The 113,012-nt window shown below is 73.6% G+C and carries 97 protein-coding genes and 1 pseudogene (1 of these 98 running past the window's edge); 31 read left to right on the top strand and 67 right to left on the bottom strand.

What is annotated here, in order from left to right:
* The first annotated feature begins 64 nt into the window (after window positions 1-64).
* The gene (locus tag RM844_RS25760; RefSeq protein WP_311669780.1) at window positions 65-3,193 is read left to right on the top strand and encodes a ThuA domain-containing protein; all 3,129 of its coding nucleotides are present in this window, start codon (window positions 65-67) and stop codon (window positions 3,191-3,193) included.
* Window positions 3,194-3,252: 59 nt separating this feature from the next.
* Here RM844_RS25760 and RM844_RS25765 read toward each other — a convergent pair whose 3' ends face one another.
* On the bottom strand, window positions 3,253-4,167 hold the full coding sequence (locus tag RM844_RS25765; RefSeq protein WP_311669781.1) for a hypothetical protein: 915 nt from the start codon (window positions 4,165-4,167) through the stop codon (window positions 3,253-3,255).
* Complete coding sequence (locus RM844_RS25770; protein WP_311669782.1) at window positions 4,164-4,583, bottom strand: hypothetical protein; 420 nt, start codon at window positions 4,581-4,583, stop codon at window positions 4,164-4,166. Before RM844_RS25770 ends, RM844_RS25765 begins: the two co-directional genes overlap by 4 nt.
* A 57-nt stretch (window positions 4,584-4,640) precedes the next feature.
* Here RM844_RS25770 and RM844_RS25775 point away from each other — a divergent pair, with 57 nt between their 5' ends.
* From RM844_RS25775 to RM844_RS25785, 3 genes are all read left to right on the top strand, one after another.
* Complete coding sequence (locus tag RM844_RS25775) at window positions 4,641-7,844, top strand: CHAT domain-containing protein (RefSeq protein WP_311669783.1); 3,204 nt, start codon at window positions 4,641-4,643, stop codon at window positions 7,842-7,844.
* Window positions 7,845-7,960: 116 nt separating this feature from the next.
* Window positions 7,961-8,521, top strand: a complete 561-nt coding sequence (locus tag RM844_RS25780) for a GNAT family N-acetyltransferase (protein WP_311669784.1) — start codon at window positions 7,961-7,963, stop codon at window positions 8,519-8,521.
* A 265-nt stretch (window positions 8,522-8,786) separates the two neighbouring features.
* Window positions 8,787-9,338 carry a hypothetical protein gene (locus tag RM844_RS25785; RefSeq protein ID WP_311669785.1) on the top strand — a complete coding sequence of 184 codons (552 nt, stop codon included), beginning with the start codon at window positions 8,787-8,789 and terminating at the stop codon, window positions 9,336-9,338.
* On the opposite strand, the gene RM844_RS25790 is transcribed toward RM844_RS25785, so the two are convergent.
* The 7 genes and pseudogenes from RM844_RS25790 to RM844_RS25820 all read right to left on the bottom strand — a co-directional run bounded on the left by RM844_RS25790 (window position 9,317) and on the right by RM844_RS25820 (window position 17,530).
* Window positions 9,317-11,866: a DUF4118 domain-containing protein gene (locus RM844_RS25790; protein ID WP_311669786.1), complete on the bottom strand. Its 2,550-nt coding sequence runs from the start codon at window positions 11,864-11,866 to the stop codon at window positions 9,317-9,319. The two genes, RM844_RS25785 and RM844_RS25790, sit on opposite strands and share 22 nt — an antisense overlap.
* Before the next feature lie 176 nt (window positions 11,867-12,042).
* Window positions 12,043-12,717: pseudogene (locus RM844_RS25795) on the bottom strand (response regulator); the annotation flags it as partial.
* A gap of 73 nt (window positions 12,718-12,790) precedes the next feature.
* Complete coding sequence (locus RM844_RS25800) at window positions 12,791-13,474, bottom strand: potassium-transporting ATPase subunit C (RefSeq protein ID WP_311669787.1); 684 nt, start codon at window positions 13,472-13,474, stop codon at window positions 12,791-12,793.
* 59 nt (window positions 13,475-13,533) lie between these two features.
* On the bottom strand, window positions 13,534-15,636 hold the full coding sequence (gene kdpB, locus RM844_RS25805) for a potassium-transporting ATPase subunit KdpB (RefSeq protein WP_311669788.1): 2,103 nt from the start codon (window positions 15,634-15,636) through the stop codon (window positions 13,534-13,536).
* On the bottom strand, window positions 15,633-17,297 hold the full coding sequence (gene kdpA, locus RM844_RS25810; RefSeq protein WP_311669789.1) for a potassium-transporting ATPase subunit KdpA: 1,665 nt from the start codon (window positions 17,295-17,297) through the stop codon (window positions 15,633-15,635). Before kdpA ends, kdpB begins: the two co-directional genes overlap by 4 nt.
* A 9-nt stretch (window positions 17,298-17,306) precedes the next feature.
* Entirely contained in the window at window positions 17,307-17,396 is a 90-nt protein-coding gene (gene kdpF / locus RM844_RS25815; protein ID WP_311669790.1) for a K(+)-transporting ATPase subunit F, read from the bottom strand.
* Window positions 17,393-17,530 (bottom strand): hypothetical protein, encoded by a 138-nt coding sequence (locus RM844_RS25820; RefSeq protein ID WP_311669791.1) that lies wholly within the window; start codon window positions 17,528-17,530, stop codon window positions 17,393-17,395. The genes kdpF and RM844_RS25820 overlap by 4 nt, the downstream gene beginning before the upstream one ends.
* Before the next feature lie 169 nt (window positions 17,531-17,699).
* Here RM844_RS25820 and RM844_RS25825 point away from each other — a divergent pair, with 169 nt between their 5' ends.
* Complete coding sequence (locus RM844_RS25825) at window positions 17,700-18,707, top strand: sodium:calcium antiporter (protein WP_311669872.1); 1,008 nt, start codon at window positions 17,700-17,702, stop codon at window positions 18,705-18,707.
* A gap of 94 nt (window positions 18,708-18,801) precedes the next feature.
* On the opposite strand, the gene RM844_RS25830 is transcribed toward RM844_RS25825, so the two are convergent.
* Complete coding sequence (locus RM844_RS25830; RefSeq protein WP_311669792.1) at window positions 18,802-19,905, bottom strand: multicopper oxidase domain-containing protein; 1,104 nt, start codon at window positions 19,903-19,905, stop codon at window positions 18,802-18,804.
* Window positions 19,906-20,065: 160 nt separating this feature from the next.
* Window positions 20,066-21,064 (bottom strand): multicopper oxidase domain-containing protein, encoded by a 999-nt coding sequence (locus RM844_RS25835; RefSeq protein WP_311669793.1) that lies wholly within the window; start codon window positions 21,062-21,064, stop codon window positions 20,066-20,068.
* A 190-nt stretch (window positions 21,065-21,254) separates the two neighbouring features.
* Between RM844_RS25835 and RM844_RS25840 the strand changes: the two genes are divergently transcribed.
* Together RM844_RS25840 and RM844_RS25845 are read left to right on the top strand one after the other, a co-directional pair.
* Window positions 21,255-23,672 carry a ThuA domain-containing protein gene (locus RM844_RS25840; protein WP_311669794.1) on the top strand — a complete coding sequence of 806 codons (2,418 nt, stop codon included), beginning with the start codon at window positions 21,255-21,257 and terminating at the stop codon, window positions 23,670-23,672.
* 41 nt (window positions 23,673-23,713) lie between these two features.
* Window positions 23,714-24,838, top strand: a complete 1,125-nt coding sequence (locus RM844_RS25845) for an OmpL47-type beta-barrel domain-containing protein (protein ID WP_311669795.1) — start codon at window positions 23,714-23,716, stop codon at window positions 24,836-24,838.
* A gap of 58 nt (window positions 24,839-24,896) precedes the next feature.
* Here the strand turns inward: RM844_RS25845 and RM844_RS25850 are convergent, their stop codons facing one another.
* The 16 genes from RM844_RS25850 to RM844_RS25925 all read right to left on the bottom strand — a co-directional run bounded on the left by RM844_RS25850 (window position 24,897) and on the right by RM844_RS25925 (window position 44,510).
* Window positions 24,897-25,763, bottom strand: coding sequence for a peptidoglycan-binding protein (locus tag RM844_RS25850; RefSeq protein WP_311669796.1), 867 nt, complete (start codon window positions 25,761-25,763; stop codon window positions 24,897-24,899).
* 193 nt (window positions 25,764-25,956) lie between these two features.
* Window positions 25,957-27,333 carry a class-II fumarase/aspartase family protein gene (locus tag RM844_RS25855; RefSeq protein WP_311669797.1) on the bottom strand — a complete coding sequence of 459 codons (1,377 nt, stop codon included), beginning with the start codon at window positions 27,331-27,333 and terminating at the stop codon, window positions 25,957-25,959.
* Between the two features lie 55 nt (window positions 27,334-27,388).
* Window positions 27,389-29,164 carry an ABC transporter permease gene (locus tag RM844_RS25860; protein WP_311669798.1) on the bottom strand — a complete coding sequence of 592 codons (1,776 nt, stop codon included), beginning with the start codon at window positions 29,162-29,164 and terminating at the stop codon, window positions 27,389-27,391.
* Window positions 29,161-30,249 carry an ABC transporter ATP-binding protein gene (locus RM844_RS25865; RefSeq protein WP_311669799.1) on the bottom strand — a complete coding sequence of 363 codons (1,089 nt, stop codon included), beginning with the start codon at window positions 30,247-30,249 and terminating at the stop codon, window positions 29,161-29,163. The genes RM844_RS25860 and RM844_RS25865 overlap by 4 nt, the downstream gene beginning before the upstream one ends.
* 148 nt (window positions 30,250-30,397) lie before the next feature.
* Complete coding sequence (locus RM844_RS25870) at window positions 30,398-31,435, bottom strand: extracellular solute-binding protein (protein WP_311669800.1); 1,038 nt, start codon at window positions 31,433-31,435, stop codon at window positions 30,398-30,400.
* Between the two features lie 185 nt (window positions 31,436-31,620).
* The gene (locus RM844_RS25875) at window positions 31,621-32,631 is read right to left on the bottom strand and encodes a LacI family DNA-binding transcriptional regulator (RefSeq protein WP_311669801.1); all 1,011 of its coding nucleotides are present in this window, start codon (window positions 32,629-32,631) and stop codon (window positions 31,621-31,623) included.
* A gap of 160 nt (window positions 32,632-32,791) precedes the next feature.
* On the bottom strand, window positions 32,792-34,006 hold the full coding sequence (locus tag RM844_RS25880) for a CehA/McbA family metallohydrolase (RefSeq protein WP_311669802.1): 1,215 nt from the start codon (window positions 34,004-34,006) through the stop codon (window positions 32,792-32,794).
* Window positions 34,003-35,091 carry an ABC transporter ATP-binding protein gene (locus RM844_RS25885; protein WP_311669803.1) on the bottom strand — a complete coding sequence of 363 codons (1,089 nt, stop codon included), beginning with the start codon at window positions 35,089-35,091 and terminating at the stop codon, window positions 34,003-34,005. Before RM844_RS25885 ends, RM844_RS25880 begins: the two co-directional genes overlap by 4 nt.
* Window positions 35,091-35,975 (bottom strand): carbohydrate ABC transporter permease, encoded by an 885-nt coding sequence (locus RM844_RS25890; RefSeq protein WP_311669804.1) that lies wholly within the window; start codon window positions 35,973-35,975, stop codon window positions 35,091-35,093. The genes RM844_RS25885 and RM844_RS25890 overlap by 1 nt, the downstream gene beginning before the upstream one ends.
* Window positions 35,972-36,910, bottom strand: coding sequence for a carbohydrate ABC transporter permease (locus RM844_RS25895; protein WP_311669805.1), 939 nt, complete (start codon window positions 36,908-36,910; stop codon window positions 35,972-35,974). The genes RM844_RS25890 and RM844_RS25895 overlap by 4 nt, the downstream gene beginning before the upstream one ends.
* On the bottom strand, window positions 36,888-38,270 hold the full coding sequence (locus tag RM844_RS25900; protein ID WP_311669806.1) for an extracellular solute-binding protein: 1,383 nt from the start codon (window positions 38,268-38,270) through the stop codon (window positions 36,888-36,890). The genes RM844_RS25895 and RM844_RS25900 overlap by 23 nt, the downstream gene beginning before the upstream one ends.
* A gap of 339 nt (window positions 38,271-38,609) precedes the next feature.
* On the bottom strand, window positions 38,610-39,512 hold the full coding sequence (locus tag RM844_RS25905; protein WP_394814595.1) for an ABC transporter ATP-binding protein: 903 nt from the start codon (window positions 39,510-39,512) through the stop codon (window positions 38,610-38,612).
* Window positions 39,491-40,507, bottom strand: a complete 1,017-nt coding sequence (locus RM844_RS25910; protein WP_311669874.1) for a FecCD family ABC transporter permease — start codon at window positions 40,505-40,507, stop codon at window positions 39,491-39,493. The genes RM844_RS25905 and RM844_RS25910 overlap by 22 nt, the downstream gene beginning before the upstream one ends.
* Before the next feature lie 65 nt (window positions 40,508-40,572).
* Window positions 40,573-41,613, bottom strand: a complete 1,041-nt coding sequence (locus RM844_RS25915) for a FecCD family ABC transporter permease (RefSeq protein WP_394814596.1) — start codon at window positions 41,611-41,613, stop codon at window positions 40,573-40,575.
* A gap of 25 nt (window positions 41,614-41,638) precedes the next feature.
* On the bottom strand, window positions 41,639-42,706 hold the full coding sequence (locus RM844_RS25920; protein WP_311669807.1) for an iron-siderophore ABC transporter substrate-binding protein: 1,068 nt from the start codon (window positions 42,704-42,706) through the stop codon (window positions 41,639-41,641).
* Window positions 42,707-42,941: 235 nt separating this feature from the next.
* A complete protein-coding gene (locus RM844_RS25925; RefSeq protein WP_311669876.1) occupies window positions 42,942-44,510 on the bottom strand; it encodes an MDR family MFS transporter in 1,569 nt (522 codons plus the stop codon).
* Between the two features lie 170 nt (window positions 44,511-44,680).
* Between RM844_RS25925 and RM844_RS25930 the strand changes: the two genes are divergently transcribed.
* Window positions 44,681-45,268: a TetR/AcrR family transcriptional regulator gene (locus tag RM844_RS25930; protein ID WP_311669808.1), complete on the top strand. Its 588-nt coding sequence runs from the start codon at window positions 44,681-44,683 to the stop codon at window positions 45,266-45,268.
* Between the two features lie 52 nt (window positions 45,269-45,320).
* Here the strand turns inward: RM844_RS25930 and RM844_RS25935 are convergent, their stop codons facing one another.
* Both RM844_RS25935 and RM844_RS25940 read right to left on the bottom strand, forming a co-directional pair.
* Window positions 45,321-46,253, bottom strand: coding sequence for an aminoglycoside phosphotransferase family protein (locus RM844_RS25935; RefSeq protein ID WP_311669809.1), 933 nt, complete (start codon window positions 46,251-46,253; stop codon window positions 45,321-45,323).
* Window positions 46,219-46,602 (bottom strand): VOC family protein, encoded by a 384-nt coding sequence (locus RM844_RS25940; protein ID WP_311669810.1) that lies wholly within the window; start codon window positions 46,600-46,602, stop codon window positions 46,219-46,221. The genes RM844_RS25935 and RM844_RS25940 overlap by 35 nt, the downstream gene beginning before the upstream one ends.
* A 243-nt stretch (window positions 46,603-46,845) precedes the next feature.
* On the opposite strand from RM844_RS25940, the gene RM844_RS25945 reads away from it, so the two are divergent.
* On the top strand, window positions 46,846-47,568 hold the full coding sequence (locus RM844_RS25945) for an alpha/beta hydrolase (RefSeq protein ID WP_311669811.1): 723 nt from the start codon (window positions 46,846-46,848) through the stop codon (window positions 47,566-47,568).
* A gap of 129 nt (window positions 47,569-47,697) precedes the next feature.
* Here the strand turns inward: RM844_RS25945 and RM844_RS25950 are convergent, their stop codons facing one another.
* Window positions 47,698-48,360, bottom strand: a complete 663-nt coding sequence (locus tag RM844_RS25950) for a lytic polysaccharide monooxygenase auxiliary activity family 9 protein (RefSeq protein WP_311669812.1) — start codon at window positions 48,358-48,360, stop codon at window positions 47,698-47,700.
* Window positions 48,361-48,647: 287 nt separating this feature from the next.
* A complete protein-coding gene (locus RM844_RS25955) occupies window positions 48,648-49,076 on the bottom strand; it encodes a cold-shock protein (protein WP_311669813.1) in 429 nt (142 codons plus the stop codon).
* Between the two features lie 252 nt (window positions 49,077-49,328).
* Here RM844_RS25955 and RM844_RS25960 point away from each other — a divergent pair, with 252 nt between their 5' ends.
* The 6 genes from RM844_RS25960 (at window position 49,329) to RM844_RS25985 (ending at window position 55,882) form a co-directional block, all read left to right on the top strand.
* On the top strand, window positions 49,329-50,423 hold the full coding sequence (locus tag RM844_RS25960) for a glycoside hydrolase family 5 protein (RefSeq protein WP_311669814.1): 1,095 nt from the start codon (window positions 49,329-49,331) through the stop codon (window positions 50,421-50,423).
* A gap of 368 nt (window positions 50,424-50,791) precedes the next feature.
* Window positions 50,792-51,613: an ABC transporter permease gene (locus tag RM844_RS25965; protein WP_311669815.1), complete on the top strand. Its 822-nt coding sequence runs from the start codon at window positions 50,792-50,794 to the stop codon at window positions 51,611-51,613.
* On the top strand, window positions 51,610-52,554 hold the full coding sequence (locus RM844_RS25970; RefSeq protein ID WP_311669816.1) for an ABC transporter permease: 945 nt from the start codon (window positions 51,610-51,612) through the stop codon (window positions 52,552-52,554). The genes RM844_RS25965 and RM844_RS25970 overlap by 4 nt, the downstream gene beginning before the upstream one ends.
* A complete protein-coding gene (locus RM844_RS25975; protein WP_311669817.1) occupies window positions 52,554-53,321 on the top strand; it encodes an ABC transporter ATP-binding protein in 768 nt (255 codons plus the stop codon). Before RM844_RS25970 ends, RM844_RS25975 begins: the two co-directional genes overlap by 1 nt.
* The gene (locus RM844_RS25980) at window positions 53,318-54,325 is read left to right on the top strand and encodes an ABC transporter substrate-binding protein (protein WP_311669818.1); all 1,008 of its coding nucleotides are present in this window, start codon (window positions 53,318-53,320) and stop codon (window positions 54,323-54,325) included. Before RM844_RS25975 ends, RM844_RS25980 begins: the two co-directional genes overlap by 4 nt.
* Before the next feature lie 168 nt (window positions 54,326-54,493).
* The gene (locus RM844_RS25985) at window positions 54,494-55,882 is read left to right on the top strand and encodes a GntP family permease (RefSeq protein ID WP_311669819.1); all 1,389 of its coding nucleotides are present in this window, start codon (window positions 54,494-54,496) and stop codon (window positions 55,880-55,882) included.
* 272 nt (window positions 55,883-56,154) lie between these two features.
* Here RM844_RS25985 and RM844_RS25990 read toward each other — a convergent pair whose 3' ends face one another.
* From RM844_RS25990 to map, 5 genes are all read right to left on the bottom strand, one after another.
* Window positions 56,155-56,973: an IclR family transcriptional regulator gene (locus RM844_RS25990; RefSeq protein ID WP_311669820.1), complete on the bottom strand. Its 819-nt coding sequence runs from the start codon at window positions 56,971-56,973 to the stop codon at window positions 56,155-56,157.
* An 83-nt stretch (window positions 56,974-57,056) separates the two neighbouring features.
* A complete protein-coding gene (locus RM844_RS25995) occupies window positions 57,057-57,941 on the bottom strand; it encodes a fumarylacetoacetate hydrolase family protein (RefSeq protein ID WP_311669821.1) in 885 nt (294 codons plus the stop codon).
* Window positions 57,942-58,028: 87 nt separating this feature from the next.
* A complete protein-coding gene (locus tag RM844_RS26000; protein ID WP_311669822.1) occupies window positions 58,029-59,177 on the bottom strand; it encodes a cupin domain-containing protein in 1,149 nt (382 codons plus the stop codon).
* Window positions 59,178-59,397: 220 nt separating this feature from the next.
* Complete coding sequence (locus tag RM844_RS26005) at window positions 59,398-60,663, bottom strand: FAD-dependent oxidoreductase (protein ID WP_311669823.1); 1,266 nt, start codon at window positions 60,661-60,663, stop codon at window positions 59,398-59,400.
* Between the two features lie 93 nt (window positions 60,664-60,756).
* The gene (gene map / locus RM844_RS26010) at window positions 60,757-61,524 is read right to left on the bottom strand and encodes a type I methionyl aminopeptidase (RefSeq protein WP_311669824.1); all 768 of its coding nucleotides are present in this window, start codon (window positions 61,522-61,524) and stop codon (window positions 60,757-60,759) included.
* Window positions 61,525-61,582: 58 nt separating this feature from the next.
* Between map and RM844_RS26015 the strand changes: the two genes are divergently transcribed.
* The 3 genes from RM844_RS26015 to RM844_RS26025 all read left to right on the top strand — a co-directional run bounded on the left by RM844_RS26015 (window position 61,583) and on the right by RM844_RS26025 (window position 64,244).
* The gene (locus RM844_RS26015; RefSeq protein WP_311669825.1) at window positions 61,583-61,858 is read left to right on the top strand and encodes a helix-turn-helix domain-containing protein; all 276 of its coding nucleotides are present in this window, start codon (window positions 61,583-61,585) and stop codon (window positions 61,856-61,858) included.
* Between the two features lie 153 nt (window positions 61,859-62,011).
* Window positions 62,012-63,049 carry a lactonase family protein gene (locus RM844_RS26020; protein ID WP_311669826.1) on the top strand — a complete coding sequence of 346 codons (1,038 nt, stop codon included), beginning with the start codon at window positions 62,012-62,014 and terminating at the stop codon, window positions 63,047-63,049.
* Window positions 63,050-63,203: 154 nt separating this feature from the next.
* Entirely contained in the window at window positions 63,204-64,244 is a 1,041-nt protein-coding gene (locus tag RM844_RS26025) for a hypothetical protein (protein ID WP_311669827.1), read from the top strand.
* Between the two features lie 54 nt (window positions 64,245-64,298).
* Here the strand turns inward: RM844_RS26025 and RM844_RS26030 are convergent, their stop codons facing one another.
* The 4 genes from RM844_RS26030 to RM844_RS26045 all read right to left on the bottom strand — a co-directional run bounded on the left by RM844_RS26030 (window position 64,299) and on the right by RM844_RS26045 (window position 69,652).
* A complete protein-coding gene (locus RM844_RS26030; protein WP_311669828.1) occupies window positions 64,299-65,168 on the bottom strand; it encodes an aldo/keto reductase in 870 nt (289 codons plus the stop codon).
* 109 nt (window positions 65,169-65,277) lie between these two features.
* On the bottom strand, window positions 65,278-66,042 hold the full coding sequence (locus RM844_RS26035) for a polysaccharide deacetylase family protein (RefSeq protein ID WP_311669829.1): 765 nt from the start codon (window positions 66,040-66,042) through the stop codon (window positions 65,278-65,280).
* A 170-nt stretch (window positions 66,043-66,212) separates the two neighbouring features.
* Entirely contained in the window at window positions 66,213-68,441 is a 2,229-nt protein-coding gene (locus tag RM844_RS26040; protein WP_311669830.1) for a GMC family oxidoreductase, read from the bottom strand.
* Window positions 68,442-68,704: 263 nt separating this feature from the next.
* Window positions 68,705-69,652: an LLM class flavin-dependent oxidoreductase gene (locus RM844_RS26045; protein ID WP_311669831.1), complete on the bottom strand. Its 948-nt coding sequence runs from the start codon at window positions 69,650-69,652 to the stop codon at window positions 68,705-68,707.
* Window positions 69,653-69,831: 179 nt separating this feature from the next.
* Between RM844_RS26045 and RM844_RS26050 the strand changes: the two genes are divergently transcribed.
* Window positions 69,832-70,380 carry a GNAT family N-acetyltransferase gene (locus tag RM844_RS26050; RefSeq protein WP_311669832.1) on the top strand — a complete coding sequence of 183 codons (549 nt, stop codon included), beginning with the start codon at window positions 69,832-69,834 and terminating at the stop codon, window positions 70,378-70,380.
* 160 nt (window positions 70,381-70,540) lie between these two features.
* On the opposite strand, the gene RM844_RS26055 is transcribed toward RM844_RS26050, so the two are convergent.
* From RM844_RS26055 to RM844_RS26090, 8 genes are all read right to left on the bottom strand, one after another.
* The gene (locus RM844_RS26055) at window positions 70,541-71,080 is read right to left on the bottom strand and encodes a snapalysin family zinc-dependent metalloprotease (protein WP_311669833.1); all 540 of its coding nucleotides are present in this window, start codon (window positions 71,078-71,080) and stop codon (window positions 70,541-70,543) included.
* A gap of 122 nt (window positions 71,081-71,202) precedes the next feature.
* Window positions 71,203-71,823, bottom strand: a complete 621-nt coding sequence (locus RM844_RS26060; RefSeq protein WP_311669834.1) for a DJ-1/PfpI family protein — start codon at window positions 71,821-71,823, stop codon at window positions 71,203-71,205.
* Window positions 71,824-72,042: 219 nt separating this feature from the next.
* Complete coding sequence (locus RM844_RS26065; RefSeq protein ID WP_311669835.1) at window positions 72,043-73,023, bottom strand: GlxA family transcriptional regulator; 981 nt, start codon at window positions 73,021-73,023, stop codon at window positions 72,043-72,045.
* A 240-nt stretch (window positions 73,024-73,263) separates the two neighbouring features.
* Complete coding sequence (gene mgrA / locus RM844_RS26070; protein ID WP_311669836.1) at window positions 73,264-74,253, bottom strand: L-glyceraldehyde 3-phosphate reductase; 990 nt, start codon at window positions 74,251-74,253, stop codon at window positions 73,264-73,266.
* A gap of 167 nt (window positions 74,254-74,420) precedes the next feature.
* Window positions 74,421-75,233: an ABC transporter permease gene (locus RM844_RS26075; protein WP_311669837.1), complete on the bottom strand. Its 813-nt coding sequence runs from the start codon at window positions 75,231-75,233 to the stop codon at window positions 74,421-74,423.
* A complete protein-coding gene (locus RM844_RS26080; protein ID WP_311669838.1) occupies window positions 75,230-76,243 on the bottom strand; it encodes an ATP-binding cassette domain-containing protein in 1,014 nt (337 codons plus the stop codon). The genes RM844_RS26075 and RM844_RS26080 overlap by 4 nt, the downstream gene beginning before the upstream one ends.
* Window positions 76,244-76,304: 61 nt before the next feature.
* On the bottom strand, window positions 76,305-76,934 hold the full coding sequence (locus RM844_RS26085; RefSeq protein ID WP_311669839.1) for a LysE family translocator: 630 nt from the start codon (window positions 76,932-76,934) through the stop codon (window positions 76,305-76,307).
* Window positions 76,931-77,674 (bottom strand): metallophosphoesterase, encoded by a 744-nt coding sequence (locus RM844_RS26090; RefSeq protein WP_311669840.1) that lies wholly within the window; start codon window positions 77,672-77,674, stop codon window positions 76,931-76,933. The genes RM844_RS26085 and RM844_RS26090 overlap by 4 nt, the downstream gene beginning before the upstream one ends.
* A 179-nt stretch (window positions 77,675-77,853) precedes the next feature.
* Between RM844_RS26090 and RM844_RS26095 the strand changes: the two genes are divergently transcribed.
* Complete coding sequence (locus tag RM844_RS26095) at window positions 77,854-78,477, top strand: CGNR zinc finger domain-containing protein (protein WP_311669841.1); 624 nt, start codon at window positions 77,854-77,856, stop codon at window positions 78,475-78,477.
* A 149-nt stretch (window positions 78,478-78,626) separates the two neighbouring features.
* Here the strand turns inward: RM844_RS26095 and RM844_RS26100 are convergent, their stop codons facing one another.
* The 4 genes from RM844_RS26100 to RM844_RS26115 all read right to left on the bottom strand — a co-directional run bounded on the left by RM844_RS26100 (window position 78,627) and on the right by RM844_RS26115 (window position 84,013).
* Complete coding sequence (locus RM844_RS26100) at window positions 78,627-80,675, bottom strand: beta-galactosidase (RefSeq protein WP_311669842.1); 2,049 nt, start codon at window positions 80,673-80,675, stop codon at window positions 78,627-78,629.
* A gap of 71 nt (window positions 80,676-80,746) precedes the next feature.
* Window positions 80,747-82,084 (bottom strand): ABC transporter substrate-binding protein, encoded by a 1,338-nt coding sequence (locus RM844_RS26105; protein ID WP_311669843.1) that lies wholly within the window; start codon window positions 82,082-82,084, stop codon window positions 80,747-80,749.
* A gap of 75 nt (window positions 82,085-82,159) precedes the next feature.
* Entirely contained in the window at window positions 82,160-83,080 is a 921-nt protein-coding gene (locus RM844_RS26110) for a carbohydrate ABC transporter permease (protein WP_311669844.1), read from the bottom strand.
* Window positions 83,081-83,083: 3 nt separating this feature from the next.
* Complete coding sequence (locus tag RM844_RS26115) at window positions 83,084-84,013, bottom strand: carbohydrate ABC transporter permease (RefSeq protein WP_311669845.1); 930 nt, start codon at window positions 84,011-84,013, stop codon at window positions 83,084-83,086.
* Window positions 84,014-84,300: 287 nt separating this feature from the next.
* Here RM844_RS26115 and RM844_RS26120 point away from each other — a divergent pair, with 287 nt between their 5' ends.
* Window positions 84,301-85,293 (top strand): LacI family DNA-binding transcriptional regulator, encoded by a 993-nt coding sequence (locus RM844_RS26120; protein WP_311669877.1) that lies wholly within the window; start codon window positions 84,301-84,303, stop codon window positions 85,291-85,293.
* Window positions 85,294-85,315: 22 nt separating this feature from the next.
* Here RM844_RS26120 and RM844_RS26125 read toward each other — a convergent pair whose 3' ends face one another.
* Window positions 85,316-86,068: a cysteine hydrolase family protein gene (locus tag RM844_RS26125; RefSeq protein WP_311669846.1), complete on the bottom strand. Its 753-nt coding sequence runs from the start codon at window positions 86,066-86,068 to the stop codon at window positions 85,316-85,318.
* Between the two features lie 107 nt (window positions 86,069-86,175).
* Between RM844_RS26125 and RM844_RS26130 the strand changes: the two genes are divergently transcribed.
* Together RM844_RS26130 and RM844_RS26135 are read left to right on the top strand one after the other, a co-directional pair.
* Window positions 86,176-86,772 carry a TetR/AcrR family transcriptional regulator gene (locus RM844_RS26130; RefSeq protein ID WP_311669847.1) on the top strand — a complete coding sequence of 199 codons (597 nt, stop codon included), beginning with the start codon at window positions 86,176-86,178 and terminating at the stop codon, window positions 86,770-86,772.
* A 172-nt stretch (window positions 86,773-86,944) separates the two neighbouring features.
* Complete coding sequence (locus RM844_RS26135; protein ID WP_311669848.1) at window positions 86,945-88,420, top strand: dihydrolipoyl dehydrogenase family protein; 1,476 nt, start codon at window positions 86,945-86,947, stop codon at window positions 88,418-88,420.
* A gap of 557 nt (window positions 88,421-88,977) precedes the next feature.
* Here RM844_RS26135 and RM844_RS26140 read toward each other — a convergent pair.
* The gene (locus RM844_RS26140) at window positions 88,978-89,400 is read right to left on the bottom strand and encodes a hypothetical protein (protein ID WP_311669849.1); all 423 of its coding nucleotides are present in this window, start codon (window positions 89,398-89,400) and stop codon (window positions 88,978-88,980) included.
* Window positions 89,401-89,615: 215 nt separating this feature from the next.
* Between RM844_RS26140 and RM844_RS26145 the strand changes: the two genes are divergently transcribed.
* Both RM844_RS26145 and RM844_RS26150 read left to right on the top strand, forming a co-directional pair.
* Entirely contained in the window at window positions 89,616-90,257 is a 642-nt protein-coding gene (locus RM844_RS26145) for a class I SAM-dependent methyltransferase (RefSeq protein ID WP_311669850.1), read from the top strand.
* A gap of 232 nt (window positions 90,258-90,489) precedes the next feature.
* Window positions 90,490-91,314 carry a DUF899 family protein gene (locus RM844_RS26150; RefSeq protein ID WP_311669851.1) on the top strand — a complete coding sequence of 275 codons (825 nt, stop codon included), beginning with the start codon at window positions 90,490-90,492 and terminating at the stop codon, window positions 91,312-91,314.
* 288 nt (window positions 91,315-91,602) lie between these two features.
* On the opposite strand, the gene RM844_RS26155 is transcribed toward RM844_RS26150, so the two are convergent.
* Window positions 91,603-92,862: a hypothetical protein gene (locus RM844_RS26155; protein ID WP_311669852.1), complete on the bottom strand. Its 1,260-nt coding sequence runs from the start codon at window positions 92,860-92,862 to the stop codon at window positions 91,603-91,605.
* A gap of 212 nt (window positions 92,863-93,074) precedes the next feature.
* On the opposite strand from RM844_RS26155, the gene RM844_RS26160 reads away from it, so the two are divergent.
* Entirely contained in the window at window positions 93,075-93,452 is a 378-nt protein-coding gene (locus RM844_RS26160; protein WP_311669853.1) for an RNA-binding S4 domain-containing protein, read from the top strand.
* Between the two features lie 58 nt (window positions 93,453-93,510).
* On the opposite strand, the gene RM844_RS26165 is transcribed toward RM844_RS26160, so the two are convergent.
* Window positions 93,511-93,798 carry a GNAT family N-acetyltransferase gene (locus RM844_RS26165; RefSeq protein WP_311669854.1) on the bottom strand — a complete coding sequence of 96 codons (288 nt, stop codon included), beginning with the start codon at window positions 93,796-93,798 and terminating at the stop codon, window positions 93,511-93,513.
* Between the two features lie 419 nt (window positions 93,799-94,217).
* Between RM844_RS26165 and RM844_RS26170 the strand changes: the two genes are divergently transcribed.
* Both RM844_RS26170 and RM844_RS26175 read left to right on the top strand, forming a co-directional pair.
* A complete protein-coding gene (locus RM844_RS26170) occupies window positions 94,218-95,171 on the top strand; it encodes a sporulation protein (RefSeq protein WP_311669855.1) in 954 nt (317 codons plus the stop codon).
* A gap of 324 nt (window positions 95,172-95,495) precedes the next feature.
* Window positions 95,496-97,082, top strand: coding sequence for a S8 family peptidase (locus RM844_RS26175; RefSeq protein WP_311669856.1), 1,587 nt, complete (start codon window positions 95,496-95,498; stop codon window positions 97,080-97,082).
* 145 nt (window positions 97,083-97,227) lie between these two features.
* Here the strand turns inward: RM844_RS26175 and RM844_RS26180 are convergent, their stop codons facing one another.
* On the bottom strand, window positions 97,228-98,100 hold the full coding sequence (locus tag RM844_RS26180) for an ABC transporter permease subunit (RefSeq protein ID WP_311669857.1): 873 nt from the start codon (window positions 98,098-98,100) through the stop codon (window positions 97,228-97,230).
* A 2-nt stretch (window positions 98,101-98,102) separates the two neighbouring features.
* Window positions 98,103-100,796 carry an alpha/beta fold hydrolase gene (locus RM844_RS26185; protein ID WP_311669858.1) on the bottom strand — a complete coding sequence of 898 codons (2,694 nt, stop codon included), beginning with the start codon at window positions 100,794-100,796 and terminating at the stop codon, window positions 98,103-98,105.
* 687 nt (window positions 100,797-101,483) lie between these two features.
* Between RM844_RS26185 and RM844_RS26190 the strand changes: the two genes are divergently transcribed.
* Entirely contained in the window at window positions 101,484-102,983 is a 1,500-nt protein-coding gene (locus RM844_RS26190) for an MDR family MFS transporter (RefSeq protein WP_311669878.1), read from the top strand.
* A gap of 98 nt (window positions 102,984-103,081) precedes the next feature.
* On the opposite strand, the gene wrbA is transcribed toward RM844_RS26190, so the two are convergent.
* The 3 genes from wrbA to RM844_RS26205 all read right to left on the bottom strand — a co-directional run bounded on the left by wrbA (window position 103,082) and on the right by RM844_RS26205 (window position 105,095).
* On the bottom strand, window positions 103,082-103,693 hold the full coding sequence (wrbA, locus tag RM844_RS26195) for an NAD(P)H:quinone oxidoreductase (protein WP_311669859.1): 612 nt from the start codon (window positions 103,691-103,693) through the stop codon (window positions 103,082-103,084).
* Window positions 103,694-103,995: 302 nt separating this feature from the next.
* Entirely contained in the window at window positions 103,996-104,235 is a 240-nt protein-coding gene (locus RM844_RS26200; RefSeq protein WP_311669860.1) for a DUF397 domain-containing protein, read from the bottom strand.
* Window positions 104,232-105,095, bottom strand: a complete 864-nt coding sequence (locus RM844_RS26205) for a helix-turn-helix domain-containing protein (RefSeq protein ID WP_311669861.1) — start codon at window positions 105,093-105,095, stop codon at window positions 104,232-104,234. Before RM844_RS26205 ends, RM844_RS26200 begins: the two co-directional genes overlap by 4 nt.
* A 257-nt stretch (window positions 105,096-105,352) precedes the next feature.
* On the opposite strand from RM844_RS26205, the gene RM844_RS26210 reads away from it, so the two are divergent.
* Both RM844_RS26210 and RM844_RS26215 read left to right on the top strand, forming a co-directional pair.
* Window positions 105,353-105,772, top strand: a complete 420-nt coding sequence (locus RM844_RS26210; RefSeq protein WP_311669862.1) for an ATP-binding protein — start codon at window positions 105,353-105,355, stop codon at window positions 105,770-105,772.
* Window positions 105,773-106,006: 234 nt separating this feature from the next.
* Window positions 106,007-107,764 (top strand): VanW family protein, encoded by a 1,758-nt coding sequence (locus RM844_RS26215; protein WP_311669863.1) that lies wholly within the window; start codon window positions 106,007-106,009, stop codon window positions 107,762-107,764.
* 37 nt (window positions 107,765-107,801) lie between these two features.
* On the opposite strand, the gene urtE is transcribed toward RM844_RS26215, so the two are convergent.
* From urtE to RM844_RS26245, 6 genes are all read right to left on the bottom strand, one after another.
* Entirely contained in the window at window positions 107,802-108,497 is a 696-nt protein-coding gene (gene urtE / locus RM844_RS26220) for an urea ABC transporter ATP-binding subunit UrtE (RefSeq protein WP_311669864.1), read from the bottom strand.
* A complete protein-coding gene (gene urtD / locus RM844_RS26225; RefSeq protein WP_311669865.1) occupies window positions 108,497-109,276 on the bottom strand; it encodes an urea ABC transporter ATP-binding protein UrtD in 780 nt (259 codons plus the stop codon). Before urtD ends, urtE begins: the two co-directional genes overlap by 1 nt.
* Entirely contained in the window at window positions 109,273-110,439 is a 1,167-nt protein-coding gene (urtC, locus tag RM844_RS26230; protein WP_311669866.1) for an urea ABC transporter permease subunit UrtC, read from the bottom strand. The genes urtD and urtC overlap by 4 nt, the downstream gene beginning before the upstream one ends.
* Window positions 110,436-111,332, bottom strand: coding sequence for an urea ABC transporter permease subunit UrtB (gene urtB, locus RM844_RS26235; RefSeq protein ID WP_311669867.1), 897 nt, complete (start codon window positions 111,330-111,332; stop codon window positions 110,436-110,438). Before urtB ends, urtC begins: the two co-directional genes overlap by 4 nt.
* Window positions 111,333-111,335: 3 nt before the next feature.
* Window positions 111,336-112,583, bottom strand: a complete 1,248-nt coding sequence (urtA, locus tag RM844_RS26240) for an urea ABC transporter substrate-binding protein (protein ID WP_311669868.1) — start codon at window positions 112,581-112,583, stop codon at window positions 111,336-111,338.
* A gap of 249 nt (window positions 112,584-112,832) precedes the next feature.
* Window positions 112,833-113,012, bottom strand: the end of a protein-coding gene (locus RM844_RS26245; protein ID WP_311669869.1) for a substrate-binding domain-containing protein. Its footprint extends 909 nt past the window's final position; only the last 180 of its 1,089 coding nucleotides appear in the window; its start codon lies off the right edge, out of view; its stop codon occupies window positions 112,833-112,835.

Consider the following 113,012-nt stretch of genomic DNA (forward strand, 5'->3'; position numbering starts at 1 on the left):
CCACCCCCACCCGGCGTTCCCCCCGGTAAGGAGCCGTACCGGCCGAGGAAAGGAAGTACCCCGCATGAGACGTCCCCCCCGACGATCCGGTGGCAGACGGCTGCTGGCCGTCGCCGCCGCCCCCGTCCTGGCCCTCGGCGCGCTGCCGGCGCTCGCCCAGGACGCGGACCCCGCAACCGCGGCCGACTTCCGCGCCCTGGTCTTCACCCGGGCCGTCGGCTACGTGCACGACTCCATCCCCGACGGCATCCGGATGCTGGAGGAGGAAGCCGCCGAGCACGGCTTCGAGATGGTGCAGACCGACGACCCGGCCGTCTTCAACGACGCCGAACTCGCCACCTTCGACGTGGTGGTGATGCTCCAGAACTCCGGCATGGTCTGGGACACCGACGAGCAACGGGCCGCCGTCCGGAGCTACGTGAACAACGGCGGCGGCATCGCCGCCATCCACAACACCCTCGACATGGGCATCGAGGAGGAGTTCCCCTGGTGGGACGACCTGGTCAACGGCGGCGCCCACATGCCCTCGCACTCCCCCGGCGTGCTCCAGGGCACCGCGCACGTCGCCGACCGGGTGCACCCCTCGACCAGCTCCCTCGACGAGATCTGGGAACGACCGGAGGAGTGGTACAACTTCGACCCCAACCCGCGCGGCGAGGTCCATGTGCTGGTCACCGCCGACGAGTCGACCTACGACCCGGGCGGCGACGCGATGGGGCACGACCACCCCATCTCCTGGTGCCGCGAGGCACAGGGCGGCTCGGTCTGGGCCACCGCGATGGGCCACGACGCGGCCTCCTACACCGAGCCGGCGTTCCGCGACCACGTGGTCGGCGGCATCCGCTGGGCGGCGGGTGACCTGCCGGGCGACTGCGGCGGCACCGTCTGGAGCAAGTTCGACAAGGTCCCGCTGGACGAGAACACCGTGGACCCGATGGAGCTGGACGTCGCCGAGGACGGCCGGGTCTTCTACGCCCAGCGCGGCGGTGAGCTGAAGGTCTTCGACCCGACCACCAACGCCACCACGGTCGCCGGGGTGTTGGACGTCTACACCGGCGGCGAGGACGGGCTGGTCGGGCTGGCCCTGGACCCGGACTTCACCGAGAACGGCTGGGTCTACCTCTACCACGCGCCGGCCGACAGCGCCGAGGACGTCAACCGCCTCTCCCGGTTCACCGTCGAGGGGAACACCCTCGACCCGGCCAGCGAGGAACCGCTCCTCGACGTGCCCGCCTACCGGGACCGGACCTACCCGGAGCCGGGGCACACCGGCGGCAGCCTGGCCTTCGGCCCGGACGGCAGCCTCTACCTCGCCACCGGCGACGACGTGCCGCCCAACCTCTCCAACCACTGGCAGGGTTGGGCGCCGCTGGACTGGCGGCCGGGCGAGGAGATGCTGGACGCGGCCCGCACCTCGGGCAACACCGACGACCTGCGCGGCAAGATCCTGCGGGTGCTGCCGTCCGACGACGGCGGCTACACCATCCCCGACGGCAACCTCTTCGCCGAGGACACCGAACGGACCCGGCCGGAGATCTACGCCATGGGCTTCCGCAACCCGTTCCGCTTCTCCGTGGACCCCCAGACCGGCCACCTGCACGTCGCCGACTACGGCCCGGACCGCGAGGGTCCGGCCACCGAACGCGGCCCGGAGGGCCTGGTCGAGTACAACATCATCACCGAACCGGGCAACTTCGGCTGGCCGTTCTGCCACGGCGACAACCAGCCGTACGCGCCCTACGACCCGGACACCGGGGCGGTCGGCGAGAAGTTCGACTGCGACGACCTGACCAACCCCTCCCCCAACAACACCGGCCTCAGCCAGCTGCCGCCGGTCCAGCACCCCGAGATCTGGTACGGCTACGGCCCCTCGGCGGACTTCCCCGAGCTGGGCGAGGGCGGCTCGGGACCGATGGCCGGGCCGGTCTACCGCTACGACCCGGACAACCCCTCGCCGACCAAGTTCCCCGCGTACTACGACGGCGCGCAGTTCCTCTACGAGTGGACCCGCGACTACGTCAAGGAGATCCGGCTGGGCTCCGACGGCGGCGTGCTGAAGATCAACGACTTCCTGCCGACCGAGGAGTTCACCAAGCCGATGGACCTCACCTTCGGTCCCGACGGCTCGCTGTACGTCCTGGAGTGGGGCAGCGCGTTCGGCGGCGGCAACCCCGACTCCGGGCTCTACCGGATCGACCACACCCCCGACGGCCAGGCGCCCCGCGCGGTGGCCAGCGCCTCGGTCACCAACGGGCCGGCGCCGCTGACGGTGGAGTTCGACGGCGCCGACTCCACCGACCCGGCCGGCGGCGACCTCACCCTCGCCTGGGACCTGGACGGTGACGGCACCGAGGACGCCACCGGCGCCCGCGTCACCCACACCTACCAGGAGCCGGGCGAGTACACCGCGCAACTGCGGGCGACCAACCCGGCCGGCGTCACCGGCTACGCCAACATCCCCATCACCGTGGGCAACACGGCGCCCACGGTGACCGTGGACCTGCCGACCGACGGCCAACTCATCGACTTCGGCGACCAGATCCCCTACCGGGTGACGGTCACCGACCCGGAGGACGGCGAGATCGACTGCGAGCGGGTCCTCGTCAACCCGGCCCTGGGCCACGACGACCACGAGCACCCCACCACCGACCTGCGGGGCTGCTCCGGCACCGTGGACACCGGCGACCTCGGCGGCCACCCGGAGGGCGCCGACCTGTGGTACGTGCTCAACGCCCGCTACACCGACCAGGGCGCGGACGGCACCGGCGCGCTGACCGGGTACGGGCGGGCGGTGCTCCAGCCGAAGCACAAGCAGGCCGAGTACCACCACGACCAGTCGGGCACCCGGATCGTCGCCCAACCGGACGCGGAGAACGGCCAGCGGATCGGCGACATCAGCGACGGCGACTGGATCGCCTTCGAGCCGATGAGCGTCGAGGGCGTGGCGGGCGTCAGCTACCGCTACTCCTCGCCGGACGGCGGCGGCGCCATCGAACTGCGGGCCGGCGCACCGGACGGCGAACTCCTCGCCACCACCCCGGTCCCGGCCACCGGGCACTGGGACACCTACCAGCTGACCGAGCCGGTGCCGGTCGCCGAACTGGCCGGCACCCACAAGCTGTTCCTGGTCTTCACCACCCCGACGGACAACGCCTTCGACGTGGACGCGGTCTCCTTCACCACCGACCCCTGACCCGGCCGGGCCCGCCCGCGCCACGGCAACCGCGTGGCGTGGGCGGGCCCGGACGCGGCTCAGCGGTCCTTCCGCAGTCGCGCCGTCACCCGTCGGCCGGTCTCGGGGTAGAGGGGCCCGGAACAGCTGAGGCCGAGGGCGGTGGCCAGGTCACGGCCGTGCAGGTCGACCACCGACTCGGCCAGCCAACAGAACGTGTCCATCGCCGCGCGGCCCCGGCGGACACCCACGACGAGGGTCGTCGCGGCGATCAGCAGGGCCGGCCACCACCAGACGGCCAGCGCCAGGTAGAGCGGGGACCAGGCGACGAGTTGGGTGGCCGCGTCGTAGCCACGCCGGGCGGTGCGGAGTTCGGCGCGGGTCTCCTCCGGGCACACGAGCCACAACCGGGGCCAGGCCGCGGCCAGGTCCAGGCCGTAGGTGGCGAGGATCCGCTGGTCCGTGGCGGCGACCCGGTCCCCGATCCAGGTGGGGTGCCCCGGCGGAACCAGGCAGACGCGGTCCCGTTCGGCGATCCGCAGGGCGGGGGTGCGGTCGTCGGGGTCCGACGCGCCGGTCAGGGCGCGCCGCGCGGCGTGTTGCCGCCAGGCCTCCCTGACCCGCTGGTCGGCGGCCGCCCACCGCGCCCTCCGGCGTTCGGTCAACCCGGTGGCGAGCCGGCGCGCACCCCGCGGCCAGGTACCGAGCCAGATCCGGTCGACGACCGTGCCGAGCGCCCGGACCAGGAGACCGACAGCGGTGGCGAGGAGCACGATGCCCGCCGCCACCGCGAGGCCGGCGCCGAGGGCGCGCTCGTCGGGGCCGGAGGCCCAGGCGTCCAGCCGGTCGGCGACCGCCGGCAGGTCGTACCAGCGGGCGTGGCCCAGGACCAGTCCGGTGCCGGCGGCGCCGAGGAAGAGGAGGCCGGTGGGCATGAGGTAACTGAGCCAGCGGGTGGCGAGGCTCTTGCCCAACTCGGAGAGGAGGGCGTTCATGCCGGCGGTGGGAGCAGCCGCATGGGGAGGCCGTGCAGCCGGCAGTCGCGGGGCAGCTCGGGCGGGTCGTCGAGCAGCACCGCCCGGGGGCAACGGCTGACCGGGCAGACCAGAGCGGCTGGGACGGTGGGATGCCCCGGCGTCGGCGGGATACCGCCGACGCCCACCCCCCGGGTGATGCCGTTGAGTCCACCGGCGACCCCGGCGCGGCGCAGCAGGCGGTGCAGCTCGTCCTGGGCGGCCGAGATGTCGCCGCCCTCCCTGAGTCGGGCGAGGACGCCTTCGGCCGCGCCGCGCACGGCCGGCCCGGCGGCCGCGGTGAGGGCGCGGATCTGCTCCAGCTCGGCACAGATCCGGCCGAGCGTGGCCCGCGAGGACGTCGGGTCGCCGTCGTTCGGCGCCGTCGTTCCTGGCATCTGTTTCCCCCCTTGCCATGCTCACAGCACGTGATGGAATGATAGTAAAGCTGCGAAATGGCGTGTCGCGTAGAGGAGTTGTGGTCCGGCACCCGGGGGTGGGAGATGTTCGGCCGGCGTCGACGGCGGAGGAAGGCCGAGGGCGAGCAGGCCCAGGCGCGGATGGTGATGGCCGCCATGATGTTCGGCTCCGCACCGCCGAACAGCCGGGATCTGGAGGAGTTACGGAACATCGCGCTGCGGCGCCCGCTGGATCTCGGCGGGACGAGCGACCCGGCCCGCCTGGTGGGCATCAACTCCGCGTTGGACGGCGCACCGGTCACACACCTCGACGTGCGGGACCTGGCCGCGGGTTCGTCGGCGCGGCCGCCGCTGGGGAGCGGCGGGAGCCCCCGGGCCCCGTCGGCCGGTCCCGCCTCGCCCTCCGAGGTGGCGGCCATCAGCCGGGGGGAGCAACTGCACGCACGGTTCGACGCCACCCATGATCAGCGCTACCTGGACGAGGCGGTCGCGGTCTTCGAGAGCCTGCTGGACTCGCGTCCGGTCGCCGAGTTGCGGGCCGCCGCACTGAACGGCCTGGGCAAGTGCCACTGGTCGCGGTTCGAGGCGTTGAGCACACGGGACGACATCGACCGGGCCGTGGTGCGGCTGCGCGAGGCGCTGGGCGTCATCCCGGAGGGCCACCGGATGGTGCCCGCCCTGCGGGCCAATCTGGCCGGGGCGCTCACCACGCGCTGGGGCACCACGGCCAGGCCCGAGGACCTCGACGAGAGCATCGACGAGATCAGGGAGGCGCTGCGGGCCACGGCGGTCGACGACCCCATGCGGGTCTCGCGCCTCAACCACCTGGGGATCGCGCTGCTGAAGAAGGTCAACTCCCTCGGGGACTCGTCCGCGCTCAACGAGTGTGTGGCGACGCTGCGCCGGGCCCTGGACGAGGGCCGGGCGACGGCGGAGCCGGCCCAGGTCACGGCCGCCGTCTCCAACCTGTCCGAGGCGCTGCGACTGCGCCACAGCATGACGGAGGGCGGTGACCTCGAAGCCCTGGCCTCCGCCGCCGGGTTGGCGAGGCAGGCGGTGGCCGCCACGCCCACGTCCGACCCGCTGTGGGCGCGCTTCCAGTCCAACCTGAGCATCGTGCTCACAAACCTCTACCTGGCGCGTTCGGAGAGCGCCGACCTCGCCGAGGCGGTGGCCGCCTCCCGGCGGGCGCTGGCCGCGACCCCCGAGCGGCACCCGAACCGGGTGGAGCGGCTCGTCGCCCACGCGTGGCTGGCCCGGCTCCAGTTCGAGCGTTCCGCCGGGCTGGCGCATCTCACCGGCTGGCGGCCGGCGTCGCGCCCGCCGCCGGGCCTCCCCGAGCCGCTCTCCGGGCGGGGTCGTGAGCTGTTGCGGGCCGCGGTGCGGGCCGCCGAGGACGCCCTGGCCGCCACCCCGCCGGGGCACCCGTCGCACACCGGCAACCGGCTCTTCCTCGTCTCGGTGCGTTCCCTCCGTGACCTCACCTCCGGCGACGCGCGGCCGCGGGACGACCGGGAGACGGCGCGGGAACTCAGCGCGATCGCCCGGGACGCCGGCCAGCCGACCCGCGAGCGCCTGTGGGCGGCGCGGCAGTGGGCGGCGAACCGGCTGCGGGCAGCGAGCACCCTGACCGGGGCGGCGTCCTTCCGGGCCGGGGAGGAGGCGCTGACCGCCTTCGACCTGGCCACCGAGCTGTTGCCACGGACGGCAGCGCGGTCGCTGCCGCAGAGCGACCGGGAGCGGTTGCTGGCGCAGTTCGTGGGGCTCGCGCGGGACGCCGCCGCCGTGGCGTTGCGCGCTCCCGAACCAGCGCCTGAGCGGGCCTTGCGCATGCTGGAGAACGGTCGGGGCGTGCTCCTCGGTCAGGCCATCGACGCCCGTGACGACGTGCACGAGCTGCGCTCGCGGGACCCGCGACTGGCCGATCGCTACCTGGAGTTGAGCCGCGCGCTCGACCGCCCGGAGGCGGGCGGCTTCCTGTCGGCCCCGGTCCTGCCCGGGATGGCCGGCTTCCCGAGCGGCGGGAGCGCGCCCGATGGGGCGCCCCTGAGTGGACAGGATCGGCACGCGCTGGCCGCCGCGTGGGACGCGCTGGTGGAGACGGTGCGCGCGACGCCCGGGTTCGCCGGCTTCCTCCGGCCGCCCACCCCCCGGGAGTTGGCGCGTGCCGCCGCCCCGCACGGTCCGGTCGTCGTGCTCAACACCAGCCCGTTCGGCTGCGACGCGCTGCTCATCGAGGGCGGGCGGGTACGTTCCGTGCCCCTGCCGGACGTCGCGTACGTCGATCTGCTCGGCCGGGCGGGCAGGTTCGTCGAACTGCTGGGCAGGGCCGGCGACCCGGCGCTGCCGCTGGTGGAACAGGCGGCGGCCCAGCGAGGGATCGTCGAGACACTCGGGTGGTTGTGGACGGCGGTGGCCGAGCCGGTCCTGACGGCGCTCGGCCGCACCGCCCCGCCCGTCGAGGGCCAGGCGCCGCCCCGCGTGTGGTGGATTCCGACGGGCCCGCTCTCCCTCTTCCCACTGCACGCCGCCGGGCTGCCCGACACCCCGGGCGCCAGCACCCTGGACCGCGTCGTCTCGTCCTACGCCACCACGGTCCGCGGCCTGCTGCGGGCTCGCGCCAGGCCCGTGGTCGGGAGACGTTCCGTACTCGCCGTCGCGCTACGCGGCGCCGCCGGGGTGCCCGACCTGCCGCGCGTCGACCTGGAGTTGGCGCGACTGGCCGAGCGGCTGCCGCTCGCCCGCACCCTGACGGGGGCGGCGGCGCGGTACGAGACGGTGCTGGAGGCGCTGCCCCGGCACACCTGGACGCACATCGCCTGCCACGCGGTCAGCCCGGCCGACGCGACCTCCGGCGGGCAGCTGCTGCTGTACGACCACGGCAAGCGGCCGCTGAGCACCGGCGACATCGCCCGACTGCGCCTGGAGCGGGCGGAGTTGGCGTATCTGTCGGCCTGCGACACCGTGCGCGGGCACGAGGCGCTCGCCGACGAGGCCCTGCATATCGCCGGCGCCTTCCACACCGCCGGTTTCCGGCACGTGATCGGGACCCTGTGGCCCGTGGACGACGAGGAGGCGGCCGAGATCGCCGACGCCTTCTACGCCCGGGTGGCATCGGGACACGCGCTCGGCGACGCCTCCGGCTCCGCCCGTGCGCTGCACGCGGCCGTGCGCGCCCGGCGAGCGGAGAACCCCCACACGCCCACGCTCTGGGCGGCCCACCTCCACTACGGCGCATAGCGGTTGCCCGCGGTGCGCCGAGCGCCAGGGACGGCGCCCGGGTGTGGAGCGGGCCCGCCGCACGCTCTAGGCTCACGGCGGGCCGAACGGGCCCGTGGTGCGGAGGGAGCGTGCGGGTGTACGAGAGAGCGCTGGGCGAGGACGGGGCGTGCCTGCGGCCGCTGGAGCCGTGGCGGGCCGAGGAGTTCCTCGCCCACCTCGACCGGGGGCGGGAGTTCATCGGCCGGCACGTGGGGCTGCCGGACCTCGTCCCCGACCTGCCGGCCGCCGGGCGGTTCCTGCGCACCTACGCGGACCGGGCGGCGGCCGACACCGGCTGTCTGCACGGGATCTGGGCCGAGGACCGGCTGGTCGGCGGGGTGCTGCTGCGCACCATGGACGTCGCGCAGGGCACCGCGGAGGCCGGCTGCTGGCTGGAGCCGGCGGCGGCCGGCCGCGGGCTGGTGACCCGGGCCGCGCGGCTGCTGATCGACTGGGCGATCGAGGAACGCGGCATCCACCGGGTGGAGTGGCAGGTCGCCCCCGGGAACGTGCCGAGCATCGCGGTGGCCCGCCGGCTCGGGATGACCAGGGAGGGCGTCCTCCGGCAGAACTACCTCTACCGCGGCCGCCGCCGGGACACCGAGATCTGGTCCGTCCTCGCCCCGGAGTGGCGCGCCAACCGCGCGGCCGCGTGAGGGCGTGGCGACGGCGTGCCGGCAACGCCCGGGCATATGCGCGGGGTTGATGGGCGCATGCCAGGAAAAGACCGGGCCCGCCCTCTGGCGAACGCGCGTAGATCTCGGGCACCATCCTGAACCAGCGGGCCCGCCCGCGCCGTTCCACCGCCGCCCCCACACGGCGGCCCCCGCCGCACCCGCTCCACCCGCACGGCCCGACCGAGACCGTCTCGGCCGTCCCCGGGTCCCGGGGACGGTCCCCCCACCCTGGAGGGTTTCCCGGATGCGCATCCGTTCCGTTCTCAGCGTCCTCGCGCTCGCCGGCGCCTCGCTGTTCGTCGCGCCCGCCGTCGGCGTCGCCGCCGACTCCTCGACCGCCGCCACGACGACCGTCGCCGTCGCCGTCGAGGAGGTGGCGCCCACGGTCACCAAGCTGTCGCACGCGGAGGCCACCGCGCGCTTCTCCTCGTCCGGCATCACCTGGTCCTCGTCCGGCGGCTGTTCCGACCGCAACACCCCCACCTGCACCTCGTTCGAGCAGCTCAACCTGACCTCGGCGCAGGGCGCCCAGACGCTCAAATCGGCGAGCGGCTGCGCGCTGAACATCACCGGCGGCACCGAGACCGGGCACGCCGGCGGCACCTACAGCCACTGGAACGGCTACAAGCTGGACTTCGGCCTCAGCAGCTGCCTCAACTCCTACGTCACCAACACCTTCACCTACATCGGCCAGCGCGGCGACGGCGCCGCGCTCTACGAGTCCGGCTCGGGCAACGTCTACGCCCTGGAGGGCAACCACTGGGACGTCACCTACTACAACTGCGGCGGCTGCTGACCCGGCCCCGGCTCCGCCGGGTCGTCGCGCCCCGGCGGGGTGGTGCGCAGCCGCAGCACCATGGTGAGCCCGCCCCCCGGGGTGTCCTCGGCGTCGAGGGTGCCGCCCATCGCGGTCACGAAGCCGCGCGCGACGGCGAGGCCGAGGCCCACCCCGTCGCCGCGCGGCGCGTCGCCGAGCCGCTGGAACGGCGCGAAGATGCGTTCCTTCGCGGCGTCCGGCACCCCGGGCCCCCGGTCCACCACCCGCAGCTCCACCCAGCCGGGCACCGTGCTGGCGGTGACCAGCACCGGCCGGTCGGGTGGACTGTGGGTGACCGCGTTCTCCACCAGGTTGGCCAGCGCCCGCTCCAACAGGCCCGCGTCCAGCGGCACCAGCGGCAGGCTCTCCGGGACGCGCGGCACCGCCCGCCCCGCCGGCACCCCGCGCAGCGCCATCGGCACCACCTCGTCCAGGTCGGTGGGGCGCAGCACCGGGGTGACGGTGTCGGTCCGCAGCCGGGAGAGGTCCAGCAGGTTGCCGACCAGGTGGTCCAGCCGGTCGGCACCGTCCTCGATGGCGGCCAGCAGCTCGGCCTGGTCGGCCGGCGACCAGGTGACGTCGGCCGAGCGGAGCGAGGAGACCGCGGCCTTCACGGCGGCCAGCGGGGTGCGCAGGTCGTGCGAGACGGCGGCCAGCAGCGCGGTGCGGATGCGGTTGCCCTCGGCCAGCGAACGGGCCGCCCTGGCGTCGGCCCGCAGCCGCTGGTGGTCCAGCGCGCCGGCGGCCCGCGCGGCGAAGGCCGCCAGCACCCGGCGGTCCTCGGCCGGCAGCACCCGGCCGTGCAGGGTGAGCGCCCGCCGGTCGCCGACCGGCACGTCCACGTCGGCGTCCTCCGGCCGGTCCGGCCCCGGGCCGCCCACCTCGGCGACCCGGGTGAACCCGCCGTGCGCGTCGTCCCGTTCCCACAGCGCGACGGAGCCGGTGGCGAAGGTGCGGCTGATCCTGGTCAGCAGCTCCCGCGGGCCGGTCTCGTCGCGCACCCCGCCGGCCAGGAAGGCGAGGATCTCCGACTCGGCGCGCAGCCGCGCGGCCTGCTGGGCCCGCCGGGCGGCCAGGTCGACGACGGAGGCCACCGAGACGGCGACGCCGAAGAAGACCACCAGGGCCAGCAGGTGGTGTGAGCCGGCGACGTCGAGGGTGTGCGCCGGCTCGGTGAAGAACCAGTTGAGCAGCAGCGAGCCGGTGGCGGCCGAGGCGAGCGCCGGCCAGCGGCCGCCCAGCAGCGCGGCGGCCACCACCAGGGTGAGGAAGAGCAGCACGTCGTTGGCGAGGCCCACCTCGAAGGTGAGGCCCTGGAGCACGGCGGTCAGCAGCACCGGGCCGAGCACCGCCACCAGCCAGCCGCCGACCGTCCTGGGCCGCCCGAGCCGGGCGCCCCGGGCGGCCGGCAGGCCGCGGCCCTTGCCCATCCGGTCGTGGGTGACCAGGTGGACGTCCAGGTCGGGGCCCGCCTCGCGGGCCACCTGGGTGGAGATGCCGGGCCCCAGCACGTACTGCCAGGGGCGGCGGCGGGAGACGCCGAGCACGATCTGGGTGGCGTTGGCGCCGCGCGCGAACTCCAGCAGCGCGGCCGGGATGTCGTCGCCCCTGACGTGGTGGTAGGTGCCGCCGAGGCCCTCCACCAGGTCGCGCTGGGCGGCGAGTTCCTCAGGTGAGCCGGCCGACAGTCCGTCGTCACGGGCCACGTAGACGGCGAGCACCTCGCCGCCGGCGCCCTTCTCCGCCAGCCGGGCGGCGCGCCGGATCAGGGTGCGGCCCTCGGGGCCGCCGGTCAGGCCGACCACGATCCGTTCCCTGGCCTGCCAGGTGGCGTGGATGTCGTGCTCGCCCCGGTAGCGGCGCAGGTACTCGTCCACCCGGTCGGCGACCCAGAGCAGCGCCAGCTCGCGCAGCGCGGTCAGGTTGCCGGGCCGGAAGTAGTGGGCGAGCGCCGCGTCCACCTTCTCCGGCGCGTAGACGTTGCCGTGCGCCAGCCGGCGGCGCAGCGACTCCGGCGCCATGTCGACCAGCTCGACCTGGTCGGCGCGGCGCACCACCTCGTCGGGCACGGTCTCCCGCTGCCGGACGCCGGTGATGCCGGCCACCACGTCGCCCAGCGACTCCAGGTGCTGGATGTTGACGGTGGAGACCACGTCGATCCCGGCGGCCAGCAGCTCCTCGACGTCCTGCCAGCGCTTGGCGTGCCGGGAGCCGGGGACGTTGCTGTGCGCCAGCTCGTCGACGAGGGCGACCGCCGGCCGACGGGCCAGCACGGCCGCGACGTCCAGCTCCTCGAAGACCGTCCCCCGGTGGACCAGCCGGGCGCGCGGTATCTCCTCCAGGCCGCGCAGCAGTTCCCTGGTGCGGGGGCGGTCGTGGTGCTCGACCAGGGCGACCACGCAGTCGGTACCGCGGGCGGTCCGGCGGTGCGCCTCGGCGAGCATCGCGTAGGTCTTGCCGACGCCGGGGGCGGCGCCGAGGTAGATCCGCAGGCGGCCGCGGCTCACGGCCAGCTCCCGGCCGGCGGTGGCGCGGGCGCGGCCCCGGGCTCGGTCCGGGGCGGGGGCTCGATCCGGGCCTCGGGCTCGGTCGGGGGCCGGGAGGCGGACCGGGCGTCCGGGGCGGTCCCGGGCTCGGGAGCCGGCTCGGGCCCGGGGGCGGCCGGCTCGGCGGCCTGGCCGGGCTCGAAGCGGTAGCCCATCCCCGGCTCGGTGAGCAGGTAGCGCGGGTGCGCCGGGTCCGGCTCCAGCTTCCGCCGCAGCTGCGCCAGGTAGACCCGCAGGTAGTTGGTCTTCCCGCCGGACCAGCTGCCCCAGACCTCGGAGAGCAGCTGGGCCTGGGTGACCAGCCGGCCCGGGTTGCTGATCAGGATCTCCAGCAGGTGCCACTCGGTGGGGGTCAGCCGCACGTCGCGGCCGTCCCGCCTGGCCTTCTTGGCGAGCAGGTCGATCTGGAAGTCCGCGGTGGTGACCACCTCGGACTCGGCGGCCGTGCCGGGCGTGGCCCGGCGGACGGCGGCCCGCAGCCGGGCCAGCAGCTCGTCCATGCTGTAGGGCTTGGTGAGGTAGTCGTCGGCGCCGGCGTCCAGCGCCCGCACCTTCTCGGCGGAGGTCTGCCGGGCGGAGAGCACCAGGATCGGCACCCGGGTCCAGCCGCGCAGCCCGGTGATCACCTCGATGCCGTCCATGTCGGGCAGGCCCAGGTCGAGCACCACGATGTCGGGCTTGCGGGCGGCGGCCAGCCGGAGTGCCGCGGCGCCGTCGGGCGCGGCGTCCACGGTGTACTCGCGGGCCCGCATGTTGATCACCAGGGCGCGGGCGAGCTGGGCGTCGTCCTCCACCACCAGGACCCGGGTCATCTCGTCGCGACCTCCTCTCGGTCTTCCGCCCTGCCGGGCGGGGGCGTCGTGCGGACGGGGTGTGCGGACGGGCTCAGCGGTCGGCGACCAGCTCGTCGAGTGCGACATTAAGCCGCAGCACGTTGACCCGGGGCTCACCCAGGAACCCCAGGGCGCGTCCCTCGGTCTGGTCCTCGACCAGCCGGGCGACCCGTTCGACGGGCAGGTCGTGCTGTGCGGCGATCCGCCGGACCTGGAGCGCCGCGTAGTCGGGCGAGATGTGCGGGTCAAGACCTGACCCGGAGGAGGTGACCGCGTCGGCCGGCACGTCGGCCGGGTCGACGGGGTGCCCGGGGACGGAGTTGAACGCGACGACCTCCGCGCGGGCGGCGGCGACGGCCTCGGTCAGGTCGGGGCTGTCGGCCGCCAGGTTGGTGGCGCCGGAGACCAGCAGGTCGTACTGGGTGTTGACGCTGTTGGTGGCCAGGCCGTCGGCCGGCCGGGGCTGGAACCAGTGGGGGTCGGGCTCCGGTTCGGCCGCCGGGTCATCGAGGTCACCGGGGTCGTCGGGGAGCTGGTAGCGCTGCCCGATCAGCGCGGAGCCGACCTCCCGGCCGTCGGCGCTGACGGTGGAGCCGTTGGCCCGGTCGGGGAAGAACACCTGGGCGATGCCGGTGACGGCCAGCGGGTAGAGCACGCCGGTGAGCAGGGTGAGCGCCAGCAGGGCGCGCAGCCCGGCGCCGCAGCCGCGGGCGAGGTCGCTGAGGGAGTGACGCATGGCTTCCAACCATCCGATGGGATCTGTGGGTTGACTGAGTGGCCGAGGAGTCGGGGGGGTCAGACGAGGAGGGCGAGCAGCCAGTCGATGGCCTTGATCCCCAGGAAGGGGACGACCAGCCCGCCGAGCCCGTAGACCGCCAGGTTGCGGCGGAGCAGGGCGTCGGCGCCCAGCGGCCGGTAGCGCACGCCCCGCAGCGCGAGCGGCACCAGGGCGACGATGACCAGCGCGTTGAAGATCACCGCCGCGAGGATCGCGGTGTGCGGGCTGGCCAGCCCCATGATGTTGAGCCGGTCCAGCTGCGGGTAGGCGGCGGTGAACAGCGCCGGGATGATCGCGAAGTACTTGGCGACGTCGTTGGCCAGCGAGAACGTGGTCAGCGCGCCCCGGGTGATGAGCAGCTGCTTGCCGATCTCCACGATCTCGATCAGCTTGGTCGGGTCGGAGTCCAGGTCCACCATGTTCCCGGCCTCCTTGGCGGCGGCGGTGCCGGTGTTCATGGCGACGCCGACATCGGCCTGGGCCAGGGCGGGCGCGTCGTTGGTGCCGTCGCCGGCCATCGCCACCAGCCGGCCCTCGGCCTGCTCGCGCCGGATCAGGGCGAGCTTGTCCTCGGGGGTGGCCTCGGCGAGGAAGTCGTCGACGCCGGCCTCCTCGGCGATGGCGCGGGCGGTCAGCTGGTTGTCGCCGGTGATCATCACCGTGCGGATGCCCATCCGGCGCAGTTCGGCGAACCGTTCCCGCATCCCGTCCTTGACGGTGTCCTTGAGGTGGATCACGCCGAGCACCCGGGCGCCCTCGGCGTCGCGGACCGCGACCTGGAGCGGGGTGCCGCCGGCGGCGGCGATCCGGTCGGCGGTCCGGTCGGCCGCCACCGCCTCCGGGCCGCCGTGGTCGCGCACCCAGCGGGCCACCGAGGCGGCGGCGCCCTTGCGGATCCGCCGGACCGTCCCGGCCTCGTCGAGGTCCACGCCGGAGAGCCGGGTGCCGGCGGAGAACGGCACCCAGTCGGCGCCGGGGATCGCGTCCCGGTCGCGGGCCGGCAGGCCGTGGCCGTCCTCGGCGAGCCGCAGCACGGACCGGCCCTCGGGGGTCTCGTCGGCGAGCGAGGAGAGCTGGGCGGCGGCGGCCAGCTCCTCGACGGTCACCCCGCGCACCGGCAGGAACGCGGCGGCCATCCGGTTGCCGTGGGTGATGGTGCCGGTCTTGTCCAGCAGCAGCGTGGAGACGTCCCCGGCGGCCTCCACGGCGCGCCCCGACATGGCCAGCACGTTCCGCCGGACCAGCCGGTCCATGCCGGCGATGCCGATCGCGGACAGCAGCGCCCCGATGGTGGTGGGGATCAGGCAGACCAGCAGCGCGGTCAGCACCAGCAGCGAGGTCTGCTCGCCGGCCCCGGCGAAGACCGCGAACGGCCGGAGGGTGACGACGGCCAGCAGGAAGACGACGGTCAGCGCGGCCAACAGGATGGTCAGCGCGACCTCGTTGGGGGTCTTCCGCCGGGCGGCGCCCTCCACCAGGCCGATCATCCGGTCGATGAAGGTCTCCCCTGGCCTGGCGGTGATCCGGACCACGATCCGGTCGGAGAGCACCCGGGTGCCGCCGGTGACGGCCGACCGGTCGCCGCCGGACTCCCGGATGACCGGCGCCGACTCGCCGGTGATCGCCGACTCGTCGACCGAGGCGACGCCCTCGACGACGTCGCCGTCGCCGGGGATCACGTCGCCCGTCTCGCAGACCACCAGGTCGCCGACGGTCAGCCCGGTGCCGGGGACCCGTTCCTCGACGCGGCCGCCGGCGGCCAGCCGGCGGGCGACGGTGTCGGTCCTGGTGCGGCGCAGGCTCGCGGCCTGCGCCCGGCCCCGGCCCTCGGCCACGGCCTCGGCCAGGTTGCCGAAGAGGACGGTCAGCCACAGCCAGCCGGCGACGGCCCAGCCGAACGGGTCCCCGGGGTCGGTCAGGGCCAGCAGGGTGGTCGCGACGGAGCCGACGAGCACCACGAACATGACGGGTGCCTTGGCCATGGCGCGCGGACTCAGCTTGCGGAACGCCTCGGGCACGGCGGCGGCCAGGGTGGTCAGGCCGGTCGGGGCGCCGCCGGCCGGGCGGTCGGGCCCGGCGGGGGCCGAGGCGGGGTCGGCGGTGGGGGTCGTGGTGGTCATGCGGCGAGTCCCTCGGCGAGCGGCCCCAGCGCGAGCGCCGGGACGAAGGTGAGCCCGGACAGCACCAGCGGGGTCGCGGTCAGCAGGGCGGTGAACAGGGGTTTGCCGGTCCGCAGGGTGCCGGCGGTGGCCGGCGACCGGCGCTGGGCGGCCAGCGAGCCGGCCAGCGCCAGCACGAGGACGATCGGCAGCAGGCGGCCCAGCAGCATGGCCAGCCCCAGCGTGGTGTTGTACCAGGGGGTGTCGGCCGCCAGGCCGGCGAACGCGGAGCCGTTGTTGTTGGCGGCCGAGGTGTAGGCGTAGAGGATCTCGGAGAAGCCGTGGGCGCCGCCGTTGAGCGCGGAGTCCGGCGGGGTGGGCAGGGCCACCGCCGCCGCCGTGCCGACCAGCACCAGGGCCGGGGTGACCAGCAGGTAGCAGGCGGCCAGCTTGATCTCCCGGGGGCCGAGCCGCTTGCCGAGGTACTCGGGGGTGCGCCCGACCATCAGGCCGGCCAGGAAGACCGCGAGCACCGCCATGATCAGCATGCCGTACAGGCCGGAGCCGACGCCGCCGGGCGCGATCTCGCCCAGCTGCATCAGCAGCAGGGTGAGGCCGCCGCCGAAGCCGGTGAACGAGGAGTGGAAGGCGTTGACCGCGCCCGTCGAGGTGCCGGTGGTGGCCACCGCGAAGAGCACCGAGCCGGTGACGCCGAACCGGGTCTCCTTGCCCTCCATGGCGCCGCCTGCCAGCTCGGGCGCCGGGCCGGCGCCGTGGTGCTCGGCGGCCAGCGTCAGGCCGGCGAAGAGCAGCCAGAGCAGGCCCATCGCGCCCAGGATCGCGTAGCCCTGCCGGGGCGAGCCGACCAGCCGGCCGAAGGTCCTGGTCAGCGCGACCGGGATGAGCAGCAGCAGGAAGATCGAGAAGAGGTTGCTGACCGGCGTCGGGTTCTCGAACGGGTGGGCGCTGTTGGCGTTGAAGTAGCCGCCGCCGTTGGTGCCGAGGAGCTTGATGGCCTCCTGGGAGGCGACGGCGCCGCCGTGCCACTGCTGGGTGCCGCCGACGAACTGGCCGACCTGGTGGACGCCGGCGAAGTTCTGGATGACGCCGCAGGCGACCAGCACCACGGCCGCGACCAGGGCCAGCGGCAGCAGCACGCGGACGGTGCCGCGGGTCAGGTCGACCCAGAAGTTGCCGATCTCCCGGGTGCCGGTGCGGGCGAAGCCGCGCACCAGGGCGATGGCGACGGCCATCCCGACGGCCGCGGACAGGAAGTTCTGCACCGCCAGGCCGGCGGTCTGCACCAGGTGTCCCATGGCCTGTTCGCCGGCGTAGGACTGCCAGTTGGTGTTGGTGACGAAGGAGACCGCGGTGTTGAACGCCTGGTCGGCGTCGATGGCGGCGAAGCCGAGCGAGCCGGGCAGCACCCCCTGGAGGCGCTGCGCCAGGTAGAGGAAGGCGATGCCGACCAGCGAGAACGTCAGCACGCCGCGCAGGTAGCCGGTCCAGCGGGCCTCGACGTCCGGCCGTACGCCGACACAGCGGTAGACCGCCCGCTCGACCCGGAGGTGGCGCGGTGAGCTGTAGACGTGGGCCAGGTAGTCGCCGAGTGGTCGGTGGGCCAGGGCGAGTGCGCCGAGCAGCGCGGTCAGTTGCAGCGCCCCGGCGAGGTACGTGGTCATCGGGGGTGCCTAGAACCTCTCGGCGGCGAGCAGGGCTATGACGAGGTAGACCAGCAGAGCGGCGGCCACCAGCAGTCCGATGACGTCCTGGGGGTTCACAGCCGGGTCACCCCCTTGGCGACCAGGGCCACCACCAGGAAGGCGGCGACCGTGGTGAGGGCGAAGGCCAGGTCGGCCATCACGGCTCCTCGAAGAAGACGAGCGAATGTCTGAACAGGACCAGAGACTTCCACTCGCCGAACGTTTTGCGTCCTTTGTTGACGGTTTCCATATAGGCGGGGGGATGCCGTTGACGGAATCCCTACGCGACCGGCACACCCCGAGCGGCGCCGCCTCCCCGCTCAGCGGGTCTCCGGCCGTCAGGATGCGCATGTGTCCGAGGTCCTGACCGGCCAGTGGCCGATGTCCTGGAGCGTGCTGGCCTTCCTCGTCGCCGGCCTGGGCACCGTGCTGGGCAGCATCCGGCTGGCGACGCTCGGCGACGTGCTGGCCGACCGCACCGGGCAGGGCGAGGCGCTCTTCGGGGCGGTCTTCTTCGGCCTGGTGGCCTCGCTCTCCGGCATCGTGATGACCGCGGTGAGCGCCGCCGACAACCACCCCGACCTGGCCTACAGCAACGCGGTCGGCGGCATCGCCGCGCAGACCCTGGCAGTGGCGGCGGCGGACGCCGTCTACCGCCGGGTGAACCTGGAGCACGCGGCGGCCTCGCTGCCCAACCTGCTCTTCGGCTGCCTGCTGATCGGGCTGCTGGGGCTGGCCCTGATGGGCTCCTTCAGCCCGGCGGTGACGGTGCTCGGGGTGCACCCGGTCTCGCTGGTGATGGTGGCCTTCTACTGGGGCGGGCTGCGGCTGATCAGCGACCGGTCCCGGCCGATGTGGGTGGCGGTGCGGACCCGGGACACGGTGCCGGACCGGCCGCAGGCCGAGGAGGCCACCCGGGGCCGCCGCACCGGCTCGCTGTGGGCCGAGTTCCTGACCGTGGCGGGCCTGGTGGTGGTCGGCGGCTGGGTGGTGGCCCGGGCGGCGGAGACCTTCGTGGCGGTCAGCGGGCTGCGCGCCGGCTTCGTCGGCGCGGTGCTGATGGGCGTGGTCAACGCGCTGCCGGAGACGGTGACCGCGATCGCCGCGGTGCGGCGCGGCGCGGTCACCCTGGCCATCGCCGCGGTGGTCGGCGGCAACTGCCTGGACGCCCTGAACCTGGTCGTCGGCGACCTCGCCTACCGGGGCGGCTCGATCTACCACGCGGCCTCGGACGACCAGCTGCTGCTGACCGCCGGCGCGCTGGTGATGACCACCGTGCTGCTCGGCGGGCTGCTGGTGCGGCAGGAACGGGGCTGGCTGCGGCTGGGCTTCGACGGGGTGCTGCTGATCGTGATCTACGTGGGGACGGTGGCGGTGCTCGCCTTCTGACCGGCCCCGGCCGGTGCGGCGCGCGGCACGCTGGCCGCGGGGGGAGGTCCGTCCGGCGGGTGGCGCGGGCCGCCAGGCGGCCCGCGCCGACGGGTCACCCCTGGTGGCTGGCGCCGCGCCGGGCCCACCAGGGCTGGCGGGCGTCCTCGTGTGCCACGTGGTCGCCCGCTGCGTCGGCGGCGCCGTCCTCGGGGGAGTCGGGGGAGCCGTGGGAGTCGGTGGAGCCGTGGGAGTCGTGGGAGTCCTCGGTGCCGTCCGAGTCGTCCGCGTCGTGGTGGTCCGGGTCGCCGGGCGCGTTGCCGTCGGCGTCCCGGACGACCAGCATGCCGACCATGCCCATGTCCGAGTGGCTCTGCACGTGGCAGTGGTACATCCAGTACCCGGGCCCCACGCCCTCGCCGGCGATCACCTGGAAGCCGAACGAGTCGGCGGGCCCGCAGGTCTTGGTGTCGATGATCCGGCTGGGTTCGTCCAGGCGGGTCAGCAGCCCGGTGCGGTTGTCAGCCCAGCGGTGGCCGTGCAGGTGGAAGGTGTGGAAGAGCTGGCCGTGGGTGACCACCACGAACTCCACCCGCTCGCCGAGCGACGCCTCGAAGTTCGGCCCGAGCGGCAGGTTGTTCACCTTCATGTCGTTGAAGACGACGGTGAAGGTCTTCTCCGGCAGCACGTCGCCCCGGCGCCGGACCACCAACGGTCCGTAGAGGCCGCGCTGCAGGCCGCGGGTGCCGTGCCGGGAGCCCACCACGTGGTCGTGGTAGTGCCAGTAGCCGGCGCTGCCCGGGATCAGGGTGCCGTCGGCGCGGACGCCCGGCGCGTGGGTCTTCCAGTAGTGGACCCGGCTCGCGCCGGGCGCCACGGTGCTGTTGGTGTGCTCGGTGCCGTCGCTGTCGATGGTGAAGTCGACTCCGTGGACGTGCAGGCTGACCGGCACGTCCAGGTTGTTGACCAGTTCGATCTCGTAGCTGTCGCCCTCGTACATCTCCAGCAGCGGGCCGGGGATGGTCGCCTCGCCGGGCTTCAGGCCGTAGCCGGCGAGACCGTCGGCCAACTCCTCGGCGTAGAGGGTGATCCGCTTCGTCTTGCCGCCCCGGCGCGCGCCGCCGGGCGGGCTGGTGGCGGCGGCCACGCCTGGCGTGGCCAGGGCGGCCGCCGCCGCGCCGATGGTGAACGCCCGTCGGGAGAAACCTGGTCGCCGCATGTGCCGAGCCTTCCTCAACTCGCCGCCACCACCTCTGATGGCGTCTCAGCATGACCCGGAAGGCCATACTTTGAACACTTTAGTGAGGAAATGCTCATTTTCACGGAAGGGCGCCGGTCCCGACGGATGACGTTTTCCGGCGCCGCCCGGCGACCGGGCCCTACCCGTGGTGGGCGGCGCCGCCGTGCGCCGAGCCGGCGCCGGCCGCCCCCGCGCCGTGGTGACCCGGGTCGCCCGGCGCCTCGCCCGCGGCGTCGGTGACGATCAGCATGCCGCCCATGCCCATGTCCGAGTGGCTCTGCACGTGGCAGTGGTACATCCAGTGCCCAGGCCCGACCCCCTCCCCCGCGACCACCTGGAAGCCGAACGAGTCGGCGGGCCCGCAGATCTTGTTGTCGATGACCCGGCTGGGGTCGTCCGCGCTGGCCAGCAGCCCGGTCCTGTTGTCCACCCAGCGATGACCGTGCAGGTGGAAGGTGTGGTAGAACTCGCCGTGGGTGATCATCACGATCTCCACCCGCTCGCCGAGCGCCGCCTCGAAGTCGGGGCCGACCGGCAGGTTGTTGACCGTCATGTCATTGAAGACGATGGTGAAGGTCCGATCCGGCAGCACGTCGTCCTGCCGGCGCACCACCAGCGGCCCGTAGAGGCCGCGCTGCAGACCGCCGGTGCCGTGCTCGGTGCCCACGATGTGGTCGTGGTAGTGCCAGTAGCCGGCGCTGCCGGGTATCAGGGTGCCGTCCTCGCGCTCGCCGGGAGCGTGCGTGGTCCAGGTGTAGACGCGGCTCTCGCCGGGCGCCACGGTGCTGTCGGAGTGCGCGGTGCCGTCGTTCTCGATGGTGTAGTTCACTCCGTGGACGTGCAGGCTGACCGCCACGTCCATGGTGTTGACCAGTTCGATCTCGTAGGTGTCGCCCTCGTACATCTCCAGCAGCGGGCCGGGGATGGTCGCCTGCCCGGGCGCCAGGCCGTAGCCGGCCTGGCCGTCGGGGAGTTCCTCGGCGTAGAGAGTGATCGTCTTCACCTCGCTGACGCGGGGTGCGCCGCTGGCCCGGCCGGCGGTGGCGCCCACCGCGGTGGCGGCCAGACCCGCCGGGGCCAGGGCGGCCGCCGCCGCGCCGGTGGTGAACGCTCGCCGGGAGAAGCCTGGTCGCCGCATGTGCCGAGCCTTCCTCGTTCATCGTCAACGCCTCTGTTGGCGCCTCATGGTATGAGCACGACAAGAGTTTGCCCACCTTCAGGACAAAGTTTCTCCGATTCCGGTGATAGCTCTTGGCGGCACGACAAAAGGCGTCTAGCTTCCCTGGGCGTCGCTTCAGCTTCCGACACCCAGGAGGGGCGGGCGAGCCATGCGCCGCAAGCCACAGATCTTGGCAGTCGCTGCCACCCTGTCGATCGCGCTGCTGGGGGCCTCCCCCACGGCCTCGGGGAACCAGGAGGGAACAGAACGGCCCGCCGCACTGCCCGGCGCGGCCGATGCCCAGGTACTCGTCTTCCACGCAGCCAACGCGCCAACCGACCGCACCCAGGCGGCCGTTACCGCCATCGAGAGCCTGGGCGCCGAAGGGCCGGCCGAGGAGCAGTTCGACGTCCGGGCGACCGACGATCCGGCCGTCTTCGCCACGGAGGAACTCCTCGCCTACAACGCCGTCGTCTTCCTCTCCGCCGAGGGCGCGGTGCTGGACACCGACCAGGAGGCCGCGCTCCAGGGCTACGTCCAGGCCGGCGGCGGCTTCCTCGGCGTGCACGACGCCGCGACCGCGCAGCCGGAGTCGGACTGGTTCACCGGGCTGCTCGGCGCCCGGCCGGCGGCCGACAGCCCGACCGATCCCCAGCCGGCGGTGGTCGAGGTGGGCGACCGGGTCAACCCGGCGACCGCCGACCTGCCGCTGGAGTGGGAACGCTCCGACGTCTGGTACGACTGGGCGGAGAACCCCAGCGGCCAGGTGCACACCCTGGCCCGGGTCCGGGAGGCCAGCTACCAGCCGGGGCCCGGCGCGGCCGGCTGGGACCACCCGGTCTCCTGGTGCCGGGACTACGACGGCGGCCGGTCCTTCTACACCGGGATGGGCGGCACCACGGAGAGCTTCACCGAGGCCGACTTCCTGGCCCACCTGCGCGGGGCGCTGCTCTGGACCAGCGCCCTGGCCAGGGCCGACTGCCAGGCCACCATCACCGACAACTACGTCGCCGAGCGGATCACCGAGCCCAACCAGCCGGGCGAGCTGGACCAGATCGGCGAGCCGCACGGCCTGGACATCGCCGACGACGGCCGGGTGTTCTACCTCGGCCGGGCCGGCGGCTGGGCCGACGACCCGCTGGTCACCGACTGGGAGGACCCGGAGATCGGGCTCGGCCAGGGCACCGTGCACGTCTACGACCCGGCGACCGACGAGGTGAGCCTGGCCGCCAACCTGGAGGTCTTCGGCAACAAGGGCGGCGGCGACGAGCTGACCAAGACCGAGGAGGGGCTGCTGGGCATCGCCCTGGACCCCGCCTTCGCCGAGAACGGCCACGTCTACCTGTACTGGATGCCGCACGCCACCATCGACCGGGAGAACCGGGTCGGTGAGCGGCGGATCTCCCGCTTCACCTTCGACGAGGCGACCGGCACCCTGGAGCTCGCCTCCGAGGTACCGGTGCTCAGCTGGGAGGCGCAGATCCACAGCTGCTGCCACGCCGGCGGCGGCCTGGACTTCGACTCGGCCGGCAACCTCTACATCGCCACCGGGGACAACAACTCCTCCGGCTTCAGCGACGGTTACTCCGGCAACAACCCGGACCCGGAGTTCGCCGGCATCGGCTTCGCCGACGCCCGCCGCACCTCGGGCAACACCAACGACCTCAACGGCAAGATCCTGCGCATCCACCCGGAGCCGGACGGGAGTTACACCGTCCCCGAGGGCAACCTGTTCACCGGCGAGGAGGCGGGCGGCGGCCTGACCCGGCCCGAGATCTACGTGATGGGCGTCCGCAACCCGTCCCGGATCGCGATCGACCCGGCCACCGACTGGCTCTACGCCGGCTGGGTCGGCCCGGACGCCGCCGAGCCCAGCACCACCTGGGGCCCGGCCAAGTACGACACCTTCGCGGTGATCACCGAGGCGGGCAACCGCGGTTGGCCGTTCTGCATGGGCAACAACCAGCCCTACCGGGACCGCAACCTGCCGGACCCGACCATCCCGCTGGAGTGGTACGACTGCGACGCGCCGCGCAACGAGTCGCCGCACAACGACGGGCTGGTCGAACTGCCGCCGGTCACCCCGAACAACATCTGGTACTCCCCGGCGGGCGGCGGCCCCGACTACCCGCGGGACGAGAACGGGCTGCCCAGCTACGTGGCCGAGGAGCAGACCTTCCTGCTGCCCTGGCTGCGGGGCGGCGGCCAGGCCACCATGAGCGGCCCGGTCTACCGGCACGACGCCGGCACCGAGAGCGAGGTCGCCTGGCCCGCCTACTGGGACGGCAAGTGGTTCGTCGGTGACCACTACGACGCCGAACAGCCCCGGCACGCCGTGGTGATGGACCCGGCGAACGCCGGCGCCGGCGGCCTGCCGACGCACGCCGAGAGCCTGGACGACATCATCCCGGCCGGCGAGGGTGGCATCCGCAACCTGATGGACTGGAAGTTCGCCCCGGACGGCTCGCTCTACGTCCTCGACTACGGGCGCGGCTTCTTCAACCTCGACGAGGCGTCCGCCCTCTGGCGGGTCACCTACCAGGGCGGCCCGGCCACCCCGCTGCCCGACCAGCTGGCGCGCCGCTGACCGCCGCCCGCCATCCCAGCAGAAGCGGAAGGACACCGAGCATGAACCACGACAGCGGCGCGGGGCGCCGCCCCCGCCGGCCCCGGTTGCCGGGCCTGCCGGCCTTCGCCGGCCGGCGACCGTTGGCGGCGCTGCTGACGGCGGCGCTGACCGCCGTCGGGCTGGCCACGCTGCCCACCGCGCGGGCCCAACAGCCGGCCGCGGCGACGGCGGCCGACGAGCCGGCGCCGACCGAGCAGGTGCTGACCTGGACCGCCGACAACGACCTGGACAGCTACGAGACCCAGCCGGTGGAGGCGGTCGCCGGGCCGGCCACCCTGGTCTTCGAGAACAGCGAGGCCACCGGCAACACCACCGGCATGGCGCACACCCTGACCTTCGACGTCTCCAACTCCGAGTACAACAACGACGTCCGGGTGAACATCCTGGCCAACCCGAACGACGCCAACGGCGGCCGGCACGAGGTCGAGGTCGAACTGACCCCCGGCACCTACCGGTTCTTCTGCGCGCTGCCCGGCCACCTGGCCATGCAGGGCACCCTGGTGGTCTCCGAGGACGACGACGGGGGCGGCGGCGAGGAGGACACCACCCCACCGGTGGTGACCCCCGAGATCACCGGCGAACAGGACGCCGACGGCGGCTACCTGGGCGGCGCCACCGTGGAGCTGACCGCGACCGACGACGGTTCGGGGGTGGCCGGCATCGAGTACGCGGTCGGCGCCACCCGCTACCAGCCCTACACGGAGCCGATCGTCCTGGACCAGCCGGGCCGGCACCGGGTGACCTACCGGGCCACCGACGTGGCGGGCAACGTCTCGATCAGCGAGTACCTGCTGCTGGACGTGGTCGAGGCGCCGGGCGGCGGCGAGGACGGCACACCACCGGAGGTGACCGCCGAGGTCACCGGCGAACAGGACGCGGCCGGCGACTACCTGGCGATGGCCACCGTCGAACTCACCGCGACCGACGCCGACTCGGCCGTGGCGGGCGTCGAGTACGCCCTGGGCGACGGCGCGTTCACCGACTACACCGCCCCGTTCATGGTGCACGAGCCGGGCGAGCACACGGTGACCTACCGCGCCACCGACACGGCCGGGAACGTCTCGCCGACCGACAGCACCACCTTCACGGTGGTCGCCGGCGAGACCCCGGGGCACCAGCACTGAGCACCCCCCGCGTGGGGCCCGGCGACCGGGCCCCACGCGGGCAACACCCCTGCGATGGCTAGCTCTTGGGGACCTTCAGCCGGGTCCAGCTGGTCTCGCCCGGGATGCCGTCCGCGTCGTCGCCGGTGAAGCCCAGCTTCCGCTGCCACGCGGCGTAGGACTCCTGGTCCACCGAGGTCCACTCGGGGCCCGGGCCGACCTGGTAGCGGCCGCAGTCCTCGGCGACCAGCCGGTGACCCATCGCCGTGACGATCGGGCTGGAGCGGCCGGGGGCGAAGAACGCCGCCCCCGGGAACGGCTCGAACTCCGGGGCACCGCCGCCGCCGTCCGGCGGGACGCCCAGCCGTTTCCTGACCCGGTCCCGCATCGCGTCCATGGTGAAGCCGCGCGGGTCGATCTTGCCCGGCTGCCACTCCAGGTGGCCGATCACCGAGCGGTGGTTCCAGCCGTGCGCCCGGCACAGCGCCGCCGCCGCCCGTTCGACCGCCAGCAGTTGGGCGGCCGGCCACGGGTCCTGGCCGTCGCCCAGGTTGACGCACTCGAAGCCGTAGAAGTGCGGGTTGCCGTCGGTGTCGGCGTCGTTGTCCGGCGGCAGCTCGCGCTCCGCGATGACCGCGGCCAGCACGTCGCCGTCCCCGCCGCCCGCGTGGTTGGCCCGCCCGTGACCCACCAGGTGGACCTCGCCGGCCTTGTCGATCACGCCGTGGCACAGCGGCCCGGGCAGGGTCGAGTGCCCCTCGTAGCAGAGCCGGACGGAGGCCTCGGTGCCACTGGTCACGGTGTGGTGCACCATCACCCCGTGGACCGGCCCCCAGGGGCCCTTGGCGTTCCGGTTGTGGGTGCGCCACTCCCGGTACTCGTGCACGGTCAGACCCTCGTCGCGCAGGGCCGTCAGCAGCCGCTCAGCGCTCAACGGTGTCGCCATCGGGTGCGGTCTCCTTCGGTGTGGGGGGACGCCCGGGTGGCGGCCGGCCACCGGACGGGGCCGGCGCCCACCCCGACGCCGTGCCTGGCCCCTACCCAGTTCCCTCGCACCAAGTACCGCCCCCCACACCTGAGTTCGGGCGTGCGGACCCCCGTGACCGCACGCCCGAACCAGCCCGGGAACCGGCCGCGGGTCAGCCGCCCGGCGCCCCGGCGCCCGCCGCCAGGGCCGCGGTGGCGGCGGCCCTGGCGGTCGCCGCCGCGCGGCGGGCGGTGGCCGCCGAGGCGCCGGTGTGCCGGCCCGGGTCGAGCAGCGCCGCGATGGTGTCCGCGTCGAGCCGGTCCACCACCCGCGGGTCGGCCGCCAGCAGCGCGGGGAACGAACGCCCCTCGGCCGCGGCCGTCTGCGCCGCCTCGTAGACCACGTGGTGCGCCTCCTGCCGCCCGATCACCCGGCCCAGCTCCAGCATCAGCGCCTCGGCGGCGATCATCCCGCCGGACAGCTCGATGTTCGCCCGCATCCGCCGGGGGTCCAGCCGCAGCCCGGCGACGATCACCTCGACCCTGGCCAGGCTGTCGCCGGTCAGCACGCAGGCCCGGGCCAGGGTGTCGAACATCGCCGTCGGCGCGTGGTCCGCCTCGTGCTCGTTGTGCATCCACTCCAGGGCCAGCGGCGCCAGGGCGCGGATCTCCGCGGTGATGCCCAACACGTCCTGGGAGAGCTGGGGGTTGCGCTTCTGCGGCATGGTCGAACTGCCGACGGTGCCGGCCGGGACCGGCTCCTCCACCTCACCCAGCTCGGTCGACATCAGCGCGTAGACCTCCCGGGCGATCCGCCCGCAGCTGCCCGCGAGCAGCCCGAGGACCAGCACGAACTCGGCGAGGTGGTCGGTCACCGCCCGGGACGGCACCGCCATCGGGGTCAGCCCCAGTCGCTCGGCGACCGCCGCCTGGAGCCGCGGCCCGTGCTCGCCGAACGAGGCGAAGGTGCCGGCCGCGCCGCCCAGGATGGCCACCGTCAGCCGGGGGCGCAGCTGGCCCAGCCGCTCGACGTGCCGGACCAGCTCGTCGCTCCAACTCGCCACCTTCAGGCCGAAGGTGATCGGCACCGCGTGCTGCCCGTGGGTGCGCCCGGCCATCACCAGGTCCGCGCCGCGCTCGCCGAGGTCGGCCAGCGCCGCCAGCACCCGGGCGAGGGTGTCCACCAGCATCCGGTGGGCCTCCCGCAGCACCAGCACGTCGCCGGTCTGGGTGATGTTCTGGGTGGTGGCCCCCCAGTGCACCCAGCCGCCGTGCGGCTCGCCGACGGCCCGGCTCAACTCGCTGATCAGCGGCATCAACGGATGGCTCATCCGGACCACGTCGGCACGGACCCGGTCCAGGTCGAGCCGGTCGAGGTGGCAGGCGTCGGCGACGGCCGCCGCCGCCTCGGCGGGGATCAGTCCCGCCGCGCCCTGGCAGTGCGCCAGCGCCGCCTCCACCTCCAGCCACCGCTCCCACCTGGCGGTGGTGGTGAACAGCTCGGCCAGTCCGTGCGCCGGTACCCGGCCCGCCGTGAAACGGCATGTCATGCGTGATCCGCCTTCGTCGACTTCGTGGTGGTGGTGATCGCCCGCGCGCCGGCCGTCACCCGGTCGGCGTCGCGGTCAGGGACGCCCCGGCCGAGCCGGCGCCGCGCTTGCCACGCCGCCCCGCCTCCAGCCGGTTGGAGACCGCCAGCACCAGGAAGATGAGGACGATCTGGAACGTGCCGTAGGCGGCGGCCGTGCCGAACTCCGAGGAGTAGATCCGGTTGTAGATCTCCACCGAGATCGGCGCGTAGCCGGCCGGGTAGATCACCACCGAGGCCACGTACTCCCCGACGCCGTCCACGAAGGCCAGCAGCGCGCCGGCGATCACCCCCTTGGCGACCAGCGGGAAGGTGATCGTCCGCAGCACCCGCAGCGGGGTGGCGCCCAGGTTCCTGGCGGCCTCCTCCAGCGACGGGTCGAGCTGGTCGAGGGAGGCCGAGGTGGAGCGGAAGACGAGCGGCACGTACCGCACGAAGTAGGCCACCGGGAGGATCAGCAGGGTGCCGACCAGCGGCAGGCCGAGGTTGCTCAGCTGCGGCTCGTTGAAGCTCTGCACCAGGTTGACGCCGATCACCGTGCCGGGCAGCGCCCAGGGCAGCATGATCATCACGTCCAGGACGGTCCGGCCCCGGGTCGGCCAGCGGGCGATCACCCAGGCCGCGGCCGCGCCGATCAGAATGGCGGCACAGGTGGCCAACAGGCTCATCTGCACGCTGACCGAGATCGGCAACAGACTGTCGCGTTCGGAGAAGATCCGCCGGAAGTTGTCGAAGGTGTAGTCGGGCGGCAGCACCTGGGTGGTCCAGGCGCCGTCCACCGAGAACGACACCAGGATGATCACCAGCACCGGCGCCATCAGCACCAGGCTCAGCAGCGCGCTGCCCAGCAGCGCCGCGAACCTGGCCGGCCCCCGGCTGACCGTCCGCTCCCGCTGCACCCCGCGCGACATGCTGTGGTGCGTGCGCCGCCCCTGGTACCAGCGCATGGCGACCAGGAACAGGATCGACACCACGGAGAGCACCGTCACCTGCGCGGCGGCCAGTTCGGCGTTGCCCGAGGTCCGGGTGGCGACGATCCGCATGGTCAGCGTCTGCACGTCGTACAACTGCGGCGCGGTGAACGAGGCCATCGACATCATGAAGGTCAGCAGCGCGCCGGAGACCAGCGCCGGCGTCAGCATCGGCAGGATCACCGTCCGCCAGACCCGGGCCCTGGCCGCCCCCAGGTTGGCCGCCGCCGCCTCCAACGACGAGTCGAGACCGGCGAGTCCGGCCCGCACCGTCAGGTAGAAGAACGGGTACATCGTGAAGGTGTGGACGACCAGCACCCCGGCCACGCCGCTGACCGAGACCGAGGCGGGATCGACCCCGAACCACGAGGCCAGGGTGCGCGGCACGATCCCGGTCTCGCTGTAGAGCAGGACGAACGAGACCGCCCCGATCAGCGGCGGCAGCGCCATCGGCAGGATCGCGAAGATCTCCAGCGGCCGGCGCCCGGGGAAGTCGAAGCGGGCCAGCAGGACCGCCAGCAGGGTGCCGACGACGCCGCAGGTGAGCACCGAGCCGACGGAGATGCCGATCGAGATCAGCACCGCCTCGCGCGAGCTGCCGCTCAGGAAGGTCCGGTAGTTGCCACCGGGATCGCCCCCGGTGAGGCTGGTCAGCGCGGTGGCCGCCATCGGCACCACCACGAACAGCAGCAGCACGAAGACCACCGGCGCGGCCAGCAGGTAGACGAACCGATCGCTGGCGGTGGAGACCCGGCGGCGCCGCCGGGCGGCGGCCGGCTTGGCGGCGGGGGCGGGGGCGGGGGCGGTGTCGAGTTTCGTCACGCCGTCACCAGCCAGGCGCGCTCGGCCGCACAGGCCAGCGAGACCTCGTCGCCAGGACGCGGCCCGGCGGCCTGGTCGGGCGTGGTGACCTGGACGGTGTGCTCGCCGACCGCCACCTCGTAGGAGCTGGTCGCGCCGTTGAACTCCAGCCGCGCCACGGTGCCGCGCAGCACGCCCGCCGCCGTCTCCGCCTCCGCCTCCGCCTCCGCCTCGACGAAGCTCAGGGTCTCCGGCCGCAGCGAGACCGAGGTCCGGTCGCCGGCGGCCAGCGCCAGGTCGGCGCGGCCCGGCACGGTCAGCGGGGCCCCGCCGGGCAGCGCCACGGTGACCCGGTCGTCGTCCTCGGTGCCCAGCACCTCGACGGGCAGCACGTTGCTGCCGCCGATGAAGCGGGCCACGAAGCCGGTCGCCGGGTGGTGGTAGATCTCCCGGGGAGTGTCCACCTGGTGCACCCGGCCGGCGTCCAGCACCGCGATCCGGTCGCTCATGGCCATCGCCTCGGCCTGGTCGTGGGTCACGTACACCCCGGTGATGCCGGCGTCGCTCTGCACCCGGCGGATCTGGGCGCGGGTCTCCTCCCGCAGCTTGGCGTCGAGGTTGGAGAGCGGCTCGTCCAGCAGGAGCACCGAGGGCGCGACCACCACGGCCCTGGCCAGCGCGACCCGCTGCTGCTGGCCGCCGGACAGCTCGTTGATCCGCCGGTCCTGGTAGCCGTCCAGGCCGACGTCGGCCAGCGCCCGGGCGACCCGCGCGGCCCGCTCCGGCTTGGCGACCTTGCGCGCGGTCAGCCCGTAGGCGACGTTCTGCGCCACCGACAGGTGCGGGAAGAGGGCGTAGTTCTGGAAGACCATGCCGGTGTCCCGCCGGTGCGGGGCGGTCCTGGTCTGGTCGCGGTCGCCGAACAGCACCCGCCCGCTGGTGGGTTGGACGAAGCCGGCGATGATGCGCAGCATGGTGGACTTGCCGCAGCCAGACGGTCCGAGCAGGGTGAAGAACTCGCCGGCGGCTATCGTCACGTCCATCGTGATCGGCGGGGAGTCCTCCCCGTACACCTTGGTGACGTGGTCGAGTTGGACGGGAATCATGGGTGCTCCGGGGTGCGTGGGACGACGCGCCGGCGGCGCGCGGACGGGGAGTTGAGCGGTGGCCGGCCGACGGGGCCGGGGCGGGGCCGCGAAGCGGCGGCCCGGTGCGGCGGGGCGGCGACGGCCCGGTGGGGAGGGGCGGCGGTCATCAGCCGCGGCCCTGGATGTGCTCGGCCCAGTAGGTGAACCACTCCTCCTGGTGCCGGTTGATCTCCGTCCAGTCCACCGGCATCTCCCGGACGTCGAACTCCTCCAGCCAGCTGGGCGTCCGCACCAGGTCGACCGTGGGGTACTGGAAGAAGTCGTCGGCCAGCCCCTGTTGCGTCTCGGCGCTCATCAGGAAGCGCAGGAAGTCGTCGGCCCCCTCGCTGTTGGGGCCGTTGCGGATCTTGCCGACCCCGTCGGCGAGCATCGGCGCCCCGGAGGCGGGGATCACCGGGGTCATCGACATGCCCAACTCGCGCTGGATCAACGTGTCCTGGAGGTTCCACAGGCTGATCGCCGCCTCCTGCCGGTGCACCCGCAGGTAGAGGTCGGTCGGGTTGGCCGTGTACGCCTTGGTGTTGGCGTCCAGCCGCCGCAGCCACTCGTAGCCGGGGCCCGGGTCGTCGCCCGGCTGGCCGACCCGCCAGATCATCGCGCAGTAGATGCCGCGCATGGTGCCGGACGAGGCCACGTCGCGGATCAGGATGTCGCCCCGGTAGTCGGGGCTGACCAGGTCGTCCCAGTCCGCCGGGGCCTGTTCCGGGGTGAGCATCTCCGGGTTGTAGAAGATGACCTGGACCACCCGCATCTCGCCCAGCCACAGGTCGTCGGCGCCCCGGTACTCGGCCGGCACCGGCTCGATGACGTCCCGCGGCGCCGGGGTGAGCAGTTGGTCGGCCACGCCCTGCTCGAACTGCTGCTGGGTGCCGCCCCACCAGACGTCGGCCTGCGGCCTGGCCGCCTCGGCGCCGACCCGGGCGACCACGTCCTGGGCGCCCATGGTGAGCAGCCGGACCTTCCCCCGCCACCTGGGGTGGCTGCGCTCGAAGGCGGCGATGACCCCCTCGCTGATGGCCTCGGGCCGGCAGGTGTAGATGGTCAGGGAGTCCCCGGACGAGGCCATGAGGTCCAGGCCGCAGGCAGCCAGCGGCAGGCTCAACAGCCCACCGGAGGCGGCTTTCAGCCAGGCACGACGATTCATTGCGGCTCCTTCACAGAGACACCGATCGGGGTGCGCCACCGCCGCTGGCCGGCGGTCGGTCGGCGGTCGGTCGGCGGTCAGCCGGCAGTGGCCGGCGGTCGTGCTGGATCGATCTAGCAGTACCGTCCGTAGTGCTAGATCGATCTAGCAGGTCGAGAGAATGAAAACTCTCACCCTCGGTGAAGTCAAGGGGTGTGGCAACCACAGGACCGGCGGACGGCCAACTCGGGCTCGGCGCGGTGCACCACGGGCGCCGCGTAGGGGTCCGTCATCCGGTCGAGCAACAGCCGCGCCGCCCGCTGCCCCAGGCGCCGACCGTGCACGGCGACGCTGGTCAACGGCGGCTCCCAGAGCGCCGCCCCCGGGATGTCGTCATAGCCGATCACCCTGGTCGCGCCCGCGTCCACGCCGCGCTCCCGCAGCGCCCGATACAGGCCGAAGGCGACGCTGTCGCTGTGGCACACGACACCGTCCGGCACCTCGCCCCGGTCCAACAGCTCGCGTCCGGCGGCCAGTCCGCCACCGCCGCTGGTCTCGCTCGGCAGGTCTATCGGCTCCTCGGCCCGCCCCGCCGCCGCCATCGCCCGCCGCACCCCGGCCAGCCGCTCGTGCCGGGAGAGCATCCACGCCGGGCCGCCCAGGTAGGCCAGCCGGCGGCAGCCGTGCTCCAGCAGGTGCTGGCCGGCGAGCTCGCCGCCGCGCACGTCGTCGGTGCCGACGAAGCTGGTCCGGGCCCCCTCGACGTAGCGGGTGACGAAGACATGGCCGAGGCCGCTGGCCGTCAGCCGCTCCGGCAGCGCGGGGTCGGTACCGGTCGCCGGCACCATCGCCAGACCGGCGATCTTGTGTTCCTGGAGCGCCGCCACCGCCTCGTCCTGCTGCGCCGCGTCGTCCCTGGTCACCGTCAGCAGCGGCAGGTAGCCGGCGCCCCGGAACTCGGCCTCGAGACCGAGGATCACCTCGGCGAGGTTGGGGTTGCCGATGTTGGTGACCACCACGCCCACCACCCGCGCGTGGCGGGTGCGCAGCGAGGCCGCCACCTGGTCGTAGATGTAGCCCAACTCGGCCATCGAGGCGAGAACCCGCTCGCGGGTCTGGGGGGCCACCCGGCCCGTCCCCCGCAGCACCAACGACGCCGTCGCGCGGGACACCCCCGCGTGGGCGGCGACGTCCCGCAGCGTAACCTTCTCGCTCATCCGCCCGATACTACTGCGGTGCTACCGCCCCGGCGGGCCCGCCGGGGTCCCGCCGGCCGGGCCGGGCGACGGGGGCGCGCCGCGCACGGACCGCCAGGGCCCGCCGCTCCGGCCGGGGTTGCCGGCGAGGCGGGACGGCGGGTCGGCCTGGCTGGGGCGGTCAGTGGCAGAGGGCGAGGACCTCGTTCTGGTGGGTCTCCAGGCGGTGCGGGCCGGGGGTGGCCGGTAGGCGGGCGCGGGGGCCGGGGACCAGCCGGCGGGTGCCGTCCGCGCGGACCAGCACGGTGCCCTCGGCGTCCAGCGCCAGCAGTTCGTCGCCGTGGCGCAGCAGCAGCGGGGCGCGGGGGCCGGCGGAGACGGCGACCCGGCCGGCGGCCAGCGCCGCCAGCACCGCGTCGGGGCCGGCGTGTTCGGCCAGCGCCCAGGTGGTGGGGCGGCCGGGGAGGGCGTCCGCGCCGGGCCGGTGGAAGTCGCTGCCGCCCAGCGCGATCGTGTCGGGCCGCCAGGCCGCCGCCCAGGACAGGGGGGCGCCCCAGCGGCGGTCGGCCCAGCTGGAGTGCCAGACCTCGACGTGCCGGGGTCGGGCGGTGAGCGGTTGGCGCCAGGCGCAGTCGCCGGCCACCGGGTGGTTGACGACGAGCAGCCCGCCGTGCCGGGCGGCGTGGACCACCCAGTCGTCGGCGGGGCGGCGGAAGTCGACCCAGCCGATGTCGCCCAGCGCGTTGGCGTGGCCGGTGTCGGTGGTGACCTCCTGCCCGGGGAGCAGGGTGAGGCCGTAGTGGGCGGCGAGGGACGGGAGTTCGGGGTGGTGGCTGGTGGTGTTGTGGTCGGTGACGGCGAGGAAGTCCAGGCCCCGGCCGGCGGCCAGGGCGGCCAGTTCGGCGGGGGTGAGGGTGCCGTCGCTGTGCACGGTGTGGCTGTGGCAGTCCCCGGCCAGCCAGCGCAGTCCGTCGAGGTAGGGCAGTGGGCGGCGCGGTGGCCGGGGCGGTACCGGGGGCGCCGTGGGGGCGGGGGGCGGGGTCGGGCGGGTGCGGGTGGTGCGGATACGCAGTCGGTAGGGCAGCCCCTCGGGCGGCACGCGGTGCAGGCGCAGCAGCACCTGCCACTCCCCCGGTTCGGGCTCGCCCGGCAGGTAGCCGGGGGTGGCCAGGTCGGCGGCGATGGTGTAGCCGTCGCGCGCGCCGCCGGACCAGCCGCGGTAGCCGGCGGGGCCGAGCGCGCCCAGGTCGAGCACGCCGGCGGCGCGCGGGTAGTCCAGCTCGACGGTGATCGCGGCGGTGCCGGGCGGCACCGGGTAGGGGAGGGCGCGGAGCGGCGCGTCCAGCCGGTCGGCGAGGGTCCAGCGGCCGGCGTGGACGGTGTCGGTGCCGGTCATGGCGCCTGCGGCGGGGTCGGGGTGAGCAGCGTGCCGTCCCGGTAGACCAGGGCGCGGTCGGCGCGGGGCAGCGCGTGGCCGGTGGTGCCGAGGGTGATCTCGGTGTCCTCGTCCACCACCACCTGGACCGGGCCGGCCGGGCCGTCGAGGGTGACCAGTTGGGCGCTGCCGAGGCTCTCCACGACGCGCACCTCGCCGGTCAGCGCGCCGGGGGCGGGGGCGGGGGCGGGGCGGTAGCGGAGGTACTCGGGCCGGATGCCGTAGGTCAGCGTCTCGCCCTCGGTCAGGGCGAGGCCGGCGGGGGTGGGCAGGGGCTGGCCGGCGACCTCGACGGTGCCGCCGGTGGCGCGGCCGGTGAGCAGGTTCATCGGGGTCGAGCCGATGAAGGAGGCCACGAAGGTGTTGGCGGGGCGGCGGAACACCTCGGTCGGCGGGCCGAGTTGGCGGATGCGGCCGTGTTCCATCACGGCGATCCGGTCGGCCAGGGCGAGCGCCTCGGCCTGGTCGTGGGTGACGAAGACGGTGGTCACGCCCAGCTCCCGCTGGAGTCGTTTGAGGAAGGTGCGCGCCTCGAGGCGCATCCGGGCGTCGAGGTTGGAGAGCGGCTCGTCGAAGAGGAAGGCGCGCGGGTGACAGGCCATCGCCCGGGCCAGCGCGACCCGTTGCTGCTGGCCGCCGGAGAGCTGGTCGGGGCGGCGGGTGAGGTGGTCGGCGAGGCCGAGGGCGCCGGCCGTCTCGGTGGCCTTGGCGCGGCGCCGGCCGGCGGGGACCTTTCTGATCCGCAGCGGGTAGGCGATGTTGTCGGTGACGGTCATGTGCGGGAAGAGCGCGTAGTCCTGGAAGACCATCGCGACGTCCCGCCGGCCGGGCGGCAGGTCGGTGACGTCGGTGCCGCCGATGGTGACCCGGCCGGCGGTGGCGGTCTCCAGGCCGGCGAGGGTGCGCAGCAGGGTGGTCTTGCCGCAGCCGGAGGGGCCGAGCAGGGCGAAGAACTCGCCGTCGGCGACGGTCAGGTCGACGGCGTCCAGGGCGCGGGTGCCGCCGGGGTAGACCTTGCTCAGGGCGGCCAGGGTGATGTCGGCCATCAGCGTTTGATCCCTCCGTGGAACCGGAACCCGTAACGGGAGCTGACCAGCAGGAAGAGCAGTACCACCGGCACCGAGTAGAGCAGCGAGAAGGTGGCGATCAGGGCCAGGTCGGGCTGGCCGCCCTCGGTGTAGAAGGTGTACATCACCACGGCCGCCGGGGACTTCTCCGGGGAGCGCAGCAGCAGGAACGGGATCAGGAAGTTGCCCCAGACCTGGGCGAAGGACCAGAGCGCGATGGTGGCGAGACCGGGCCTGACCAGTGGCACCACCACGTGCCGCAGCACCTGGAGCGGGCTGGCGCCGAAGACCCGGGCGGACTCCTCGTAGGAGCGCGGGGTGCCGTCCATGAAGTCCTTGAGGATGAAGACGGCACTGGGCAGCAGGCCACCGCTGAGCACCAGGATGACGCCCAACCGGGAGTCGATGAGGTCCAGTTCGTAGGCCAGGTTGAAGAGCGGCACCATCGCGGCGGTGCCGGTGACGATGGAGGAGAGCAGCAGCAGGAGGTAGAGCAGCGCGTCCCGGCCGGGCAGCCGTACCCGGCTGAGGGCGTAGGCGGCCAGCGCCGAGCAGACCACCACGAGGACGGCGGTGCCGGCGGCCAGCACGGTGGAGTTGCCCAGCGAGCGGAGCGCGTAGCGGTTGTCCAGCAGGGTCTCGAAGTTGGCGAGGGTGAAGGACGGCAGCGCGGCGGTGACGCCGGGGGTGTCGTCGAAGGGGGCGCCGGCCAGCCAGAGCAGCGGCAGGGCGAAGAAGGCCAGCAGCAGCGAGCAGAAGGTGTAGCGGCCGACGGTGCGCAGGTGCCGGCGGGCGGCGGCCAGCCCCGCGGTGTGCCGGTCGGCGGCGGGCGCCGGGTGGGTCTCGGGCGGGGTCCGGGTCATCGGTCCTGGTCCTTCCGCCGCCGCAGCAGCCGGGCGTAGACCACGGCGATGACCAGGTTGATCAGCAGCATCAGCACCGAGATGGCGGCGCCGAAGCCGAGTTCGCCGCCGAAGAGGGCGGTCTGGTAGACGAAGACCGGCAGGATCTCGGTGCGGTCCTCGGGGCCGCCGCCGGTCAGCAGGAACGGGGTGAAGTCGTTGAACGTCCAGAGGCTGATCAGCAGGAGGTTGGTCAGCACGTGCCCCCTGATCCGGGGCAGCACCACGTCGCGCAGCTGCTGCCAGGACGAGGCGCCGGCCAGCCGGGCGGTCTCCAGCTGGGAGGGCGGCACGTTCCCCAGGGCGGCGGCGTAGAGCATCATCGAGAAGGCGGTGCCGCGCCAGATGTTGAAGACGATGATGGTGAGCATCGGGTGTTCCAACAGCCAGGCGGTGCCCGGGGTGTTGAGCAGCGCGTTGAGGGTGCCGTCGTCGCGGTCCAGGAGCGCGATCCACAGGAAGGCGATGACCGAGCTGGGCAGGATCCAGGCCAGCAGCACCATCGCCTCGATCAGCCGGCGGCCCGCGCCGCGCCGGTTCCGCAGCACCCAGGCGATGGCGAAGCCGAGCCCGGCCTGGCCGATCACCGCCGAGCCGATGACGAACTGCAGGGTCAGGCCGAGGGAGTTGGCGAACCCGTCGTCGTCCAGGGCCCGTTCGTAGTTGTCCAGGCCGACCAGCTGGGGGTCGACGGCGGCCAGGCCGGTGAGCCGGTAGTCGGTCAGGCCCAGGTAGACGGTCCACAGCGCGGGGAGGACCAGGAAGCCGGCGATCAGCAGCAGGGCGGGGACCAGAAAGGCCGCCGCCCGGGCCCGGCCGAGGCCGGCGGCGTCCCGCTCCACCCGGTGTCCGGCGGCCGCCTCGGCGCCCGGGTCAGGGGGTGATGTCGTCGCCATCCACGACCTCCTCCAGGCCGTCCCGGTAGTCGGCGGCGGCCCGCGCCGGGTCGGTGCCGCCCACCACGGCGGCGGTGGCCTCCTGGAGCAGCACGGAGACCCGGGGGTAGACCTCCAGCGCGGGCCGGTAGGAGGTGACGGGCAGCACCCGCTCGTTGACGAAGGTCAGCATCGGGTCGTCGCCCAGCACCCGCTCGTTGACGTCCGATCTGGCGGTGATCCGCGGCTCGTCGCCGACAAACGCGGTGACCGCCTCGGCCGAGTGCATGAAGGCGAGCAACTCCCACGCCAGCTCCGGGTGTTCGGTGGCCGAGCTGAGCACCCTGACGTTGCCGCCCGAGGTGCTGACGAAGTCGGCGCCGGCGGGTCCGGCGCCGGGTTCGGCGGCGGGGACCAGGGCGTAGCCGACGGTCTCGTCGCGGTCGGCCATCGGCGCGACGCCGGTGACCGGGTTGACCACGCCGCGCCAGAAGTAGTCGCTCTCCAGCAGGATGCCGATCTCGCCCCGGGCGAACTCCTCGAAGGACTTGTCCCGGCCCTGCGCCTCCTGTTGCAGCCGGGGGTCGCCCAGGCCGGCCTGGTAGACGTCGGCGTAGAGGCCGAGGACCCGCTCCAGGCCGGGGCTGGCGCCGGTCCACCGGCCGTCCTCGGTGTGGATCGACTCGCCGGTGCCGGCCAGCAGCGGCAGCACGCCCTGCATGGTGGTGGCCTCGCCCATCGCGGTGCCCGCGTTGAGCTGGATCGGGGTCACGCCGTCCAGCCGGGCGAGCGCCTCGCCGGCGGCGAGGATCTCGGCCCAGCTGGTGGGCTGCCAGTCGGCCGGCAGCCCGGCCTCGGCGAACAGCCGCCGATGGTAGAAGAGCACCCGGCCGTCGGTGCCGGCGGGGACGCCGTAGCGCTCGCCGTCGAAGGTGGCCAACCGCTGGACGGCGTCCGGGATCTGCGCCCAGCCGTCCCAGTCGGTGGCGGCCTGGCCGGTGTCGGCCAGCGGCCGTACGTAGCCGGCCTGGGCGAACTCGCCCAGCCAGATGCCGTCCAGGGTGTAGATGTCGGGTCCGGTGCCGGACTGGAGGTCGAGGGCCAGCCGGGACTTGTACTGCTCGTCGTCGACGCCGCTGGGCTCGAAGGTGACCTCGACCGAGACGCCGCGGGCCGCCTGGGCGGCCTCGAACTCGGGGATCACCCACTCCTCGACCCACTCGGCCTCGGTGGTGTTCTTGCCGCCGGCGATGGCGTTCATGCCGACGGTCAGGTGGACGGTGTCCCCGTCGCCGTCCCCGTTCGAGCCGCAGGCGGTGACGGTCAGGGCCAGGGCCAGTGCGCCGGTGAGCGCGACGAGCCGGTTGGTCTGCACTCGCATTGCGTCATCCCCTCGTGAGGTTCGCTCGGGGAGAGTGGCACAGCACCCGGGGGAGGAAAAGGGTCGCCGGGGCGGGGTTTCCGGGCAATCCACGGGTTCGCTGACTCACCGTCACCCGGGCCGCGCCGAGGCCCCGCGTGGGGTGACGGACCGTCACCCGGGGCTTGGCGCACGGCGGCAGCGCGAAGCGTCCGGTGCGCGCCGGCAGGGTGGGCGGGGCGCCGGCCCGGCGGGCGCGCGGGAGGGCGCCGGGCGCCCCGGTGGCTTTCCGGGACGCCCGGCTGCCGGCGCCGGCGACCCCACGGCGTACGGACGGGGGCCGGGCCCGGGTCCCGGCGGTCAGTCGGTGACCAGCAGCCGTCCCGGGTCGGTGACCGGGTGTCTGGCGTGCGGGACCACCATCGGGGTGCGGGTCTGCGGGTCGGGCACGATGTCGCAGGGCAGCCCGAAGACGTCGGCGACCAGGTCGGCGGTGAGCACCTCGGCCGGCGGCCCCTGCGCGACCACCTCGCCGCGGTGCATCACCACCAGGTGGGTGGCGAACCTGGCGGCCTGGTTGAGGTCGTGCAGCACCGCCACGATGGTGCGGCCCTCCCGGTGCAACTCGGCGCACAGCTCCAGCAGTTCGTACTGGTGGGCGACGTCGAGGTAGGTGGTGGGCTCGTCCAGCAGCAGCAGTTCGGTCTGCTGGGCCAGCACCATGGCGATCCACACCCGCTGCCGCTGTCCGCCCGACAGCTCGCTGACCCGGGCCCCGGCCAGCTCGGTCAGCCCGGTGCGGTCCAGCGCGAAGGCGATCGCCGTGTCGTCCTCGGGCGACCACTGGCGCAGCAGCGTGTGGTGCGGGTAGCGGCCGCGGCGCACCAGGCCGCGGACCGTGATCCCCTCGGGGGCCAGCGGGCTCTGCGGCAGCAGCGCGACCTCCCTGGCCACCGCCCGGCCCCGGTAGGAGCGCAGGTCGGCGCCGTTGAGCAGGACGCTGCCCGCGTCCGGCCTGATGGCCCGGGCCAACGCCTTGACCAGGGTGGACTTGCCGCAGCCGTTGGGCCCGATGATCATCGTCAGCCCGCCGTGCGGCAGGTCGATGGTGAGGTCCCGCACCACGGGGGTGCCGCCCCCGTAGGAGATGGTCAACTCCCGGGCGCTCAGCCCCTTCCCACCGGCCGGCGCCGGCCGCGCGGGTTCGGGTGTGGGAGCCGCGGTGGCCCGCTCTTCGGTGCTCACAGGTGCCCCTTCCGCCATTCTCGGGTCAGCAGGTAGCCGAGGTAGATACCGCCGATGGCCATCGTGTAGATCCCCACCGGCATGTCGTCCATGGGGAGTTGCTGGGCGGCCAGGTCGGCGAGGACCAGCAGGGTCGAGCCGAGCAGCGCCGACAGCACCAGGTGCGCGCCGGTGCCGCCGGTCAGCCGGCGGGCGATCTGCGGCGCGGTGAGCGCGATGAACGCGATCGGCCCGGCGACGCTGATGGCCGCCGCCGACAGCAGCACCGAGAGCAGCACCGCCTGGGTCCTGGTCCGCTTCGGCTCGGCGCCCAGCGCGCCGGCGATCTCGTCGCCCATCTCGCCGGTCTCCAACCGGCGGCCCAGCAGCAGCGCCAGCGGCAGCAGCACCAGCAGGGCCAGCCCGATCTCCCGGGCGTCGTCCCAGGACTTGGCGGCCAGCGAGCCGTTGACGTAGGCGGTCAGCGCGGTGGCCCGCTCGCGTTCCACCGCGTACACCACGTACTGGGTGATGGCGACGGCGATGGCGGCCACCCCGATGCCGGCGATGATCAGCCGGCCCGGGTCGCGGAAGCCGCTGCCGGTGGCGAAGTACACCAGGGCGATGGCCGTCGCGGCGCCGACCAGCGCGCCGACCGAGACCGGCACGCTGCCCGGCATCTTCAGCGCGACCACGGCGGCGCCGGCGCCCGCGCCGGCGCCGAGGCCGATCACGTCGGGGCTGCCCAGCGGGTTGCGGGTGACGGACTGGAAGAGCGCGCCGGAGACCCCGAACGCGGCGCCGGCCGCGATGGCCACCACCAGCCGGGGGCCGCGCAGCCGGTCCAGCACGAAGAGCTCCTTGCCCTCGGCGCCACCGGTCAGCGCGCTGGGCAGCTCGCCGAGCGGGATGCCGAGCCGCCCCATGGTCAGGGTGGCGACGGCGGCGGCGCACAGCACCAGCACGGTGCCGGCGGCGGCCAGCAGCGCGGCCCGGCTCAGCGGCAGCGCCAGCCAGCGGCCGACCACGACCATGCCGGTCGGCCGGCCGCCGGCGGCCCGGTCGGCCGGCGGCGCCGGCCGGCGATCGGTGGTCTGGGTCACGCGGTCCCCCTCATCCGGCGCACCGCGTAGAGCAGCACCGGCGCGCCGACGAACGCGGTCACCACGCCCACCATCAGCTCGGACGGGCGCATCACCACGCGGCCGAGCACGTCGGCCAGCAGCAGCAGGGTCGGCCCCAGCAGCGCGGAGAAGAGCAGCTGCAGCCGGAAGTCGATGCCGACCAGGGCCCGCACGATGTGCGGCACGGCCAGGCCGACGAAGGCGATCGGGCCGACGGCCGCGGTGGCCGCCGCGCACAGCACGGTGGCCGCGACCAGCCCGCCGGCCCGGGTCAGCGTCGGGTTGGCGCCCAGCGCGTGGGCCGAGTCGTCACCCAGCGCCAGGGCGTTGAGGCCGCCGGCCACCAGCGCGGCCAGCACCAGGCCGACCACGGCGAACGGCAGCACCGAGACGAAGACCTCGAAGCTCCGGCCGCCGAGCGCGCCCACCACCCAGTAGCGGTAGCTGTCGAAGACCGTGGGCTTGCTGAGGGTCACCAGCTGGATGTAGGCGGTCAGCACGGCGGAGACCACCGCGCCGGCCAGCACCAGCCGCACCAGCCCGGTGGCGGCCCCGGCCGAGCCGACGGCGTAGACCAGCAGCCCGGCGAGCAGCGCCCCGGGCAGCGCCCACCAGACCGCGCCGGCCTGGCCGCCGGCGCCCAGGAAGGCGGTGGCCGTGACCACCCCGGCGGAGGCGCCGGCGTTCACCCCCAGCAGGCCGGGGTCGGCCAGCGGGTTGCGGGTGATGCCCTGCATCAGGGTGCCGGCGACGGCCAGGCAGACGCCGGCCAGCAACCCCAGCACGGTACGCGGGTAGCGGCTCTCCACCACCGTCGCGATGTAGGGGTCGGCGTCGCCCCTGAGGGTGGCCAGGACGTCGCCGAACGAGGTCGTCTTGCTGCCGAAGACGATGCTGGCCAGCATCGCCAGGGCCAGGGCCGACAGGCCACCGAGGGTGAGCCCGACCAGCCGAGCGACACCGGCCCGGCGGGGGGCGGTGTCGCTCGGCGTGGACGGGCGGGTGATCGCGGTCATCGCGCGCGTCGTGGGCTCGCCAGGGTCAGTTGTCGAGGGTGGCGAGGGCCTCGTCGATCATCGGCAGGTAGCGGTCGATGCTCCACGGCACGGTCAGCGGGTTGATCATCGAGGAGGCGGTGACGAACGGGTTCTCGTCGCCGTAGACCACGCCGCCGCGCTCGATCGCCGGGATGGCGGAGTAGAGCGGCTGGGCCTCGATCTCCTCGCGGTTGGCCTCGTCGCTGTAGAAGGTGAAGATCAGGTCGCTGTCGGCGAGTTGGTCGCCGTTCTCCAGGCCGATCAGCGCCGAGTCGGTGCCCTCGACCTCCTCGAAGGTCTCCACCACCGGGTCCACGGTCAGGCCGAGCGAGGTGACCATCTCGACCCGCTGCTCCTCCGGCAGGAAGACACCGAGGGTGCCGGGGCCGGTGTTGTAGATGTAGGAGAAGGTGACGCCCTCGTACTCCGGGCGGGAGGCGGCGGCCTCGGCGAGCTGGTCCTGGATGTCCTGGATCAGCACCCCGGCCTGGTCGGGCTGGCCGAGCGCGGTGGCGATCAGCTCGATCTGCTCGTCCCAGTTGGTGGACCAGGCCAGGTCCGGGTAGGCCACGGTGGGCGCGATGTCGTTGAGGAGGTCGAACTGGTCCTGGGTGATGCCGGACCAGGGCGCCAGGATGACGTCGGGCTCCAGCTCCAGGATGGTGTCGAAGTCGAGGTTCTCGCCGCCGGCGATCAGCTCGGGCAGCTCGTCGCCGTTCTCGGTGATCGCCTCGTGGACCCAGGGCAGGTAGCCGGTCTCGTCCGCGCCCCACTCGTAGGACTCGACGCCGACCGGGGTGTGGCCGAGGGCGATGGCGGTCTCGGCGGAGCCCTGGCCCAGGGTGATGACCCGCTCCGGCTGCTCGGGTATCTCCGCGTCACCGAGCGCGCTCTCGATGGTCACCGGGAAGGCCGCGGCGTCGCCGTTCCCCTCGGCCGAGCCGCCGGTGGAGTCGGCGGACTCGTCGTCGTCCGATGACGAGCAGCCGCTGAGGACCAGGGCGGCGGCGGTGGCCGCGGCGGCCAGGGTGAGGCGCTGGCGGCGCGCGGCGCGGGAGAAGGTCGACGGCATGGACGTTCCTTCGAGTCAGGGACGGGAAGCTTAGGTAAGCCTAAGCTTAGACCATCCCTCCGTCGCCGCCCGGCGCGGGAACCCCCGGCCCACGGGTCAACTACCCCGCCGGGCACCGGACACGCCCGCCCGCCGCCAGCCGGCGACCACAACTCCCCCACGCCGCCCCCATCTTGGCCACGCGAACGGGCGAGCGCCCCACCGGCGCCCGCCCGTTCCGCGTCCGACGGGGTGCTCAGCCCCTGACGCCCGCCGGCTCCGCCGACTCCGCCGCCGCGTCCGCGTCCGGCTCCGCCCCGGCCGGCGCCAGGTCCAGACTGTCGCGCAGCTTCGTCGGGGTGAGGAAGAGCGTCGCCACCAGGCCGACCACCGCGATCGAGGCGGAGATCAGGAAGATGTTGCCGGTGGCGTCGCCGTAGGCGGCCTGCACGACCTCCCGGACGGCCGGCGGCATGGCGTCGATGTTGAGCGTGGAGCCGCCGGCCGCGCCGCCCGCCGGGTCGATCCCGGCGGCGGCCAGCCCCTGCGCGATCCGGGTGCTCACCTGGTGGGCCAGCACCGCCCCCAGCACCGAGACGCCCATCGTGCCGCCCAGCGAGCGGAAGAAGGTGATCGCCCCGCTGGCCGCGCCGATCTCGTGCAGCGAGACGGTGTTCTGCACCACCAGCAGCAGGTTCTGCATCGCCATCCCGACGCCGACGCCGACCAGGAACATCCCGGCCCCGACCAGCACCAGCGAGGTCTGGTGGTCGATGGTGGACAGCACCAGGAAGCCCAGGGTGAGGGCGATCACCCCGGCCACGATGTACGGCTTGACCTTCCCCGTCCTGGACACCAGCCGGCCGGAGACCGCCGCGCTGATCAGCACCCCGGTCATCATCGGGATGGTCAGCAGACCGGCCTCGGTCGGGCTGTAGCCGCGCCCGGTCTGGAAGTACTGGCCGAGGAAGACCGCGCCGCCGAACATCGCCATGCCGACCGCGAGGCTGGCCACGATCGCCAGCGCCGGGTCCCGCCGCCGCACCACGTGCAGCGGCACGATCGGCTCCCGCACCCGCGCCTCCACCAGCACGGCCGCGGTGCCGAGCAGCACGGCGCCGCCGACCATGGCACCGCTCTGCCAGGAGATCCAGGCGAACTCGGTGTCCACGAAGGTGACCCAGAGCAGCAGCAGGCTCACGCTGACCGCGATCAGCGAGGCGCCCAGGTAGTCGACCCGGGTCTCCGGCCTGGGCGTCTCGACCAGGTGCAGGGTCCGGCTCAGCATCACCAGCGCGAGCAGGGTGAACGGGACGCCGACGAAGAAGCACCAGCGCCAGCCGAGCCAGGACACGTCGGTGATGGCGCCGCCGAGCAGCGGCCCGCCGACCGTGGCGACCGCCATCACCCCGCCGAGGTAGCCGTTGTACCGGCCGCGCTCCTTGGGGCTGACCATGGCCGCGATCACCACCTGGACCAGCACCTGGAGCGCGCCGAGCCCGAGGCCCTGCACCGCCCGGAAGCCGATCAGCTGCCCGGCGCTCTGCGCGAATCCGCAGGCCAGCGAGGAGAGGGTGAAGATCAGGATGCCTATCTGGAGCAGCCGCTTCTTGCTGAAGAGGTCCGCCAGCTTCCCCCAGACCGGGGTGGACGCGGTGGAGGTCAGCAGGGTGGCGGTGACCACCCAGGTGTACTGCGACTGGGTGCCGTCCAGGGAGCCGATGATCTGCGGCAGCGCCACCGAGACGATGGTGGAGCTGATCATCGCCATGAACAGGACGATCAGCAGTCCGCTCATGGCCCGCAGGACATGGCGGTGGTCCATCGGCGCGGTCGGTGACGGCGCGGCGGTGTGTGCGCTCACGCGCGACCTCCAGCGGATTGTTCGAGGGGACGGGCGGCCGGGCGGACCGCCACAGACCGTTTCACTGTACATGCACATTGGGTATTTTTGCTCAGTGGGTAATTTTGCTCACCGGGTAGGATCTGGGAACCATGGAGAGCATCACGGGACTGCGTGAACGCAAGAAGGCCGCCACCCGGCAGGCGGTGCACGAGGCGGCGCTGCGCCTGACCGTCGAGCGCGGGATCGAGAACGTCACGGTCGAGGCCATCGCGGACGCGGCCGGCGTCTCCCGCCGGACCTTCTCCAACTACTTCGCCTCCAAGGACGACGCCCTGCTCTTCGGCGAGGAGCAGCAGACCAGGGCCCTGGTCGAGACCCTCCGCCAACGCCCGCCCGATGAGCCGGCCTGGACGGCGCTGCTCGCCGCCGCCGGCACCCTCTCGGCCCGCGCCGACAGCCCCGAGGAACGCGCCCGCCAGGTCCGCAGCCGGCTCGCGGTGCGCCACCCGTCGCTGCTGGCCCGCCAGATGGGCAACCACGTGGCCCTGGAACGCGACCTGGTCGAGGCGATCGGCGGCCGCCCCGGCACCGAACGGATCCGCCCCCAGGTGTACGCCGCCGCCTTCCTCACCGCGCTGCGGATCGCCACCCGCCAGTGGGCCGAGGAGAACGCCACCGGCGAGCTGATGGACTACCTGACGGAGATCGGCGCGGAGTTCGCCCGGCCCTTCGAGTAAGCCCCGGTCGGGTAAGCCCCGGCGCCCCGACGGACGCCGTCCGCACCGGACGTCACCCGGTACGCCGCTCCGCCAGGTCCAGCCAGTGGTCCACGTCGGACGGCGTGTGGTGCCGGATGGCCCAGTCAACCATCCGCAGGCTCATGTGCGCCCAGCAGCGGCGCAGCGTGCCCGCCGGCAGCCCGGCCAGCACCGCGTCCAGCCGGTCGACGACCCCGGGGCCCGGCTCCTGACCGTGCAGGCCGAAACGCAGGGTGACCAGGTCCAGCGCGCGGTCGCCACGCGCCGCGCCGTCCCAGTCGACGACGCCGGTCAGGGCGCCGCCGGCGGCCAGCAGGTTGCCCGGGTGGAAGTCGAAGTGCACCGCGTCGTCCCCCGGCAGCAGGTCGTCCGGGTGCTCCGCGGCCACCTCGGCGATCCAGTCCGCGAGGACCAGCGACCGGCGGCTGTGTCGGCGCAACGGCTCGTGCAGGCAGAACCCGGGGCCGTCCGCCGCCAGGTGGAGGTTGACCGACGGCACCTCGGGCCGGCCGGCGAGGACGTCGGCCTGCGCCGCGTTGAGGCCCAGCACCCGCGTCAACAGCCCGCCGTCCAGCCGGGCGACCTCGCTGCCCGGCAGCAACTCCTGCACCATCACCACCGCGTCGTCCACCCGGGCCAGCAACTCGGTCGCGGGCGCCGGGTAGCCGGTGGCCCGGAGCGCTTCGAGGACGGCCAGCGGCCCCCTCCGGAACGCGGCCACGGCGACCCCGGGACGCCACTTCAGCACCGCCGGCCGGCCGTCCGGCCACCGCACCCGCGCCGCCCCGACCTGCCCGCCGGCGAACGGCCCGAGCACCAAGAGGCGCACCCCGGTCGCCCGGAACAGCCCCTCGGTGACCCGTTCGGCGTCCAGCCTGGCCACCCGGGGCCAGTCGGCGGCCGGGCCCGCCGGCGGCTCGGGCCCGCGGTCAGGCGGCGCCGGCGGCACGCTCGGACGCGCCACGCAGGACGCAGAACTCGTTGCCCTCGGGATCGGCCAGGACCACCCAGCCGGTGCCGTCGGGCTGCCGGTGGTCGGCCACCAGGGCGGCGCCCAGACCCAGCAGCCGCTCGACCTCCACCTCACGCGAGGTCTCCGGGCGGAGGCAGAGGTGCAGCCGGTTCTTGCCCTGCTTCGGCTCCGGCACCTGCTGGAAGTAGAGCACCGGGCCGCCCGGCAGCGACACCTCGGTCTCCGGGTCGCCCGGCCGGTCGTCCGGGTGCGGCGGGGCGCCCGTCACCTCGCTCCAGAACCGGGCCAGTTGATAGGCGTCCGCGCAGTCGATCGCCACATTCCGCAGAACCGAGACCATGCCCCGAGCATGCCGCACGGTGTCCCCGGGGCGCCACCCACTTCGCCCGCCGTGACCGGCTACCGGCGCCGCGCCGCACGGCCGGCCGGCGGCCGGCCGTTGTCAGTGCGGGTGCGTATCCTCACTTCCCGGCGCCACCTCCTGGCGCCCGAACGGCCCCGCCCCCGCCGACCGCCCGCCGGCCGTCGCCCCCGAACCCGGCCGGCCCCGACCAGCCCCGCTGAGCCCAGGAGTTGAGCCCCGTTGAACCTGTCGTCCCATCCGGCGCCGGGCGTCGGCCCGGCGCCCGCCCCCGCCGTCCTGGTCCTGCCAGGTGGCGGCTACGAGATGCTCGCCGACCACGAGGCGGAGCCGGTCGCCGACTGGTTGAACGGGCTCGGCCTGCACGCCTTCGTCCTGCGCTACCCCGTCGCCCCCGCCCGCCACCCCGAGCCGCTGGACGCCGGCCGGGCCGCGCTGCGGCACATCCGCACCGCCGACCATCCGGGCTTCCGGGTCGTGCCGGACCGGGTGGCCGTCCTCGGCTTCTCGGCCGGCGGCCACCTGGCCGCCTCGCTGGCCGGCTCGGACGAGCCGCCGAACCTGAGCGTGCTCTGCTACCCGGTGATCTCGCTGACCGTGGACGCGCCGGCCGGCAGCCTGCACAACCTGCTCGGGCCCTCGCCCGGCCCGGAGGAGCTGGCGGCCAACAGCGCCGAGACCCGGGTGCACGCCGGCACCCCGCCGGCCTTCCTCTGGCACACCGCCGACGACGACGCGGTCCCGGTCTCGCACAGCCTGCGCTACGCCGAGGCGCTCGGCCGCCTGGACATCCCCTACGAACTGCACGTCTTCCCGTCCGGAGCGCACGGCCTCGGCCTGGCCCAGGGCTCCCCGCGAGTGGCGGCCTGGCCCGGGCTGTGCCGGGACTGGCTGGCCGGCCACGGCTGGCTGCCGGACGGCGCGGCACCCCGCCCGGCCGGCTGACCTGGCCGCTCCCGGTCCCGACGCCGGGGCCGACGCCGGCCCCGGCCGGACAGCGGAGAGCCCCGCCGGACGTGCTGGTGTCCGGCGGGGCCTGGGGGCTGCCGTCAGCCCGGCCGAAGTCGTCCGCGATCAGCCGAAGTTGACGTCACTGCACAGGTAGTACGACTGGTCCAGGTGCGAGGCCTGCCAGATGGTGAAGACCACGTGGTGCCCGCTGCGGCCCGGGGCACTCACGTCGAAGGAGATGTTCTGCGCGGGCGGGTAGGCGCCCGTCTCCTCGACCAGCTCCAGGTCGCCCCAGGTGAGCGGCTGGGTGCTGGGGTCGAAGCCCTCCTCGGTCACATAGACCTGGAAGTAGTCGGCGCCGTGGCTGGCCTGGTCGTACAGCTCCACGGTGAAGTCGGAGCCGACGTCCGTGGTGTGCCAGGGCCCGACGGCGTCGAGCGAGTCGTACCGGCCGCCCTCGGTGTTGCCGCCGCTGCACAGGGTGCCGTCCGGGATGGCGCCCTGGTGGTTGCCGCCGACGTTCTCCCGGTACAGGCCGTTCCAGTTCCACATGGCGTTGGGGTTGTCCTGCCACGCCTGCCAGCACATGGGGTCTTCCTGCGCCATGTCCGGGTTCAGGTGGTCGGAGCCCCAGCGGTCGAAACAGCTGTAGTTCCGGGAGGCCGGATCGACGATCGAGCCGTGCGCGGCCGCGGTGTCGGTCCAGGGGATCAGAAACAGCATGGCCGCGGCGAGCAGCGCGGCGATCCTGGCGGTCACTGGTTTTGCGGGTATATGCCACTGCATAGTGCGCGAACTCCGTTTTCCGGGTATGGGGGTTACCGGTTTGGGAGCGCTCCCATTAGCATGCCGAGTGTACCCGGGGAGCCACCGGAGGGAAACACCGTTCACCACTCGAATTCCGCCGGCCGTGCCGTGAGTTGATCAGGATCGGGCGGCCCGGCCGATCTTCGGCGAAGGCCGGGGAAAAGGCCGCGGAAACCCGGCGCCGGCCGGCCGGAAACGCCGGCGCCCCCGGCCGGCCGGGGCCGGGCGGGGGCGCGGACCGCGAAGTCGGCGCGGCCGGAACAGGGTCAGGAGGCCAGCCAGCCGTGGCCGCGGGCCAGCCGCTCGACACCCTGCCGGACCTGGAGGATCTGGGCGGCGGTCAGGCTGGGCACCCCCTCCAGCAGGGCCTCGGTCAACTCCTGACGGAACTCCCGCGGCGAGAGCACGTCGCAGAGCCCGTCCTCGACGACGCCGGCGGGCGCCGACTGCTCGGCCCGGGCGGGCACGGCCGCCGCGCTCTCCGTGGCCGCTTCCTTGACCACGCTCACCAGCGAGGCCTTCGGCCCGCGCTCGCCCTCGGCGACCTCGAACTCGACGACGGTCCCCGGCTGGTACAGATGCTTGTCGTCCAACAGGTCGTTGGCGTGCATGAACACGTCTTCACCACCCGCGTCGGGAATGATGAATCCGTAACCGCGAATGTCGTCAAACCGAACAACCCTGCCCTGCGCCATAGCACACCTCACCACAAGAGCCAGTTAGCTCAACAGCCAATACTCCCGGCACACTACCAAGCCCGCGCGAGGAGAAGAACCCGCCTGGCGACGGGCCACCGACCGCCCGCCGGCCGGTGGTTCCGGAACTCCCGGGCGGGCACGAGTGGTTGACCGGCTTCGCACGGTGACCCTACGTTCAGGGCGGTCCGTCTCCCGCACCCCCACGCTCCGGGGCCGCCCCGCCCCGGCACGAACGGAGAGAAAAAGGTCATGACCGAAGCCCACGCCCCCCACCCGGCCGCCGCCGAGCCGGCCGGCGCGCGCCGCCGTTCCCGTCGAACCCGCGCGGCCCGGCTGTGGCTGGCCGGCCTGGTGGCCGCCGGCACCGCCCTGGCCGGCACCTCGCTGGCCACCGCCGGCGAACAGGCCGCGCCCGAAGCCGAGGCCGTCACCCCGCTCCAGGAGCACGGCGCGCTGGAGGTGTGCGGCACCACGCTCTGCGGCGAGAACGGCGAGCCGGTGCAGCTGCGCGGGATGAGCACGCACGGCACCCAGTGGTACGAGAACTGCGTGACCGAGGCATCCCTCGACGTGTTGGCCGACGACTGGGGCGCCAACGTGATCCGGGTGTCCACCTACGTCCAGGAGGACGGCTACGAGACCGACCCGGCCTACTTCACCGACGTGGCCAGCCGGATCATCGACCAGGCGACCGCGCGCGGGCTGTACGTGGTGGTGGACTGGCACATGCTGACCCCCGGCGATCCCAACGTCAACACCGAGCTGGCCAAGCGGTTCTTCACCGAGATCACCGCCCGGCACGGCCACCAGGACAACCTGATCTACGAGATCGCCAACGAGCCCAACGGGGTCAGCTGGGCGGGCATCCGCGGCTACGCCGAGGAGGTCATCCCGGTGGTGCGGGCCGGCGACCCGGACTCGGTGGTGATCGTCGGCACCCGGGGCTGGTCCTCGCTGGGCGTCTCGGAGGGCTCGGACGAGTCGGAGATCGTCGCCAACCCGGTGAACGCGGAGAACGTGATGTACACCTTCCACTTCTACGCGGCCTCCCACCAGGAGGGGTACATCGATACGCTGGCCCGCGCGGCCGACCAACTGCCCATCTTCGTCACCGAGTTCGGCACCGAGGAGTACACCGGGGACGGCGGGCACGACTTCGCCTTCGCCCAGCGGTACCTCGACCTGCTGGCGGAGAAGAACATCAGCTGGATCAACTGGAACTACTCGGACGACATGCGCAGCGGCGCCGTCTTCCAGCCGGGCACCTGCGCCGCGGGCAGCTGGGGTGACCCGGGATCGCTGAAGGAGTCGGGCGTCTGGATCAGCGAGCGCGTCGGGGGCTGACGCCCCGGCCCGTCGGAGGCGGGCGGCAAGGTACCAGAACCCGGGCCGGCCGGGTGGGGGCGCTCCCCCACCCGGCCGGCCCTTCGCTGTGCCGGCTGCCGGTGGAACGTGCCTGCTCAACGCGGTGGCCGTGGCGGCGGGCCGGGGTCGGTCGCGGGGTGCCGCGGCGGACGCGGGACCACAGGTTTTTCTTATAGAGGGAAGTTCGAGCGGATGTATTGCTGTAGGCGGAATTAGGTCGTAACTTGCAGGACACCCACGTTCAAGCACAAAGGAGTCGCCATGAGCTGGTCCGAAACTACCTCTGTCGTGTCATGAGCCTCGAAGGGGCTGCAACGGTCACAAGCGCTCCGCAGGGGACAGCTCGGATGCATCTGGCGGAAAGCTCCGGTCGCTTGGCGCGCTTCTTCGGTCAGCGCTGGGTGCGGGACCTCGGGTTGAAGATCTCCGGGGTGCTGGTGGTGCTCGCGGTGCTGGAGCTGTGCTCCCGCACCGGACTGCTCTCCCGCGACTGGTTCCCGCCCATCACCGACACCTACGCCGAGCTGTTCAAGCTGGCCGCCGGCCACCCGCTGTGGACGGAGATCGGCCGCACGCTCAGCGGCTGGGCGCTGGGGCTGGCGCTGGCCACCCTGCTGGCCGTGCCGTGCGGCATCCTGCTCGGGTCGAACCAGACCGCCTACCGGCTGGCCCGGGTGGTGATCGAGTTCTGCCGGCCGGTGCCCTCGGTGGCGCTGATCCCGCTGGCGGTGCTGGTGTACGGCGTCGGCCTGGAGATGAAGGTCTTCCTGATCGTCTTCGTCACCTTCTGGCCGATCCTGCTCCAGGTGATCTACGGGGTGCAGGACGTGGACCCGGTGGTGCGGGACACCGCCCGGTCCTACGGACTGCCGCCGGCCGCCCGGTTCTTCCGGGTCACGCTGCCGAGCGCCGCCCCCTACATCGCCACCGGCCTGCGGATCTCGTCCGCCATCGCGCTGGTGCTCGCGGTGACGGCCGAGCTGGTGGTGGGCGCGCCGGGGCTCGGGCAGTCGATCGTGGTCGCCCAGTCCAACGCCAACCTGCCCCGGATGTACGCCCTGATCATCGTCACCGGGCTGGTCGGCTGGCTGCTCAACATCGCCTTCCAGGCGATCGAGCGCCGGCTGCTGCGGTGGCACCCGTCCCAGCGCCAGGAGGTCGCCCAGTGAACCGCCGTGCCCTCGGGTTCCTGTTGGAACTGGCCCTGCCGGCCGCCCTGTTGGTCGGCTACGGACTGTGGGCCGCGCAGGCCCAGAGCTTCTACTTCCCGCCGCTGGGCGAGATCCTCCAGTACTTCCGCGAGCTGTGGCTCTTCGAGCGGGTGGGCAGCGACCTGGTGCCCTCGCTGCTGCGGATGTCGGCCGGCTATCTGGCCTCGGTGGCCGTCGGGGTGGCGCTCGGCCTGGTGCTGGGCATGTCCCGGATGCTGCGCACCGCCGCCGAACCGGTGGTGGAGTTCCTGCGGGCGCTGCCGGCGCCGGCGCTGATCCCCTTCTCGCTGCTGCTCTTCGGCTCCGGCGACAGCTCCAAGATCTTCGTGATCGTGCTGGGCGCGGTCTGGCCGATATTGCTGAACACCATCGACGGGGTGCGCGGCGTGGACGCCCAGCAGCTGGACATGGCGCGCGCCTACCACATCCCGCTGGGCGCCCGGGTGCTGCGGATCATCCTGCCGGGGGCCGCGCCGCGGATCTTCGCCGGGATGCGCACCTCGCTGGCCATCGCGATCATCCTGATGGTGGTCTCCGAGATGGTGGCCAGCAGCAACGGCCTGGGCTACTTCGTGCTGGAGCAGCAGCGCTCCTTCGCCATCCCGGAGATGTGGACCGGGATCATCCTGCTCGGCGTGCTGGGCTACGTCCTCAACTGGCTCTTCCAGCGCCTCGAACGCCGGGTGCTGGCCTGGCACTTCGGCCTCAAGGGGCTGTCCTCGCCGGCCGCCGGTCCGGCCAGGCGCACCAAGTCCCCGAAGGCCGCCGCCGGGACCGCCCGGTCCGCCCCGGTCCCTCAGACCACCGAGACCACCGAGACCGCACCGGCCGCCGCCACGGCCGCCCAGCGGCCGGCCCGTTCCGCCACCCGCTCGTCCTCGTCCGACGGAGAAGTCTGATGCTCAACGTTTCCCACCTGCGGAAGGTCTACGGCCCCGACCCGAGCGCGGCGCCCGCCGTCGCCGACCTCAACTTCACCGTGGCGGACCAGGAGTTCGTCTGCATCCTGGGCTCGTCCGGCTGCGGCAAGACCACCATGCTGCGCTGCCTGTCCGGCCTGATCCCCTCCACCTCGGGGGAGATCACGCTGCGCGGCGAGCGGGTCACCGGCCCGCCCAAGGACATGGCCTTCGTCTTCCAGGACTACAGCCGTTCGCTGCTGCCCTGGATGTCGGTCCGCCGCAACATCGCCTTCCCGCTGCGCTACAAGGGCGTGGAGCGGCGGGAGGCGGCGGCGCTGACCGAGGAGGCGCTGGAGGCGGTGGGCCTGGCCGGCCGCGGCGACCGCTTCCCCTGGCAGCTCTCCGGCGGGATGCAGCAGCGGGTGGCGATCGCCAGGGCGCTGGCCTACCGGCCCAAGATCCTGCTGATGGACGAGCCGTTCGCGTCGGTGGACGCCCAGACCAGGTCGGGGCTTGAGGACCTGCTGCTGCGGGTGTGGGAGCACTACGGGGTCACCGTGCTGTTCGTGACCCACGACATCGACGAGGCGGTCTACCTCGCCGACCGGGTGCTGGTGCTGCGCCCGCCGGCCAACGTGGGGCACGAGGTGACGGTCAACCTGCCGCGGCCCAGGGACCAGGTGCGGACCAAGGAGAACCCGGAGTTCGCCCGGCTGCGTGGCGAGCTGTTCGCCGCGATCGACGGTGGGGCGGTCGCCGCGTGACCGGGCGGCGGCCGGCCCGGCGGCGGACGCGCGCGGGCGCGCTGGCCGGCGCGCTCGCCGGGCTGCTGGTGCTGACCACGGCGGCCTGCAGCGACTACGGGGGCGACCTGTCCGGCGCGAACGTCTCCGGCAGCGGGGACGGCGACACCCTGGTGGTCTCGGAGACGGCCGGCGTGCCGTCCTCGTTCCTGGCGTACGGCGTCGCCCAGGGGTACTTCGCCGACGAGGGGGTGGACCTGCGGGTGAGCCCGTCCAGCGGTGGTGCCAGCGTGATCCCGGCGCTGCTCAGCGGCGACATCGACGTCGCCGGGTCCAACGTGGTCTCGGCGATGATCGCGATGGGGCGGCGGATGCCGATCCAGATGGTGGCGGCCGGCACCTCGACCGCCGAGGACCCGGCGGACGACTTCGCCTCGCTGGTGGTCCCGGAGGACAGCCCGATCACCGAGCCGGCGGACCTGGACGGCACCCGGATCGCGGTGAACTCGCTGCAGAACATCAACGACGTGGTGGTCAACTCGGTGCTGAGCGAGGCCGGGCTGACCAACGACGACATCCGGTTCGTGGAGATGCCGCTGCCGGACATCCCGGCGGCGATCCAGCGCGGGGACGTGGACGCCGGCGTGCTGATCGAGCCGTTCGCCTCGATCGGCCGCTCCCAGGGGCTGCGCGTGCTGGCCAGCCCGTATGTCAACACCCGCCCCGGGCTGCAGATCGGCACCTACCTGATGACCTCGGAGCGGGTGGCGGACGACCCCGAGCTGGTGGCGGCGTTCCGGGCCGGCGTCGAGCGGACGGCGCGGTCGGTGGCCGAGGACCCGGACGCGTTCCGGGCGGCGCTGCCGGAGATCAGCGACCTGTCGCCGGAGTTGGCCGGGCAGATGAACCTGCCGGTCTGGCGGGGCGGGAACGACCGGGAGTCGATCGAGACCATCCACGCGGTGATGCGCGAGATCGGTCTCACCGAGGCGGATCTCGACTACGAACGCTCGGTGGCGGACTGACCCCTCCCGGATACGCCGGCCCCGCCCCCCGCGCCCCGGGGGCGGGGCCGGTCCCCGTCCGCCCCGGGAACGCGCCCCCTTCACGACCGCCCCACCCGGTGGTACGGTCCGCCGACGTCCGATTTCGGGCGGTCTCATCGGACCCGACACCCCCACGGAGTGGTCGCGATGTCCCCGGACGAAGAGTGGGTACAGACCCTTTCCACCGGCAACCTGTTGCTCATCGCCGGCGCCGCGGTCGCCGGACTGCTTTTTCTGATCATCGTGCTTCGGATGCACGCCTTCCTGGCGCTGATCACGATCAGCCTGGTGACCGCGTTTGTCACCGGGATCCCCGCCGAGCAGGTGGTGCCGACCCTGACCGGCGGCTTCGGCGACACCCTGGCCGGGGTGGCACTGCTGGTCGGGCTGGGTGCCATCCTCGGTCGGCTGATCGAAGTGAGCGGCGGCGCCCAGGCGTTGACCGACGCGATGCTCCGCCGGTTCGGGGAGCGGCGGGCGCCGCTGGCGCTCGGCGTCGCCTCGCTGCTCTTCGGCTTCCCGATCTTCTTCGACGCCGGCCTGGTGGTGATGCTGCCGATCATCTTCGCGGTGGCCCGCCGACTGGGCGGCGGGGTGCTGCGCTACGGGCTGCCGGCGGCCGGCGCTTTCTCGGTGACGCACGCCTTCCTGCCGCCGCACCCCGGCCCGGTGGCCGCCACCGAACTGCTGGGCGCCGACCTCGGCCTGGTGACCGTGTTCGGGCTGCTGATCGCCGTCCCCACCTGGTATGTGACCAGCTATCTCTTCGGGTTGTGGGTGGGCCGGCGGGTGGTGCTGCCGGTGCCCGAGCTGCTCACCGGCGGGCCGCAGGCGGAGCGACGGGACGACCCGCCGCGGCCGGCGACGGTGATCGCCCTGCTGCTGCTCCCGTTGCTGCTGATCTTCGCCCACACCGGCCTGGACGCGGCCCGGGCGGCCGGCTGGGTCAGCGGCACCGAGCGCTGGTACGAGCCGGCCAGGGCACTGGGCGCCACCCCGGTGGCGCTGCTGATCGCGGTGCTGGTGGCCAGCCATGTGCTGGGCACCCGGCGAGGCCAGGGCCGGGAACTGGTCTCCGAGCTGACCGACTCGGCGCTCGGGCCGGTCTGTTCGATCATCCTGATCACCGGCGCCGGCGGCATGTTCGGCGCCACGCTGCGGGCCAGCGGCATCGGGGACGCGCTCGCCGACAGCCTGGCCGACCTGGGACTGCCGGTGGTCGTCGCGGCCTTCGTGGTGGCCGGTGCGCTGCGGATCGCCCAGGGCTCGGCGACGGTGGCGCTGACCACCGCGGCGGGGCTGCTGCAACCGGTGGTCACCGGCGGCGGGTTCGGGTCGCTGGCGCTGACCGCGATCGTGCTGGCGCTGGCGGCCGGCTCGGTGATCGCCAGCCACGTCAACGACTCGGGGTTCTGGCTGGTGGGCCGCTTCATGGGAATGGACGTGCGGACCACGCTGGCCACCTGGACCGTGTTGCAGACCCTGATCGCGGTGCTGGGCTTCGCCCTGGCGGGCGCGCTCTACGCGGTGGCCTGAGGGCGGCCACCAGCCCGGCGGGCGCCTTCGGTGGCGTTGATCGGCACGCCGTGGGAACGCCCTCTCCGAGATGTGGGCGGTCCCGCACCCGGACGGCGCCCGGGCTGCTCGGCCCGCTGGCCGCGTCCCGCCGGCGGTTCGCCGACGCGGCCGACGACCGGCCCCGGCCGGGGGGGGCCGGCCCGGCGGCGACCGAGCGGCTGGTCCGGCGGGCCCGGCCGGGCCCGCCGCGGCGGCGCGATGACGACCGGCCCCGGCCGGACTCCGCCGGGTCAGGCGGTGAACTGGCCGCGGAGCGTCTCCTGGAGCTGGTCCCTGGCCTCCAGCAGCCGCTCGGCGAGCGCCCCGGCCTGCTCCCGCGCGGCGAGCCGGTGCGCCGGGACGACGGCCGCCACCGAGGCGAGCGGGGTGCCGGCGCGGTCCCGCAGGACGGCGGCGACGGCCGAGATGCCCAGCTCGCCCTCCTCGATGTTGACCGCGTAGCCCAGCCGCCTGATCTCCGCCAACTCGGCGGCCAGCGTGGACCATTCGGCCACCGAGTGGGCGGTGCGGGTGGTCAGCTCGGCGTCGGCGAACCGGCGGGCCAGCTCGGACTCGGGCATGGCGGCCAGGATCGCCTTGCCGGCGGCCGTGCAGTGCGCGGGCAGCACCACCCCGGTGCGGTTGCCGACCCGGACCGCGCGGGGGCTCTCCACGCAGTCGATGAAGCGGACGTTGCGCCCCTCCAGCAGGGAGAGGCTGACGGTCTCCTCGGTGCGGTCCCGCACCTCCTCCAACACCGGCCTGGCCACCTGGCGGATGTCCACCCGGCCGATGGCGGCCAGCCCGATCTCGTTGAGCACCGGGCCGGGCCGGTAGGCGGTGTTGGGCTTCTCCTGGAGCACGAATCCGCGCCGGCGCAGCGCGTTGAGCAGCCGGTGCGCGGTCGAGGGGGCGACGCCCAGCTCGCCGGCGGCCTCCGAGACGCGCAACGCCTGGCGCTCGCCGATCAGTTCGAGCAGGCGCAGGGCGTTGTCCACCGAGCTGGCGCCCGAACCGGCGCTGGTCGGCGGGGTCGTGGCCGGGCGCGCTCCGGGAGCATCATTCGACATAAAAGAATTCTAGCCCAGTTCTTTTCTGTTGAGGGGCCCCGGGCGGTAAGGGAGTCCGCCCCGCCCGGGGCACGCGACGGCGGTCAGCCCCGCCGCACGGCGAGCGTCATCGCGCCGACGCCGCCGATCGAGGCGTGCACGGTGTCCCCCGGCTCGATGGCGCCCACACCGGGCGGCGCTCCGGTGAAGATCAGGTCCCCGGGGAGCAGCGTCATCATGTGCGAGGCGTACGAGACGATCGCCGGGACCGGCGTCAACAGGTCGCGGGTGTTGACGTGTTGGCGCTTGCCGCCGTTCACGTCCAGCCAGATCTCCAGAGCGCCCGGGTCTCCGATCTCGTCCGCGGTGACCAGCACCGGGCCGAGCGGGCTGAAGGTGTCGTAGCTCTTGCGGCGCGAGCGGTCGGCCGCCGAGCGGACCGTGATGTCCAGCCCGAGGGTGTAGCCGAGGACGTGGTCCAGCGCCTCGTCCAGGGCGATGTCCCGGCCGCCCCGGCCGACCACGATCACCAGCTCCGACTCGTGGTGGATCTCCTGCCCCGCGTCGACGACCTCGGCCGGCAGCACGATGTCGTCGGCCGGGCCGGAGAGAGAGGACGGGGACTTCAGGAAGACGTCGAAGTTCATCATCCAGGACTCCACGCCGCCCAGCGTGCGCTCCTGCACCCCGTGCATCTCCGCGACGTGGTCGGCGTAGTTGCAGGCACAGGCCACGATCTTGCTCGGGTTGACGGCCGGGGCACGCAGCCGCACCGCCGACAGCGGGCGGCCCTCGCCGGCCGCCGCCGCCTCGGCCAGCCGGTCGCGCGCCGCGGGGAAGTCCCGGCACAGCCGGCGCCACCAGCCGGCGGTCAGCGGGTCCGGATCGTGCGGCCAGCCCAGCGCGTCGGTGACGTCGACCACCCGCGCCCGCTCCCCCGTTCCGTCCACCACGCCCAGGCGATGGTCGTCGAAGAGCACCAGCTTCATCTCGTCCTGCTTTCCTTCGGTCCGCCGGCCGCGGCCGGTCGGATGGGTGAGTCGGGGGGCGTGGCCGGGGCCGGCCGGGTGGCGGGCTCAGCCGAAGACACCGGTGACCTCCTGGGCCGCCGGCGACCGCTCCTCGCGGTAGACGCCCAGCGCGCGCAGCACCGGGTCGTCGCCGAGCGAGAACAGGTCGGCGCCGGCCGCGCTGTGGTGTTCCTCGGCCACCCAGGACGGGACCACGAACATGTCACCGGCGGTCCAGTCGAAGCGCCGCCCGTCGAGCACGGTGTGGCCCTCGCCCCGGAAGACCACGTAGATCCGGTTGCCGCTGCGCCGCACCGGCCGGGCGGCGCCGCCGGGCCGTACCCGGTGCATCCCGCAGGAGAGGGTGGGCAGCACGCTGGCCCCCGAGCGCGGGTTGGTGAACTCCAGGCTCACCAGCGGCTCGTCGGACGCGGCGGCCAGCTCGGTCAGCCGCGCGTCGGTCTCGGCCCAGCGGTAGACCAGCAGCTCGGACGGGTTCGGGTCGAGCGGGCCGCGGACCGCGCCGGCCACCATGGTGTCGCCCGGCGTGCCGCCGCCGTCCCGGAACTCCCGCTCCGAGCGGTTGTGTTCGCCCACCACCGGCTGCCGCAGCTCGGGGTGTGGCTCGAAGAAGATCGCATCCAGCGCCTCGATCATCGGCAGGTCGAGCCCGTCGAACCAGTACATGTGCCCGTCCCCGCCGTTGGCGTGGTCGTGCCAGGCGCCGCCCGGGGTCAGCACCAGGTCGCCGGGGCGCATGTCGCAGGCGTCGCCGTCCACCGTGGTCCACACTCCCTCGCCCTCGGTGACGAACCGGATGGCGCCCGGCGTGTGGCGGTGCGCGGGGGCGGTCTCCCGGGGGCCGAGGCACTGGAGCGCGCCCCACAGGGTGCCGGCCGCGTAGGGCTGGCCGCCGAGCCCCGGGTTGGTCAACGACAGCACCCGGCGCTCGCCGCCGCGCTCCACCGGAACCAGCCGGATGGCGCGCTCGGCCAGCGGGCGCAGGTCGGCGGCGCGCCAGAGCCAGGGCACCGCGCGGGGGCGGGGGGTGGGGGTGAGCAACTGCTCGGTGATGGTCCACAGCGGGCGCAGCCCGGCGGCTTCGATGTCCCGGTAGAGGGCGGTCAGCTCGGGGTCGGCCGCCGCGGGCCGGCCGGCCCTGGCGGCCTCGCCCCCGGCCTCCCCGGCCGGCCGGTTCTCCTCGGTGGTGGACATGCGGACCTCCAGATCGTTGACGGGTGCGGTCGTCGTGCGCGGCGGTTCGGGGCCGGCGCCCATGGACTGCGGCGCCCCGGGTCGCGACGCCCTGGCTCGTGGCACCTCGGGGCGCGGCGCCCTGTGGGTGCCGGGCGCTTGGGGTGCCGGGCGCTTGGGGTGCCAGGCGCTTGGGGTGCCGGGCGCTTGGGGTGCCGGGCGCATGGGGTGCGGCGCGCGGTCAGGGCGCGCGGGTGCCGGCGGGTGCCGGCGTGCGCCCGGGCGGGAGTCCGATGCCGAAGCGCCGCACGCTCTCCAGGAGCGAGACCCGGCGCATGTAGCCGCGGGCCCGGTCCGGGTCGGCCGCGATGGCCCGCATCTCGGCGTGCGCGGCGCGGCGCCGCGTCTCGTCGGTCTCCATCAGCCGCTCGGTGTTGCGCTGGGTGTCGGCCTGCACGTACTCGACGGCGACCCGGCGGCGGCGCTCGGCGAAGGTGTCAAGCTCGGCGTCCGGGTCCGCGCCGCCGGCCGCGATCCGGCCGATCCGGCGGGCCAGGTCGACCGCGTCGTGGATACCGCTGTTCAACCCGACGCCGCCCATCGGGCTGTTGATGTGCGCGGCGTCGCCGACCAGCAGCACGTCGCCGACCCGGAAGGTCTCGGCGACCCGCTGGTGCACCCGGTACAGCTGCCGGTCGATGATCGGGTAGCCCTCCGGACGGGGCGCCACCCCCTGGAACTGCCGGTGCAGCGTCTCCTCGGCCAGCGCCTCGGCCTCGGTCTGCCCGGCCGGCACCGGCCAGACCGCGCGCCAGGACTCCGGGGTGCGCAACAGGAAGAGCCACTCGTGCGGATCGGCCACGTAGTTGACCTCGGCGATCCCCGGCAGCACCCGCGCGAGGTCGACGGAGGTGCTGGCGATCAGGAAGCGCTCGGGGTAGGTGAAACCGGTGAACTCCACGCCCAGCGCGCCGCGCACCGTGCTGCCGGCGCCGTCCGCGCCGATCACGTGGCGGCCGGAGAGCTCCTCCGGGCCGCGCGGGGTGTCGAGGGTGACGGTCGCGCCGCCCCCGGGCCGCCGCCGCACCCCGGAGACCCGGCAGCCGAAGCGCAGCTCGACCTCGGGGGTGGCGCGCAGCCGCTGGTGCAGCATCCGCACTAGGTGCTGCTGGTTGAGCTGGAGCCGGTAGGGGAACGGCGTCTCGTCCGCCAGCAGCCGGAAGTCGAACTCGGCGATCAGCCCCTCGGCCCGGTCCCGGAAGTGGTAGATCGGCACCCGCAGACCCTCGGCGTGCATCTGCTCGGCGACGCCCAGCTCGTCGAGGAGTTCGAGCGTCGCCGCGTGAAAGGTGGAGGCCCGCCAGTCGGTCTTCGGCTCGTCCTCGGCCTCGATCAGGACGACCGGCACGTCGAGTCGGGCCAGCCAGGCGGCGGCCACCATCCCGACCGGGCCGCCGCCGACCACCAGGACCGGCTCGTCGTTGAGTCCACGCTGTTGTGCTGCCATGGGCTCAATCTCTCACGAGTTCCATCCATGAGAAATAGACCTGGAGAAACTTCCTCTATGCAGAAAAAGGCGGCGGTGCGGCGGACTCGCCCGTCAGGGCAGGGTCAGCACGCGCGGCCCCTCCCGGGTGATGGCGACCGTGTGCTCGATGTGCGCGGCCCGACTGCCATCCACGGTCAGCAGCGTCCAACCGTCACTCGCGGTGCGGTACTCGTCGCGCCCGCCGGCCATCAGCATCGGCTCGATCGCGAGCACCAGGCCGTGCCGGAGCGGGAAACCGCGGCCCGGGCGCCCCCGGTTGGGCACGTGCGGGTCCTCGTGCATCTCGCGGCCGATGCCGTGCCCGCCGAAGTCGGTCGGCATGCCGCAGCCCGCCTCCCGGGCGACCTCGCCGATCGCGTGCCCGATGTCGCCGAGCCGATGGCCGACGACGGCGGCGGCGATGCCGGCGTCCAGGGCCCGCCGGGTCGCCTCGATCAGCTCCAGGTCGGCGGGGCGGGCGGTGCCGACGACGAAGCTGACGGCCGCGTCGCCCGTCCAGCCGTCCAGCTTGGCCCCGCAGTCGATGCTCACCAGGTCGCCGTCGCGCAGCCGGTACCCGGTGGGCACGCCGTGCACCAGGGCGTCGTTGACCGAGGCGCAGATCACCCCGGGGAAGGGGGTGGACGCGAAGGACGGCTGGTAGCCGAGGAACGGCGAGGTCGCGCCGGCCTTGGCCAGCACCTCGCGGGCCACCTCGTCCAACTCCAGCAGCGACACGCCCACCGCGGCCGCCGCCTCGACGGCGGCCAGCGCCTGCCCCACCACCCGGCCGGCCTCGCGCATCCCGTCCAGCGCCGCGTCGTTCTTGATCTCCACCATGAGCCGTGTCTCCCCACCGCCGTGGACCAATACTTATACCGGTATTAGTATCACGGCCATGGTGAGAACCCCGTTGACCCCCTGGGAGCGCGCCCGCGGCGAGCGCTTCGGCCAGCTGCTGCGCGCGGCACGCGGCGACCGGAGCATGGTGGAGGTGGCCGCCGCGGCGGGCGTCTCCGCCGAGACGCTCCGGAAGATCGAGACCGGGCGGGCCCCGACCCCGGCCTTCTTCACCGTCGCGGCGCTGGCCGCCGCGCTCGGCCTCTCCCTGGACCAGCTCGTGGACGCCTGCGCGCCCGAACCAGCCGAGGAGCCCCGTGCGTTGACGGCCTGAGCCGGCGAAGCCGGTGGCCGGGCCGGGCCCCGGTTCGCGCCGCGTCGCGCGCCGGCTCACACGCCGGTTCGCGCGCCGGTTCGCCCTCTGCGCGCCACCCCGCCGGCGGGGCCTACCGTGTGAGGGCACCGACGGCGCGACGGACGGAACGAGATGGCGGATCGACTGCTCTGCGTGGGCTCCTACACCAGCGAAACCGGCGGCACCGGCCCCGGCCTCACGGTCCTGCGGGAGGACCGGACCAGCGGCACGACGACCACGGTCGCCGAGCTGGAGACCCCCGGCTGCTCCTGGCTCGCCTGGCACCCCCGGCTGCCGGTGGGATACGCGGTCAACGAGCTGGCCACCGGCGGCATCACGGCCTTCACCGTGAACGCCGACGGCACCCCCCGGGTGCTGGCGGTCCTGGAGAGCGGCGGCGCCCTGCCCTGCCACTTGGCGGTCACCCCGGACGGGCGGCACGCGCTGGCCGCGCACTACGGCAGCGGCAGCGCCGCGGTGTTCGCGCTGGACGAGCGCGGCCTGCCGACCGGCCGCACCGACCTGGTCGAGCTGACCGGCTCCGGCCCCGACCCGGAGCGGCAGGAGGCACCGCACGCCCACATGGTGACGCTGAACGCCGCCGGCACCCTGGCCAGCGTGCTGGACCTGGGCAGCGACACCGTCTGGTCCTACCGGCTGACGCCGGACGGCCGGCTCACCGACCGGGTCGCGGCCCGGCTGCCGGCCGGCTGCGGGCCCCGGCAGCTGGTCCGGGCGGCGGGCGACCGGGCCTACCTGGTCGCCGAGTTGAGCGGTGAGCTGGTCACCCTGCGGGAGCCGACGCCTGGCCACTTCGAGGTGGTGCACCGCACCCGGGCCTCGGCCAGGCCGGAGGAGAACCTCAGCGCGCAGTTCACCCCCGCCCCCGACGGGCGGTTCGGCTACTTCTCCAACCGGGGCCCGGACACCCTCACGGTGTTCGCCCTGGACGACTCGGCGGCGCCGACCGTGGTGACGGAGTACCCGCTGGGTGCCGCCTGGCCCCGGCACTTCACCGTGCACGGCGATCGGCTGTACGCGGCCTCGCAGTTCGACGACGTGCTGGTCACCCTGGACCTGGACCAGGAGACCGGGGTGCCGACCGAGGCGCACCGGCACCCGGTCAACTCCCCGGTCTTCGTCAGCGTGGTTCCCACCAGCACCGTCTGAGACGTCGGGAGGGCCGGGACGACCGCGGCGGCTGAACGCTCGGCCCGGCGGTGGGGGTTGACCACTGTCGACGGGCCGTTACCAGGCTCGGACCCCGCTGTCAGACCCCCGTGCCACACTGTCGGAGACCGGCTGACCACGGGGGGCGATGACGGTGACAGCACGAGACAGCGGAGAGCGGGGCGGGCGGCGGGCGCCCGGGATCGGCGCGGCGCCGGGCGCCGTGCCCGGGTACGCGGCGCTGGCGGCGGTGGCCGCCGCCGGTGCGGCGTTCGCCCACCGGGAGGGGCTGGGCTGGCTGCGGCTGTGCGGGCTGGCGCTGCTGGCCGCCGCGCTCTGGCGGCTGGTCTGGCACGCGCGGGCCCGGCTCACCGGCAGCGCCGCGCTGCTCCGGGTCGGTCTCCCGCTGGCCGAGGCGCGGCCCCTCCCCTGGCACCACATCAGGCTGATCACGGTGGACTTCCGGGGCCCCGAGCTGCTGACGCTGGACGGCGAGCGGCTCCGGCTGCCGGCGCCCCGTGGCCATCTGACGGTCAGTCCACGGCGGTTCGACGCCGCGGTCGAGGCGCTGCGGGCGGCCGTGCCGACGGCGGAGGCCGCGCGCATAGCCGTGTCCTCGCCACCGGCCGGCCGCTGGACGGGCCGGCGGCTGCTGGCGCGCTGGGCCGCAGTGCTGCTGTCGGTGGCGGTGCTGGGCGGCTGGGCCGTCAGCCGGGACGAGCCGTGGCACGCGCCCTGGTGGCCGGGGAGCGCGACGCTGTCCGCGCTGCCCGACCCGTGCGCCGTCGGAGAGGCGAGCGTCGAGCCGCTCGCGCTCACCTGGGAGGAGCCGAGGCCGACGACGGACGCGACGGACACCTACCGGGTCGAGGGGTGCGGCTTCGTCGGGGAGGAGGCCCGGGTCGAGCTGCGCTACCAGCTCTTCCCTTGGCACGGCTCGGCTGGCGACCGCCCCCGGGACGCGGCGGCTGCCGCCTTCTACGGCGGCCTGCCCCCGGGGGCCTCGGCCGAGAGGATCGACGGCCACGACTGGCGGCGCGCCCAGGACGACGCCGGGGTGGAGCTGTTCGCCCTGGACTCCAACGTGATCGTGAGCGTCACCTACTGGCACGGCGTGCTCGCGGAGCCGTCGCCGGCCATGGAGACGGAGGTGTCCCGGCTGGCCAGCCGCGCCCTGACCGCGCTCTCCGACTGAGCCGGACTTCGGGTGAGGCGGGGCGGGAGCGGGGCCGGGCGGGCCGCCGCCGGCTCAGACGGCGGCGGCCAGCGCCTCGAACTGCTCGTCGGTCAGCTCGACTTCGGCGGCGGCCACGTTGTCCTCCAGGTGGGCCACCCGGGAGGTGCCGGGGATGGGCAGCAGCGCCGGCGAGCGGCGGAGCAGCCAGGCCAGGGCCAGCTGGGAGGGGCTGGCGCCCTGCTCGGCCGCCACCCGGGCCAGCGGCCCGTCGCCCTGGGCCAGCGCCCCGGTGGCCAGCGGGAACCAGGGGATGAAGGCCAGGCCCTGCCGCTCGGCGTACGCCAGCACGTCCTCGGCCGCCCGGTCGGCGAGGTTGTAGCGGTTCTGCACGGAGACCACCGTGGCGTACCGCGCGGCCTCGGTGAGTTCGGCGACGCTGACCTCGCTCAGCCCGATGTGCCGGATCTTGCCCTCCGTCTGGAGTTCCGCGAGCGTGCCCAACTGGTCGGCGAGCGGCACCTCCGGGTCGATCCGGTGCAGCTGGAGCAGGTCGATACGGTCCACGCCCAGGTGCCGCAGGCTGAGTTCGACCTGCTGGCGCAGGTAGGCGGGGCGCCCGATCGGCACCCAGGCGTTGGGCCCGGTGCGCGCGAAGCCGGCCTTGGTGGCGATCACCAGGTCGTCCGGGTAGGGGTGGAGCGCCCGCCGCAGCAGCAGGTCGGCGGTGAACGGGCCGTAGGCGTCGGCGGTGTCGATCAGGGTCACGCCCAGCTCGACGGCGCGGCGCAGCACCCGCACGGCCTCCTCCGGGTCGGCCGGGTCGCCCCACACCCCCGGGCCGGTGAGCTGCATGGTGCCGTAGCCGAGTCGGTGCACGGGCAGGTCCCCGCCCAGGGCGAAGGTGCCCGACCGGTGGGCCGGGGTGGCGTCCGAGTGGGTCATGCCGTCCTCCAGGGGTCGGTGTCGGAAAGGCCGCGGCCCAATCTAGGGCCTGCGCCCGCCGTCCCGGCGGACCGGCCGGCGGCCCTGAGCGCCGGCCGCCGGGCCCCGGTCAGCGGTAGACCCGGCCCGGCTCCGGGAGCCCGGGCGCGAACAGCTGGCTGACGGTGACGAAGGTGTAGCCCTCGCCCTTGAGTTCCTCGATGATCCCCGGTACCGCCGGCACCGTTCCGTCGTAGAGGTCGTGGAGCAGGATGATGCCGTCCCGGTCGGCGCCCTCCAGCACCCGACCGCGGATCAGGTCCGAGTCGGTGGTCTGGTAGTCCTTGGCCGTGACGGTCCAGAGCACCTGGGCCAGGCCGAGTTCCCGGCTCACCTCGCCCACCTCGTCGTTGGTGCGGCCCTGTGGCGGGCGCATCAGGGTGGGGGTGACGCCGGTCAGCTCGGCTATCGCCGCCTGGGTGCGGGCCAGTTCCTCGTGGATCTCGTCCCGGTCGATCTCGGTGAGGCGGCGGTGGGTCCAGGTGTGGTTGGCCAGCTCGTGCCCCTCGTCCACCATCTGCCGGACCAGCTCGGGGTAGGTGTCGATGTGGTTCCTGCCCAGCAGGAAGAAGGTGACCGGCACCTCCTCGGCCCGCAGGATCTCCAGCAGTTCCGGGGTGTGCTCACTGGGCGCCGAGTCGAAGGTCAGCGCGATGCAGGTGAGCTCCTCGCAGTCCGGCCCGTCCTGCGGCACGACCGCGTCCCCGCTCGGCTTGCTCCGCACCTCGGCCGCGGAGACCGTGGACATCGAGCAGCCGCCCAACGCCAGCAGCGAGACCGCGGCGGCCAGCGCCACGGCCGCCCGTCCCCGTGCCCGCACGCCTCTTCGTGACATGTGACATGGCCCCCCGTGGTGCGATACCCCAACGAACGACTCGCCGGTGCTGATGTCGTGCGAAACGACATCAGCACCGGCGAGTCCTCCTCATTAAGCTCATCTTATGAAGTGCCCTGAGCTGGCCGTTCACCGGGGGTACCGCCCCGCCCGGCGCGCGCGGCCCGCGGTCAGGAGAGTTCCTGGGCGGCCCGGCCGGCCACCCGGTAGGCCAGGGCCAGGATGGTGAGCACCGGGTTGACGCCCCCGTTGGTGACGTGCAGGGAGGCGTCCACCACCCGGACGTTGGCGTGCCCCCAGACCCGCCCCCACGGGTCGGTGACCGAGGACACCGGATCGTCGCCCATCCGGCATGTCCCGGCCTGGTGCTGGCCCGCGCTGGGGTGCTCCGCCTGCCCCGTGCCGAACGGGAAGACCGCCCGGGCCCCGCTCGCCCGCAGCCAGGCCGTCGCCCGCTCGGCCAGCAGCCGCTTGCCCGCCAGGTCCGCCGGATGGGGCCGACCGCTGAGCCGGGCCACCGGTATCCCGAACGAGTCCACCACCTCGGGCGCCAGCGTCACCCGCGACTCCGGGCTGGGCACCTCGTGCACCGGTCCGGTCACCATGGCCAGCCGGGGGTACGACTCCCGCATCCCCCGCACCGTCCCGGGCCCCCAGCTCGGGAGCTGCCCCAGCGACAGCAACGTCTGGTAGGCCTGGAGCGGGGTCGGCACGAAGTCGTTGGCCAGCAGCCCGCCGCCGATCACCCCGGGGTTGTGGTGCCGGAAGTCGTTGCAGGCGATGCTCGGCCCGGGGCCGAGCGCGTCCTGGACCGGCTGCTCGAAGAGCGCGTGCGCGCCGGCGTAGCCGTGCCCCTGCAGGTGCCGCCCGACCTGGTCGTGATTGTTGCCAAGCCCGTTCGGCTCCCTGGCCGAGGGGCTGTTGAGCAGCAGCCGGGCCGTCTCGACCGCGCCGGCGCCCAGCAGGAAGGCCCGGGCCCGCACCTGCCGCCGCACCACCACCGGGGCACCGTCCGGCCCCGGCCGCCGGGCGGCCAGCGCGACCGCGACCACCCGGCCGGAAGCGTCGGTCACCAGGCGTTCGGCCCGCGCCCCGGTGAGCACGTCGCAGCGCCCGGTGGCCAGGGCGCGCGGGATCACCGTGTTCCGGGTGTCGTTCTTGAAGTCGCCCGGGCAGCCGAAGCCGACGCAAGCGGCGCAGCCCAGGCAGCCGCCGCGCCCCTGGTACGCGGTCGAGTTGATCAGCAGGGGCACCGGGGAGGTGCCCAGGCCCAGCTTCCGCGCCCCCTCGGCCAGCGGCCCGGCCACCGCGTTGGGCCGTACCGGCGGCATCGGGTAGCCGCGCTCGCGGGGCCCGGCGTAGGCGTTCCCCGCCGGGTCCCCGCTGACCCCGATCTCCCACTCGGCCCGGTCGTAGTACGGCGCCAACTCCGCGTAGTCCAGCGGCCAGTCGGCCAGACTGCTCGCCTCGGGCACGCCGTAGACGCTGGCCATCCGGAAGTCCTCCGGGCAGAACCGCCACGCCTGCGCCCCGTAGACCCGGGTGCCGCCGCCCAGCGTCATCGCGTTGTTGCTCCACCGGCTGTCGACCGGCCAGACCACCTCGGGCCCGGCCGGCCCGTCGGCCACCCGCGGGTTGCCCTCGGCCGGCGGGCCGGCCGCCATGTCGTGGTCCGCGGTGACCTGGACCTGCCGCTGGCTGCGCAGGTGGTCGGCCCGCAGCTGGGCGGGGGTGAGCCAGTCGCCGCGCTCCACCAGCAGCACCCGGTGGCCGGCCTCGGCGAGCACACAGGCCGCCACCCCGCCGCCGGCCCCCGAGCCCACCACCACCGCGTCGTAGTGGCCGGCCACCGCGTCCCAGTCGGTGGTGGGCGGCGGCTCGTCGGCCGGCCGCGGCCACTCGACGTCGGCTGGCCGCTCCCGGTAGCCGATCAGGCGCCAGGAGAGCCCGTCCCGGTTGCCCCCGTTGCCCGGGTCGCCCCAGAAGCCCTGGGCGCTCAGCCGGATCACCACCCGCAGGAACTCGGCCGGGTCGACGCCGCCCCACTCGGCCCGGGCCTCCCCCGCGAGCAACTCCTCGATCAGCACGTCCTGTTCCGCCGGGGCGAGGTCGCTGAAGAGGAGGCCGCAGGCGGGACCGCCGGCGTAACGTGCGCACGCCTCGTGGTCCAGCAGCCCGAGACCGGCCTCCACCAGCGGCGCGAGGGCGCGGGCCGCTCCGCCCAGGGTCAGCGGCAGGAAGCCGTCGAGCCCGGCTTCCCAGCCGGCCGGGTGGTCGCCGGCTGAGTGGTCGGCAGCGGGTTGGCCGCCGGGCAGTGGATCGCCGGCCGGGATCAGACGGTTCACCAGGGCGCGCAGGGTCACGCTCCGCTGCGGTTGGGCTGGCTGCCACGGCTCCATCGGCACTCCTCCTGGTTGCGGCCGAACGTCGGGCACGGCCGGACCGACGCCCCTCGGCGACGGCGACCCACGGCATGCCCCACCCCATCAAACCGGCCCAAACGGCCGGACTCCATGGTCAACTTCCGGCCGAAAACAGGTGAATACCCCGCAAGACCGACCAGAAAGTCGACAAGCCGATCTGGAGGCCGGGGTGTCCCGCCGGCCCGGCACCACGCCGAGAGGTAAGCCGGGAGGTGGCGCGCGCCGGCGTTGCTCGCGGGTCAGACCAGGCGGCCGAGGGAGTCCAGGGCCGCCAGCGGGTCGGGGCCGGCCGGGATCAGCACCAGCCGGTCGGCGCCGGCCTCGTGCAGGGCGCGAATCCGGTCACGCCCGTGCTCGGGGGTGCCGGAGACGGCGAGCCGGTCCACCCAGTCGTCGGGCAGCGCCCGACCGAACTCCTCCGCCGAGCCGCACTCCCGGCGCAGCGCGGCCAGCCCGTCGGCGAACGGCAGCGGCGCGATGTGCGGCGCCCACGCCGGCTCGCCCACCCACTTCAGCCCGACCCTGGCCTGGTCGCGGGCCACCCGGGGGTCGTCGTGCACGGCGGCGACCGTGTAGGCGACCAGCGGGTGCGCGCCCTCGGCCGCGATCTGCCCCCTGGCCACCGCCAGGTACTCCGCGCTGACCGGCTCCGCCAGCAGCGTGCCGTCCGCGTGCCGGCCAGCCACGGCGAGCGACCTGGGGCCGCGCACCCCGGCGAACACCGCCGGGGGCCGCGCCGGCTTCCGCGCCAACTCGACGCCGTCGAGCTGGACGTAGCGGCCCGCGACGGTGACCCGCTCCCCCGCCAACAGGGCGCGCACCGCGTCGAGGTACTCGGCCAGCAGGGTCAACGGGCTGGCCGGCCAGGCGCCCACCTGCCGCATCCAGTCGGGCATGCCGTGCCCGACGGTGACGACCAGCCGGCCGGGGTGCAACTCGGCCAGCGTGGCCAGCTCCATCGCGGCGAACGCCGGGTTCCGGGCGCCGGCGGGCAGCAGACCGAGCCCCACGGTGATCCGCTCGGTCACCGCCAGCGCGGTGGCACCCTGGGCCACCCCACCGTTCAGAAAACAGTCCTCGACGATCCACAACGAGTCAAAACCGAGCTGCTCGGCGCGCCGCGCGAACGCCACCAGCGTCGGCCCGTCGAGATCACCCGGCACCAGCACGCCCACGGGACAACTCACAGCGGCTCCTCACCCTCACCTGGCGGGACCGGCCCCTGACCAGCCCTCATCCGCTCAACGACCGCGGCCGGCGGGAGTTCCAGGAAGCCGGCCGAACGGGGCCGGCGGCCCGGTCCGGCCTAGTAAAGCGGTGGCGAACCGGCACACCGGCAGGTCAGGCTCTGCGGATGAGTACATGGATGACAACGGACCGGCTCAGGCTGCGACCGTTCACCGCGGAGGACGCCGACGCGCTGGTGGCCCTGGACAACGATCCCGAGGTCCTCCGCTTCATCAACGGCGGGAAACCGGTCAGCGCCGAGGTGATTCGGGGGCGGACGCTGCCCCGCCTGTGTCGCACGCACCCGGTCTCCGGCCGGCCCGACTACTGGGCCGCCGAGGCGCGGGACTCGGGGGACTTCCTGGGGTGGTTCGAGTTCCGGCCGCTGACCGAGGAAAGCGTCGCCGAGGTGGAGTTGGGGTACCGGCTGGCCCGCCGGGCCTGGGGCGGCGGGCTGGCGACCGAGGGCGCGCTGGCGCTGGTGGAACGGGGCTTCGCCGGGTGGGCGGTGACCCGGATCGAGGCACGCACGATGGCGGTCAACACGCGGTCCCGCCGGGTGATGGAGAAGGTCGGACTGCGCTTCTCGCGCGCGTACTCCGGCGACTGGCCGGAGGCCATCCCCGGCTCGGAACACGGCGAGGTGGCGTACGAACTGACCAGGGAGGAGTGGCTGGCGAGCCACTGACCGGCTCCGCCGCCCGGCCGTGGGTGGGTGGGTACGGGGTGGGGGGGCGGCACGGGTTCGCCGCCGCCCGGGCGTGCCGGCCCGGCGGGCACGCCCCCCGGCGTGTGGGTGCCGGCGGGCGCCCGCCGGTACCCACACGCCACCGGCTCGATGGAACCGGTTACCGCGAGGCCACGGCTGGCGCGCGGTCGGCGAGGAACCCGCCGAACGCGTTCTCCACGGCCGCCGTCTCCGCCGCGTCGGGGTACGGGTTGGTGCAGCCGACACCCGCCGTGGAGCCGGACATCAGGCTGCTGCACGGCCCCGGCTTGATGTCGGGGAGGCCGAGGAGGTGGCCGAGTTCGTGGGACGCGATCCGGGTGGTGTCGTAACCCTCGACCACGGCCTGCCGGCCGAACCAGATGATGCCGTTGCCGAGGCTGGTGGTCAGCGCGCGTGGCCAGCCGTCGTCGGCGACGATCTCGATGTTGGCGGACTCGCCGGCGTCCGCCGGCGCCAGCTGGACGTTGACGACCGTCTCGTTCCAGATGGCCGCGCCCGCGTGGACGGCGTCGACGAACTCCTCGGCGCCACTGACGTCGTAGGTGAGGGTGGTGGCCGCCGCGGCGCGGTCGTCCGCGACCGCCTGGCCCGAGGTCCAGAGCAGGGCCAGGCCGGCCAGCAGGGTGACCAGCACCCGGGTGGTCCTCCGTTGGGTCATGTCAGCCTCCGGTGGGGGGGAACGAAAGCGGTGTGCATGACAAGAATGACAAGGGGGACCCTGCCCAGCCGGACCGCGCGTGAACCCGCCCGCTCGGGCCGCTCGGAACCCCGCCGCCGCGCCTACCGGGATTCGGCCAGATACGCCAGCACCTCCGGCGCGGCCTTGCTCCGCGCGCCCGAGTCGAACGGCGGGCGCGGGTCGTACTCGATGCGGAGCTGCGCCGCCATCGCGGGCACGGGTCCGGCGAGCCGGGCCGCGAGGGTCAGCGCCATGTCGATCCCCGAGGAGACGCCGGCGGAGGTGATGATCCGGCCCCGCTCCACCACCCGCTCCTCGGTGTAGCGGGCCCCGTGCGCCTCCAGCGCGTCCACCGCCCCCCAGTGGGTGGTGGCGTCCAGGCCCCGCAACAGACCCGCCGCGCCCAGCAACAGCGAACCGGTGCACACCGAGGTCGTCCAGCGGGTCGTCGCGTGGACGGCGGCGATCCAGTCCAACAGGGCCCGGTCCGTCTGCGCCGGCCTGGCCCCCGGCCCGCCGGGGACGACCAGTACGTCGGCGGCGTCGAAGTCACCGAGCGCGGTGTCGGCGCGCAGCCCCAGGGCGCCGGCGCCGTCCAGCACCACACCGGGCGCGACGGCTGGGAAGTGCACCTCGGCACCGGGGAGTTGGCGGAGCACCTCGTAGGGGCCGACCGCGTCGAGCGTGGTGACACCGGGGAAGAGGGGGATCAGGATGCGCATGATAAGCCTCTCGGTTGGCTGGTTCGGTTCAGCGGGGATCAGTTCGGTCCGGACCGGGGCGGCTGGGACCGGGGCGGTTAGGACCGGGGCGCTTGGGATCAGTTCGGCCCGGATCGGGGCGCTTGGGATCCGGACGGTTGGGACCGGGGCGGTTGGGACCGGGGCGGGGCAAAGCCGGGCTGGGCCGGGCTGTTCGGGAGACGCCGGTGTGGCGCGGACTCAGCCAGGGATCGGGGCGAGGCGGGTTCCACCGGCGAACCGCTCCCGGTAGGCGCCCGGTGTGGTCCGGAGCCGACGCCTGAAACTGCGGTAGAAGGTCTCGGCGGTGCCGAAGCCACAGCTCCTGGCGATGCCCTCCAGGGGGGTGTCGGTGGTCTCCAACAGGCGCCTGGCGGCCTCGATCCGGGCCGTCTCGACATAGCCGGCCGGCGGCTGGCCGACCGCGTCCCGGAAGACCCGGGCGAAGTTGCGCTCGCTCATCCCCGCGCGGGCGGCGAGCGCGGCGACCGTCAGGTCCTCGTCCAGGTGGTCGGCGATCCACTCCTGCACCTCGCGCAACGGGGCGCGCGCCGGCCGCTGGGCCGCGAGCTGGGCACTGAACTGCGCCTGGTCACCGGGCCGTTGCACGAACATCACCAGCTGTCTGGCGATGCTCCTGGAGAGCTGCGGGCCGTGGTCCTGCTCGACCAGGGCCAGCGCCAGGTCCATGCCCGCGGTGACACCGGCCGAGGTCCAGACGGAGCCGTCCCGCACGAAGATGGGGCGGGGGTCGACGGTGACCTCGGGGTGAACCCGGGCCAGCCGGTCGCAGGAGGCCCAGTGGGTGACCACCCGCCGGCCGGCGAGCAGGCCGGCCCTGGCCAGCAGGAACGCGCCGGTACAGACCGACGCCACCCGGCGGGCCCGGCCGGCGGTTTCGGCGACCCAGTCGACCAGCCGGGCGTCGTCGCACGCCTGGTGGACCCCGCTGCCGCCCACGGCGATCAGGGTGTCGACGGGGCCGGCGCACTCCTCCAGCGTCCGGGTCGGGGCGATCCGCAGCCCGGAACCGGCGGCCACCGGCCCCGGCTCGGCGGCCACCACGTCGATCTCCAGGCCACCGGCCTGCCGTCCGGCGGCGGTGAACACCTCGTGCGGACCGGTCAGATCGAGAATCTGGAAACCGGGGAAGACGACGAGGACGATGCGTTGGCTGGGCACGTCGTGATTGTCCGCCGCCCCGGAGGCCGGCAGCAATGACACATCTCTGACGTTTCCTGCCAGTCCGCCCGGCGATCAGCCGGACCGGGCGGCCACCGGGAGACCCGGCCGGGCCCGGTGGCCGACGGACGGCGGGGCCCACGGGACGCGCCCGCGGGGGGCAGGCCGCCGGTCTCGCACGCCCGCGCGGGCCTGGCCGCCCCCCGGTCGGGGCGCCCGCGCGGGCGGGACCGGTCCGACTCAGGAGAGCTGGGACTCGATCTCGGCCAACTCCGCCTCGGTGAAGTCGAGGTTGTTGGTCGCGCCGACATTGTCCTCAAGCTGCTTGACGCTGCTGGCCCCCACCAGGGCCGAGGTGACCCGGCCACCCCGCAGCACCCAGGCGACGGCCATCTGGGCCAGGGTCTGCCCACGGCGTTGGGCGATGGCGTTGAGCGCACGCACCCGCTCCAGGGTGCCGTCCGTGACCCCCTCCTTGGTGAGGAAGGGGCTGGCGCTCGCCGCCCTGGAACCCTCCGGAATGCCGTCCAGATAACGGTCGGTGAGCAGGCCCTGGGCCAGCGGCGAGAACGCGATGGAGCCGGCGCCCACCTCGTCCAGCGTGTCCAGCAGACCGTCCTCGACCCACCGGTTGAACATCGAGTAGGCGGGCTGGTGGATCAGCAGCGGCGTGCCCAACTCGCGCAGGATGCGGGCGGCTTCCCTGGTCTGCTCGGGCGAGTAGTTGGAGATGCCGACATAGAGGGCCTTGCCCTGGCGCACCGCCGCGTCCAGCGCGCCCATCGTCTCCTCCAGGGGAGTCTCCGGGTCCGGGCGGTGGCTGTAGAAGATGTCGACATAGTCCAGGCCGAGCCGGGTCAGGCTCTGATCCAGGCTGGAGAGCAGGTTCTTCCGGGAGCCCCACTCGCCGTAGGGGCCCGGCCACATCAGGTAGCCGGCCTTGGTGGAGACGATGATCTCGTCCCGGTAGGGGCGCAGGTTCTTGGCGAAGATCCGGCCGAAGTTCTCCTCGGCGGCCCCGGGCGGCGGCCCGTAGTTGTTGGCCAGGTCGAAGTGGGTCACCCCCAGGTCGAACGCCCGGCGCACGATGGCGGTCTGCGTCTCCAGCGCCCGCTCGTCGCCGAAGTTGTGCCAGAGGCCCAACGAGACGGCCGGCAGCCTCAGGCCGCTGCGGCCGGAACGGCGATAGGTCATGTCCTGATAGCGAGTGTCGGCCGCGACATAGGTCACGATGCGGTTCCTCGTTCCAATCGTCCGAATCATGCGAGAGGCCCCTGCTGTCCTGAGCCGCCGAGTATCGTCACACGGGGCCGGGAGCGCGGCAACTGGTCTTCTGCCTGGCCGGCGCGGCCTTCCGCCCGATCGGGCCCGGTGCGCACGGTGTCGCTCGGGCCCGCTCAGAGCTTGCGCTTGAAGACCGACACGGACAGCGGCGCGAACACCGCGGCGATGGCGACCGCCCAGGCCAGCGACTTGAGCACGGGGCTGGCCACCGCCCCGCCGAGCATCAGGCCACGGCAGGCCTCGGCAAGGATGCTGACGGGGTTGACGTCGACGAACGCCTGGAGCCAGCCCGGCATGGTGTCGGCCGGCACGAAGACGTTGCTCACGAAGGTGAGCGGGAAGAGCGAGGTGAAGCCGAATATCTGCACCCGCTCCGCGTCCTTGGCGAGCAGGCCGACCAGCACGGCGACCCAGGAGAAGGCCAGCGCGAAGACGAGCAGCAGCACCACGGCGCCCAGCATCCCGACCACCCCCGGCGAGCCGAGCCGGAAGCCGAGGATCACCCCGACGACGAACACCAGCAGGATCGACCACGCCTGTTTGACCTGGTCGGCCGCGATCCGGCCGGCGAGCGGCGCCCAGCGGGCGATCGGCAACGACCGGAGACGATCGAAGAAGCCCCTGGTCAGGTCCGTGTTGAGCCCCTGCCCCACATAGAGCGTGACGAAGAGCATGTTCATCACGATCATTCCGGGGAGCATGAAGGTGAGGTAGTCCTGCACCGAGCCAGCGATGGCACCGCCGAACACATAGGTGAACAGCAGCACGAACATGATCGGCTGGATACTGAAGTCGCTAAGCTCGAACGGGTTGTGACGGACCTGCACCAGGGTGCGCCAGGCCAGGGTGAGGCTCTGTCGGACGCCTTCCCACAGGCCGACCCGGGCCGCGGGCCCGGCCGCCGGCTCCTCCGCCGTCGCCGTCATCGCGACACCTCCTCGCCGTGCTCGCCCCGGGCCGCCCCTGATCCGCCGGCCCCCTCCTCGGACGGGACCTGGCTCTCCTCCTCGGCCGGGCGCCCCGTGAGGCTGAGGAAGACCTCGTTGAGGCTCGCCCCGCGGAGCGCCAGCTCGGTGACCCGCACCCGCGCCTCGTCGAGCCGACGCACCACCGCCGGCAGCACGTCGGGGTCAGAGATCGGAGCGGTGACCAGCGCGCCCTGCGTCTCGGGCTCCACCCCCGCCACGTCGGCCACGATGCGACGCACCCGCGCCAGCTGCTCCGCGTCCTCGGGCCGGACGGCCAGGGTGCTGCCGCCCGCCGTGGCCTTCAACTCCTGCGGCGTGCCCGTGGCGATGACCCGGCCGCGGTCGATCACCACGATGTCGTCGGCCAGTTCGTCGGCCTCGTCCAGGTACTGGGTGGTCAGCAGCACCGTGGTGCCCTCGGCGACCAGCTCCCGGGTCAGCTCCCACATCTCGGTGCGGGCCCGGGGGTCGAGACCGGTGGTCGGCTCGTCCAGGAAGAGCACCGGGGGCCGCCCCACCAGGCTGGCGGCCAGATCGAGCCGGCGCCGCATGCCGCCCGAGTAGTGCCCCACCGCCTGGTGCCCCGCGTCGGCCAGCCCGAACTGCTCCAGCGACTCCTCGGCCCGCCGCCGGGCCGCGGCTCGGCGCATGCCCAGCAGACGCCCGATGAGCAGCAGGTTCTCGATGCCGGTGAGCTGTTCGTCCACCGAGGCGTACTGCCCCGTCAGTCCGATCAGGCCGCGCACCCGGTGGGCGTCCGTCCGCACGTCGTAGCCGTGCACCGTGGCTCGGCCGGCGTCGGGCCGGAGGAGAGTGGCCAGCACCCGGACCACCGTCGTCTTGCCCGCTCCGTTGGGGCCGAGCAGTCCCAGCACCGTGCCGGACTTGGCCTGGACGTCCACGCCGTCCAGCGCGGTCGTCCCGCCGAAGCGCTTGACCAGCCCCTCGGCCCAGATGGCGTGCTCCATGCGCGCTCCTTCCGAGCACTTCCACTATGCAGTTGTCCTGGGACGGGCCGCGACCGGAGGCTCAGGCGGACGCGGCCGACCGTATCCCGAGCGCGAACAGGACCACGGCGCTGGACCGGGCTATCGCCACCCGGACCCCGGGCCGGGCGAACAGCCGGCCGGCGGCGGTGAGCAGCACCGTCCACAGCAGGAGCCAGGCGGCGACCAGCAGGGCGTGCACCCCGGCCAACAGCGCCAGCTGGCCGCCCAGCGGCCGGCCTCGCTCCAGGAACTGGGGCGCCAGGGTCAGATAGACCGCCATCGCCTTGGGGTTGAGGACGGTGCCCCACAGGGCCTGGAGCCAGGCCGAGCCCGCCAGCCGGCGCCGGGGCGACCGCGCCACCGGCCGCCGACCGGCGCGGGGACTCACGGAGCGCCAGGTCCAGCAGGCCAGGGCGATCAGATAGGCAGCTCCGACCAGGCGCACGGCGGTGAACGCCTGGCTGGAGCTGGCCACCAGGGCGGAGAGCCCAGCCGTGGCCACGGCGGCGTGGACGCCGAGCCCGGCGACCGTGCCGAGGACCACCGGCACCGCGCCGCGCCGGCCGGCCTCGGCGACGTGCCGGAAGAGCAGTGCCAGGCTGGCCCCCGGCGTGACGACGAGGGGCAGCACCGCCACCGCGAAGCCACCGGCCGCCGCCTGCGCGGTCATGGCACCAACCGGAAGTGCGTCGTCAGGCGGTGTTCCTCGTCCAGGAGGTGGAAGGCCACCCCGGGCGGGGCCGCGCGGTCGGCCGGATCGGGCCCCTCCCAGGGCATCCGCAGCGTCCAGGTGACGGCGGGCGCCACCAGCACCGGGATGCCGGCGAAGAAGGAGGCGGCGGCCGTGTGGGCGTGGCCCGTGAGCAGGGCCACCACCTGCGGGTGGTCGGTGAGCAGCTCCACCAGCCGCTGGGATGTCTCCAGCCGCGAGTGGTCCGGCAGCGGGTGGCCCAGCACGACGGGCGGCTGATGGAAGGCGAGCAACGCCGGCACCTCGCGGCCGAGGGCGGTGAGGGTGGCGTCGATCCAGGTCAGGGTCTCCGGAGAGAACCTGCCCTCGTCTCGTCCCGGGATCGTGGTGTCACACATCAGCACGGCCGCGGCGCCCACCCGACGCACGTGGTTGACCGGGCTGATGGCCGGTGGCTCGCCGAGCAGCACCTCGCGGTAGGTGGCGCGGTCGTCGTGGTTCCCCGGGCAGCTGAGGACCGGGAACGGCGCGGCGAGCAGGCGGGCCGCCTCGCGGTACTCCGCCACGGCGCCGTGGTCCGCGATATCGCCCGTGACCAGCAGGGCGTCCGGCTGGCGGGGCAGGCCCCGCAGGTAGTCCATGGCTCGGGCGGCGCGCTCCGTGGCGCGCGCGGAGCCGTCCAGATGAAGGTCGCTGAGCTGTGCCAGCAGCAGGGCCATCGTCACTCCCCCTCGGAGTCCTCACGGTAAATCAACTCTTTACCGTGAGAGCAATCTAGACTAGAGTCATCACCGAGCGCAACCATCCGACGCTTGAGGATTACCGAAAGTCAGCATGCGGGGATGGCCGCGCGGGGCGGCAGCCCCCGAACGAGGGACGCGAAGGCGAGGCGGAGACGATGCGACGTTTCCTGGCGGTCGAGTTCGCGACCACCATCCGGCACGACGGCCAGAGTGGGGTCACCGACGACCTGCCCACCCCCGAGGCGCTCGGGGCGTGGGTCGCCGAGCGCGCGGAGCTGTTCGACGCCGGGCTCGACGTGGCCGCCCTGCGCTGCGACGAGGAGTTGCTGTCCGAGGTGCTCGCGGTGCGTCAGGCCGTGCGAGCCCTGTTCGCCCGCGCGGTGCGGCCCGGGCCGCCCAGCCCGGCCGACGCGCACCGGCTGCTGCCGGTCGACGAGGCCATGACCCGGCTGAACACGGCGGTCGCGCGGGAGCCGTTGACGGTCTGGCTGGAGTGGCCGGACGGGGCCGCGCCCAGCGCCCGTCCGCTCTCCAGTACGGACAACCAGCGCGACAAGCTGATCGCCGCCCTCGCGCGCGCCACCACCGCCTTCCTCACCGGCCCGTTCCGGGAGCGGCTGCGCGCCTGCACGGCCCCCCGCTGCGTGCGTTACTTCGTGCAGGGGCACGGCCGGCAGGAGTGGTGCAAGCCCGGCTGCGCCGACCGGGCCAGGGCCGCCCGCTACTACCAGCGCCAGCGGGCCGGCCGGTCCGCGCGGGACGAGGGAGCCGGCACGTGATCCGTTCGAAGCCCACGCCGGGGCCCGCGCCGCGCCCGACGCCGGGGCCGGCGGGCGCGGCCATGACGGCACCGCCGGCGCCCGGGCACGCGAAAGGGGCGGCCCGCGCGGCGTGCGCGCGGGCCGCCCCCGGCGGATCGGCTACCGGCTCAGCCGGTGGGGCCGGTCCTGCGGACCACGGCGACACCGCGCGGGGCCAGCGTCTCGGGTCGCTCCCCCGCCTCCTGGGCCAGCCGCTCGCCGGCCAGCTCGCTCAGGTCCACGGCCTCGTCGGTGCGGTTGATGAGGAACCAGTAGTCCACGTCACCGGCCCGACGCACGGTCAGCTCCACGCGCCCGCGCGCCGCTTCAGGCAGCTCGCTCGCCACGCCGGCCGCCGTCAGCAGCCGGCCCAGCAGGACGCTCAGCCCCTCGACCCCGAGCCGGGTCGACACATACGCCGCTGAGCCGCCGCCCAGCGCCCGGCGGGTGATCGCCGGCCGCCCGGCCAGGTGGCCGTCGCGGTAGGTCGCCCAGACGTCGACGCCCGGGTCCGTGACCGTGATCCGGTCGGACCACAGCGTGCCCACGGTCCCGTCGTCCAGGGTGACGGACTCCGCGGGGAGCAGCGGCGCGAACTCCTCGATCCGAATGCCCAGCAGATCGCGCAGGGCCCCGGGGTAGCCCCCCAGCCAGGCGTGGTCGTTCTCGTCCACCACACCGGAGAAGTAGGTGGTGACCAGATGTCCACCCCGCTCGACGAACCGTGTCAGTTCCTTGCCCAGGTCCTGCGGCACCACGTGCAGGATGGGCGCGACCACCAGGTCGTAGGAGTCCAGCGACGCGCCCTTGTGGACCACGTCCGCCCGTACCCCGAGCGCCAGGAAGGCCGAGTACCAGTCCAGCGCCTCCTGCCGGTACCTGAGCAGCTCCGTGGGATGCGAGTCCTGCTCGCTCGCCCACCAGGACTCCCAGTCGAAGAGGATCGCGGCCCGCGCCGGGCGCCGCTCGCTGCCCACCACCTCGGCCAGCTCGTCGAGCCGCGCGCCCAGGCGTGCCACCGAGCGGAAGACCTCGGAGTCCGGCCCGGCGTGCGGCACCATCGCCGAGTGGTACTTCTCGGCCCCGGCCGCCGACTGCCGCCACTGGAAGAAGCAGACCGCGTCGGCGCCGTGCGCCACATGCAGCAGGGAGTCCCGCGCCAGCTCGCCCTCCCGCTTGGCGACGTTCACCGGCTGCCAGTTGACGGCGCTGGTGGAGTGCTCCATCAGGAACCAGGGGCGGCCGCCCGCGAGGTTCCCGGTGAGGTTGGCGGAGAAGGACAGCTCGTCCCTGGCCTGCGGGCCGGGCAGCACGTAGTGGTCGTTGGAGACGAAGTCCACCTCGGCGGCCCAGTCCGCGTAGTGCATCCCCTTGGTCTCGCCCATCACCATGAAGTTGGTGGTCACCGGCACGTCGGGGGTGATCCGCCGGAGCACGTCCCGCTCGGCGCGCAGGTGGTCCTTGAGCGCGTCGGAGGAGAAGCGCTTGAAGTCCAGCTGCTGGGTGGGGTTCGGGTGCGAGGCGGCCAGCCTGGGCGGCAGCACCTGCTCGAAGTCGCCGTAGCGCTGGGCCCAGAAGTCCGTTCCCCAGGCGGTGTTGAGCGCCTCCACCGTGCCGTAGCGGGCGCGCAGCCAGTCCCGGAAGGCCCGGGCGGCGTCCTCGGAGTAGTCGTAGACGTTGTGGCAGCCCAGCTCGTTGCTGACGTGCCAGGCGGCCAGCGCCGGGTGGTCCCGGTAGCGCTCGGCCATCGCCGTGGTCAGGCGCAGCGCGTGCTCCCGGAAGACCGGCGAGGTGGGGCGCCAGTGCTGCCGGGCGCCCGGCCAGACGGTCTGGCCCAGCTCGTTGACCGGGAGGATCTCCGGGTGCTCGGTGGAGAGCCAGGGCGGCGGCGAGGCCGTGGCGGTGGCCAGGTCGACCGCTATCCCCCCGCTGTGCAGCAGGTCCATCGACTCGTCCAACCAGTCGAAGTCCCAGCTGTCGGCGGTCGGCTGGATGCGAGCCCAGGAGAAGATCGCCAGTGAGACGATGTTCACGCCCGCCTCGCGCATCAACCGGACGTCTTCTCGCCAGACTTCGCGCGGCCATTGTTCGGGGTTGTAGTCGGCGCCGTAGGCGAACCTGGGCCTTGACTCATCGGTCGGCCAGCGCAGCCAGCGCGGTGACGGGTCGCGGGTCATGGTGCTCCTCGGGTGGATCGAACGGTGCGGGGGCGGGGCCGCCCCCGCACCGTGAGGTGGTGCGACCGGGGTCAGTCGGTGATGGTGAAGCCCTGCTCCTCGCCGTAGCTACGCGAGGCCTCCTGCCAGCCCGCGAAGCCGTCGGCGAGCCGGGTGTTGGAGACGTAGGCCTTGCCCACCGAGTCGTTGAAGATCGAGTTGGCGTAGACCTGGAAGGGCAGGTAGGACCAGTCGTCAGCCACGTTGGCGGCGGACTCGGCGAACACCTGGTTGGCCTGCTGGCCACCGAAGTAGTCGAACTCGGTGCTCAGGAAGTCCTCGGAGGCGAGATCGGCCGTGGTGGCGGGGAAGGCACCGTTCGACAGGCGGGTCTGCACTCCGTCACCGACGTTGACGTACTCCAGGAAGCCGTAGGCGAGCGCCTTCTTGCTGCTGGCGTCCGGGATGGTCAGCGCGCTGCCGCCGTTCTCGGCGCTGGCGGTGTCCCCTTCCTCCCACTGGGGCAGCGGGGCGACCCGCCAGGAGCCGGCGCCGTCGGGCAGGCTGGACTCCAGGTTGGCCGGCATCCAGGCGCCGGTGGCCAGGCTGGCGATGGTGCCGTCGCCCATCCCCTGGAACCACTCGTCGCTCCAGGAGGTGATCGGCGCCAGCAGGTCCTCGTCGAGCATCTGCTGCCACAGCTCGGTGTAGCGGGTGCTGCCCTCGTCCGCGAGGTCGATCCCGATCTCGGTGCCCTCCACCTGGTAGGGCCGGCCGCCGGCCTGCCAGATCATGCTGGTGGCGAAGCCGGCGTCCCCGGTGTCGTTGGTCATGTAGGCGCTGGGGTCGGCCTCGTGCAGGTCACGGGCCGCCTGGAGGTACTCGTCCCAGGTGGTCGGCACCTCGATGCCGTGCTCGTCGAAGAGGTCCTTGTTGTAGAAGAGCGCCATCGGCCCGGAGTCCATCGGCAGGCCGTAGACACCGTCGTTGGCCTGGACCGCGCTCCACGGCCCGGGCGAGAAGGTGTCGGCGAGGTCGTTCGCGCCGAAGCCCGACAGCTCGGTGACGGACTCGTTCAGGGAGAACTGGCCCATCGCGTAGTACTCGATCTGGGCCACGTCGGGCACGCCCGAGCCGGCCTGCATGGCGTTCTGCAGCGCGGTGTACTGGTCGTTGGCGGTGCCCGCGTTGACCAGGTTGACCGTCACGTTGGGGTACTCGGCCTCGAAGTCCTCGACCGTCTGGCCCAGGGTCGGCTCCCAGGCCCAGACGGTGATCTCGCCACCCTCCTCAAGAGCCTGGGCCACCTCGTCCGCCGAGGCGCCGGCCTCGCCGGAGCCGCCGTCGTCGGAGCCACATGCGGTCAGGCCGAGGGCCACCACGGTGGCCAGGCCGACTCCGCGCAGAGCGCGGCGCGCTGTCTTGGTCATCACAGTCAACTCACTTCGCTGTCAGAACTGTTGGTAGGTAAGAAGAGGAGGAGGGAAGGCGGGTGGGAGGTGCGGTCACTCCTTGACGCTGCCGGCGGCCAGTCCGGACTGCCAGTAGCGCTGGAGCAGGAGGAAGGCGGCGATCAGCGGCAGGATGGTCAGCAGCGAGCCGGTGATCACCAGGTTGAAGATGGCCTGCCCACCGGCCGTGGACGCCTGCGCGTTCCACGCGTTCAGGCCCAGGGTCAGCGGGTACCAGTCGGGGTCCTTGATCATGATCAGCGGCAGGAAGTAGTTGTTCCAGGTGGCGACCATGGTGAAGAGCAGCACGGTCACGATGCCGGGGGCGAGCATCGGCAGGCTGACCCGGAAGAAGGTGCGCAGTTCGCTGGCACCGTCGATCCGCGCCGCCTCCAGCAGCTCCCCGGGGATCGCGTCCGCCGCGAAGACCCACATCAGGTAGAGCCCGAAGGGCGAGATCAGCGAGGGGATGATCACCGCCCAGGGGGTGTTGGTCAGGCCCATCTCGCTGAACATCAGGAAGGTCGGCACGGCCAGTGCGGTGCCCGGCACGGCCACGGCGCCGATCACGATGGCGAAGATGGCCCGCTTCCCGGCGAAGTCGAACTTGGCCAGCGCGTAGCCGCCGAGCACGGCCAGGAAGGTCGCGCCGCCCGCCCCCAGCACCACGTAGAGCACGGTGTTGAGGAACCAGCGGACGAAGACACCGTCGTCATAGGTGAGGGTGTCCTTGACGTTGCTCCACAGGGCGAAGTCGCTGTCGAACCAGAGCCCGAAGGAGTCGAAGAGGCCCGGCTGGGTCTTGGTGGCGTTGATCGCGAGCCAGACCAGCGGCACCAGGGAGTAGAGCAGCACCAGGCTGGTGAGCACGGTCAGCAGGGTGCTGCGGCGTGGGCGGTTCACCGAGTGCGGGCGGCGCTTGGGCCGGCGCAGCGTCGGTGCCGGGCGCCGGGGGGAGGTCGTCGTGGCTGCCATCGGTCACGATTCCTTTCGCATACCGCGGAGCTGCACGACGTAGGCGACGACCATGGTCAGCAGGCCCATGAGGATGGCCACGGTGGCGGCGTAGTTGTGCTGCTGGCCGGAGAAGGACAGCGAGTAGGTGAAGAGGTTGGGCGTGAAGTCGGTGGTGATCGCGTTCGGCGCCAGGCTCTGCAGGATGCTCGGCTCGTTGAAGAGCTGGAAGCTGCCGATGATCGAGAAGATGGTGGCGATCACCAGGGCGCCGCGGATCGCCGGCAGCTTGATCGCGGTGATCACCCGGAACTGGCTGGCCCCGTCGATCTCCGCCGCCTCGTAGAGGGAGTGCGGCACGACGCGCAGCGCGGCGTAGAAGATCAGCATGTTGTAGCCGACGAATTCCCAGGTCACGATGTTGCCGATGGAGGCCAGCACGAGATCCGGCGACAGTGGGTTCGGCAGCGAGACGCCGAAGGCGTCGTTGATGTTGCCCACCAGGCCGAAGCGGCTGCCGTAGATGAAGCCCCACATCAGGGTGGCGACCACGGCGGGCACCGCGTAGGGCATGAAGATCGCGATGCGGAAGAAGTTCTTGCCGTAGAGCCGGCCGCTGTCGATGGCCAGCGCCACCAGCAGGGCGATGCCCAGCATGATCGGGACCTGGACCACCAGGAAGAGGCTGACCCGCCCCAGCGCGTCCCAGAACTTGGGGTCCTCCAGCGCGCGCTGGTAGTTCTCCAGGCCCACGAAGGAGTTGCCGCCGACCATCTGCTCCCGGAAGAGGCTCAGATAGATCGAATAGGCGATGGGCGCCAGGAACACCAGGGTGAAGACCACCATGAAGGGGGCGATGAAGCCCCATCCCACCCAGGATCGCCGGCGCGTGCGGCCTTTGGGCGGCGGTGCGGCCGAGCGTCCCGCCACGGCGGGCGGTGACAACGTCGTCATGGGCATACCTCGCTGGTCGTACGCGAATGTTTACGCAAACACGATTCCGCCGCCGAGTACGCCCGCCAGGGTGTTTACGTAAACATTGATTGATGTGATGCTTACACTGCTCCCTGGGGAGCGTCAAGCGCCGGACAGCATCGTCCAGCGATGACAAGCGAGTTCGTGTGGACGAGGCAGGAGAGCGACCGGTGGAGAAGACCCAGGACGGTGCGGCCGCCAGGCGGCGGGCCGGCCCCGCGCCAGACCTGGTCGCCCGACCGGCCCGCCGCCCCCGGCGGGTCTCCATGGCGGACGTCGCCCGGCTCGCCGGGGTCTCCTCGCAGACCGTCTCCCGGGTCTCCAACGGGCATCCCGGTGTGGTCGAGACCACCCGCCAGCAGGTGCTCTCGGCGATGAAGGAGCTGGGCTACCGGCCCAACAGCGCGGCCCGCGCCCTCAAGAGCGGCGAGTTCCGGACCATAGGCGTCATCCTCTTCACCCTCTCCACCACCGGCAACGTGCGCACGCTGGAGGCCATCGCCAACTCGGCGGCCCAGCAGGGCTACGCCACCACCCTGCTGCCGGTCGCCGCCCCCACCCAGGACCAGGTGCGGGGCGCCTTCACCCGGCTCGGCGAGCTGGCCGTGGACGCGATCATCGTGATCATGGAGGTGCACCTGCTGGACGCCGGCACGGTCACCCTGCCCCCCAACGTCAGCGTCGTGGTGATGGACTCCGACGCCGGGGACCGCTACAGCGTGGTCGACACCGACCAGGCCGGCGGCGCCCGGGACGCGGTGCGGCACCTGCTGGACCTGGGGCACGAGACGGTCTGGCACGTGACCGGCCCCGCCGAGTCCTTCTCCGCCCAGCGCCGGACCGACGCCTGGCGGGCCACCCTGGAGGAGGCCGGCCGGCGGGTGCCCCCGCCGCTGCCCGGAGACTGGACCGCCGAGTCCGGCTACCAGGCCGGCCTACGACTGCTGCAGGAGCCGGACTGCACGGCCGTGTTCGCGGCCAACGACCAGATGGCGCTCGGCTTGCTGCGAGCCCTGCACGAGCACGGCCGCCGGGTGCCGGAGGAGATCAGCGTCGTCGGCTTCGACGACATCCCGGACGCCGGCTCCTTCACCCCACCGCTCACCACGATCCACCAGGACTTCACCGAGGTCGGACGGCGCTGCGTGGAGGGCGTGCTGCGCCAGCTGCGGACGGACACCATGGAGCGCGGCACGACCCTCGTCCCCACCTGGATGGTGCTGCGCGAGAGCACCGCGCCACCGCCGCCCAGGGAATGACGGCGCCCGACCCGGTCAGGCCTCAGGCCAGTGCGCGACACAGGTCAGCGGACTCGGCGGTCCACCCCAGGCTGCTCTCGACCAGCGCCACGGTCGAGTCGTGATGGGCGCGCCCCTGCGGCTCGTCCACGCAGTCGGTGAGCAGCAGCGCGCGGTAGTCGCGTGCCATGGCGTCCCGTAGTGTCGCCTCCACGCAGACGCTCGTGGTGCAGCCCGTGAGGATCAGGTCGCGCACGCCGAGGCGCCGAAGGTCCTCGTCGAGCGTGGTGCCGTGGAAGCCGCTGAACCGGGTCTTGGGGATGACCAACTCCCCGTCGCGCGGGGCCAGTCGGTCCACGATCCGAGTGCTCCAGGTATCCCGCACCAGGACTCGACTCGGACTGCCGTCCGGGGCCTCGGTCGGCAGCCCGACCCGGGCGGCTCGGTGGATCAGGGCGTTCTTGCCGCGCTCCGGGCCCAGGTCGGCGAGATCCGGTCGGTAGCAGTGCTGCAGGTACACCACCGGTATGCCCCGGCCACGGGCGGCCTCCAGCACGTGGGCGATCGGCTCGACGAGCGCGGCGACCAGCGTGACGTCCCCGCCGGACGCCTCGACCGACCCCCCGGGACTGACGAAGTCGTTCTGCATGTCCACCACGACCACGGCGGCCCGCCCGAGGCGCAGCCCGTAGGGCGCCGGCCGCCCGTCGACCACGATGTCGAAGGAGTCGGCCTGGCCAACAGCCCCGGCCGGGCTGGCGGGTGCGGTCGGGTCGGTCGGTGGGCGGTGGGGCATGGCGCGACCTCCGGAAAAAGTACTCAGCTTGTGCACTTCCAGGAAAGTACACATCCCGGCTACTTTCGTGCAAGGCTGAGGGCGTGAGCAGGGCGATCGAAGAACCCATGAACGCCAGAAGCCGCCGCACCCGCGAGGCGATCCTGGCCGCCACCCGCGCCCTCCTCGAAGAGCGCGGCCCCGCCGCCCTCACCATGGCGGCGGTGGCCGAGCGGGTCGGGCTCTCCCGGCGCGGCCTCTATCTGCACTTCACCTCCCGCAGCGAGCTGGTCACCGCGCTCTTCGACTATCTGGCCGACAGGGAGGGGCTGACCCCGTCACTCCAGCCCGTCTGGGCAGCGCCGGACTCCGTCACCGCGCTCGCCGAGTGGGCCCGGCACCTGGCGCGTTACCACCCTCGAGTGCTCGCCGTCGACCAGGCCCTACGCCAGGTCGGCGAGCGGGACCCCGACGCCCGGGCGCACTGCGCCCGCGCCGACGCGGCGCAGTTGGCCAACTGCCGACGGCTGGCGGAATGGCTGGCCCGGGAGGGCCGGCTGGCCGCGCCCTGGACCGAGGAGACCGCCGCTCGGCTGCTGTGGTCCCTGGTCTCCAGCGAGCTGATCGGCCGCCTGCTGGGCGAACAGGGTTGGTCGCAGGACGAGTTGGCCGTCCGCCTGGCACTGCTCCAGCAGCGGACGCTGGTGGCCGGGGCCACCGGCTGACCGACGCCTCCACCCCGCCCCGCCCAGGGCGCCGCGCCGCCCGTGCCGGTGAGCCGGGAGTGCGGCTCGGCCCGGTGACGGGCCCGCCGCGTGGTGGCGTGCCTACGGTGAGTGGGTAGGACTCCCCTCCCCGGGGACGCCGCCCGCCACGGATGACGAGGAGCTGACCGGTATGACGGATCGCCCTGCCGACACCGACGCGTACCACGCCGACGCCACGGACACCGGCACCTTCGACGTCGTCGTGATCGGCGCCGGACCTCCCGGGGAGAACCTCGCGGAGCGAACCCAGGCCGCCGGACTGCGCACCGTGCTGGTAGAACGCGCGCTGGTGGGAGGCGAGTGCTCCTACTGGGCCTGCATGCCGAGCAAGGCACTGCTGCGGCCGCCGGCCGCGCTGGCCGCCGCCCGGGCGGTACCTGGCGCCCGGGCCGCCGCGCACGGCTCACTGGCCGTCGACGAGGTGCTGGCCAGCAGGAACGCCTTCGCCAGCGGTTGGCAGGACGACGGGCAGGTCTCCTGGCTGGCGTCGGTCGGGGTGGAACTCGTGCGCGGCCAGGGGCGGTTGACCGGCCCGAGAACGGTGGTGGTGACCACCCCTGAGGGATCGGAGCGGCGGCTGGTCGCCCGGCAGGCGGTGGCCCTGTGCACCGGTTCCCGGGCGACGCTGCCCGAGCTGCCGGGCATGGCGGAGGCCCGCCCGTGGAGCAGCCGGGAGGCCACCTCGGCCGGTCAGGTCCCGGACCGGCTGGCCGTGGTGGGCGGCGGCGTGGTCGGCGTGGAGATGGCGGCGGCCTGGCGGGCGCTCGGCGCCCGGGTGACGCTGCTGGCCCGCGGCCCCCGGCTGCTGCCGCGCTGGGAGCCGTTCGCCGGCGAGCTGGTGGCCGAGGGCCTGGCCAGGTCCGGGGTCGAGGTGCGGACCGGCGCCTCGGTCTCGGCGCTGCGCCGGCCGGACGAGGCGGGCCCGGTGGTCCTGGACGTCTCCGGCGGAAACGCGGTCATCGCCGACGAGGTGCTCTTCGCGACCGGCCGCCGGGCCGGCACGGAGAACCTCGGGCTGGACGCGGTCGGTCTGACGCCCGGCGACTGGCTGGACACGGACGAGACGCTTCGGGTGCGGGGCGTGCCGGGCGACTGGCTCTACGCCGTCGGGGACGTCACCCACCGCGCGATGCTCACCCACCAGGGGAAGTACCAGGCGCGGATCGCCGCGGCGGCCATCGCGGCCCGGGCCGGTGGCGCGCCGGTGGACGACGGGCCCTGGGGCCGGCACGCCGCGACGGCGGACCAACGTGCGGTGCCCCAGGTGGTGTTCACCGACCCGGAGGCGGCCTCGGTGGGCAGCACCCTGGAGCAGGCCGAGGCCGCCGGGCTGCGGGTCCGGGCGGTGGACTACGACCTCGGCTCGGTGGCGGGAGCCCTGCTCTACGCGGAGGGCTACCGGGGGCGAGCCCGGATCGTGGTGGACCTGGACCGCGAGGTGCTGGTCGGGGCGACCTTCGTCGGCTCGGGCGCCGGCGAACTGCTGCACGCGGCGACGGTCGCGGTGGCGGGCGAGGTCCCGATCGCCCGCCTCTGGCACGCGGTGCCGTCCTTCCCGACGATGAGCGAGATCTGGCTGCGGCTGTTGGAGACCTACCGCGGCTGACCGGCCACCGCGGGCCGTGCCCGACCGCGAGCACGACCGCGACGGCGGCTGGAGGACTGGGCCCGGGACGGGCAAGGGGACGGGCGACGAGCGCGGCCCCGGGGGAGCCGGCGACCGTCGGGGACGGGGCGCCGGACGGTGGTCCCCGGCGCCCCGGTGGTTCCACGCGGCGACCTGGTTCCACGCGACGACCCGGGCCGGCCGGCCGGTGAGCGGCAGGGCACCGCAGCGGCCGAGCGCCGCGCCCCCGGGCGGCAGGAGGGGTTCAGCCGTTCCGGCGGGCCGGCACCTCGGCGGTCCGGGCGGTTCGCGGCGCAGGACCCGGCATCGCACGGCCCCCGGCATCCTGGGAACGACCCGTCCAACCCCGGCTCCGGCGTCCCGGCCGGTGGTCCCGGCTCGGCCGTCCCGGCCAGTGGTCCCGGCCGGTGATCCCGCGACGATGTACGGTCGTCCGCCGCCGGAGTCACGGCGTGCGGCACCACGCCGCCCCACCCCCACCACCCCGCCGCCCGGGCCGCGCGGCCGGCGGCGTGGCGCCCACCGCCACGGCGTGCTCAGCGGTCCAGGGCCGAGCGGCAGATCGCGTTCATCGTCGGGTCGGGGAAGGCGCAGAAGGAGTCCGGGAGCTCGGCCGTGGTGTCCAGGACCGGCGGAGCCTCGGGGACGGGGGCCTCGGTGGGGCCGGCCGGTTCGGCCCGTTCGGCCGGCTCGGCCGCCCGTGACGGGGTCGCGGTCGGGCTGTGTCCCGGGCTCGGCGCGGCGGTGTCCGTTTCGCGTTCGGCCGGCCCGTCCGGGCCGGCGGCCGGGCTCGGTTCGCTCCGTGGGCCGGCCGCGTGGGCGGTGGCCAGCGGCGACGGCTGGGGCGCGGCCCCGTCCCGTGGGTCGGCCGGCGCACCGCCGCCCGCGCAGCCGGCGAGCAGGAGGGCGAGCACCGCGATGCCTCCCGCGCGCCGCGCGGGGTTGCCTGGAATGTTCATCGAGTGGGCGCTCCATCCGAGTCGGGGGGCACGCCGGGTTGGCGGCACGTTGTCCAACGCGGCGGAAGCGCCAAGTTCTCGCCACCTCACCCCATTGCAGCAGCGACGCGTCAAGCCGGCTCCCCGAGGCGGCTCCCGAAAGGCCGAGCCGGCTCCCGAAAGGCCGGGCCGGCAGCCCTGTCACCCGCGTGCGGCGTCCCCTAAGCTCCCCGGCCATGCCCTTCGACCACAACGACCACTACCACCGCACCGTGCTGCGGCACCTGCCGCCCGGCGCCGAGCGGGCGCTGGACGTCGGCTGCGGCACCGGCGCCTTCGCGCGCCGCCTGGCGGCGCGCGGGCTGGCGGTGGACGCCGTCGACCGGGCGGCGGAGCCGCTGGCCGCCGCCCGGGCCGCTGCACCGCCACCACCCGCCGGCCCCCGGTTCCGCCAGCTCGACCTCAGCGAGCATCACCTGCCGGACGCGCGCTACGACTTCATCAGCGCGCTGGCCAGCCTGCACCACATGCCCTTCGAGACGGTGAGCCGGCTGCGCGCCGCCCTCGCTCCCGGCGGGGTGCTGGTGGTGTTGGGCTGCTACCCGAAGCACACCACGCCTGACCTGCTCTGGAGCCTGGCCGCTGTCCCGGTCAACGCCGGGGCCAGGCTCGCGGTCGCGGCCGGCGAGCGGCTGCGCCCCGGGGCGCGGGCGCCGCGGCCGGTCCGGGCGCCGGTGCGCCAGCCGACCGTCCCGCTGCCCGAGATCCGCACGACGGCGGCCCGCCTACTGCCCGGCTGTCGGGTGCGGCGGCTGCTCTTCTGGCGCTATCTGCTGGTCTACCGGCAGCCCGGGCACGCCCCGGCCGGCCGGGCGTAGCGGGACCTGGTGCCGCAGCAGGCGACGTTCGCCCAGCCGTGCGTGGCGACGCGGGAGCCGTCTCGCGCCGGGTACGTCGGCGAGACCGCGCGGCCGCGCCCTGGTCAATGAGGGTTTCTCATCCACGAGGCGAGGATGATGGGGGGCCGTCGGGCCCGACGGCGAACCGCGACGATCCGCGTGCCCTCGGGGAGGCATCCCACACGGTCACGACTGCATCCAGGAGACGGTCATGAACGAAGACGCGAAGAACAACGACACCTCCGCGCTGCCGCCGGTTGTCGACCGGGACACCTGGCAGGCCGGCGTGGACGCGCTGCGGATTCGGGAGAAGGCCCACACCCGCGAAGGTGACGCGATCGCGGCGGCCCGCCGGCGCCTGCCCATGGTGGAGGTGGACGCCAGCCTGGAGCTGACCGGACGGAACGGGCCGGTGACCCTGCTGGACGCGTTCGAAGGACGTCGACAGCTCATCGCCTACTACCTCATGTGGTGGCCCGGCCGGCCCGCGCCCGAGCAGTGCGAGGGCTGCACGTTGTTCCTCAGCCAGGTCGGCGAGCTGTCCTACCTGCACTCCCGTGACATCACCTTCGCGGTATTCAGCCAGGGCCGCAACACCGCGTTCGGCCCGAGCGACGCCCAGGTGTCCTACGACGAGAGCGTCCGCTACCGCGACTTCATGGGCTGGGACCTGCCGTGGTACTCGGCGCAGCCCTCCCTGGACGCGCTCCTCGTCGGTCGCGAGCTCGGCCTGATGCACCTCGTGTGCTACGTGCGGGAGGGCGACCGCGTCTTCGAGACCTACTGGACGTCACGCCGCGGCGTGGAGGTACTGGACTACAACTACGCGCTCATGGACCTCACCGTCTACGGGCGCCAGGAGCCGTGGGAGGACTCACCCACCGGCTGGCCACAACCGCAGGTCGACAGGGAGTCAGCACACATGCGGGCCAACGGACGCCCCACCGCCCAGTGGCCGCGCATCCACGCCGGACACTCCGATGACCTCGGAACCGCGCCGGCAGGGACCGCGCCCAAGCGGCACACCTGTCACTAGTGCCGCAGCAGAGATCATCTGCCCCAGCGGTGAGGTGACGTGCCGGCCGGGGACTGGCCCGGGGGCGTGTGGCGCGACGCCGGACGAGTGGTAGCACGCGGACGCGGACGCGGGATCGATGACGACGAAGGCCAGCGCCGTGCGCACGCGGGAGGATGGTCAGCGGCCTGCCGCCGCCGACGACATCCCGCTCCGTCCCTGGTCTCCCGTCCCTCGGCACCCGGCACCCGGCACCCGGCACCCGGCGAGGCCATCGCGGGCCCCGCCGAACCGGTGCACCGGCCCCGCTCAGACGATGGCGGTCCTGGGGTAGCGGGCGATGAGGCCGCCCACGCGCTGGCGGACGTCGGCGCCCGCCACCAGGGCCAGGTGGGCGCGGGTCCCGTCGGGTCCCCAGTCGCCCGTGTTCCGCCGGTGCCGCAGATGGGTCGCGAGGAACTGCTCGGGTGTCCCGATCACGATGTCGGCCCCGAACTCCGTCAGGATCTCCTCGGTGGCGGGTTCGCGGGTCAGGAGGGCCGCGGAAGTACCGGTGATCTCACTCAGTGCCGAGAACAGCCGGTGGTAGGCGGCAGCGGCGGAGGGATCGGCCGCCATCACATGGGCTCCCCCGCTGTTGTGCGCCGTGTAGGGCACGGTGAGAATCGCCGCGGCGCGCGTCCTGTCCTCGGGTGCCAGCCGGGTGATCGGCTCACCGTCGCCGTGGCAGGACGCCAGCGCGGCTGCGATCACGGCCTTGTCGACCTCGACGCCGGTCGCCCTCCTGACCACCTCGCTGGTCAGGGCCACCCGTCTGATCCACCTGTCCTCGTCGCCGAAGTCAGTGGTCCGCGGGCGCTGCGCGGCCTCGGTGTAGCGCACCGCGGCCGCGCCCAGCCGGACCTGCCGCGTGTCCAGCAACAGACGCATGGGGTTGTGCCGCGCCTGCTCGCCCACGTCGATCGCCGTGGTCACGGCGATCGTCAGCCAGTCCTTGCCGGCAAGGACCCTGGCGGCCTCCTGAGGAAACGCGGAGCCACCGATGTCCCAGCGCTCCAGAACCGTTCCGTCCAGGCTGACGACGTCAACGGCCAGCCGGTCGGTGTCGACGACGGCCGACAGCGAAGGCAGGGGGGACACGCCGTCGAGCAGTCCCCGCCCCAACCCGCGGTGGGCGAAGAGGTCCAGCGTGGCGACCCGCCACCGCCCGCCGTCGCACGTCAGCCTGGCGGTCTCGTAGGAGGGGTTGACGAGGAAGGTGAGGTCGTCATGGCCGTGCGCGGCTGTCCAGAGCAGCCGCGCGCGCCATGTCTGGTGGGGTAGCCGGGTGAACCGATCCGGTGTTTGCAGCTCCCGCCAGCTCGGCGACCGGCAGCCGCGGTGGTGCAGCGACGCCACGGCGTCCTGGTCCGCCGCCTCGACGGCCAGCGCCGCGGCGTCCCACCGGCTGAACCGCCGCCCGCACGTCTGGCAGTCGACGGGGCGCAGAGCGCGGCGCAGCTCCGCGAGCGTCCCCGGTCCGAGCCTGGCCCTGGTAGCCGGATCAACCCGCAGTCGTGACCCTGCCATCTTCGATCCCTTCGGCCGCGACGACATCGCGGCCAGCCCGACACACGCCGACACCCGGCGTGTCCGCGTGGCGCACGGGGCCAGGCTAGGGCTACCGCGCCGTACCCCGCCCGGGCAATCCGTGATAGAGGCCGTCGAAGGCGCACCCTGGGCACGGGTACTCGCCAGGGAACAGGGCGAACGTTGCCCGCCGCGGCACTAGAATCGACCGCATGGCGGTTGACGAGGGAAACGTTCGGGTGGACACCTGGGTCTGGTCGGTGCGGTTGCTCAAGTCGCGGTCGATGGCCGCCTCCGCCTGCCGGAACGGCCATGTCAAGGTCAACGGGGAGCGGGTCAAGCCGGCGCAGCCGATCAGGCTGGGCGACGAGGTCCGGGTCTGGCACGCCGGCCGGGAACGCGTCGTGAAGGTGGCCCGGCTGATCCGCAAGCGGGTGGGCGCGCCGGCGGCCGCCGAGTGCCTGATCGACCACACTCCCCCGCCGCCGCCCCGGGTGGAGGTCCCGATGCCGCCGATGCGCGACCGGGGCGCCGGCCGCCCCACCAAGCGGGAGCGCCGCGAGCTGGACCGGCTGCGCGGGCAGGACTGAGCCCGGGGACCACCGCCCGCCCGGGTTCCCAGGCGCTGGCCTCAGGGCCGGCCCCGGGTCAGGACGGTACTTCCGCCAAGTGCTGGAACTCGGGGTTCCTGGCCAGCCAGCTGGCGATGAAGGGGCAGGTCACCACGGCCCGCACCCCCCGGCGTCCGGCGTCCTCCAGGGCCGCTCTGGCCAGTGCGCCGCCGACGCCCCGGCCCTCGTAGCCGATCCGCACCTCGGTGTGGGGGTAGACCACCCGCCCTTCCTCGCGCGTGTAGTCGGCGTAGCCGGCGAACTCGCCGTCCATCCACGCCTCGAACCGGCTGCGCTCGGTGTTGTCCCGTACCTCTGGGCTCATGCCTCCCATCGTGCCCGTCCAGGCCGGCCGGCGCACCACCGCCGACGCCGATCGGCGCAGCGCCGGGGGGTCGCCGGCGGCCGGGAGGCGGTGCGGTCCGGGAGCGGTGCCGGCGCCCGGGCCGGCCGTCCCCGGAGTCGGGCCCGGCCGGCCCGGCCCACGAGACCGCACGCCGGCCCCCAGACCGCGGGCCGCCCCCACGGCCGGGAGCCGTCCTGCGGCGGGTCGGCCGGGCCCAGGCCTGGCGGCCGGCCGCCAACCCCCACCGACCCACCGCCGTCCCCACCCGGACGCGGTAGCGTGACGCGGTGAACGGGCCGTGCGCGCGGCGGCAGTTGACCTGCCCGCCGGCGAGCGCGGCGGCCCGCGGCAGACGGATGGCGACCCAGGGTCGCGTGACTGACGGAAGGAACGCCGGCATGGTGTTCAAGCGGTTGCTCGGAAAGCTGGGCGTGGGTGGGCCCTCGGTGGACACGGTGCTGCACCGGGAGCTGGTGCTGCCGGGCGAGACCGTCTCCGGCGATGTGCTGGTTCGCGGCGGTTCGATGGATGTGGAGATCACCGAGGTCACCCTGGACCTGGCGGCCCGGGTGGAGGCCGAGGGCGGGGGGGAGGAGCACCAGGGCACCGTCCGGTTCCACCGGGTGGTGGTCGGTGGCGGGTTCCGGCTGGCCGAGGAGCAGCAGCTGTCGATCCCGTTCTCCTTCCCGCTGCCGTGGGAGACGCCGATCACCGAGGTGTTCGGCCAGCCGTTGACCGTGCCGCTCGGGGTCCGGACCGAGCTGGCGGTGGCCGGCGCGGTGGACCAGGGCGACCTGGACCCGCTGCGGATCCGCCCGCTGCCGGTGCAGGAGGCGGTGTTGAACGCCTTCGGCCAGCTGGGCTTCGGGTTCCGTTCCGCCGACCTGGAGCTGGGGCAGATCCGCGGTACCGGCCAGACGCTGCCGTTCTACCAGGAGATCGAGCTGACGCCCGGCCAGGCGTACCTGGACTCGATGCGGGAGGTCGAGATCAGCTTCCTGGCCAACCCGGCCGGCCTGACGGTGGTGTTGGAGGCGGACCGGCGGGGTGGCTACTTCGGCGGCGGGGGCGACGCGCTGAACACCTTCTCGGTGCGCCACGAGGATGTCCAGGGCACGGACTTCACGGCGCTGGTCGACTCCTGGCTGCGGACGCTGGTGGAGCGGCGCGGCGCCTTCGGCGGCGGGCAGCCCGGCTTCCACGGCCACGAACACGGCCACGGTGAGCACAAGGGCGGTGGCGGCCTCGCGGGCATCGGCGGCGCGGTGGCTGGCCTGGCCGCCGGGGTGGTCGGCGGCATGGTGGCGGCCGAGATCATCGACGAGATCGGGGACGCCTTCGAGGGTGACTGAGGGGAGCGGTCCCCGGTCGGTACGGCCGGCCGGGGACCGTATACCGACGGCCGGCGCGCCTCCCGCGCCGGCCGTTTCGTGTGTCCGCGCCGGCCTGCGGCGCGCGGTGACGCTCCTTCACGCAGTGGCCACAATCCGCTGACCTGCGGTCAACTGACCCTGTGCTACGGGTAGATGACTTTCCTGTGAAGCCTCCTTCCTAGACCTTGCGCATCTGCACGCGTAGACCCACAGTTGTGACGTGCCCATGAAAACCACGAGTTGTCATGGGCATGCATGAATGCAGTGTCCCCCCGATATGCCCTTACACAAGGAGCAGATCTCTTGACCGACAAGACGCGTAAGTCAGCGCGGTTGCGGCGCGGTACCGGTCTGGCCATCGCCACCGGCCTGGTCCTCGCCGGAGTCGCGCTGCCAGCCACCGCGCAGGCCAGCGACGCACCCCTCGGCGTCATCGCCAACGCCGGCGCCGAGAACATCGTGCCCGGCAGCTACCTCGTCACGCTGAACAGCGGCGAGGTCTCGACCAGCGTCTCCGCCACCGCCGAGTCCCTCGCCGAGGCCCACGGGGCGGAGGTGACCAGCGTCTACCAGCACGCGTTGGACGGCTTCGCGATCGAGGCCACCGAGGCCGAGGCCCGCGAGCTGGCCGCCGACCCGGCGGTCGCCGAGGTCACCCACAACCAGCGGGTGTACTCCACCGCCACCCAGACGGACCCGCCCTCCTGGGGACTGGACCGCATCGACCAGGCCGGCCTCCCGCTGGACTCGTCGTACACCTACCCGGACAGCGCGGGTGAGGGCGTCACCATCTACGTCGTCGACACCGGTGTCCGCTACTCGCACCAGGACTTCGGTGGTCGCGCCAGCTTCGGCTTCGACGCCTACGGCGGCGACGGCAGCGACGCGCAGGGCCACGGCACCCACGTCGCCGGCACCGCCGGTGGCACCGCCTACGGCGTGGCCAAGAACGCGGACATCGTCTCCGTCCGCGTGCTGGACGCCAACGGCTCGGGCACCATCGAGGCCGTGGTCGGCGGCGTGGACTGGGTCACCGGCAACGCCGACGGCCCCTCGGTGGCCAACATGAGCCTCGGTGGCGGCGCGAACAGCACGCTGGACACCGCGGTCCGCAACTCGGTCGCCGCCGGCATCACCTACGCGGTGGCCGCGGGCAACAGCTACGGCCAGGACGCCTCGCTCAGCTCGCCCGCGCGGGTCGGGGAGGCCATCACCGTCGGTTCGAGCACCAACACCGACGCCATCTCCTCGTTCTCCAACGTCGGCTCCGTCGTCGACCTGTTCGGGCCGGGCAGCAACATCACCTCGGCCTGGCACACCGGTGACACCGCCGAGAACACCATCTCCGGCACCTCGATGGCCGCCCCGCACGTGGCCGGTGCCGCCGCGCTCTACCTGTCGGAGAACCCGACCGCCAGCCCGGCCCAGGTCGAGGACGCGCTGGTCTCCTCGGGTCTCCAGGGCGTGCTCTCCGGCATCCCGTCGGGTACCGCCAACGTGCTGCTGAACGTCAGCGGCGACGGCGGCGGCGAGCCCGGTGAGCCGGGCGAGCCGGGCGACCGGTTCGAGAACAGCACCCCGGTCGCCATCCGGGACAACGCCACGGTGACCTCGGAGATCGAGGTCGGCGAGCTGGCCACCACCCCGGCCAGCGTCAGCGTCGAGCTGGACATCACCCACACCTGGCGCGGTGACCTCACCGTGCGGGTGACCGACCCGGCCGGTAACGCCACCGTGCTGCACGACCGGAGCGGCGGCAGCCAGGACAACGTGGTCGGCTCCTTCGACGTCCCGGTCAGTGGCAGCGCCACCGGCACCTGGACGCTGTCGGTGACCGACAACGCCTACCTCGACACGGGCACCCTGAACTCCTGGGCGCTCCAGTTCTGATCCCTCCGCGATCGTCCCCTGATCGCGTACCGATCACCTCGCTCCACGGATGATCGGATGGCCCTCCCGGCGCCGGCCCCGGCACCGGGAGGGCCGCTGCGTGTGCCGGCCGGGAGACCGGCCGGCGAAGCGCCCGCAGAACGGCTCAGGAGACGATGTCCTTGCGTCCGAAGTGCCGGTAGGCCAGGGCCACCAGGACCAGCGCGTAGCTCACCGAGACCGCGCCGCCGCGCAGCATCCCGCTCCACTCGACCTCCCGCTGGAGAGCGTCCAGCCAGCTGAACTGCCAGTGCGCCGGGATGAGCTGCCGCCAGTCGCCGAGCGCGGTGACGGCGTCCAGGATGGAGCCGACCACGCTCAGCCCGATCGCCCCGCCGACCGCGCCCAACGGCGCGTCGGTCACCGTGGAGAGGTAGAACGCCAGCGCCGCGGTGACCAGTTGACCGGCGAAGACGGAGGCCAGCGCGATGGCCAGCCGCAGCACGCTCTCCCCCGCCGGCAGGCTGCCGCCGGTCGGCAGCTCCAGCGGCCCCCAGCCGTAGGCCGCGGTGCCCACGGCCAGCGCCGACAGCGGCAGCAGCAACAGCGCGGCGGCGGAGAAGGCCAGCGCCACCAGCAGCTTGACCGTCAGCAGCCGGGCCCGCGGCACCGGCGCCGCCAGCAGGTAGCGCAGCGAGGACCAGCCGGCGTCGGAGGCCACCGTGTCGCCGCAGAACAACGCGATCGGCACCACCAGCAGGAAGCCCGCCGAGAGGTAGAGCGAGACGGCCGCGAAGTTGGGCCCCGAGGCGGTGGCCGACTCCAGCAGCGTGGACTCGGACCGGTCCGGCGTGCCGCCCACCGCGAACGCGACCGCGACCAGCGGCGGCAGGGCCGCCAGCAGCAGGCCGACCACCAGGGTGCGCCGGCGCCGCAGTTGCCGGATCGCCTCCACCCGGAACGGCAGGGTGCGGCGCGGGAGGTAGCCGGGGGCGGCGGCGAGGGTGGTCGCCGGACCGCCGGCCGGGGTCTCGGGCATGGTCAGGCACCGCCGATCAGGGTCAGGAAGGCGTCTTCGAGCCGTCGGTGCGGGGTCAGCCCGGAGACCGGGACCCCCGCCGCCACCAGCTCGACCAGCAGTCGTTCGGGGGTGCCGTCGGTCAACCTGACCAGCGTGCCGGCCTCGGTGGCGGTGACGGCGCCGACGCCGGGCAGCGCGCGGATGGTGGCCAGCCACTCCTCGGTCACCGGCTCGGCGGTGCTCACCAGGACCGTGTCGCCGGCGCCGGCGATCTCGGCCACCGGGCCGGCCGTCACCAGCCGGCCGCCGTCCATCACCACCAGGTGGGTGCAGCTCTGCTCGACCTCGGCCAGCAGGTGGCTGGAGACGATCACCGTGCGCCCGCCGGCCGCGTAGCGGATCATCACCTCGCGCATCGCCCGGATCTGTGGCGGGTCGAGGCCGTTGGTCGGCTCGTCCAGGATCAGCAGCTCCGGCAGGCCCAACATGGCCTGGGCGATGGCCAGGCGCTGCCGCATGCCCTGCGAGTAGGTACGCACCGGGCGCTCCAGCGCGGTACCCAGGTCGGCGATCTCCAGCGCCTCGGCGAGGTGGGCGTCGGCGGCCGGCCGGCCGGTGGCGCGCCAGTACAGCTCCAGGTTGGCGCGGCCGGTCAGGTGCGGCAGGAAGCCGGCCCCCTCGACGAAGGCACCGACCCGGGAGAGCACCGGCGCGCCGGGCGTCACCCGGTGGCCGAAGAGCCGGATCTCGCCCGCGTCCGGGGTGATCAGGCCCATCAGCATCCGCAGCGTGGTGGTCTTGCCGGCGCCGTTCGGGCCGAGCAGGCCGAGCACCTGCCCGCGTTCGACCCGGAAGGACAGGTCACGCACCGCGTACCGGTCGCCGCGCCGGGCGTAGCGCTTGGTCAGGCCGCTGATGCTGAGCGGCACCTCGGCCAGCGCCGCGTCCAGCGCGGGACCGGCCGCCGGGGCGCGGCGGCGGACGAGCAACAGCGCCACGGCCACCAGCAGCGCCACCAGCGGCATGCCCCACACCCACCAGGGCACGGTGGCCGGCGCGGTGGCGACCTCCGGCGCGGTGGGCAGGCTGACCGCCGGGTCGGCGAGGGCGACGGTGTAGCGCGCGATGCCGGCCGGCGAGGCGTAGCCGATGTCGGTGCTGGCCACGACCAGCCGCAGCCGGTGGCCGGCCTCGAAGGGGTAGTCGACGGCGGGCAGCCGCAGCTCGACCTCCCGGCCGTCCGGCCCGATGTCGTCGATCCGCAGCGGGGCGACCAGCTGGGCGGGCAGCGCCTGGCGCTCGCCGTCCGGCGACACGTCGTAGAGCTTGCCGAAGAGCACCGCAGAGCCGGTGTCCGAGGTGACCTGGAGCCGGGCCGTGGGGGCGCCGGTCACCCGGGTCGTCCCGGCCAGCGGCTCCGACTCGAACTGGGCGTACTGGCCGGGGAAGTCGATGGCGGCGCCGATCCCGAGGCCGGAGAGCCCGGTCAGCGAGCCGAGGCCGGGCACGGCGGAAACGGCCGCCGGGGCGCCGCCCGGCGGGTTGACGAAGGTCTGCGGCGCGCCGCTGAGCGCGACGGTCGTCGGCTCGCTCCGCAGCCCCGGGTAGCCGGCGGAGGTGGCGCCGCGCAGCAGGGTGTCGCCGTTGGTGGTGTCGAAGCCGGTGACCCGGGTGACGCGGAACGGCGGGCCGGTGTCCACCGACGAGTCGTCGCCGAGGTAGCGGTCGAACCAGTCGGCGATCCGGCGGTCGGTCCGCTCGGCCTCCGAGATCCCGCCGTCGTGGCCGGCCCAGATCCACTCGACGCTCACCGGGGCGCCGTTGGCGCGTAGCGCGGTGGCCATGGCGTCGGCGTGCTCGAGGGGGAAGAGGGAGTCGTGCTGGCCCTGGAGGATCAGGGCCGGCACGTCGATCCGGTCGGCGACGGCGACCGGGCTGTGCTCGGTGAGCAGGCGAAGCGCCTCCGGGTCGGGCTCACCGGCGACGGCCACCCGCTGGTACAGGGTGCACAGCTCCTCGGTGAAGCGCCCGCAGCCGGGGTCGGCGGCGGTCTGCCGGGGCGGCCGGCCGAGGCCCGGGTCGGTGGCGCCGGTGGTGAAGAGGATGCCGGCCCACAGCTGCTTGAAGACACCCTGCGGGAAGAGCGCCTCGCTGAGGTCCCAGTAGGTGATGGCCGGCGCGACGGCGTCCACCCGGTCGTCGTGGCCGGCGGCCAGCAGGGCGATGGCGCCGCCGTAGGAGGCGCCGGTCATGCCGACCCTGGGGTCGCCCGGGCCGTCCTGGACGACCTCGGACCGCTCGCCGAGCCAGTCGATCAGCCGGGAGACGTCGGCCACCTCGCGCTCGGGGTCGTTGAGGCCGATCCGGCCGGTGGAGTCGCCGAAGCCGCGGGCCGACCAGGTGAGGACGGCGTACCCGTCGGCGGCCAGCCGCTCGGCCTGCTCGGCGGTGTCGGCCTTGCTGCCGCCGAAGCCGTGGCCCAGCAGCACGGCCGGGCGGGGCCGGCCGTCGTCGGCGACGAAGAAGGAGGTGTCGAGATCGACGGTGCGGTCGCTGTCGGGGTGCTCCGGCACGGTCAGCGTCTGGTCGGTGCGGTGGACGGTGGGATCGTCGGCGGCGCGGGCGAGGGTGACGGCGCCGAGGCCGGCGACCAGCGCGACCGCGGCCACTCCCGCCACCGCCCGCCTGGCCCGGCGCGGCCAGCGGATTCGCATGTCCCAAGGAGTCCCTTCGGGCGGCTGATGATCACCCCACGCTACCGAACGGATCTGACAGGCCGGCAGCCACCACCGTCCGGCGGCCGGCCCCGGCCGGTGGGTCCACGCCGGGACCCGGGTGTGGAGTTCACCCCGGCGCGGCGCGCGCGGCGGGGTTTATCGGGAGCGTGACGGAAGTCCACCGGGGCGCGCCGGAGTTTCCGGGCACGCGCCGGGACGAGCGTGGTGGGCGGTATTCCGGGGCCGCGTCGGTGACCGCCCGAGTCGCGGGTAAGGACGCGGGGGCACGCGGTTTTCGCGGACCGGCCGGCGGACCGGTCGAGGTATGCCGACTCGGCGGTCGCGGGCGGTCAACCAGCGGTGACTGTGCGGGAGTCCACACGCCGGGGGCGCGCGGATCGGGAATACGCGGGAGGCCGAATAACGTTCCGGGGCGCGTTTGTGTGGGCAGGTGGTCAGCGGCGCACTACGCCCGCCTTCCGGGAACGTCCGCACTATCCCAAAACACCTAAAGCTTTCCCCAATTCGTTTACGTGTAGTAAGCAACTTGTCGTAGGGTCGCCAACGGAAACAGACCCATGGGGAGATCGTTTGACCACGCAGAGCAAGGAATCCATACCCGATCCGGCGACCAACGCCGCGGTCGGCCCGCCGCCGGAGACCCCGGCGGCCACCGCCCCCAGCATGACGCACCCGGAGATCATGCGGGCGCTCTCCGGGCTGCTGCTCGGGATGTTCGCCGCGATCCTCTCCTCGACGATCGTCACCAACGCGTTGCCCCGGATCGTCGGGGACCTGGGCGGCGGCCAGTCCGCCTTCACCTGGGTGGTCACGGCCACCCTGCTCGCCATGACGGCCTCCATGCCGCTGTGGGGCAAGCTCGCCGACCTCTTCGACAAGAAGCTGCTGATCCAGCTCGCGTTGGCCATCTACGTGGCCGGTTCCCTGGTCGCCGGCCTCTCCCAGAACCCGGCCACGCTGATCACCGTCCGGGTGGTCCAGGGGTTGGGCGTGGGCGGCCTGATCGGGCTCTCGCAGATCATCCTGGCCGCGATGATCCCGCCCAGGGAACGCGGCCGGTACGCCGGCTACCTCGGCGCCACCTTCGCCGCGGCCACCGTCAGCGGACCGCTGATCGGCGGCGTGCTGACCGACACCTCCTGGCTGGGCTGGCGCTGGTGCTTCTACATCGGCGTCCCGTTCGCGCTGGCCGCGCTGGTGGTGCTGCACCGCACGCTGCGGCTGCCCAACGCGCCCCGCCGCGCCGGGGTGCGGATCGACTGGGCCGGCGCCGCCCTGGTCAGCGCCTCCGTCTCGCTGCTGCTGATCTGGGTCACGCTGGCCGGCGACCGCTACGACTGGCTGTCCTGGCAGACCTTCGCGATGGTGGGCGGCTCGCTGCTGCTGGCCGCGCTGTTCGTGCTGGTGGAGGCGCGGGCGGCGGAGCCGATCATCCCGCTGCGGCTGTTCCGGGACCGGACCATCGCGCTCTCCTCGGCCACCGCGCTGCTGGTCGGCGTGGCGATGCTCGCCGGCACCGTCTTCTTCAGCCAGTACTTCCAGCTGGCCCGCGGTGAGAGCGCCACCATGTCCGGCGTGATGACCATCCCGATGATCGTCGGCATGACCGTCTCCTCGACCCTCTCCGGCCGGCTGATCACCAGGACCGGGCGGTGGAAGCGGTGGCTGCTGGCCGGCGGCGTGCTGCTGACCGCCGGCTGCGCGCTGCTCGGCGTGATGCGCGCCGACACCCCCTACTGGCAGGTGGCCGTCGGCATGGCGGTGCTGGGCCTGGGCATCGGGATGACCTCGCAGAACCTGGTGCTGGTGGCACAGAACGCGGTCGGCCCCCGGGACCTGGGCGCGACCAGCTCGATGGTGGCCTTCTTCCGGACCTTCGGGGGCGCGATCGGCGTCGCCGTGCTCGGCGCCCTGCTGGCCAACCGGGTCTCCGCGTACTCCACCTCGGGCCTGGCCGAGCTGGGCGCCTCCTCGGCGGGCGACGGCGGACTGCCGGACCTGGCCACGCTGCCCGGCCCGGTGCGCTCGGTGGTGGAGGGCGCCTACGGGCACGGGGTGGCCGACATCTTCCTGGCCGTCACGCCCGTCGCGCTGGGCTCGCTGCTGCTGACCCTGCTGATCCGCGAGGTCGCGCTGCGGACCCAGCACGGTGGCGCCCGCTGACCGCGACGACGGCCGCCCACCCGCGCGAACCCCCGCGCCCGACACCGGAGTCCGGTGTCGGGCGCGGGGGTTTCACGCTGCCGGGGAACGGCTGAAGGTCAGCCGGCGGCCTTGATGGCGGCGGCGAACCGGACGACCCGCTCGGCCTGGACGCGGGCGGCGGCCAGCGCGGTCTCGTCCACCGGGTTGTTGCCCTGGGCGTCCACGTGGGAGGTGCCGTAGGGGTTGCCGTCGGCGAACTTGGCCGGGTCGGTGTAGCCGGGGGTCACCAGGACGCCGCCGAAGTGGTGCACCGAGTTGTAGAGGGCGAGCAGGGTCGACTCCTGGCCGCCGTGCTGGGTGCTGGTGCTGACGAAGCCGCTGTAGACCTTGCCGGCCAGCTTGCCCTGGGCCCACAGGCCGCCGAGCTGGTCGAGGAACTGCTTCAGCTGCGAGGCGACGTTGCCGAACCGGGTGGGGGTACCGAAGATGACGGCGTCCGCCCACTCCAGGTCGTCGGGGGTGGCGATCGGCACGTCGGCGGTGGCGGCGGCGTTCGCGGCCCAGGCCTCGTTGGACGCTATGGCCTCGGCGGGCGCCAGCTCGGCCACCTTGAGCAGCCGCACCTCGGCGCCGGCCTTGGTCGCCACGTCGGACAGCTCCTTGGCGATCCGGTAGATCGTCCCGGTGGAGGAGTAGTAGACGATGGCGAGCTTGACGGGGGAACTCATGGTGCGCGGGACCTCCGGGGTTGGTGGTGATCAGTTGATTGGTTGAACCATAAACCACTGAGGCGACTTCCCCGCCGCCGACCGGGGAGACGCGGATCACACCCCGCCGACCAGACGTGATCCGGACACGAAAAGGACCCCCACGCCGCGGCCCGGGGGTCTGAGGGTCCACACCCACCGCCGGGCGGGTGCGTGGTACTGAGAGAAGCTCGATACAGCGGAGAGTCAGGAAGAAGAGGAGAAGAGGGGAGGTCGGAGGGACGACCGGCGGCTCTCCTCGGCGGCCGGGTCGCGCCGTCCGGTCAGGCGAACAGGAAGTCCGCCTCGCCGCGCTTCGCGCCGCTGATAAACGTCTCGATCTCGTGCATGGTGTAGATCAACGCGGGCCCGTCGGGATCGGTCGACTGGCGGATCGCCACCCGCCCGTCGGCCAGCTTCAGGGCCTCCACGCAGTTGCCGCCGTTGGTGCCGCTCCACGGCTTGCGCCAGCCCTCACTGCCCAGCTCCCTGGCGGGCATCCCGTTGTATATGTCCTTGATCATGCGGTCAGCTCCTTGCGAATCTCACCGAGGATGACCTCGGTGTCCTGCGCTGACGCCGCTTGCGTACCCATGCGGTCCAGCACCTCCAGATAGGCCACGGTGTCGGGCCGTTCGTCGAGGTAGGTCGCGCCGGTCAGACTCTCGGCGTAGATGATGTCGGGCAGCTCCGGAATCTCGAACCGGAAGAGCTGGAACGGCCCGAACATGCCGGGATGGGGTCCGGCGCTGAACGGCATGATCTGGAGAGTGACGTTGGGCAACTGCGTCGCCTCGATCAGCCGGTCGATCTGCTGGAGCATCTCGGAGGACGTACCCACGCGACGCCGCAGCACATGCTCCTCGACCACGGCCCACAGCAGTGGGGCCCGCGTCCGGGTGAGCAGCTCCTGACGTTCCATCCGCAGCGCTACCCGGCGGTCGAGCTCCTCGTCGGAGGCGCCGGGAAATCCGGTGCGCAGCAGGGCGCGCGCGTAGGCCGGGGTCTGCAACAGCCCCGGAACGCAGTGCGGTTCGTAGGCGCGGATCAGGCTGGCCTCGCCCTCCAGGCTGACGTAGAGGCTGAACCAGTCGGGCAGCACGTCGCGGAAGCGGTGCCACCAGCCCGGGCGGTTGGCCTCGTCGACCAGCCGCAAAAAGGATTCACCCTCGTCGCCCGAGACGCCGTAGCGCTCCAACAGGGCCTTCACATAGAGCGGCTTGAGGCCGACCTCGGCCTTCTCCATGCGCCGCACCGTGGTGGTGTTGACGCTCAGCGCGGCCGCGGCGTCGGCGAAGGAACAACCGGCCCGTTCGCGCAACTCCTTCAGCCGCAACCCCAGGACGATCTGTCCCACGGTCGGCCCCGACCGCGCCTCTGCCACCTTGGCTCTCCCTGCCGCTCCGTCTCACACCTGTGCCATCTCGCCTACGCTGCACAGAAGTTTGCCACACCGGGTAGCGACATCCCCAGAGATCCCTTCGCTTTCTGCGAATTGCAGAACTCCTCTTGCGCAGATCCCACAGGACCGCGCATAGTTAACGCGTGACCCGGCTCACGACGGCTCTAGCTCCCCGGAAGGCGACTGCGACCGTGCCCCCAGCTCACGGCGCGACGCCGTCTCCCCCGCCACCTCAGGCGATGCCGCCCAGCCAGCCGCCAGGGGAGAGCTTCGCCCTGCCGGCCAGGGACGCCTCCGTCGCCACCGCCCGGCGTCGGGTGCGGCACCAACTCTACGGCTGGGGGCTGCCGAGCACTACCTGTGACAACGCGCAACTCATCGTCTCCGAGCTGGTCACCAACGCGATCCTGCACACGCAGAGTAGCCAGGTGAGGTGTCTGCTGTGGTCCCGCGGGCAGACCCTCCGGATCGAGGTCGCCGACGAGGGCCCCGGCCTCGTGCGCCGGCCGCCGTCCTCGGCGCCGGCCGAGGCGGAGCACGGCCGGGGGTTGCTGCTGCTGGACGCGCTGGCCGCCCGGTGGGGCGTGATCTCCCCCGACCACTGGGCCGGTTGCACGATCTGGGCCGAGCTGACCGCGGGCCCCGACCGCCGCCGCTGACCGGCCACGCCGGGCCGCTCCCCCCTCGACCACCCACGGTCGCACCTCACTGCCACGGATGGCCCGCCGCCGCGGCCGCCGTCAGGTGCCCGCCGCCGCGCGGCTGCGGCGGGCCGTGTGCCGCCGGCGCTTTCGGTCGGGGTCCGGTGGGTCGGGGTCGCGTGGGTTTTGCTAACCTTCCGAGGTTGTACTTCCGCGTCGCACGCTCGTCGCCCGTCGCCTCAAGGGAGTTCCGTGGCCGTCATCCCCCCGATCCCGGCCGACCCGCCGCGCTTTCCGCCCGCCGGTCCTCCCCCCTGGCAGCGCTGGGCGCTGTGGGGCGGCGTCGGGTTCCTGGCCGGTCTGCTCCTCTATCTGCTGGCCGGCATGGTCTGGGGCGGCAAGATAGCCGCCGGCACCAACGTGCTCGGGGTGGACATCGGCGGGCTGACGCCGGCCGCCGCCGAGGAGCGGCTCACCGCCGAGCTGGACGAGGAGCGGGCACGGCCGGTCCGCGTCGTGCTGGGGGCGGACGACGAGCAGGTGCACGAGGTCGATCCGGCGGACGCCGGGCTGCGGCTCGACATCACCGCCACCGTCGAACGGGCCGATCGACCCGGCCTGTTGGGCCGGCTGTTCGGCTCCGGTGGCGGCGCGGTCGAGCCCGTCGTGGTCCAGGAGCGGGAGCGCAGCGAGACCGCGCTCACCAGCCTCGCCGAGGCCGCCGACAGCATGGTGACCGAGGGCGAGGTCGGCTTCGAGGACGGCCGGGTGCGCGTCACCGAGCCGGTGGCCGGCAGCGCCCTCGAGGTGGACCGCTCGGTCGAGCTGCTGCGCGACGGCTACCTCGACGAGGGCGCCCAGCCGGTGCGGCTGCCCGTGTCGCTGGCGGCGCCGCGCGTCGACGAGGACGAGGTGGCCCGGGCGGTGACCGAGTTCGCCGAGCCGGCGATGTCCGGCCCGGTGGTGCTGCGGACCACCGACGGCAGCGCCGAGGTGAGCTTCGCGCCCGAGGTGCTGGGCGACCACCTGGAGCTGGAGCCGGACGACCAGGGACGGCTGGAGCCGCGCCTGGACGGGGAGGGGCTGGTCGCCGACGAGCGGCTGGCCGGCCAGCTGGCGGAGGCCGCCGTGCCGCCGACGGACGCGACGCTCACCCTGGCCGACGGCTCCGTGGTGGCCAGCGGCGGCTCGGACGGCCTTGAGGTGGCCGTCGCCGAGGTCGGCGAGGCGGTGTTCCCGCTGCTCACCGGGGCCGGCCCGGCCGGGCGCAGCGGGGAGTTGCCGGTCGAGACGGTGTCGCCCGCGCTCAGCGAGGAGAACTACGCCGACCTCGGCCTCGTGGAACAACTCTCCACCTTCACCGTGGAGTTCGAGCCGGCGGCGTACCGGATCACCAACATCGGGCGGGCCGCCGAGCTGATCAACGGCTCGTTGGTGTCGCCCGACGAGACCTGGAGCTTCAACGAGACGGTCGGGGAGCGCACCGAGGCGAACGGCTTCGTCGAGGGCGTGATCATCCTGGACGACCGCTACCAGACCGCCCAGGGCGGCGGCGTCTCGGCGGTGGCCACCACCGTCTTCAACGCCATGTTCTTCGCCGGCGTGGAGATCGTCGAGTACGGGGCGCACTCCTTCTACATCGAGCGCTACCCGGAGGGCCGGGAGGCCACGGTCGCCTGGGGCAGCCTGGACCTGCGCTTCCGCAACGACTCGGGCAACGCGATCTACGTGCTGGCCTCGGCCAACGACCACTCGGTGACCGTCACCTTCCTCGGCACCAAGCCCTACGACGAGATCCGCTCCGAGACCGGCCCGCGAGAGAACACCGTGGAGCCGGAGCGGCGCGAGGGCGAGGGCGAGGACTGCGTGCCGCAGCCGCCGCTCGAGGGCTTCGAGGTGGCCGTGGACCGGATCTTCCTGCGGGACGGCGACGAGGTGCGCCGGCAGACCTTCGAGACCAGCTACACGCCGCGGAACGAGATCGTCTGCCCGGCCGACTCGGGCTCCTGACCGGCCGCGGCGCCCCGAGCCGGGGCGCCGCGCGCGGTCAGACGGAGAGCGCCGCGCGCACCCGCTCCGGCGCGCCCGCGTCCCGTTCGCCGGCCGAGGTGATCCGGCCGGCCTCCAGCACGTAGTACCGCGTCGCGGCGCGCAGCGCGAAGTCGACGTGCTGCTCCACCAGCAGCACCGACAGGCCGCCACGGCCGGCCAACTCCAGGACGGTGTGCTGGATCTGGGTGACCACCGAGGGCTGGATGCCCTCGGTCGGCTCGTCGAGCAGCAGCAGCCGGGGCCGGGTGATCAGCGCTCGGGCGATGGCCAGTTGCTGGCGCTGGCCGCCGGAGAGCAGGCCGGCGGGGCGGTCGGCCAGGCCGCGCAGCGCGGGGAAGAGGTCCAGCGCCTCGGTCATCGCCTCGGCGCCGTCCCGGCCTCGCCCGTCGGCCACCAGCCGCAGGTTCTCCACCGTGGTGAGCTGCGGGAAGCTCTGCTGCCCCTGCGGCACGTAGGCCAGCCCGTCGCGCACCCGGCGGTGCGCCGGGAGCCGGGTGACGTCCCGGCCGTCGAACCTGACCCGGCCGGCGCTCGGCCGCAGCAGCCCCAGGGCGGCGCGCAGCAGCGTGGACTTGCCGGCGCCGTTGTGGCCGAGCACGCAGGCCACCCCGTTCTCCGGCACGGTCAGGCTGACCCCGTGCAGCACGTCGCTCGCGCCGTAGCCGGCGACCAGGTCGGTGATCTCCAGCATCACGCCTCCTCGGCGATCCGGCCGGCGGTGGCCGCCGGCAGCGGGTGCCCGAGGTAGACCTCCTGCACCCTGGGGTCGGCCCGCACCTCGGCCACGGTACCCTCGCTGAGCACCCGGCCGGCGTGCAGCACGGTGACGCTGCTGGCGAAGGCCCGCATGAACTCCATGTCGTGCTCGATCACCAGCACGGTGCGGTCGGCGGCCACGGTGCGCAGCAACTCGCCGGTGGCGTCGCGTTCGGCGTGGCTCATGCCGGCCACCGGCTCGTCCAGCAGCAGCAGCGGGGTGTCGCGCACCAGCAGCATGCCGATCTCCAGCCACTGCTTCTGGCCGTGCGCCAGGGTGCCGGCCGGCCGGTTGGCGTGCCCGGTCAGGCCGATGGTGGTCAGCGCCTCCTCGACGGCGGGCGGCACGCCGCGGCGTTGCCGCAGCAGGGTGTGCGGGCGGCGGTCGGCGCCGGCGGCGATGTCGAGGTTCTGCAGGACGGTGAGGTGCTCGAAGACGGTGGCGGTCTGGAAGGTGCGGCCGACGCCGAGCCGGGCGATCCGGTGCACCGGCCGGCCCAGCAGCTCGCGGCCGCCGAACCGGACCGAGCCGGTGGCCTGGACCAGGCCGGTGACGGCGTCCACCAGGGTGGTCTTGCCGGCGCCGTTGGGGCCGATCAGGAACCGCAGGTCGCCGGGGGCGACGTGCAGGTCGACGCCGTCCACGGCGGTGAACCCGTCGAAGGCGACCCGCAGTTCGCGGACGGTCAGGCCGGGCGGTTGGTCGTCGGTCACGGGGTGGCTCCCAGGGGGGTGGTGGGCCGGCGGCGGCGGAGTGCCTGCCGCAGCGAGATCAGGCCGCCGGGCAGGAAGGCCACCACCACGATGAAGAGTCCGGCCTGGAAGTACGTCCAGGCGGCCGGGAACTCCTCGGAGAGGGTGGTCTGCGCCCAGGCCACGGCGACGGCGCCCAGCGCGGCGCCCACCAGGCTGGCCCGGCCGCCGATCGCCGCGCCGATCAGGAACTGGATGGACGGCACGATGCCGATCAGCGCCGGCGAGATGATCCCGACCGCCGGCACGAACAGCGCCCCGGCCAGCCCGGCCATGCCGGCCGAGACCACGTAGGCGACGAGCTTGACCAGCGCCGGGTCGTACCCGAGGAACCGCACCCGCTCCTCCGAGTCCCGGACGGCGACCAGCAGTTCGCCGTAGCGGCTGAGGAAGAGCTGGCGGGTGAGGAGCAGCAGGGCCAGCAGGGTGCCGGCGATGATGAAGTAGACCATCCGCCGGTTGACCGGGTCGTGCAGGGAGAAGCCGAAGAAGCCCTGGAAGTTGGTGAGTCCGTTGGTGCCGCCGGTGGTGGCCTGCTGGCCGATCAGCAGGATGGCGAAGGCCGCGGCCAGCGCCTGGCTGAGGATGGCGAAGTAGGCGCCGCGCACCCGGCGGCGGAAGACGAGGAAGCCGATCAGCGCGGCGACCGTCATCGGCACCAGGAAGACCGCCGCGACCGCCACTACGGGGGACCTGAACGGCTCCCACCACCAGGGGAGTTGGTCGGTGGAGCCGTAGAGCAGCATGAAGTCGGGCAGTTGCCCGTCGCCGGCGTCGGCGAGCTTGAGGTGCATCGCCATCGCGTAGCCACCCAGGCCGAAGAACAGCCCCTGGCCGAGGGTGAGCATGCCGCCGCGGCCCCAGGCCAGGGCGATGCCGACGGCGACGATGGCGAAGCACAGGTAGCGGGCCAGCTGGCCCAGGCGGAAGTCGGTGAGCAGGGCGGGGGCCACCGCGAAGAGCAGCACGGCGCCCAGCGCGAGGCCGGCCAGCAGCCGTCCGCGCGGGCCGGTCACGCGGGCCGACCAGCCGGGCCGGGCGCGGTCCCCCGTGCCGTCGGGGGTGGTCTCCCGGGGGTCGGGGGCGGCGTGGCTGGCCGGGTTCACGGGCCGGTTCTCGGTCATACCAGGCTCCGGGTGCGCAGGGTGTAGATGCCTTGGGGACGCCACTGGAGGAAGGCGACGATGGCCACCAGCACGGTGACCCGGGCGACGCTGACCGTGGTGGAGTACTCCATCACGGCCTGCAGCACGCCGAGCGCGAAGGCCGCGATGACCGCGCCCCGCAGCTGGCCGATGCCGCCGACCACGATCACCAGGAAGGCGTCGATGATGATGTTGGTGCCCATGGTGGGCCCGATGGGGCCCACCAGGGTCAGCGCGACGCCGGCGAGTCCGGCCAGCCCGGAGCCGACGAAGAAGGTGATCCGGTCCACCTGTGCGGTGGGGATGCCGGACGCCTCGGCGAGTTCGCGGTGCTGGACGACGGCCCTGATCCGGCGCCCCAGCGAGGTGCGGCGCAGGGTCAGAGTGAGGGCCAGCACGGCGGCCAGGGCCAGGCCGAGGATGAAGAGCCGACTGTGGGCCAGGGTCAGCGAGTGTTCGCCGCCGACCAGGGTGATCCGGCCGCTGAGCCAGTCCGGCGCCTCGGTGTGCACGTTGGGCGCCCCGAAGACGTCCCGGGCCAGCTGTTGGAGCAGCAGCGAGACGCCCCAGGTGACCAGCAGGGTGTCCAGCGGCCGGGCGTAGAGCCGGCGAATCAGCGTCCACTCCAGCAGCGCGCCCAGGGCGCCGGCGACCAGGAAGGCGAGCGGCAGGGAGAGCAGCAGGGAGGCACCGGCGGAGTCGATGACCCCCTGCACGGCGTAGACGGTGTAGGCGCCGGCCATGATGAACTCGCCGTGCGCCATGTTGATCACGCCCATCTGACCGAAGGTCAGGGAGAGGCCGAGGGCGATCAGCAGCAGCACGGCGCCGATGCTGACGCCGGTGAACGACTGGCTGAGGATGACGGTCATGGGTCAGGACAGGCCCTCGGCCCAGTCGTACCCGGTCAGGTAGGGGTCCGGCCTGATCGGTTCCTCGCTGCTCCAGACCTCGGTGATCAACCCGTCGGCGCCGATCCGGCCGATCCTGGCGGTCTTGTGCAGGTGTTGGGTCTCGCCGTCGACGGTGACGGTGCCCTCGGGCGCCTCGAAGGTGATGCCGTCGGCCGCCGCGCGCACGTCGGCGACCTCGAAGGAGCCGGCCTCCTCGACCATGGCGGCCCACAGGTGGACGGAGGTGTAGGCGGCCTCCATCGGGTCGGAGGTCGGGCGGTCAGCGCCGTAGCGCTCCTGGAAGGCGGCGACGAACTCCTCGTTGGCCGCGCCCTCGGTGGTCTGGTAGTAGTTCCAGGAGGTCAGCTGGCCCTCCAGGTTCTCCGCGCCGATGCTCTTGACCTCCTCCTCGGCGATGGAGACGGAGAGCACCGGCATCGTCTCGGCGGTGAGGCCGGTGGCGGCGTACTCGGAGAAGAAGGAGACGTTGCTGTCCCCGTTGAGCGTGTTGAACACGGCGTCCGCGCCGGCCTGTTCGACCTTGTTGGCGATGGTGGCGAACTCGGTGGAGCCCAGCGGCGCGTACTCCTCGCCGAGGATCTCGATGCCGTGTTCCTCGGCGTAGGCCCGGATGATCCGGTTGGCGGTGCGCGGGAAGACGTAGTCGCTGCCGACCAGGTAGAGCGACTCGACGCCCGCCTCGGCCAGGTAGTCGAGGGCGGGCACGATCTGCTGGTTGGTGGTGGCCCCGGTGTAGAAGATGTTGGGCGACTGCTCCAGGCCCTCGTACTGCACCGGGTAGAAGAGCAGCGAGCCGTTCTGCTCGAAGACCGGCAGCACTGCCTTGCGGCTGGCCGAGGTCCAGCAGCCGAAGACGGCCGCCACCTGGTCCTGCTGGATCAGCTTCTCGGACTTCTCGGCGAAGGTCGGCCAGTCGGAGGCGCCGTCCTCACTGATCGGCTCGATCTGCTTGCCCAGCACCCCACCGTCGGCGTTGATCTCCTCGATGGCCAGCAGCAGCGCGTCCCGCACGGTGACCTCGCTGATGGCCATGGTGCCGGAGAGCGAGTTCAGCAGGCCGACCTTGATGGTGTCGCCCGACGTGTCCACGGTGGCGGCGGTGTTGGTGGACTCCTCGCCGGTCCTGGCACCGCAGGCGGTCAGCGCGAGGGCCGTCGCGGCGGCCACGGCGACCGCGGCCAGCCGGCGTACCCGGGCTATGGGGAGCATCTGGTCCTCCTTGTCCCCGGCGGGCGGGGATACTGGTCCCCGACTGCTGCGGGGTGGCTCCACGCGGCCAGGCGGCAGCCGTCCCGACTCCGCGGTCAGCGGCGGGGGCGACGGCGGGCGGTGGCCGGGGAGTCATTGAGGAAACGTCGGGCCACACCGCCCGACGAGGGCACGCCACAGCTTCAAATCGCCTTGTTGCCCGGGAATTTCACCGTGGTTAATACTTCCGTTCGGAAGTATCACGGTCGGTCAGCTCCAGGCGTCCAGGTCAGCGGTGACCACGAAGTCGAGGCCGTCCGCCTCGGCCAGGTAGATGCGCTGCCGCACATGCCGGCCCCGCAGCCGCAACTCGCCCCTGGCGCCCTGGTAGCTGACCTCGGGCGCCGCCCCCTCGATGGCCGGCACCGCCACCGAACCGGCCCGGCTGAC

It is taken from the genome of Streptomyces chisholmiae, assembly GCF_031845445.1.
GTDB classification, from domain to species: Bacteria; Actinomycetota; Actinomycetes; order Streptomycetales; family Streptomycetaceae; genus Streptomyces; species Streptomyces chisholmiae.

What these genes read in the sequence shown, in the direction of transcription:
- RM844_RS26200 (WP_311669860.1), bottom strand. Translation starts at nt 104,235, where the DNA reads ATGATCAAGGACATATACAACGGGATGCCCGCCAGGGAGCTGGGCAGT.
- RM844_RS26160 (WP_311669853.1), top strand. Translation starts at nt 93,075, where the DNA reads ATGGCGGTTGACGAGGGAAACGTTCGGGTGGACACCTGGGTCTGGTCG.
- RM844_RS26130 (WP_311669847.1), top strand. Translation starts at nt 86,176, where the DNA reads ATGAACGCCAGAAGCCGCCGCACCCGCGAGGCGATCCTGGCCGCCACC.
- RM844_RS25890 (WP_311669804.1), bottom strand. Translation starts at nt 35,975, where the DNA reads ATGACCCGGACCCCGCCCGAGACCCACCCGGCGCCCGCCGCCGACCGG.
- urtA (WP_311669868.1), bottom strand. Translation starts at nt 112,583, where the DNA reads ATGCTCCCCATAGCCCGGGTACGCCGGCTGGCCGCGGTCGCCGTGGCC.
- RM844_RS25965 (WP_311669815.1), top strand. Translation starts at nt 50,792, where the DNA reads ATGCATCTGGCGGAAAGCTCCGGTCGCTTGGCGCGCTTCTTCGGTCAG.
- RM844_RS25770 (WP_311669782.1), bottom strand. Translation starts at nt 4,583, where the DNA reads ATGCCAGGAACGACGGCGCCGAACGACGGCGACCCGACGTCCTCGCGG.
- RM844_RS26140 (WP_311669849.1), bottom strand. Translation starts at nt 89,400, where the DNA reads ATGAACATTCCAGGCAACCCCGCGCGGCGCGCGGGAGGCATCGCGGTG.
- RM844_RS26110 (WP_311669844.1), bottom strand. Translation starts at nt 83,080, where the DNA reads ATGGCAGCCACGACGACCTCCCCCCGGCGCCCGGCACCGACGCTGCGC.
- RM844_RS25835 (WP_311669793.1), bottom strand. Translation starts at nt 21,064, where the DNA reads ATGCGGCGACCAGGCTTCTCCCGGCGAGCGTTCACCACCGGCGCGGCG.
- RM844_RS25765 (WP_311669781.1), bottom strand. Translation starts at nt 4,167, where the DNA reads ATGAACGCCCTCCTCTCCGAGTTGGGCAAGAGCCTCGCCACCCGCTGG.
- urtE (WP_311669864.1), bottom strand. Translation starts at nt 108,497, where the DNA reads ATGCTGGAGATCACCGACCTGGTCGCCGGCTACGGCGCGAGCGACGTG.
- RM844_RS25985 (WP_311669819.1), top strand. Translation starts at nt 54,494, where the DNA reads ATGTCCCCGGACGAAGAGTGGGTACAGACCCTTTCCACCGGCAACCTG.
- kdpB (WP_311669788.1), bottom strand. Translation starts at nt 15,636, where the DNA reads ATGACCACCACGACCCCCACCGCCGACCCCGCCTCGGCCCCCGCCGGG.
- RM844_RS25885 (WP_311669803.1), bottom strand. Translation starts at nt 35,091, where the DNA reads ATGGCCGACATCACCCTGGCCGCCCTGAGCAAGGTCTACCCCGGCGGC.
- RM844_RS25940 (WP_311669810.1), bottom strand. Translation starts at nt 46,602, where the DNA reads ATGGTCTCGGTTCTGCGGAATGTGGCGATCGACTGCGCGGACGCCTAT.
- RM844_RS26035 (WP_311669829.1), bottom strand. Translation starts at nt 66,042, where the DNA reads ATGTCACGAAGAGGCGTGCGGGCACGGGGACGGGCGGCCGTGGCGCTG.
- RM844_RS25955 (WP_311669813.1), bottom strand. Translation starts at nt 49,076, where the DNA reads ATGGCGCAGGGCAGGGTTGTTCGGTTTGACGACATTCGCGGTTACGGA.
- RM844_RS26060 (WP_311669834.1), bottom strand. Translation starts at nt 71,823, where the DNA reads ATGCGCATCCTGATCCCCCTCTTCCCCGGTGTCACCACGCTCGACGCG.
- urtB (WP_311669867.1), bottom strand. Translation starts at nt 111,332, where the DNA reads ATGACCGTCATCCTCAGCCAGTCGTTCACCGGCGTCAGCATCGGCGCC.
- RM844_RS26115 (WP_311669845.1), bottom strand. Translation starts at nt 84,013, where the DNA reads ATGACGACGTTGTCACCGCCCGCCGTGGCGGGACGCTCGGCCGCACCG.
- RM844_RS25865 (WP_311669799.1), bottom strand. Translation starts at nt 30,249, where the DNA reads ATGATTCCCGTCCAACTCGACCACGTCACCAAGGTGTACGGGGAGGAC.
- RM844_RS26100 (WP_311669842.1), bottom strand. Translation starts at nt 80,675, where the DNA reads ATGACCCGCGACCCGTCACCGCGCTGGCTGCGCTGGCCGACCGATGAG.
- RM844_RS25920 (WP_311669807.1), bottom strand. Translation starts at nt 42,706, where the DNA reads ATGCCGTCGACCTTCTCCCGCGCCGCGCGCCGCCAGCGCCTCACCCTG.
- RM844_RS26170 (WP_311669855.1), top strand. Translation starts at nt 94,218, where the DNA reads ATGGTGTTCAAGCGGTTGCTCGGAAAGCTGGGCGTGGGTGGGCCCTCG.
- RM844_RS26015 (WP_311669825.1), top strand. Translation starts at nt 61,583, where the DNA reads ATGGTGAGAACCCCGTTGACCCCCTGGGAGCGCGCCCGCGGCGAGCGC.
- RM844_RS25830 (WP_311669792.1), bottom strand. Translation starts at nt 19,905, where the DNA reads ATGCGGCGACCAGGTTTCTCCCGACGGGCGTTCACCATCGGCGCGGCG.
- RM844_RS25975 (WP_311669817.1), top strand. Translation starts at nt 52,554, where the DNA reads ATGCTCAACGTTTCCCACCTGCGGAAGGTCTACGGCCCCGACCCGAGC.
- RM844_RS25930 (WP_311669808.1), top strand. Translation starts at nt 44,681, where the DNA reads ATGGAGAGCATCACGGGACTGCGTGAACGCAAGAAGGCCGCCACCCGG.
- urtC (WP_311669866.1), bottom strand. Translation starts at nt 110,439, where the DNA reads ATGACCGAGAACCGGCCCGTGAACCCGGCCAGCCACGCCGCCCCCGAC.
- RM844_RS26145 (WP_311669850.1), top strand. Translation starts at nt 89,616, where the DNA reads ATGCCCTTCGACCACAACGACCACTACCACCGCACCGTGCTGCGGCAC.
- RM844_RS26000 (WP_311669822.1), bottom strand. Translation starts at nt 59,177, where the DNA reads ATGTCCACCACCGAGGAGAACCGGCCGGCCGGGGAGGCCGGGGGCGAG.
- RM844_RS25855 (WP_311669797.1), bottom strand. Translation starts at nt 27,333, where the DNA reads ATGACATGCCGTTTCACGGCGGGCCGGGTACCGGCGCACGGACTGGCC.
- RM844_RS26155 (WP_311669852.1), bottom strand. Translation starts at nt 92,862, where the DNA reads ATGGCAGGGTCACGACTGCGGGTTGATCCGGCTACCAGGGCCAGGCTC.
- RM844_RS26125 (WP_311669846.1), bottom strand. Translation starts at nt 86,068, where the DNA reads ATGCCCCACCGCCCACCGACCGACCCGACCGCACCCGCCAGCCCGGCC.
- RM844_RS25845 (WP_311669795.1), top strand. Translation starts at nt 23,714, where the DNA reads ATGAACCACGACAGCGGCGCGGGGCGCCGCCCCCGCCGGCCCCGGTTG.
- RM844_RS26055 (WP_311669833.1), bottom strand. Translation starts at nt 71,080, where the DNA reads ATGACCCAACGGAGGACCACCCGGGTGCTGGTCACCCTGCTGGCCGGC.
- RM844_RS26040 (WP_311669830.1), bottom strand. Translation starts at nt 68,441, where the DNA reads ATGGAGCCGTGGCAGCCAGCCCAACCGCAGCGGAGCGTGACCCTGCGC.
- RM844_RS26135 (WP_311669848.1), top strand. Translation starts at nt 86,945, where the DNA reads ATGACGGATCGCCCTGCCGACACCGACGCGTACCACGCCGACGCCACG.
- RM844_RS25840 (WP_311669794.1), top strand. Translation starts at nt 21,255, where the DNA reads ATGCGCCGCAAGCCACAGATCTTGGCAGTCGCTGCCACCCTGTCGATC.
- RM844_RS26030 (WP_311669828.1), bottom strand. Translation starts at nt 65,168, where the DNA reads ATGACCCACTCGGACGCCACCCCGGCCCACCGGTCGGGCACCTTCGCC.
- RM844_RS26020 (WP_311669826.1), top strand. Translation starts at nt 62,012, where the DNA reads ATGGCGGATCGACTGCTCTGCGTGGGCTCCTACACCAGCGAAACCGGC.
- RM844_RS25950 (WP_311669812.1), bottom strand. Translation starts at nt 48,360, where the DNA reads ATGCAGTGGCATATACCCGCAAAACCAGTGACCGCCAGGATCGCCGCG.
- RM844_RS25915 (WP_394814596.1), bottom strand. Translation starts at nt 41,613, where the DNA reads ATGACCGCGATCACCCGCCCGTCCACGCCGAGCGACACCGCCCCCCGC.
- RM844_RS26165 (WP_311669854.1), bottom strand. Translation starts at nt 93,798, where the DNA reads ATGAGCCCAGAGGTACGGGACAACACCGAGCGCAGCCGGTTCGAGGCG.
- RM844_RS25995 (WP_311669821.1), bottom strand. Translation starts at nt 57,941, where the DNA reads ATGAAGCTGGTGCTCTTCGACGACCATCGCCTGGGCGTGGTGGACGGA.
- RM844_RS26185 (WP_311669858.1), bottom strand. Translation starts at nt 100,796, where the DNA reads ATGCGAATCCGCTGGCCGCGCCGGGCCAGGCGGGCGGTGGCGGGAGTG.
- RM844_RS25895 (WP_311669805.1), bottom strand. Translation starts at nt 36,910, where the DNA reads ATGGCGACGACATCACCCCCTGACCCGGGCGCCGAGGCGGCCGCCGGA.
- RM844_RS26105 (WP_311669843.1), bottom strand. Translation starts at nt 82,084, where the DNA reads ATGACCAAGACAGCGCGCCGCGCTCTGCGCGGAGTCGGCCTGGCCACC.
- RM844_RS25990 (WP_311669820.1), bottom strand. Translation starts at nt 56,973, where the DNA reads ATGTCGAATGATGCTCCCGGAGCGCGCCCGGCCACGACCCCGCCGACC.
- RM844_RS25785 (WP_311669785.1), top strand. Translation starts at nt 8,787, where the DNA reads ATGCGCATCCGTTCCGTTCTCAGCGTCCTCGCGCTCGCCGGCGCCTCG.
- RM844_RS25925 (WP_311669876.1), bottom strand. Translation starts at nt 44,510, where the DNA reads ATGGACCACCGCCATGTCCTGCGGGCCATGAGCGGACTGCTGATCGTC.
- RM844_RS25870 (WP_311669800.1), bottom strand. Translation starts at nt 31,435, where the DNA reads ATGAATCGTCGTGCCTGGCTGAAAGCCGCCTCCGGTGGGCTGTTGAGC.
- RM844_RS26085 (WP_311669839.1), bottom strand. Translation starts at nt 76,934, where the DNA reads ATGACCGCGCAGGCGGCGGCCGGTGGCTTCGCGGTGGCGGTGCTGCCC.
- RM844_RS26120 (WP_311669877.1), top strand. Translation starts at nt 84,301, where the DNA reads ATGGCGGACGTCGCCCGGCTCGCCGGGGTCTCCTCGCAGACCGTCTCC.
- RM844_RS25760 (WP_311669780.1), top strand. Translation starts at nt 65, where the DNA reads ATGAGACGTCCCCCCCGACGATCCGGTGGCAGACGGCTGCTGGCCGTC.
- RM844_RS25905 (WP_394814595.1), bottom strand. Translation starts at nt 39,512, where the DNA reads ATGGCGGAAGGGGCACCTGTGAGCACCGAAGAGCGGGCCACCGCGGCT.
- RM844_RS26190 (WP_311669878.1), top strand. Translation starts at nt 101,484, where the DNA reads ATGACGCACCCGGAGATCATGCGGGCGCTCTCCGGGCTGCTGCTCGGG.
- RM844_RS26095 (WP_311669841.1), top strand. Translation starts at nt 77,854, where the DNA reads ATGCGACGTTTCCTGGCGGTCGAGTTCGCGACCACCATCCGGCACGAC.
- RM844_RS25825 (WP_311669872.1), top strand. Translation starts at nt 17,700, where the DNA reads ATGTCCTGGAGCGTGCTGGCCTTCCTCGTCGCCGGCCTGGGCACCGTG.
- RM844_RS25900 (WP_311669806.1), bottom strand. Translation starts at nt 38,270, where the DNA reads ATGCGAGTGCAGACCAACCGGCTCGTCGCGCTCACCGGCGCACTGGCC.
- RM844_RS25800 (WP_311669787.1), bottom strand. Translation starts at nt 13,474, where the DNA reads ATGCGTCACTCCCTCAGCGACCTCGCCCGCGGCTGCGGCGCCGGGCTG.
- wrbA (WP_311669859.1), bottom strand. Translation starts at nt 103,693, where the DNA reads ATGAGTTCCCCCGTCAAGCTCGCCATCGTCTACTACTCCTCCACCGGG.
- map (WP_311669824.1), bottom strand. Translation starts at nt 61,524, where the DNA reads ATGGTGGAGATCAAGAACGACGCGGCGCTGGACGGGATGCGCGAGGCC.
- RM844_RS25850 (WP_311669796.1), bottom strand. Translation starts at nt 25,763, where the DNA reads ATGGCGACACCGTTGAGCGCTGAGCGGCTGCTGACGGCCCTGCGCGAC.
- kdpA (WP_311669789.1), bottom strand. Translation starts at nt 17,297, where the DNA reads ATGACCACGTACCTCGCCGGGGCGCTGCAACTGACCGCGCTGCTCGGC.
- RM844_RS26210 (WP_311669862.1), top strand. Translation starts at nt 105,353, where the DNA reads ATGCCGCCCAGCCAGCCGCCAGGGGAGAGCTTCGCCCTGCCGGCCAGG.
- RM844_RS25875 (WP_311669801.1), bottom strand. Translation starts at nt 32,631, where the DNA reads ATGAGCGAGAAGGTTACGCTGCGGGACGTCGCCGCCCACGCGGGGGTG.
- RM844_RS25960 (WP_311669814.1), top strand. Translation starts at nt 49,329, where the DNA reads ATGACCGAAGCCCACGCCCCCCACCCGGCCGCCGCCGAGCCGGCCGGC.
- RM844_RS26080 (WP_311669838.1), bottom strand. Translation starts at nt 76,243, where the DNA reads ATGGAGCACGCCATCTGGGCCGAGGGGCTGGTCAAGCGCTTCGGCGGG.
- RM844_RS25880 (WP_311669802.1), bottom strand. Translation starts at nt 34,006, where the DNA reads ATGACCGGCACCGACACCGTCCACGCCGGCCGCTGGACCCTCGCCGAC.
- RM844_RS25775 (WP_311669783.1), top strand. Translation starts at nt 4,641, where the DNA reads ATGGCGTGTCGCGTAGAGGAGTTGTGGTCCGGCACCCGGGGGTGGGAG.
- RM844_RS26150 (WP_311669851.1), top strand. Translation starts at nt 90,490, where the DNA reads ATGAACGAAGACGCGAAGAACAACGACACCTCCGCGCTGCCGCCGGTT.
- RM844_RS26075 (WP_311669837.1), bottom strand. Translation starts at nt 75,233, where the DNA reads ATGACGGCGACGGCGGAGGAGCCGGCGGCCGGGCCCGCGGCCCGGGTC.
- RM844_RS26005 (WP_311669823.1), bottom strand. Translation starts at nt 60,663, where the DNA reads ATGGCAGCACAACAGCGTGGACTCAACGACGAGCCGGTCCTGGTGGTC.
- RM844_RS26050 (WP_311669832.1), top strand. Translation starts at nt 69,832, where the DNA reads ATGACAACGGACCGGCTCAGGCTGCGACCGTTCACCGCGGAGGACGCC.
- RM844_RS26180 (WP_311669857.1), bottom strand. Translation starts at nt 98,100, where the DNA reads ATGCCCGAGACCCCGGCCGGCGGTCCGGCGACCACCCTCGCCGCCGCC.
- RM844_RS25910 (WP_311669874.1), bottom strand. Translation starts at nt 40,507, where the DNA reads ATGGTCGTGGTCGGCCGCTGGCTGGCGCTGCCGCTGAGCCGGGCCGCG.
- RM844_RS26090 (WP_311669840.1), bottom strand. Translation starts at nt 77,674, where the DNA reads ATGGCCCTGCTGCTGGCACAGCTCAGCGACCTTCATCTGGACGGCTCC.